The sequence below is a fragment of the Bartonella sp. MR90HLJMH genome (assembly GCF_042194115.1).
Taxonomy (GTDB): Bacteria; Pseudomonadota; Alphaproteobacteria; order Rhizobiales; family Rhizobiaceae; genus Bartonella; species Bartonella grahamii.
The window spans coordinates 1-85,298 of the sequence record NZ_JBHIMM010000009.1; the positions used below are offsets into that span (position 1 = coordinate 1).

The window sequence follows — 85,298 nt, forward strand, 5'->3', positions numbered from 1 at the left end:
ATGTTTTATCTCCTTGAATATGCTGGAGATACAATGTCTTTTTGCCAATTATGTTCCAAAAGTGAATAGATATGCGCTAAAAAGGGATAGGAGAGATCTAAAGTTAAGCTCGAGATCATCATAGTGGGGCATTTTCTTTTAAAACTTTTGTTTAAAGCACGTTCATAGAGAGTTTTTGTTGATCATAAAAAAGGGGTGTAAAAACGACAAGGCACGCTATTGGGCTTTATGAGGTCATTGAACAAAATAATATGAACGCTTTTTTTGTTTATATTCCTTCATAAATTTGAGTTTTTGTCTCATGACAATGTCTTGGTCGATAAACATGTGATAAGCGTTACGAATGGAAATATATTTATGTTTCATAAATAAAAGCACACTTTGTATAGAGAGCTCTTTCTTTGTGTTTTCAGTATTGTATTCTTTTGACAAATGCTTTTCTTTTTGATTGTATCAAAAAGTTTAAAGACAGACCGTGTTAGGATATAAAATGTTTTGTTCAGCTTTTTTTAAAAATAGTGAAAAATATGGACCGCTTTGCGTTGGTTTTGATCCGAGTCATAAAGTTTTGCAATCATGGAATTTAAGCTGTGATTATAAAGGTCTAAAAGATTTTTGTGATATCCTCTTAACAGCGGTTGTGGGTAAAGTGGGGATGATAAAGCCTCAAGCCGCATTTTTTGAGTTATATGGGGTGGAAGGGCTTCAAATTCTCAAAGAACTTATTGAAAATGCACAGGCACAAGGTTTGTTGGTTCTCGTTGATACGAAAAGAGGGGATATTGGCTCTACTGCTGAGGCTTACGGTAAAGCTTGGCTTGGTTCAAGCAGTGCGTTTAAAGCAGATGCCATAACAGTCAATCCTTTTTTAGGATTTGATGCTCTCATTCCTTTAATAAAGATTGCAGAAGAAACAAAAACGGCTGTTTTTATGGTTGTTCAATCTTCGAATCCAGAGGGAAGGCACATTCGCAATGCGCGCATTGGTGATCAAACGGTTTCTGTTCATTTGGCGCAGCGTATTTTTGAATATAATAGCCAATCTTCAAGTCAATATCATCATGTTGGTCCTATTGGGGCAGTGATTGGAGCAACATTGGGCAATGAAGCAAAAGATACAATCGAACAGTTAGAAAATAACTTATTTCTCGTTCCTGGCATTGGGGCTCAAGGGGGAACAATAACACAATTAACTCAGCAGTTTCCTCAAAGGCTATGGCAGAATCTTATTCCTTCCATTTCAAGATCGATTACAGAGGTTGGTCGAAATAGTGTTGATTTAAAAAATGTTATTCATGATTTTGCCGAGCAATCTAAAAACACGCTTCTATCTTAAAGTTTTTTGCTAAGTTATCAAAGAAAAAAAGCTCTTATAAAAGAAGGTGGTTTATCAAATTTTAAGTCAGATACGAATTTCAAGAAGTGTTTTTCTTTATCTAAAGTTAAGAGTTGTTTTTGATCTTTTCAAAAAGTGTTCATATATTTCTTATTTTCTGTTGGGATTGGGAGGACCAAATACGGAAAGCAAAGGTTTGAAAAAAATGCAGAAATCTTGGGAATATATGAAAAATTGCTTCAAGAAAGACGAGATAAAGGAAAAAAATGAAAGAAATACCTGAACAGAGCTAAAGATGAGGCATAAGAGGGTTTGGAGAGTGTATTCGTTTTGGGGACGTTTTAGTTTAAGGGTGATGACTCATCTTACAGGATAAACTCTTTTAGAATATCGCTTTATAAGGATATTGCTTTTGTAAAATAAAGGACTCTAACATGTTATTAAAAGTTTTTAGATTGATAAAGTCATTGCAGCGTTGGTTTCTATGGGATAATGGTTATCCGTGAACACATATTGTTGCTAGAGAATAACATGTCATTGAAACAAGGAAAAACTAAAGCCCGTTTACCCCGTGGTTTTGTGGATCGTACAAGTGCACAGTTGTATGCAACTGAAACAATGATTGCGCAAATTCGTGAAGTTTATGAACTTTACGGTTTTGAAGCACTGGAAACACCAATTTTTGAATATACAGATGTGCTGGGTAAGTTTTTGCCTGATGAAGATCGTCCAAATGCGGGCGTTTTTTCGCTACAAGATGATGATGAGCAATGGATGTCTTTGCGCTATGATCTTACTGCGCCTCTTGCCCGTTATTTTGCAGAGAATTTTGAAGTTTTGCCAAAGCCTTATCGCAGTTATCGTCTTGGTTTTGTGTTTCGCAATGAAAAACCTGGACCAGGGCGCTTTCGGCAATTTATGCAGTTTGATGCGGATATTGTTGGAACACCAACGGTAGCAGCGGATGCCGAAATTTGTATGATGGCAGCAGACAGTTTGGAAAAGTTAGGGTTTCAGCAGCATGATTATGCCATTCGCTTGAATAACCGAAAAATTCTGGAAAGTGTTTTAGAATTGATTGGTTTAGGGGAAAGGGAGCAGATTGAAAGGCGCTTAACTGTGCTTCGAGCAATGGATAAACTGGATAAATTTGGTCCTGAAGGCGTGCGTTTTCTTCTAGGCAAGGGGCGTTTGGATGAAAGTGGTGATTTTACAAAAGGGGCCGAGCTTAAGGATAAAGAGATTGAGTGTATTCTTTCCTTACTGACTGTAAACGCAAAAACAGCAGAAGAAATCCTTGATGCTCTCAGACAAGTCGTTGGTCAGAGTGCTCAGGGGCTTGAAGGGGTTCGCGAGCTTGAGGAAATGCAAGCAATCTTTGTCGCTAATGGTTATCACAATCGCATTAAAATTGATCCTTCGGTGGTTCGTGGATTGGAATATTATACTGGACCTGTTTTTGAGGCGGCATTGCTTTTTGATGTTCTCAATGATGATGGGCAAAAAGTTGTTTTTGGCTCCGTTGGTGGTGGTGGGCGCTATGATGGATTGGTGGCACGCTTTCGTGGTGAAAATATTCCGGCAACAGGTTTTTCAATCGGGGTTTCACGCTTGATTGCTGCTTTGCAAAATCTTGGAAAGTTGCCTATGAAGGAGACAACAGGGCCGGTTGTGGTGTTGATGATGGATAAAGAACCAGAAGCTGTTGCACGCTATCAAAAAATGGTGATGCAGTTGCGTGGTGCGGGAATTCGTGCTGAGCTCTATTTGGGGGCATCGGGGATAAAAGCGCAGATGAAATATGCAGATCGACGTCAAGCGCCTTGTGTGGTGATCCAAGGCTCACAAGAACGTGAGAGCGGAAAAATACAGATTAAAGATTTGATTGAAGGGGCGCGTTTGTCCCACGAAATTAAGGACAATCAAACATGGCGTGAAAGCCGTCCTGCGCAAGTGATGATTGATGAAGAGCAATTGGTTCAAACAGTACAAGATATTTTGGCAGCCCAAAAACGGTAATGATAAAAGTTTTGTGAAAGCGATTGTTGGGAAAAGCTCGAACATTTCCTCTTCAATTTTCAGAATTTGTATTTTACTTGTTTAGATATTCTTAAAATCGCGTTATTTTTTAAAGTTCCTGCGGCATAAAAGCAATTTTTTAAAGATAAAAATGCTTTGTCTTCATTATGAAATGAATGCTTTTTAGCGCGCGAGGTAAGTACCTTGCGTGAAGCAAGATACTGGACACTGAAGCATTTGAGGTTCTTGACGCAATCCTGTTTAGAAAAATTGATGATCAATAACAGAAACCCAATAGTTTATAGAAACATTGATCATTCATATGGATTTAATTTTTGAATTCTCATTTGCTGATATCATATTTCTACTGTTTTATTGTCGGCAGTCTACAATCTCACATCCATGAGAGATGAAAGAAATCTCAAGAGTTTTATTTTAGAAGATTTTTTTAGTTTCAAAAGCAACGAATAACTTAAATCAGACAATTTTTAAAGGGAAAATATGGGAGGAATTATAAGAGATTATAATGACAACCATTTGAAATTATTAATTTATTATAACAAATCAATTTTTTACGGAGAAATGAAAATGGCCCAATATGATTTTACAGTATTATATGAAAGAAATCCCTTTATTTTGAAAAAACCTGAAGATATTGGAAAATCATTTAAACTTCCTCCTTCAAATTTCGGATTTGAAGATCTTCCGCAAATTACGTTTTCAGGAGCGTCCGATAGTCGGCGTATGATTTTTGGGCTATCATTTAGTGGTATGAAAGCATTTTTTGTGATGTTGTGGCAAGTAGGGAAAATGTCAGATGAAGATGATGTGGATTTATGGTTTGATCAGGTAAGATTAGATGAGGATACTCTCAATGAATTTTTGATTTGTGATCTTTCAATTCAAGAACCAGAATATCTTAATTTTGAAAGTTTTAAAGAAGGTATCAAAGAATTAGAAAAGAATAAAATTGTAGCGAAGGGGACAAAAAAATATTGTTATTTCATTAATCCAGATATTTTTGGGCTTCCTGAATGTGATGAAGATTTTGAGTTCGATGAAGAGGAAGAGATAGAAGAGGAAGAAATGAAAACACACTTTATGGTAGAATATCCAAATAAACGCCTTCTTTAACTGTTTCTCTCTTAGAGAAAAATAAAAGCTTAGAATAAATGGCTATGAGAACAGCGATGAGTCTGTTTATGGTATGTGAATTGGAATGTTTACGGGATCTGTTTTTATTTAATATTCTTCATGAACAGTTATTTATGCAGAGCCGTTTTTATGCAATATTTTCTTTCTTGATATTTTTATGAACCTTGCAGTAATGGTGTTCATAGCTCTTGTATTTTAGAGCGTTTATGAGACGTACTTTTACTCTTTTTAATCGTTTATTCATATGCCAACCTTACGTGCTAATAAGCAAGAAAATAGTTTTAAGAGATTCAATATAAGAAGGGATAAAATAAAACAATCTTATGATATTCAGTGCCTCTCATTCGACATGAAAAATTATAAATTATCGTTATAAATCAAATTATTGTTTGAAACAAAGTTTTTCTCAATAGGAGAAATTTAGCATTGATCGTGCATATTTCATCGATACGTTAGTCCTTGATTTTTCTGAGAGAGTTTTGTATGAATTTGCGCATTTCGCAATTGCATCCCCATTTTTTGATAGCGTGCAACAGTTTTTAGCTTTTTATTCTTTGAGCACTATAATTGGTTTAGATTTTTTACTGGAAATTTTTCAAGTTTTTTCAAAGCAGTTAAAACGTGAAATACCTATTAAAAAATTATTGCTGGAATATTTTCTCACCAAAAACGCACAACCAACTTATAGTGTCTGCTTTGACAAATAGATGTTTCAAAAAATACAAACGACACAAATTTTCTTTATTAGGGAAATTTGTGTCGTTAAATTTTGTTTAAATAGACGATTTGGGGGCGGAATTAGTTTTTCAAAGCTTTTAGAACATTTTGTGGTGAAGAAACTTCATAAGGATCTGTTGCACAATTATCTGAAAAACCTGCTTCTTCAAACCATTTCTCAACCACACCATCATTAATAACGGCAGCATAGCGCCATGATCGCATGCCAAAACCAACATTGTCTTTTGCAACCAGCATACCCATTTTGCGTGTGAATTCACCAGAGCCATCAGGAATTAATTTCACATTTTTGATATTTTGTGTTTTTCCCCAAGCATTCATGACAAAAGCATCATTGACGGAAAGGCAATAAATTTCATCAATACCCGCTTGTTTAAATTCATCATAGAGTTTTTCAAAGTCAGGCAGCTGAAAAGTTGAGCAAGTAGGGGTAAAAGCTCCAGGAAGAGAAAAAAGAATAACACGCTTTCCTTTAAAGTAAGCATCACTGTTAACTTCTTGCCACCGATAAGAATTATTTTCACCCATTTCATCGCGGACACGTGTATGGAATGTTACATTGGGAACAGTTTTTTTCATCATAAGGATGCTCCTATATTTTTCACAAAAATTTCGTTTTAAAACAGCCTTTGTCTTTAAAAGCATATCGGAAAGAACGGTTTAAATAAAAGGGATTCTTCAAGAATTTTTACTTCTAACGAGTGTGCAAATATTTCACACTTCCGTCAAGTAGAATTAATGGTCGACTTTGGATACTCTTCACCTTAAAATTAAAGGAAAGAATATGAAGGTATTTACATGACCATCAAGACAGTTTTGACCACGGCTTTCGAGGGGCAAAAACCGGGAACGTCTGGTTTGCGCAAAAAAGTATCTGTTTTTCAACAACCTCATTATGTAGAAAACTTTATACAGTCTCTTTTTGATAACATTGGGCCTCTTGAAGGAAAAATGTTGATTCTTGGGGGGGATGGGCGCACTTTTAATCGTACTCTCCTTCAGATTGTGTTGAAGATGGCAGCGGCGCATAGTGTTTCTTGTGTTAAAATGGGAAGGGGCGGTATTCTTTCTACACCTGCTGTTTCGCATCTTATTCGTAAAACTCATGCCCATGGTGGACTTATTCTTTCTGCAAGCCATAATCCTGGTGGTCCAGAGGGAGATTGTGGTATCAAATACAATGTTTCCAATGGTGGACCCGCTCCGAATTCTTTATGTGATGCTATTTTTGCAACATCGCAACGTCTTTCCTTTTATAAAATTCTTGAAGCACCAGATATTGATTTAGATAGGCAAGGTACGATCTTTATGGGAGCCATGCGGATTGATATTATTGATCCTGTCGCTGATTATGTTGCTTTGATGCAGGAGCTTTTTGATTTTGACTGTATTGCCAAGGCCGTTGCTCGAGGTCTTACTTTACGGTTTGATGCTATGCATGCGGTAACAGGGCCTTATGCTCATGAAATTTTTGAAAAATGCTTAGGATTTTCTGAAGGAACGGTGGTTAATGGTATTCCTTTGCCAGATTTTGGAGGCGGTCATCCGGATCCCAATTTGGTTTATGCCAAGGCTCTTTATGATTTATTGATGTCAGAGCAAGGACCAGATCTTGGTGCAGCCTCTGATGGTGATGGAGATCGTAACCTCATTATTGGTCGTCAACAATTTGTCTCACCTTCAGATTCTTTGGCTATTATGGCTGAACATGCACACCTCATTAAAGGATATCGAAAAGGTGTTGTGGGGATAGCGCGTTCTATGCCGACGGGGCGTGCTGCTGATCTGGTTGCGGAAAAACACGGATTAAACTTTTTTGAAACGCCAACGGGATGGAAGTTTTTTGGAAACCTTTTGGATGCGGGGAAAGTAACCTTTTGTGGTGAAGAAAGCTTTGGAACTGGCTCTCATCACATCCGCGAAAAAGATGGTTTATGGGCTGTCTTATTTTGGTTAAATCTTTTAGCGGTAACAGAAAAAACTGTTGCACAAATTGTTCAACAGCATTGGTACACCTATGGGCGTTTTTACACGTTACGGCATGATTATGAAGAAGTCGAAGCAGATAAAGCTTTGGAACTTATAGAACATTTGCGTACGCACTTACCACATGCAGGAACTGAAATTGCAGGATTTTTCGTCAAAAAAGCAGATGATTTTACATATCATGATCCTGTTGATCAGAGTGTTAGCACGCGGCAAGGTATACGTATTTTTTTCGAAAATGGAGCACGGTTGGTGGTCCGGTTGTCGGGAACAGGGACGCTAGGTGCTACTTTACGACTTTATTTTGAACAGTATGAAAGTGATCCGCGCAAACACAATTTTAATCCGCAAGAAGTTCTCCAACCTTTGCAACAGGTGGCGCTAAAACTGTTAAATATACAACAAGCATTGGGGCGAGATCGCCCTGATATTATCACCTAAGTTCATTGGAATATTTTTTTGTAAAGGTATGATGATTGATCACATGAGGTATGATTTTAGGGGTGTGATTTTATTTGCCATAAGGCAGATCCTCCATTTTCAAGCGCGCTTTGTTTTTTCCTCCTTTACATATCAATCGGATTTCTAAAACTGCGGGCTTCTTAAAACCGAATCCTGTAGGTAATTATAATCCGGCATAATCGGGGAGTTTATGTCCGATGGTTTTTGATGGTTTGATAGCAATGTTTGTTTAATAGGGGAGATGTTCCTTATGCAAAAAAAATATTATCATTGTTGCACATTTCATATGCTTGTTTTAAAGAAGCGTCTCTCTCAAAACACTAAAAACGCATCTTATGCGTGCTGCTTTTGAAAGGGATGAGCGACCATCTATCGAGCAGCACAATTTTACGCTTATGAGAGAGTAAGACCGTACCATCATTCACTTTGCTCGCTTTCAATGTTGGTTCTTATATTTGAAAATATTTAGTATTTTGAATAATCGTTTTACACGCCTCTTCCTACTTGTAGCATGCAAGCAAAAGGCTTTGGTTGATTCAATGTAAAAGGGGGTGAGAGAATCTCAGCTTATTTATCGGCTCTCATTCAATATACAAAACCATTAACTATGATTATAAATCAGTCTGTTCTCTAACATTGTGACTGTTATCTTTACTTAAATAAAAGGTCAAGTTGAGGGCATCATTTTCTTGTTTTTCAGTTTTTAGCTTTTTGAGAGCGTTTTATTTAGAGAGGTTCCTTTTCTAATTGTTTTTTATCCATTCGTTAATTGCATTGCTGATGTATAAGAAAATGATTTTGATTAATTTATTAGAGAGAATGAAGTGAGTAAATTTTATGATATGCGGGGGGCTCATTTAAGTTATATAATGATCAATCATTTTTATAAACTCATATGGTATGTGACGATAGCATTCATGAACACAGTTGGCAGATGAGGGTTGAAACAAAGGAAAATGTTTTTCTAAAATAATGGACAATAAGCACTTCTTGCTTTATGACCAGTCATAGTGAATGATTTTTTTTTAAAAGGGGAATTTATGACCCAATATCCTAAATGTCCTCGTTGTGATTGTCTTTATACTTATGAAGATGGTGAAAATTTTGTGTGTCCTGAATGCGCACATGAATGGCCACAAAAAAACGATGATACTGTTCTTTCCGATACTGTTTATGATGCCAATGGTCAGATTTTAACAAACGGAGATACCGTTATGGTGATAAAAGATCTGAAAGTAAAAGGCGCTTCATCTGTTTTAAAAGGTGGTACTAAGGTAAAGAATATTCGCTTGGTGGATGGGGATCATAACATTGATTGCAAAATTCCAGGGATTGGTCAGATGAGTTTAAAGTCGGAGTTTGTGAAAAAAGTTTAGGCATTTATCCCCTTGCAATTGTTTTTGCATTTCGTTGGTTTTTTATTTTTACATTCTTCTCGAATGGGATTCTTTTCTTGTTTCACAGATTACACCAATCAGATAGAGGCAATATATTTTCCTTTATTGCAAAGCCATGTATCGCAGAGGAATAGTGGCTCTGTCTTTTCTTTTAATATGCGGTTATGGATGAAGTTGGATGTTGACTTACATGCAACAGTAAAAGTATGTGCTTTATGAGAAGAACAACGTGGTAAAGCAGACAAACTTATTCCTGCTGAATTGAAGAAATATTCTCATTTTTTTATCAGATAATTTCTCAAACAACCATAATAGATCTAGCTTCAATGTATTTATTTTTACAGGTAGTTACACCGTTTGCGTCATATTTATGGAAATGAGATTGAAAATGATAGAGGGGGAATTCTTGATTTTAAGAATGGAAAAAGGATGGTATGATCTTGATAAGGTTGTATGGTCATGCATTTTCCAGCTCTTAGTGTTGCAACAGTCCCTTATAAAAAGTGTGCATAAGAGCTATTAAAAATAGTTTTTGTTATTATCCAGTTTGTGCTGTGTAAGCGGACGATTTTGATTGATGCAATAAAAACAGAATTGAAATAAGAAGAATGTCAGAATTCTCATTCAAGTTGCAAAATGTGATCTTTGTCGATTGGTTGCTACAAGAAGTATTTTGCGTGATTTTATTGTTGGGAGAACTGAGAAAGATGGAGCAAATGGGCACTCTATCTTACAATGTTTTCTTTTTTGGGTTTTCTTTTTTGTAACGGGTCGTGGTTTCTTGGTTAAAATTACATGACAAGATTATGAAACAAAATAAATTTAAAGTGCACATCCATGCATTGTACTTCTGTGTACGGATTGGTTTGTTGAAACAACCTATGCTTCTTAAAAGGGGCTTTGAAATCTTTTTAAGGCATATGTGGAGGTGAAATATGAGTGAAGGTATCATTATTAGACAGATTTTTTTAACAGTACTGTATTTTTATGGCTGCATAGCTTACTTTTAAAATTTCAGGAATAAAATGACGCAAGATTTTTGCACTCCATGTTTGAGCGCTGTTGAAGAGGGGCAATCGCTGTGGTTATTTTACCTATTGAGGCCAATATTTATTGTGGCATGGCTTCAACGCCTAAAACTTCAGGGATAAAATGGCGTAAAAGATTTTCAATACCATGTTTGAGGGTTGCCGTTGAAGAGGGACATCCAGCGCAGGAGCCCCGCATATTGAGATAAACAATACCATTTTCAAATCCGCGAAAAGTAATGTCTCCACCATCATTGGCAACTGCTGGGCGGATACGCGTTTCAAGCAGCTCTTTAATGGTTAAGACAATATCAGCATCTTTTTCGTCATAAAATTCTTCGTTAAGGGCATGGGTTTGTGCTTGTGTTGTAGCGTTGGTGGTGATCACTGGCTCATTGGATAGAAAATGTTCCATGATTGTGCCTAAAATGACGGGCTTGAGATGTTGCCATTCTCCTTCTTTTTTGCTTACGGTGATAAAATCATAGCCTAAAAAAACACCATTGATATTGGGAATATTAAACAGCTTAGCTGCCAAAGGTGAGTTTTTAGCTGCTTCTTCAGGGTCACGAAATTCTAATACGCCCTCAGAAAGAACCACGCGTCCTGGCAGGAATTTAAGCGTTGCAGGGTTTGGGGTGGTTTCAGTTTGAATAAACATAAACTCTCCTTTTATAATGAAGGATTGGGAAGATCTTACATTGTAGAATATTATATTTTTTAGGCAATAGATCTAATATCTTCATCGGCAAGATTGCTAGGAATAACAATGACAGGGATTGAAAAAGCTGTCCCTTTATTTCCGATTAATTGAACAAGGGGTCCTGGTCCTTCTGTATGTCCACTGGCTGCTAAAACAATTAGTGCAATCCTTTTATCTTCGTCGATCAGTTTGGAAATCTCATCAATTTTTTTTCCTTCACGCACCACTATTTCTGTTTCAAGCGCATGGGTGGTGCGGACTTCACTGGCAATGTCTCCTAATATTTTATGAGCACTTTGCGTTGATTCTGTGCGCATAACGTTGTTTACACCCAGAAAATGTTGAAATTCTGCACTATCAACGACACAAAGTAATACCAATGTTCTATTGGTATTTTGGGCATGCTGTGCGGCAAACGCAACGGCACGCCGACACTCTGGTGTTTCATCGATAATGACTAAGTTCTTTTTCTTGGGTTCTTTTTTCGGATTTTTGGGTTTGGAAATCATGCACTTTCTCTATATTTGTACAAACGATTTTTTTGCTCTCTACAGTTTTTAGTTTTATTACCTTTATGTATCGTGCAAAAATCCAATAATTTCACGAATTTTCTTCATATTTTCTTCTGCGAGCATACTAGCACGTTTAGCGCCATCATGCAAAACAGAGTCGATATAATCACTTTCTTGATGAAGTCGACGTAATTCTTCTGTTATAGGGGCAAGCTTATAGACAGCAAGGTCGGCTAGAGCGGTTTTAAAATGCGAAAATTGTTGACCAGAAAATTCTAAAAGAATCTTTTCTTTGCTAACTTTGGCAAAGGCGGCATAAATACCAAGCAGGTTATCCACTTCTGGTCGTTCTTTTAAAGCGGTAAGGGTATCGGGAAGAGGAGCCGAATCCGTTTTGGCTTTGCGTATTTTTTTTGCGATAAGATCAGCATCATCGGTCAAATTAATGCGTGAAAAATCTGAAGGATCTGATTTTGACATTTTTTTCGTCCCATCGCGCAAAGACATAACGCGTGTGGCTGTTGTTCCAATAAGCGCCTCTGGGAGGGGAAAGAAGCCTTGTTTTTTTTCTTCATCCGTTTGCATAGAGATACCAAAATTTAATTCGGCAATACGCTGTGCATAGTCGTTGTTAAACTTTTGTGCAATATCGCGTGTGAGTTCAACATGCTGTTTTTGATCTTCGCCTACTGGAACATGCGTTGCACGATAGACTAAAATATCAGCAGCCATCAAAGTGGGATAGGCAAAAAGCCCTAGAGATGCTTTTTCGCGATCTTTTCCTGCTTTATCTTTAAATTGTGTCATGCGTTGAAGCCAGCCGATACGGGCAACACAATTAAAAATCCAGGCAAGTTCAGCATGTTGAAAAACACGTGATTGGTTAAAAATAATGTGTTGTTGAGGATCAATACCGCAGGCTAAAAAGGCTGCTGTCACTGTTCTGGTGGATTCGCGTAAAGTAAGGGGATCTGGGTTGACCGTGAGCGCATGCATATCCACAACACAGTAGAGGCAGTGATGAGAGTTTTGCAATTCAACCCAACGCTGAATGGCTCCAAGATAATTGCCAAGATGTAAATGACCACTCGGTTGTACGCCGGAAAAGACAAGTGGTGTGAAGGTATCCATAGGAGTGCTCTTTCTTCAATTAAGGTTATTTATTTTATTGTTTTTGACAAAGTATAGATATTATGAGCGTTTTTTCAAATTTTTAAGCATGTGAAAAAAGGAATGGGTGTTGAATAAAAAATAGGCACTAAAATAGATCAAGAATATGCCAAGCATGATCCCAGCTAAGGTGCTGGCGCGCAAGAAAAAGGATGCTTGTGAGGATAAAGGAAAAGACAAAAAACCAAACACATTCAATCCGTAATAGAGGGCTAGTGCACTCAAAAGGGTTGCTATCATGAGACATAATATTTGCTTTATCAGTTGGAAGTCGTATTTCCAATAACCGCGTTTGATAAGGACACCCCAAAGCAACAGGGCGTTGACCCATCCAGAGGTAATTTCAGCAATAACAATGCCTCGTGCAGATAGAATAGGAAATAATGTTAAGGCGAGACTGATATTGATGAAAACGCAAATACCTGTAAAAATCATCGGTGTTTTGGTATCTTCATGGGCAAAAAAATTAGGAATAAAGACCTTAATGAGAACAAAAGCTGGAAGTCCTAATCCATAAAGTTCCAGTAATTGTGCAACATGGTGTGTTGATTGACTGGTAAATTGTCCTCGCTCAAAGAGCAAACTGACAATGGGAGTGGAGAGCAGTAAAAAAGCGATGGATGCTGGAAGTGTTAACAATAGCGTTAATTCAATAGAGCGGTTTTGTAAATGGTGGGTTTCTTTGTGCTTTTTGCTTCGCAAAGCGCGTGTTAATTCTGGTAAAAGAACGGTTGCAACGGCAATGGCGATTACACCTAGAGGCAATTGGTAAAGACGATCAGCGTACATCAAAGAAGAGACAGCACCCGATTGACTAGAAGCAATGTTGGTATTAATGAGCAAATTGATTTGTGTGATGCCACCCGTGATGGCTGCTGGGAATGCTAAAGTTAATAGTTTGCGAACATTAGGACTTAAATGGGGTTGGCGGAAGGAAATTTTCATTCCACTTTGACGCAAAGCAAGGGCAATTAAGGTGAGTTGAAGAAGTCCTGCTGCCAATACACCCCAAGAGAGATTTAAGCCGATATGCCAAGCGTCAAGTTTATAGATCCAAGCATAGGCAAGCACACCAATCAGAATAATGTTTAAAAAGAGTGGGGCAATGGCGGCAATAAAATAGCGTCGCAGAGCATTAAGCATGCCCCCCATCATGGCAGCAAGCGACATGCAGGTTAAATAGGGAAACATGATCGCAGTAAAGTGAATTGTAGCGTTAAATTTTGTTGCATCTTCGGTAAAACCTGGGGCAATAATGGTTCGTACCAAAAAAGGCATACTCAGTTCCATCGCAATCGTTAACAGTAAGAGCATCGAAAAGAGAACGCCAAAGACTTCTTCTGCAAATTTGCATGCTGTTTCTTGACCATCTTCAGTAATTTTTTTTGCAAAAAGAGGAATGAAAGCAGCGTTAAAGGCACCTTCAGCAAAAAAACGACGAAATGTGTTGGGAAAACGAAAAGCAGCGTTAAAGGCATCAGAAACAGGACCAGTCCCTAGGGCTGCTGCCATAAGCATTTCGCGTACGAAGCCAAAAATACGGCTCATGAGGGTTCCGGAAGCAACTGTTGCAATTTTTTTAATCAATGTCATAAAGATATATCGGGTTCGTTGTAAAAGAGAAGCGATGATAGGAGAAATAAACCGTTTTAAATCGTAAAAATCTGATCTGTATCCCAATCAAGGATACTTTTTGTAAGCGTTTTACGACGGTGTTTATCTTTCTGTCAACAATGGTGCTTGAAGACTTTTTTATGCTCCTTGTTTACTGTTGCATTACAATTTTTATTGTTGCCATAAAATAATTAAAATTTCTTTTTCAAACTGAAATATGGGAGCGACATCATGACAGTTTGAAGGGACATATAGGGATATATAATGTTAATTTCTCTTTATGGTGTGATGTCGTGAATAGTGCACCCCAATACCGTTCTGTTTTTATGTAAGGGGCATGACCCTATTAAAGAACGCAAATAAAATAAAAGCGTGAAGCAATGTACAATCTCCATTATCTATCCATTATTTAAAAGACAGTGCTTTAGATGTTTTTAAAAGTTGTAAGGCTAAGCTAAAAGGTGATGGCAAAGCTCGTGATTGCTTTTTACCTTTACGGCTTTATATTCTCTCAAAATTAGGCTGCCTTCCCATTTTAGAGATTACATAAACAAAAGGATAGGAAGACGTGATCTTTCAACAGCATTTTGTCTGTTTTTAGCACTATAGGTAATGAAAGTGATTAATTATCATTTTCAAAAATGATTGATCCTTTCATTTTACTTGTTCAGGTTTCTTTTCATAGTTAATGAGGATAAAATCTGAGGAAATAAGATAAATTTGTTCTCTCATGGTTTCCATTCCCGTTGAGGTGCGATTGATTTGCCAATGAAAGCAGGCGGGTAAAGGCTATCATTTTTACCAGAGAGGGCAAAAAGTTAAAGTTTATGAATCCTTTAGATATTCATTGTCATGGCTTTTGCGTGCTCTGTTTTGTGAGGTTGAATATTTTCTTGTCTTTTAGAACTCTGATTGACGTTTTCTGTCATTTTTTGCACTTTAATTGCTTCTTTATCAAGAGTGTTGGAACATTTTTTTTCATTGTTTGTCTTTATAGATTGATGCTGGATAGATTGATACTGGTTTGGTGCTAAGCACTCATCGAATTTATGGTTATAAAAATACATGGGGTGTATATGCTGTTCTATCTCTTTTATCTGCTTGACTATTTCCATAATTTCTTTTGCTTTAACGGTTGATGTGCCAAGACACTTCGCAAGTTTTTCAGGATTATTTTCCTTTATAGCTTCATGCTCGCTTGAGGATAAGCGCTCATTGATTTTTTTGATATAAGTCCTTATCTCCCCCCTTAATTCAGGAGAGTTTGATAAAGTTTCTTGCTGTTGTGCTTTTGACAAGGAAAAGAGATTTTTCATCCAAGCCTCAGGAATTTTTACCGACTGTTCACACCGCCTTTGTTTTACATGATGGGTATGGAGAATGTCTCTTTCTGTTTGTTTAAAAATATTGATATAACGATCAATGGCTCTACAGAGGGGCAAAATATTTGCTTCAGCATGGGCGCGCGCGTTGTTTTTTATGCCAAATACATTGCTACCAGAAAGCTTAGAAATAGATTGGGGAGAGGTGGCAATTTGATAGGTGAGCTGTTCTCCTTCAGTATGATTTTCATGGATCATTTCTATTCTTTTCTGCAAAATATGACGATTGCCATAAATGATTTGGCACAAAGTTTCGATTTCTTTTCTTCTTACTTGAATGGATGCGTTGTTTTTTATCCTTGTGGCAATTTCATTGTTGGTAAGGGGGGCTATTGTTTCTGCGGGGATAAGCACTTCTTGCTGGTTTTGAACTTTTGGTGCTGTAAAGGAGAGGGCGTCACCGATTTTTAATGTCTGTATTTGCTCTGGAGTGAGATCTTTTTTATTTCCTAAGATGAAAATCCCGTTGGCATCAAGCATGAAGCCATTGGGTCCACTGCCTCTGTAGAAGCCTTTATAGGTATGACCTTCTTTCGCTGTTATAATAAGATGATGATGAATATTTTCAAATCCAATATGTTTCATATTGTCTATGAATTCTTTTAAAATAAGTATTTTTTCTGGATTTGAGATATCCTCAAGAAGATGTTTCATCTCTTCCTTATCGTTATGTTTTAGCGATGCAATGCTGGCAAGATTCATGCGTTTTTCTGTTACAAGAGAAAAGTCGAGTGTGTGGCCAGCAACTTGCCCAAGTTTTTCAAAAAACATTCGTTGTGTGCGTCCATTACCTTCTCTGAAGGGATGCGTATAGTTGAGCTGGATCAACATTTCAGTGACATGTTCAATAAATGTTTCGCGGGTTAAGCCTTTTAAACTATTCGTTTCAGAAAGTATTTTATCTAAATTTTCTAGTCCCTCTTGTATCTGTTTTGCTGAGGCAAAAGAAATACCAGCTTTTTTCATCATTGGCATATAAGCAACGGTACCATCTTCAAATGTAAATGGTTTTTCGCGTGTTTGTCCGGCCCATTCAAAAGTATTTTTAAATAGGGTGTGATGAATATATTGGAGATATGTGGAAGTTAGTTTTTGCGGTGGCGCTTCTTGGCGTAGATGAATGATTGCTTTTGTTGTATCATGGGCACATTGCACTTTTAATTTTTTATAGTCTTTTATTCCATATTTATTTTTTAAGGTGATACTATTAGGGCAAAAGAAATTACGGTACATTGTCTTATTTTCTTCGGTTTCAGGCGATGAGGATAATTTCTCCTGTAAGGTGAGAGGGACGCTGTCCGTCTTTTTTGTACCAGTGTCCCAGTATGCCATTGCTTTTTTTGGGGGTTGTTTTGTTCTTTCTTGATGATCAGAGCGTTTTTCCTTTGTCGTTTGGACAGATATTGGATCATTTGTCGCTGTATTGCTGGTCTGTAAAATGTTTTTTTGGAAATCTTTTTGTGTTTTCCTCATGGAGGAAGCAGATTGCGCAATTGGTTTGGCCATTTGTTCTTGTTCTTGCAAACTTTGAGGCATAACTTCAATGCTGTCATGTAAAGCATGAGGGGTAATCCATGGTGAAAAAAGGGCGTTTTCTTTTTTCTTTGTTTGAATGGATGCGTTATCTTTGCTCTTTTCAGTTATTTCATCGCTTGTGAGAACGGCTCTTTTTTTTCTGGAAGCAATGTTTTTCGCTGAGTTTTTTCTGGGTTTTGAGTTTTGGGCGCTGTAAAGGAGAGGGCGTCACCGATTTTTAATGTCTGTATTTGCTCTGGGGTGAGATCTTTTTTATTTCCCAAGATGAAAATCCCGTTGGCATCAAGCATGAAGCCATTGGGTCCACTGCCTCTGTAGGTACCATGATAGGTTTCTCCTTCTTTTGCGACGACAGCGAGATAATAATTTTTTTCATCCAATCCAAGCTCTCTCATAGAGTTGGTAAATTCTTGTAAAATGAGCAATTTTTCTGGATTTGAGATATCCTCAAGCAGATGCTTCATAGGTTCTGGATCGCTATGTTCCATGGCAGCGGCGCGGACAAAGTCTTTACGTTTTTTGCTCACAAGAGAAAAGTCTAACTTATGTCCTGCTGCTTGAGCGAGTTTTTCAACAAACAGTCTCTTTGTGCGCCTATTGCCCTCTCTGAAAGGATGCATGTGGTGCAAATCTATCATTATTCCAGCTGCTTGTTCAACGAATTCTTCGCGAGTTAAGCCTTGTAAATTATTCTTTTCAGCAAGTGTTTTATCTAACTTTTCTAGTCCCTCCTGTATTTTTCTGCCAATCGCAAAAGGTTTTGTAAATTCTTTTCTTTTCAAAATGGGCATAGAAGCAACACTACCATCTTCAAATGTAAAAGGTTCTTCGCGTGTTTGTCCGGCCCATTCAAATGCACGGGAAAAGAGGTGTTGATGAAGATATTTTAGATAGGAGGAATTAAGCTGCTCAGGTAGAGGTTCTTGACGCAGTTTTATCATTTCTTTTTTTACATCATCACAACATTGTTCCTTTAATATTTCTTGCTCTTTGATGCGGTATTTATTTTTAAGCACTTTGCTATTGGGATAAAAGAAATTTTGCGATGCTTTATTGATTTGCTTAGAAATGGCTGCACTAATTGCAGGGTGTTGTTCTTGCAATTCTTCTTGTGTGGAAGAGGCATAATGTTTAGTGTTTTCTTTCATGTATATTTCCTTTCAAATGTTAACATTATTTTTTGAAAGCTTTTTTTACATTTTTTGCCTTTAATTATTTTCATTGCGTTTTCTTCAAAGAAGAATGCCCATTTGAATGCTTGAAAAAATTGACCTTATTCGCATGGAACAAAGTTAAAGTTTGTAATTTTTATGAAGTATTATCGTGAAATTTTATCAATGAATTCTGTAAAATAATGGGGTGTCTTATTCAAAGTTTTCTGTATTTTATACACCATCTTTGATGCAATCTTGGCAAGGTAATTGCACCAAAGTTTTGTATGAAAAGCCAACAATTAGGAGATTTATCACGACAAAGCTATTGCTTTTGATGTTTCGGCTCTGCGCGGTCGAACATGCGGCTGGTCTTCTTGTCTAGAAGTTTCTGCAACCTCTTGATGCTGCTTTGCAGTTGAGCGTTCAGGTAACTTCGGGGACCGCGATAAGTTTTGCTGCTTTTGCAATTTTTTATCGGGATCGTTAAGCGGTTGATGACGTTTTTGTTGTTCTGCCTGATGGTTTTGCACAATGGTTTCTCTTAACTGTTTTACAGTTTCAGCATAATCCTTAATGGCGGTACACAGGGTAGGAAGATTTTCTTCAGCAGCTTTGCGTGCTCCATTTTTTATGCCAAGGACTTGCCTACCAGCAAGCGGAGCAAAAGATCTAGAAGGGTTTTCAATTTGAAATACAAGCTCTTCTCCTATCTCTGGAATTTTTTGCATATCTTCTATTCTATATTGCAAAATAAATGGATCATTATAAACAATTTCGCACCAATATTCGATCTCTCTTTGACCATATCGAACCGATGGATCTTGTTGAACTCTGCGGGCAATTTCCTGATTTGAGAGAGGCTTTATTTTCTTTTCTGAATTGAGCGGATTTTGTAAATGTTGATTTATTGGCTCTTTCTCTTGTGCTTGTCGCTGGTGTTGTTGTTCCGTGTGAGAACCTCGTGAAATCTTTTCACTTTTTGTATATTTTAAAGTATACACATAATCGTTAATGGCAGTACGTAGGGTAGGAAGATTTTCTTCAGCTTTTCTGCGCGCATGATTTTTTATGCCCAGAACTTTTTTACCAGCAAGCTTAGAAATAGACTTAGGCTGTTCTGTAACATCCCATAAGAGCTTTTCTCCCATATCGGGGTTTTCTTTGATTGCTTCTATTCTTTCTTCTAAAATAAGCTTGTTGCCATAAACCTTTTCGCACAAAAATCGTATTTCTTCTTGATATGCTACGAGTAATAGCTCTCGTTCCATTGTATTAATAGATTTTTTTTGTCCGTGAGACGGTTTTGGCTGTTCAATTGCTGTGTGTGGAGAGGCAGGTTTTGGGATGGCAGCATCGCTTTGTTTTCTGTTTTCCATATGGTGCGGTTTTCGTGAAGGAGGTACTGCATATGTTCCACTATCTTGTGATGATGAACTACTTTGTTGCCTGACTTTCATATGTGATGGTGTTTTGGGTCTAACACTTGGGTAGTGTGCTTCAGGATTCTGAATTTTTGCACCGTTTTGCACTCTGTCTCTCATGCGTGGGGGCGTCTGATGAGAAGGCGTTGCATAGCGACTTTCTTCTTCTTGAACTGTTGGTTTGTTTTGTTGCCTATCTTTTTCGCGTGGAGGTCTTTGTGGCGCTGCTTTTGTGTGCGGAGAGGAGTTTTCTTGGATTTTTGAGCTGGGGATTTTTGAACTGGGGATTGTTGTGCCGGTTTGTGTTTTTTCTCTCATGCGCGGAGGTTTTGGCGGAGCCACTTTTGTCTGTAGGGAGGGGGACTCTTGAACTGTTGGTTTGTTTTGTTGCCTATCTTTTTCGCGTGGAGGTCTTTGTGGCGCTGCTTTTGTGTGCGGAGAGGAGTTTTCTTGGATTTTTGAGCTGGGGATTTTTGAACTGGGGATTGTTGTGCCGGTTTGTGTTTTTTCTCTCATGCGCGGAGGAGGGGGCGGAGCCACTTTTGTCTGTAGGGAGGGGAACTCTTGAGCTGTTGGTTTATGTTGTTGTCTCTCTTTTGCACGCGGAGGTTTTGGCGGAGCCACTTTTTTTTGTGGGGGAGGCGTCTCTTGGTTTTTGGTGCTAGGAGGTATTGTGCTGGTTTGCACTGGGTTTTTCATGCGTGGGGGGGGCGGTGGAGCAATCTTTGGGTGGTGTGATAAATTTTCTGGGCGTTTTTGTACAGTTGGTTTTGGCAAACTTTGAGAAACTTGGGGAGGGGGGGTTCTGGTGGGGGATTGTTCAGTCTGTTGTTGAAATTTTTCCATCATTTCGGTGATAAAAGGGGAAGGATTTCTTTTTTTCATACATGTTCCTTTCAAACTCTTCCAATATTGTTTTTAAATACTATTTAAAAATGTACGTTGGTTTTTATTCTGTTGTATGCTTTTTCACTTGCTTTTATGAGAGAGGATATGAAACTGAATTGTTCACAAGATTTGGCTCTCTTGGCGCAAATGACCTTTGCCATGTGTTGCGCCAAGACGTTAGATTCAATGTGAAAACTTATTAGCTCGCAAAAGCCATCGCTTTTGGTATCGCAGTTTTGCGAGGACTAAAATCTGTTTCTCTTTGTTGAGTAGAGGTTGTTGCTTCTTCATGAGTTACTGTTGAATGCTCAGTGCGTTCAACAGATTGTGATAAGCGTTGTTGTTGATGCAAATCTTGCGTCCGTTTAGAAGATGGTTCATGGCGTTTTTGTTTTGCCTGCTCGGTTTGCAAAATGCTCTCTCTTACTTGTTCTACAGCCGTTGCATAATTGTCAGCGGCGTCAATTAAGTGAGAAAGACCAGCTTCAGCGTGTCTGCGTGCTTGATTTTTAAAGCCACAAAGACTGATACCAGCGTACTTGTGAAAAGATTGAGGATTTCCGACAAGTTGCTGTGCGAGCGCTTCTATTGTTTCAGGGTTTTGGAAAAGTTTTTCCACTTGTGGTTGCAAAATGTTTGCGTTACCAAAAACAACTTCGCACCAATATTTGATCTGGGCATGGTGCCTTTTGACTTTTGAATGTTGTTGAATTTTGGTAGAAATTTCTGCCTCTGAAAGAGTTTCTTTTTCACGTTGATCTGGTTTTTGCAGAAGTTCAGTGACTGCTGCCTTTCCCATTAAACGTTCATAGTTTTTGAGTTCTTGCTCTGGAGATTGCGATAGACTCTCTCTTGCCTGTTTTACAGCTTTTGTATAACAATCAACGGTGACGCAAAGGGCGGAAAAATCTTCTTCCGCTTGTTTGCGCGTTCGATTTTTGAAGCCCAACGTACTGGTGCCTGAAAGTTTAGCGATACTTTCAGGATGGGCTGCCATGCGCCATGAGAGCTCCTTTCCTGCAGCGGGATTTTCTTGAATTTCCTCCATTTTTTCTTGCAAAATATTTGAATCTCCATATGCACTTGCGGATAAACGTTGGATTTCCTCTCGATATGTTTGAACCAATGAATGGTGTGGAAGCAATTGAATGATTTCTTCCTCTGAGAGAATTCTTGTTGCCCTTTTTAGAGAAACTTGTGAAGTAACTGTTGAATGTGTCGTTTCAGGTTTTTGCTGCCTTTTGGTAGAGCTACCTCTTGTTAGAAGCGTTGTTGGATTTGTTGATTCATGTACAGTTTCTTCTTTTAAAAGAGATTGTCTTTCCTCATCTTTTTCCGGTATGGATGACAGTCTTTTGCTTTGGGAAGGAGCTTCTTTATAGAGGCTTTCTGGGCTTGTAACCTCTGCCGCCGCTTTTTCATAGAGCGCTATAAGTTCTTGTATTGAAGGGGATGAAAAAGGGTGAGGGTGATCTTTTTTCATGCATGTTTCCTTTCAAGAATTGTTTTAGAAAACCTCTTTGGTGTACACTCTCGCCCTTTATATTTTTATGGTTTTTATAAGAAGATATCAAAATTGAGTGGTCTCCAAAGATCGGCGCTATTTGTCACCATCGTAATGGGACTTTGTGTCTTTTATACAGTTTTTTTGTGAAATTTTATCAATAAGTTATAGTCAATTACTGAATCCATTTTTAGGACTATTTTCTGTCACAAGATAAAACAATTCTTGGCGCAACCGCAATAAAACGATTTACGCCAAGAGATTACATGAAAAACAAAACTATCGTCTTTATGCTTATAACCCCTTACATGGCATAAGCCATACCGTGTCTTTGTCGTTGAGGACTGTGCTCTGGACTCTCCTGGTTTTGTCCTCTTGTGTGATGATGACGATGATGAGCTCTTTCAGCTTGCTGAGAATTTTCTTGATGGCGTCTTTGCTCCGCTTGAGGGGTTTGCAAAAGCCTCTCCTTTGCTTCTTTTACAGCCTTTGTATAACCATCAATAGCATCAACGAGTGGTTTAAAACCGTCTTCAGCTGCTTTGCGTGTTTGACTTTTTAAGCCAAGTGCGGAGCGGCCAGCAAGTTTATGTATAGATTCAGGATTTTCAGCAAGTTGATTTGAAAGGTCTTTTCCTTTACTGGGATCTGTAAGTATTCCTTGCAAGTGTTGTTGGAAAAGCGTGTCATTGCCATAAACGACCTTACCCCAGTGCATAACCTCTTCTCCATAAGCTTGGACATGTGGGTTTTTTAAAAGTATGACAGTTATTTGCTCAGCTGTGAGGGAAGATGAAGGTCTTCCTCTTTGTTGCGGAGCAACCTTTGTATAGTCTGTTTCAGGATCTTCTCTTCTTTGATGATGGTGTCTACCTTTTGAAGGAGAAATACTGCTAACTGATGCGTATGTAACTTCAGCTTCGTGTTTTGGGGGAGCAACCTCTGTATAGTCTGTTTCAGGATCTTCTCTTCTTTGATGATGGTGTCTACCCCTTGAAGGAGCAATACTGCTAACTGACGCGTACAGAACTTCCTCTTCTGGGGTTGGTGTGTGCTGGTTTCCTCTGTTTGGTTTATTAACTGTTGCATAGAGGGCTTCTGGATTTGCAGAAGGGTGTGGATGATGTTTTTTCATGCATGTTTCCTTTCAATATTTTTAGAAAACCTCTTTGGTGCATTCCCCACTTTTAGTTTTGATAACTTTTGTACAAAGGAAGATATCCAACTGAATGACCACCAAAGATTTCGCGCTATTCAGGATCAGTGTGACGGACCTTTGTGTCTTTTATACAGTTTTTTTATGAAATTTTATCAATAAATTATGATAAATTACGGATCCACTTTTAGAACTATTTTTATAATATTTTAAAACAACTCTTGGCGCAATCGTAATGAAACGATTTGCGCCAAGAAATTCAATGAAAAATAAAAATTTATGTACTTTACGGGGGCTCACTTACATGGCAAAAGCCATTCCTTTTTCGCCATGTCTTTGCCGTTGTGGGCTGTGCTCTGGACTATTTTGTTCTTGTCCTCTTGTGTGATGACGACGATGATGGTGGTGATGCCTGTGTTCTGGGTCTCTTTCTGGACTTTCTTGTTTTTGACCTCTTTCATGTTCATGTGTAAATTGTTTATGGAGCTTTTGTGTGTTATGCATATGTTTCTCAAGAGCTGAGCAAAGGTGAGTAAACTCCTCTTCAGCTTCTCTGCGGCTTGGAGATTTTACACCAAGTATTTTGTGACCTGCAAGCTTACCAGCGCTTTGAGGATTTTCTGCAAGATCCCATAAGATTTGTTCTGCATTTTGAGGATCATCAAGGATCTTCGCAAGTGGTCCATTCAAAGCATGCTCGTTACCATAAACAACTCTGCATCGCTCTTGGATTTCTCTTACACCATATTGAAAGCTTGTATTTTGTAAAAGCTTTGTTGTAACAACATCTTTTGGGGTTCTGGGAGGGGAGATCTTGCCTGAGCCAACGCCTTGATATATGGGATTTTCTCGTTGTTCAGATTCTTGCCTGCCTTCAGCCCCCATGCCAACCGTTGCATAGACAGATTCGAGTGATTTTTGGGGAGAGAGACCACCACGTTCACCAAATTCAAGCTCTGCATAGAGATGTTCTGGTTCATGGGAAGAATGCCTACCCTGTGCATCTCCACCAACTGTGTCGTAGGGGGACGTTTGCCAACCTTTTGCCTCCAGATCGGTTACTGCATAGGGATCTACGAGTCTGTCGGCGCGTCGCCCATCACTTGGTTCTCCACCAAGTCTGTCATAGGGATTTCCTAGTGGCTTTTGGGGAGCATAGATCGTTGTTGGTGGTTGTTGAAGTGTATATTGTTGTGGGTTGCGCTGTTCTTTGGGTGGTTTGTTAACCTTTGCGTAGAGGTCTTCTACCTTAGAAGCTCCTAGGTTTTGTTGTTCTAGTGGCTTTTGGGGAGCATAGATCGTTTTTGGTGGTTGTTGAAGTGTATATTGTTGTGAGTTGCGCTGTTCTTTGGGTGGTTTATTAACCTTTGCGTAGAGGTCTTCTACATTAGAAGCTCCTAGATTTTGTTGTTCAAATTGTTGTCTTAGTTCATCTATATTGGTAGAAGCGGTTGGGTGACTTTTTTTCATGGCTGTTTCCTTTCAATATTTTTAGAAAACCTCTTTGGCTTTGGCGCATTCCCCACTTTTTGATAACTGTAAGACACAAGGCAGATATCGAATTGAATGACCTCCAAAGATTTTGCGCTATTCATATTTGTATATAGTGGATATTTATGTCTTTTATACAGCTTTTTTATGAAATTTTATCAATAAGTTATAGTAAATTACAGGATTCATTTTTAGGACTGTTTTTTGTAACATTCTAAAACAACTGGTGGGCGCAATGGAGATAAAATGATTTGCGCCAAGAGTTAGTTGGAAGGCAAAAGTTCACGCGTTTCTAGCCGGTAAGAGCAAGTGATGAAGAGCGATTAACTTTTAAGGTGTGAGCTTGACATTGTGCTTCTTTGGTGTTCCTTACAGTATTCGCAATTTCTTTTGCTCTGCTTTCCGATGTCCCAAGTAGGCAAGCTAGTCTGGTATAATCTTTTTCTTGTATGGCTTTACGATCTTCTGAAGATAGACGATTGTGTAGTTGGCGCGAAAAGTGATGGAGTTCTTGTCGCAGTGAACGAGAATGCAATAAAGCTTCTCTTTGTTGTTCTCCTGGTAAGGCAAACAGGTTTTGTAAATTTTTTCCAGGTGTTTCGACAGTGTGGCTCAGGCGTTTTTGTTCTCTTTGATGTTGCTCTAAAATTTCTTCTTTTGTTTGTTCTGTTATTGTGGCATAATTTTTAAGGGCTTGGCTGAGTTGTGGAGCAGTTTGTTCCGCCTGTCTGCGATTTGGACTTTTCATGTCAAGTATTTTTCTTCCTGCAAGTTTAGAAATTGATTGAGGGTTTTGTAAAATTTCATTGGCAAACTGATTTCCGAAGTTTGGATCTGCCGTTAAGATATCCGTTTTTGTCTTTAATGCGTGGGCTTTACCATAAACAGTCTTTGATAAATTTTCGATTTCTTTTCGGCATGCTTCAACATAAGGGTCATGTGAAATCCTTGTGAATAACTCTTCATGTGTGAGAGGTGCTAATGTCTCTTTTGGGATCAGTGTTTCTTGTAAGCTTTGAACGTTGTTTTTTTGAAAGCAGAGGCGGGCACCGTTGAGTAATGTTTTGACGAGTTCTGGGGGGAGATCATCTTTGTGGCCGACGACGAAAGCACCGTCTACTTCCATGACAAAACCTTCTGCTGAAAAACCTCTAAAGATGCCTTCATAGGGGATCCCTTCTTTTGCGGCAACAACAATACGATTGTTAATTTCATCCAGTCCAGCATTTCTCATTTGGGAGATGAATTCTTTTAAAACAAGGGATTTTTGCGGATGCGTGATATCTTCAAAAAGATCTTTCATCGGTTGGGGATTGCCATATTGCATGGCTTCAATACAAGCTGCTGTCATGCGTCTTTTTGTGATGAAAGAAAAGTCAATGGTATGTCCTGCTGCTTGTCCAAGTTTTTCCATAAACATTCGATTTACGCGCCCATTCCCTTTTCGGAAAGGATGTGCGTGCTCGAGCACCATAAAAACTTCAGCGGCATTTTCAGCAAATTCTTGGCGCGATAAACCTTTTAAATTGTTCTTCTCATTCAGTGTTTTTTCGAGTTGTTTTAACTCTTTTTTTATCTGTGGACCAATAGCAAAAGGAACTTCATAACCTTTGGGACGCATCGCCGGCATATGGGCAGAGGTTCCGTCTTCAAATGTAAAGGATATATCGCGGGTTTTTCCAGCCCATTCAAAAGTTTTGTGAAAGAGGCTCCAGTGGATTAATTTTAAATAAGTGGAATCAAATTTTTGTGGAAGTGGTTCATGGCGAAAATTGATGGCTTCTCTGGCGGTATCATGGGCACAGCGTTCATACAGTTTTTTGGGGTCTTTTATGCCATATTTATTTTTGAGTGTTAGGGTACCTTTATATAAATAATTTTGCTCTAACATATAATCTCTCCTAGGTAGGTGGGGTGGTGGTTGATAAGCGTCTTAAACGCTGCATGTGAAAAATTCCCCTTCGCGTATTCTTTTGAGATTTTGGTGTTATGAGAGGGAGCGCTTTTCCCTCAAGTGTATGGATGGTTGTATCGATCGTTTTGTGATACTTTTGAAAGGTTTTTGGTGTGAGAAATGCCAAATGTTCTGTTGTGATTGTTTTCATGTATATTTTCTTTTTTCATTTATTTTTGGAAAGCTTTTCTGATGTTTCCTTTGTTTATTATCTTGTGCTGTAAAATACTGCTATTGAGGGCGCTGATATGAATCCCATGAGTGGTCAGAAAATGGATTATCTACAAATTGACTCTGGATAAAACCTTCATTCTTTGAGGTGTAAGGAAGAGGTCAAAAAGAAAAATGTTGTTTAAAATTGTTGGTTTTTTACTTTTAACAAAGTTATTTGCAAGAGCGCTTTGATGAAGATCGTGGATATGGCGGGTGCAATCGCTCTTGGTTTGCGGATGGAGTTGGTACTTTTCATACACAGTACTCAGATTAGTGAATCTATGGGCAAAAGCAGTCATCAAAAATTTTTCTCCATTATGTTTTTCTTATTGCTCCATATGAACATCTTGCCATATGAACATCTTGTTTGTGTATTTTTGAAACAAATTGTTTTTTATTTTGTATTGTTACTCTTATCGTATTGCGCTGCTTTAAGATCCATAAGAGAGGAAACCCTTTCTTTAGTTGGGGAGAAAAGCCTTTTTTCAGCGCTTTATCTTTAAAATAGAACACTTTATGATATCGTAAAGGGGTAAAAGTTTGTATAAGAACGATTTATTCATTTTGATGCATATCTAAAATATTTTTTTGGAAAAAATCGATGTTCTTGAGTGTAGGTGTCTTGAGAGTTCTTATCTCAAAGATTAAATTTTGGGTTTTTTGTAGGGGATAAATTATACACAAAAAGCTTTGTAGGAATGTATTTACAGACTTTCCTCAGTGGAGATGTTGGTTTAGTTATAGGTGATTTGAGGGGATTGGTGTTTTTTATAAAGACGATGGGCGCTGGTAAAACAATACACAAAATACAAAAAGGAAAAAACACGGTTTTTTTATCATGTTTTCCCTATGTGTGTGAGGAAGTGGGCAAAAACTTTTTGTTAACGGGCTTTTAAAAAACAGAAATGTATATTGTTTTTGTTGTTGTTCTTTTCATAGTCAAGATCTCATAATAGGAGGCTAGTTTTTCTTTTGTGGGGCAAAGCGGTTTTTGGCAGCTGCGGCTAACATTTCTTTTCTTCTGAAATAGATGGCGCGACCACATCGCAAAGGAGGTTGTCCTTGCATAAGAATAATTTGTTCATCTTGACGCATTTCTTGAATAACCTCATGGGGTAAAATCAGAGCTCTTTGTTGGTAATTGACGTTGTATGAACTCTTTCCTAAAGATAAGCCTCTTGATTTGCTTGTTCCGGTTACTTCAACAGTCATTTGGCCACAGCGTTCTGAAATGTCTTTGGCAGTTTGGAGGTCTTTAATGGCAGCATAGCTGACAAAGGAGCAGCTTTCAAACCATGAACGTGCTCCAGCTTCTCCAAAGTGATTGACCAACTGACCAGAGGATTGATAAAAAAGCATTAAAGATGTACCGTATTTACGTCCACGATCGCGCGCTTCTTCTAAAATATTCATATAGCCTAGAAGATCAACTTCATCTAAGACAAATAAAACACGCTTTTTATAGTTACCGTCTGCTGTAACCATGGCATTGAGAAAAGCGCCAATAATCACGCGTCCAATAGCTGGATAACTGTTTAAAATGCTTGCGGGGAGATTGAGAAAAACATCTGTATTGCCATTTGTAATATCTGAGGAAAAAAAATCATCTCCGCAGACAAGATCTGCGTAATTGGACAAAGAAAGCCATTGAGTGTCTTTTGATGCGGTTGTATAGACTCCTGAAAAGGTTTGCTCTGCCATTTCTGTAAAAATACCAACCATTTCGCGAATAAAAGGAGAAGGTGTTGTTTCTTGAATCATACGTAGTTGATTGACAACAGCTGTTTCTGATTGAGAGAGAATTCCACGCAATGTTTTTAAATTGCGCTCGTTGTCTTTATATTCATCAGAAAATATAACATGAGCAAGAAGGGCTGTTAAAAGGTTATGAGCTTGTGTCGAGAAATATTCCGCTGAAGAATTGTCTGATTTTTTATCTGTAAGAAGCAATTTAGAAAAGCTTACAATATTTGCTTCGCGTTGTGTGCGTGGTACGCTGTCGTCTAAAAGCCAATCAATGACATTAAAATTTTTTGTTAAAAATGAATTGGGATCGAGAACAATGACATTTCTATTCCCCATCTTTTGACGCGCAAATTTGACCATTGGGGCAACTTCTGTTGAAGGATCAAGACAAATAATAGACCCTGGATAGGTTAGACACGTGGGAACTACTGTACTTGTGGTTTTATAGCCACCAGAACCAGCAAAAAAGATCATATGAGTTGAACCAAAATCAAGATTAAAGGTTAGCAAAGGGGCTGTTCCCCCCTTTCCCCATGTTGTTTTATTGCCAGGTGAAAAGGGAATTTTGCACACATTATCTTGATCAACACGGTATCTTTCCCCCACAACAATTTGCCCATTGGCAGGAAAAATTTTCGCTGCCTCTCTTAAATTCATCCATGCGGATTCACCAAACACACCTTTTTTTGCACGCTTGACCTTATTTTTAGGTGGAGAGGTTGTTATGAATTGAATAATGGAAAAAAAACCACCAATGATGATGCCAAAGACAACCATGGGGTCCATGAATTGAAGCGCATAATTCCACGTTATTCCTTGTTGTCCAACATAGGGACCTAAACGTTTTATTTCTCCACCAATATAGTAAAGAGCTGTGGTTCCAAAAAAGATAAGGGAAACGAAAGTAATTCCTTTACGTAAGTGCAGCTTTTGCGAGAGACTATAAAACAATGACACAGCAGCTGTTAGTGCTAGGACTAGTAAAGGTTCTGAACGAAGAGTCCAATAAATTTGATTGCTCTTTAGTCCATTTGTTATAAACAACAAAAAATGAGGAACAAGGAATATCGTTAAAGCACCTAAAGCGATTGGTGTTAAAATGAGCACCATTTGTGTCTTGGTATATTTCATTGTATTTACTTTCAATTCTATCAGACTATGCTGCTAAAAGCTCTTTTTTCAGGTGTGTGATATTAAACTCTCTCTTTTTTGAAAAAGCGCAGATGACGCCAAACAGTTCTCGTTTATGAGCCCTTCTTATAAAGTAGGAAGCTTTTATCCATTCTTAGCAAGCCATAGAAAATGCTTTGGAACGATGCATTGTGCATACTTGTGTTTGCTGATGTAGTTCTTTGGCTTGCTTAACAGTTTGTGTAATTTGTTTGGCTTTATTTTCTGATACACCAATGCTTTGAGCCAGTGTTTCATACTCATTATTTTTGACAGCTTTATGTTCAGTTAGTGAGAGACGGCTATTGATGTTTTTTACAAAGTCGGTAAGCTCTTTTTGAAGTAAAGGATTTTTTGCTAAAGCTTCTTGCTGTAATTCTTTTGGCAAGGTGAAGAGCTCTTGTAAGCTTTTGCTTGGCATTTTTACTATTTTTGCACGACGACTTTGTTCTGTTGCATGTTCTTGAGTAATTTCCTTCTCCGCATGTTTTACAGCATGGGCGAAATTTGCAACGGTAGTACAGAGCATCTCAAGATGATTTTTAGCGTTTGCACGTGCTTGATTTTGTAGTCCGCATAAACTGAAACCTGCAAGATGAGAAACAGAGTGCGGTGCTCTTTCAATCTGGTTGGCGAGCTGTTGGCCTAAGCTTGGATTTTTGATGATCTCTAGCATCTGTTTATCTAATGTTTTTTCTTTACCATAAACAATTTTTGCCAATTTCTGGACCTGTTTTAAGCTTGCGTGGACGCAAGAATCTTCTGCAACCATTTCGGCTTTTTTATTTTCTGTCAAAGGAGCTAATCTTTCTTCTGGAATGAGAATGCTTTCAAGCTCTTTTGTTTTTGGAACTGTAAAGGTAAATTTGTCACCGGGTTTTAATGTTTTGAGTTGTTCTGGTGTGAGATGCTCTTTATTGCCGATGATATAAGCCCCTTTCACATTGAATGCAAAGCTATCATAACCAGCACCTCTATACATCCCTGTGTAGGTTTCACCTTCTTTTGCAACCATAACGGGACGATCATTAACATTGCGCCCAAGTTCTTTCATGTTGTTCATGAATTCCTTTAAAAGAAGTATTTTATTGGGATTAGAGATATCCTCAAATAGATGTTGCATTGGTTCTAGATCACCATTTTCTGCTACAGCAACACTGGCGAGCATCATGCGTTCTTTTGTAACAAGTGAAAAATCAAGCTGATGGCCTGCTGCTTGAGCAAGCTTTTCAAAAAAGACCCGTTGTGTACGTCCGTTGCCTTCTCTAAAAGGATGGAGTTGGTTAAGGAAGTTAAATAAGCTTATTGCTTCAGAGTTAAATTTCTCACGCGTTAAGCCTTGCAAATTATCTTTTTCGGCAAGTGTTTGATCTAATTTTTGTAAACCTTCAGGGATTTCATCACCGAGTGCAAAAGGATTTTCCCATCCTGTTCTTTTCATTTCGGGCATAGCGGCTGTGGTACCATCTTCAAATGTAAAGGGAAGATGGCGAAGATGACCAGCCCATTCAAAGGTATTTTTAAACAACTGATAATGAATAGAGCATAGATAGGAGGTATCAAATTTTTCTGGTAGGGGGGCTTCACGCAGATTAACCATCGCTTTTGCTGTATCATGCGAGCATTTCTCCAGAAAGGATTTCAAGTTTTTTATTCCATATTTATTTTTGAGTGTTGTGGTGTTCGGGTAGACATAATGATGGGGAGAAACTGTCTGTATATTTTTTGTTTTTTCTTTTGCTTTTGGCATCGTAGCTTCCTTATAATGTTACGTTGTCCATGAGAGTATTAAATTCCTCGAGTGAAATATTCCCCCTTGCATATTCTTCTAAAATTTTTAGCGTTTTGGAATGTAGCGCTATTCCCTCTATTGCATGAGTGCTGATGGCTGATTCAACCGCTTCACGGCGTTGTTTTAATTCTTCCACTGTCATCGATAAAAGATTTTCGCTGTTTTCTGTTGCTTTGGTTTTCATGTATTTTTCCTTTTATGTGCAATCGTTGCTTTAAAAGAGCCTTTAGCAGCCGATGTGATCTTCTTTTAGTCTCCTCCAAAGATATTTCGTTGTTTGAAGGGATCATAATAAATTTCTGTGACCTTAAATTTTCCTTCAACCCGTTTGCATTGGATGATGATATCAATCATTGAAATCAACAGTCCTCGAATATCATCACGCTCTAAATCACCTCCTCCGTCACTTTCTTTGACCAAAAGGGTCATTTGCTCAAAGGCAGCAAGGGCTGTTGAGGCATGAACAGTTGTAATGGAACCTGGATGACCTGAATTGACATTGCGGATATAATAAAAGGCTGTACCATCTCTAAGTTCTTGCAAAAGAATACGATCAGGACGCATCCGTAAAGATGATTCAAGCAATTCTTTGGGTCCAACAGAGGCTAAGCCTTGTCCATCTTTTGAATAGAACATCGAGACATGATTAGGGTGCGGTATCACCAATTCTTGTGTATCTTCAATGGTGATAATACGCTCTTCTTGAGGAATTTTGGCGATTAATGCTTTTGATAATGTTGTTTTACCCGAACCAGTTTTTCCTGCAATTAAAATATTTTTCTGGCATTTTACAGCTTGATTTAAAAAGGAGACAAAGTCTTTATTGCAGTAGGCATGAGCTAAGTTATGCTCGATGATTTTGAGTTCGTTAAAACGAGAAAGATAATCATTCAATGGCGTGAAAGATATCTGTTCACAGAGCGAAAACAGACCTTTATTCGCGAGCTCTTCGAGAGAAAAACTTTGCGATGATGGTTTGCGAATTGTCATACTAATCGTGTTTTTTTCGACAGCCGGCGGAATAACAACTTGAATGCGCTCATTACCTGGCAGAGTAGCCGATAATATTGGATTCTTGTCTGATATGTTTTGCTTGGAATAGGACGCGACAACTTTTGCAATCCCCATAAGCTCATTAAAAGAGAGAGCCGGTGCTTCTATAGTTTTCCATCCATCAATACCTTCCGTCATTACTTGGTAGGGACGATTGATAACAATTTCAAAAAGGCTTTCATCTTTCAAAAAAGCACGGATGGGTTCAAGTTTTGTGAGAACAATCGCGATGGTTTCATCGCTCATGGTATGTAAGTTTGAGTTCATTTTAAAGGTATCACAGAATTTTTGTAAAAGTTTCTTGAAACAGCTCGATTGGTAATCTGTTTTTTGTTTTCGATGACTTTCAATTTATAAACGCTGGAAAAATCTAAATCGCGGGCAACAAAGATATTCACCATTTCTCCTTGGTTTTTGGATAATGTTGGAGGAATATTGGCATAATTTTCGACGACAATATTTGCAATATTTTGTCCTGAAGAGATTGTTTCAGTTTCTTCTTTTTCTTGTTTTTTTGCTAAACGTTTATTGGCATAGTTTGTCACATCTTTTATCAGGGAAACAAGAAGCGCAGATCCAATCCTCTCTAACCAATGGTTATCAATATCTCCATCTATACCAGAACGCCCTAAACTGTCTGTTGCAGGTGAAGCTAAGGATATAATGATACCATTAGGGGTTTTTGCTCTATTCCATAGCACAAAGAGACGTGTTTGGCCTTTTTTCAATCCGGCGCGATATTCACCAACAATTTGGGTACCTTTATCGAGAAGGACAACACGACCATTGTCTGATAAGATATCTCTGGAAACGATACAGCTGGCAAAACCTTGTTGATCACTGTTGATGGCTGTTTCTAAAATACAAGGGATAGAAGTTCCCATCGCGATGATGTAGTTTCGATTGCCAAGGGTTGAAGCACGAATACCTTCAAGCACTGTGGGTTTGAGAAGATGATTAAAACGTTGTGTCGTTTCATCAGGTTTACTTTCAAGTTGGTGAGGCAAAACACCATTATTTGTTTGTGAATCTATTTTGCCTTGTTGTGTATTTGCATAAGCTAATACAGGAGCACGTTGTGCTGCTTCCAACAGTGAGTCATCAGAATTTAATTGATTGATGTTTGGTGTTGGTAGCTCGACTTTTGGCAATAGAGCGTTATTTCGTTGAGGCTGTTCAAGGGGGGAAGGGGTAGGCTTTGCAGGGCGAAAAAGCTCTGTTTGTTTTATAACTTTTCCTTCTTTTGAAGATTCAATTGGTTGTTTTTTTTCTGTAACAAGTGTTGAATAGGCTAAATAAAGACAGACACTGAAAAGAATAATAAGAGCAATAGCTTTTCCTGCATTGTTCTGTTGACTTTTTCCTTGAGCATTTTTTATTGTATCGCGATCATTAATGCTTTTTTCATCCACGGTGTTATTCATGGCTGCTTCCTAGGTTCACTTTACGTTGTACAGATGGTGATGTCGTACCTGTTTCAGGGTTAATTCCTTCTGGTACGAACCTTTTATTAAAGATGCACAATACTTCATTCCCACGCCGTAGCGTGAATTGTGCAGCTGTTGCATGAACAATAACCTTGTTGCCTTTAATTGATTTGGGAATAAGCGCTTCTTGCCCATCAGGCGATACAATGTAAATGGCAGGGATTTCAATGTTGCCTAAAAAGGTAAAGGTTGTTGTTTTTCCATTATCATAGACAGAAGCAGGTTCAATGAGGGATGAACCTTGAGCTTCATAAGCCCAATTGCGTGGTCCAAAATCTTCATGGATATTTAAAACATCATTGACAAAGTTTTCTTCACGTTGTTTTGCTTTTTCTGCTTCGGCTAATTTCTTACGCAAGGCTTCATCTTCTGGATAACGAAACTTTACCAAGAAATATGTCTCATTGCCAGCTGAAACATCGCCTTCACGGATTTGCAGCTCGAATTGATAAGATCGTTGTGTTCCATCTTGACGGCTTGTGACAATTTGTAAATTGGTCACAGGTTGGATTTCACGTGGTTTGAGAAAAACAAAGTGACCAGCCGGTGCAACTTGCCAAGCAACGGAATTTCCAATTCCTACATAGGTTACTTCTTCATCATCGGCAAATTCCAGCTGAACTGAAGAGCGAATGGAGCCAATGATTTGTACGACGTTGTAGGGGTCATAATTGACAAATCTGATGCGGTTATCTTTACGTGCACTGACAGGCGCTGTTTCTGCAAGTGAGAGGACAGTGTGAAAGTTGAGAGTGATCGTAAAAATTAAAAAGGTTGTTTGTAAAAGTCTGATCATTTTATCACCTCTGGATCAGATCTATATTCCGATACTTGAAAACCAAGAGGGTTGATGAGACGATCAGACGTTGAAATGTGTGCGTTCACGTAGGAAAAATTTAATATTGAAATCCAATGGGAAATATTTTCTTTTTCATTAAAGTCTCTGACCGTTTTATAGTAACGAACTTGGATAAGATCTTTGCTTATAAAAGAGATTGATTTGATTGTGACGGTAGCAATCATGTTATGATAAATATTTTGCGGACTTTCTGGATTATTGCCCGCGTACCATTTTGCAAAACGGTTTTGTTCTTTTGGAGAAGATAAAAGAGAAACTAAGCGAAAATTGTTTTCTGCTTCTGATGCTTGAAAACCTTCACGGGCACGAACATATTGGCTGGCAAAATAACGCGTTATCGCTTCATCATAGTCGTTAGGGGATTCTTTGAGGGCGCTTACAGTATCAATAATGCCTGTTGAGTTATCGACGCGGATAACAAAAGGCTCTACCGTTTTTAAAGGCGTCAAAGCTGCGACAGCTAAAGCCAGCGCAATCGTCATCAATCCAAAAAGCACTGTTAAAGCCATGGAAATTTTCATTCGCACGCGCATGCTATGCATGCGATCAATGTCAAATGAGCGCGCTTCTTTTATATATTCTTCAAGGGCATCACTTTTCACGCGTAACCTCCACAGTTTTATCAGATCGTGCTTCATGAATAACCGGCTTTAATAAAGCTGAATTGGCTGTTGCTTTTTCACTTTCTAAAGTATTGAGAATGATGGGAGTGGTAACAGTCCTTACGCTCTTTTCTGGGTGGACAACGTTTTGATTGTCCCAATTCCACTTATCTTTATTTAAAGCACGGGTATGTTTGCCATTACAGCGTGGTGGTTTTTTGGGGCCACTCAAAGAGGCACAACCAGTAAGAGCGATTGTTAGGACCATAACAAAAGTTATTTTTCGTTTCATTTTTTGAACTCACAAATATCTTGGAATACAATGCATGAGAGCCTTTATTCTGGACACTTTTAAAAGTCTATGTGATTGGTTTTGTTGTAAGATCTAAGATGTTAGATCTTACCTGAAACAGGATCATGGCGCGTGCGCCAAAGGGCGCACGCAAGGCAAAAACAAAAATGCTTATTCTTTTAAAGAGGTGCTTTATCTTAAAACCGACCACGACCACCTCCAGATCTTCCTGCTTTTGCTGCCGCGCTTGCCACACCTTTAGTAGCGTTACCGGCAGCACCTGAGATTTGTAAAGCAGCATTTTTTACTGTATTAGCACTCGTTCTTGCACCATTGGCAAGCATTGTGAAAACCTGTCCCCCTGAAGAGACACCAGTGTTAAAGTATGGTCCACCAGAGGCCAGCGCTGTTGCAATACCGGGAAGCGCACGGAAGATAATAACCCCTATGATCGAAATGACGAGGACAGGGGGGAAAAGAACATAGATTGATTCATATGAAACTTTGAGAACCTGTAGAATAACTTGACATATAATTGTTCCAAGCATGATCACGAGAACCTGTAAAATGGTAAAATTGATCAAAGTTGTAATCCATGCATCGGTGTATTTTCGCGTTGCGTTGAACAAATACAAACTAATGAATAGAGGCCCAAGACCTATAATCATTACGAGAGCAACTTGTGCAAACATTTGCACAATAAAACCACCTATACAAAAAAGAATAACGGCTAAAAGCATGATAGAACCAAGAAGCCCCACAATGATCTTTTCAAAAAACCAAGCATTGTATAAAACTTCTTGATAGCGAGCATTTGCCTTTAACAAAATATAATCAAAAACATTGGAGCTTGCAGGATTGCTGTTAAGTGCATTCCCAATAGCGTTGGATAAATCATTGAAGAAAATATCCTTGACATAAGTATTAAATGTATCCGCATTCGTTGCCATTGTTGTCACAACAACGATTTTAACAACATTATTGAGAAGACTATGCATGGAAAGCGCAACGCGACCTGTCATAACATTATAGCCATAAAGAAAGATAAAAATGATTGCGGCGAGATTTAAGGGTGCTGAAATAGCAGAAGATAACCCTCTCACCGTTGTGTCCATCACATTATCGAGAGGGGTTAAAATATACCCAGAAACGCTTTCAAATGGAGAAAAACTAAAGTCTGACATTTGTATTCGTACTTCCAAGTTTTTCTTTTAATTGTTTTTCTTTTTCTTTTAATTGTGCCTCAAGGTATTTATGCTTTTGTTGTTCCATTTCTTCACGCATTTCGTCTTTTGTTTTCGTATCTCTTGCTTGAATCATATCAAGAGACTGAAGTTTTAAAGAAGCCACTTGAAGATCGGCTTGAAGAAGAGAAAGTTTTACTTGAAGCTCTTGTTGAAGAGCTTGAAGCTTCTGCAACTCTTCAAGGCTAGGTTTTTTTACAGCTTCTGTTGCTGTTGTATCTGTTTGTGACTTAAGTTGTTCAAGTTGATGACTTATTGCTTTAATTTTTTTTGCAGTTTCAGTTGCAGTTTTATATATGCTTTCAGCTGTTTCTGATTTTGCAGCATCTAATTTTTGTGTATTCTCGAGTGCTTGTTTATAATATTCATCCGCATCGGGTGTCGTTTGTGATATTGCATGAGAAATAAAAGAAAAAGATAACAGTGTAACTAAGCCATATTTTTTCATTGATTTTTTCTCCTTTGATAAAATATGGGCAGCCATTTGTCAGGGTCTGCTCCATATTCGTTGATAATTTCATTCATGAGTTCAATGTTTTTTGTTGTGCCGCTTAAAACGGCGATCTCATCATTCATTCCACGTAAGTTAAGTTCTGCAACGACGGAACTTTGTCCTTGTTTGACGAGAAAACGGCGGGATTCTCTGCTTAATTCTGACTGTATCAGTTCAAATTCACGCTCAGTAAGTTTGAAAGCTTCGACATAATCATTGTAATTTGCTTTTTGATTTGGAAAAAATATTTGGGTGGGGCATTGCTCAATAATTGTGTGTGCGATTGTTGAGTTCAAAGCATCTTTAGGGCTTTGTGTTGCAAAGAGCATCATGCCATTTTGTTTACGGATTGTTTTTAGCCGATCTTGCGCAAAAGCTTTGAATGAATCATCTTCCAAAGCTTTCCAGAATTCATCAACGACAATAATGATGCGCCGCCCATCAATCAAATCAAGAATGCGGTGAAAGAGATACATCATTAAGGGGCGCCGAATTTCTTCATTGTCTAAGAAATCGGTCATGTCATATCCAATGAACTGTGCATTTAAATTGAGATCATCTTGATCATTATCAAAAACCCACCCTAAATCATTGCCTCTAATCCAGCGTTGTAGTCGTATGGCGATACCTTCTTTTGATGTGTTGTCAAAAAACAGTTGAAGTGCACCAAGAGAGCGTTGTGTTGGGGGTAAGTTTTCTAAAGAATCGATGGCTTTGGCGATATCTTGTCGCTCTTCTTCTGTTACGATTTGCCCTTCAGCGCTTACCAGCTTTAAGATCCAATTACGAAGAAAGATTTTATTTTTTTCAGTGTATTCCATGCCCTTTAAGGGAGAAATCCCTGTGGGCTGCCCATTTTTTAGAGGTTTATATTTTCCTCCTCCAGCTCGTACAAAAATCTCTGCTCCTTGATCTTTGTCAAAAAAAACCATTGTTGGATTGTGTTTTTGTAATTGTGCAAGAAGAAAATTAACAATCACTGTTTTACCAGATCCCGATGGACCACAAACAAACGTATTTCCAAGATCGCCATAATGAAAATTAAAATAGTAAGGTGAACCTGCCTGTGTTTTTAGCAATGCGACAGCAGCTCCCCAAACATTATCGTTTAGTTTGCCAACAGGGAAAGAATGGAAGGGCGATAAAGCGGCAAAATTTCTGCTGGTAATAGCGCCTGAACGCGCACGATAGCTAAAGTTTCCAGGAAGCTGTGCCCACCATGCTGCTTCCAATCCTAAATCTTCTCTGGCAATTACGGCTCCCCCATTGGTTAAATGGGCTCGTGCTTTTGATAAGTTTTCAGTCAATATTTTGGGATGATCAGCAAAAACAGCTAAAGAAATGTGATGCTCGCCCAAAACAAAACGGTTTGATTCTAAATCATCTAGCGCTTCATCGAGTGCATCAATTTGTGAACTAGCACGGTCAGCTGCATTGATCATTTGATTTTGCTTGCGGCTCATAATCGCACTGGCGGCCGCCTTACTTTTAAAGACAAAGGATTGTGTTAAAATGAATTCAAATGGTACCGTAAGCAAACCATCAGTCATACCAGGGCGTGTTTTAGAAGGGTATTCTTTCCATCCAAACATGCCAGCAAAGCGTTCATTACTTTCATGGCGAATTTCGATAATTTCTTTCCCAAAAATAACACGATCCGAGTAAATCGTTGAAGCAATAGTTCCAAATGTGAGAGGAATACGCTCACGTCTTCCCCCCACCAGCTGGTGGAGAAATTCACTTTGTTCAGAAAATAAAATACCTTCATGTTCATAGATTGATAGCAGACGGACTTCATACTCTTCTAAACCTTGCATAAGGTCTTGACTTAACTCTTCGAGTTTACGAACAGCTTCCTCATCGGGTTCAGATTGTGTTTTCTTCGCTTTACTTAAGCGCTGAAAAAATGAAACCAGTTGTTCTGTTTTATCTACTGCGGGATTCCAAAGCAGTGAAATAAACAGATCATTTCTATATAGTTCTTGCGAAACCATTTTCTTTTTATATTTTTCATCTAATGTTGTTGCAAAAGATGAAAGAAAATGACCTTCTGGGTAGATCGTTTCACGGCGGCGGATGATGTGAGAATATAAAGCAACCCGTTCATCTGCAATATTTTTTAAAAGGGTGTTTAATTGGTTGTGTAAAGAATTTAATTGATCAATATCCGCAGTGTCAAAATTTACGCCCTCAACAGCCATCACAACCATTAAACAGCGCGAATTTAAAGCAACGACATGTTGGTTGATATAGCGTATATAGGGAATATATTCTTCAGGCAAAGTTTCCCGTTTCATTATTGACATCTGTTTCACCGGTTTGGCTCCTTCAGCTTAGTTCCTTATAAGTGCGGATAAGGCGTAAGGGGGAGGTAGAACCTCCTCCCCATCGGTTGAGGTTTTTTTGTTTTCCTCGGGTATTGAGCCAAGCAAATAATACGCGAAATTGGTTGTGATCATGTTTTGTCACTTCACGCAAAATAAAGTGCATCCCAATACCAAAACCAATCACGGTAAAACCACTCGTTAAAATAAAAAGAACGGACGTCGCCATGACATTGAGCGCCATCGCTTCCATTGTGACACCGGCAAACATGGACGGTCGTGTACAGGCAAGGAAAAGAGTGTCTTCGTTCATTTATGCCGTGCTCGCTAATTTACCGACAAGAGTAGGGGCACCAAAAACAATAGCAATACCAAGAACACAGTAAGCTGCTTTGCGTAAATCAATAAAGCCGTACATCCAGCCAATACCCACAGCAGCAACACATATAATTGCAATAAGCTTTGCCGTTGGACCCGTCATCATTGTGACAATGCTACCTAAAACACCTTCAAGTTTTGCGAAACCACTCCCATCAGCAGCAGGAGCAGCATAAGAAGGATCTGATACAAGCAATGCTGTAAAAAGCAGCATGGTCATGATAACGATAAAAATGATGTTCTGGGATCTATTATCTGTCATTTTACCTCTCTTTAACAAATAATATTTGTTCATATGTCGACATTCTATTGCCTCTAAAAACTGAAAAATGCTGTTATTTGATGACAGTTAATTCTTCTCGTTTGTTTGTTTTAAAAGCCTTGATAGTGGATCTGTTCACTCTCAAACTCTTTTTCTTAAAGAGACAGAAGTCTTTTCAAATTGAGATTGTGTTACATAAAAATGGCAATTTTAAGTTGTATTCATTGGTAAAGACAATAATATTAAAACAATGCAAGAAGGAATATTATTCTTTACAAAATGTAGTTAATATGCAACACAAATATCTGGATTTTTTCTTTAAAAACAAGGGTATTGGTGATATATAATATGAAAGGATAGAAAAACAATGAATTTTTTGAGTGAGCGTGTTAAGAAATGCTATTTAAATTGATTGTTATTATTTACATTATGGGTTCCATAGTGTGGGGATTAAGCCAATATAAAGATAAAATAGATTTCAGCATTTTTAAAACATTTGGGATGCAAGATATACAAGATATTCTCAATCTTTATCGAGAAGAAGAAAACCGAGAAGAAGAAAATTTGGTTAAATCTATCACCAAACAGCAATTAGAAAAAAATGAACTAGCTCTCGATTTGCAGAAGAGTGTTTCATCAAACGATGTTGCAAATAATACTGTTGTTTTTCATGGTAAGGCCTCTGTTACAAGTGGGGTTACATTTAAATTGCTGACGCCTGCTGCACAATCTTGGCGCTCATATATCACCCGTGATATTCATCTTTATGGTGTAGACACATGTGCACCACGCCAAAAAGCACGATTAAATGATCAAGAATGGCCCTGTGGTGCGGTTACAACGGCTTGGCTTGTCACCAAAACACTTGGGCAGGATTTATCCTGTAAACAGGCTTTGATGCACAATGGTGTTTATTATGCGCAATGTTTTGTTCAAGGGGTTGATTTAGCTGAGGCAGGTCTTACAGAAGGTATGTTGGTACTCTCAAAAGAGGGGAAAGATCCTATTCCAACCCAGTACCATCATGCGGAAGAAAAAGCACGCAACAACAAGATTGGTCTTTGGTCAAGTGATTTCACTGAACCTTTAAAATGGCGGCGAGATAATGGATCTTACAACCCCTTTGAAAATCCGTGATTGGCTTTAACGAACATATTTATTTAAATTTGTATAAAGGAAACTTTATCAATAAAATTGCACCAGACCATAGGGCAAAAGACCATAGGGCAAATTTGAATAAACCGTGAGATTATTTCCGTTTGTGAAGTATTTGTGAAGTAAATGAATAATACTTCCCTTTTCAAGGGAGGTTTGCTCTCAAAATCCCTCCTCTATTTTTACTTATGTGTTTTATAAAAGCAGGAAAATGTCATTGTTAGTGGCAAAGCATTTTTGAGTATTTGTGTTTGAAGGAGAAAATGAGACGATAAAAAACGCTCAAGAAATGGATTTCTAGAGTGGAGTTGATAAAAGTGAAAAATGAATAGATCCCAAAATGGCGTAACATTTGATATAACGGATAGAATATTTTACAGTGCCTTAAAAGAATTCATAGCAAAAGTTTTTTTCATTAGAATTTTGTCTTCAAGATTGGATCACGTTTTTTTACTTCTTTAAAAGTGATCAATCTGTTTAATTCCTTGAAAAGCTTTCATAATTATCTGCTTCTAAACTCAGACTTCGAAAAGATGGATTTCAAACAGACGCTACACGAAGAAATCTTCGTAAAAATGATTTGCATTGTTGATTGTTTCTATATATCACAAGACGTTTTTATTTAAGCATTTGATGGGGGAAACAATAATCAACATACAAATAGGTGAAAAGAGCTCATACTTTTTTGTAATAGCTTTGTAGTCTATTGATCGTGATACTTAAGTATTATAATGCTCATAGGCTTTCTATAGGGCGCGGGGCGCGGTTCCTATCGCAATGTCACTATTGAAATCAGTTGGACAAAAACATTAGTGCGCCTTCTAATTTCGTCATTTTTACTCAGTTTGGGCTTTTTTCTTCTCATTATATTTTATGACAAACTCATACGATGGCTGTCGTGAGTTCTTCTTGCATTATTTTACTCAGAGTGTTCACTTTGAAAGAAAGCAAGTGATAGTAAGGCTGTCTTCTCATACAGTATGAAAATTTAAAACTCATTTGGGGGATGATGTTAACAGATAAGGTATTTAAAGAGGGATAAAATGAAAAAAATTATTTTATTATGCATGGCTCTATTATTCGCTGTGGGGTGTGAAAAAACTTATAGCGTAGAGGATTTTAAGAAAGATGCAAAATTAAGGGAAGAATGGGGAAAGAAGTGTTTTCTTTCAGGACAAGCTGTTAAGGAATCTAAAAATTGTCAAAATGTTTTACAAGCAGATACTGAAATGTTTTTCTCGCCAAAGCTTAATTCTATAGATCGTGGTCATGCGTTTTAACGGTTATGCATACTCAACAGTAAAGTGTTATATAAAAATTCTAAAATAAAGAAGTTACGGTTCAACGAATAGTTGCTTCTTTAAATTTTATAGCGGAGATTTTTATCATTTTTCATCTTTCAGATGAGCTTCCAAAATCATATTTGCAATCCTATTGTTTGTTTCATCTTTGTTAGATTGAGGATTATGATCATGAGAAAACTGGATAGCATTGTCTTATAGAAACATCTCTTAAGGCAGCCAATCCCATTTCACGGTGGTGTCCGTGAATGGTATAATGGTAGATCCATTGAGCACCACGATCTTTACGCTTCATAAAGGAGTAAGCCGGCGCATATTTGCCAGCTCGTGGGTGTTGCTACAGCCCTTGGCACTTGAGACGGTTCATTAGGGGCATTTTTAATCCTTTCTTAATAGTTTTTTATCCACAAGGGCTCTTTCCGCTTGTAACTTGCAAGAGACATGATTTTGGTTGATTCAACATGGAGCGGGTCTGAAATGAAAGGATCTTACGCTATTCTGGATTCTCATTTAACATGCAAAACAATGAATACTCTTTATAAATCAATATCGCTTGAGGTGTGGTGTAAGGCATAAAAACTTTATGCATGGGGTGTTTTGATAAGAGAGTGTAGTGAATATTCAAGAGAGGGCTTTCTTGTATAATTTTGTGAAAGGAACCATATGAAATGTGAAGCCGAGAGGGAGCTGTTTTTGAGAAGTTGGATTGGGTATCAACCAGTTTGAGGAGGGATTTGCATCCTTTGATGTGTGGGAAGGAAGCCAAGAACAGAGCGTGTAGCACCCTATACTTATGTTTTTAAAGGTTTTAATTTTGATCAGAAATTAATTTTAAAATTGCTTTTTGTTTGACAGATGTAAGAATTCTAAAACTTTTTAAAAGCAAATATTCCTCTTTGCTCGCTACAATTTCATCATGATGGTACGGGGTATGTTCTTTTTTGATGATATCAGCGTAAAAAAAGGCAATAGGGACATCCAATATATCGGAGATTTCCTTTAAACGTCCTGCGCTCACGCGATTTAAGCCTTTTTCATACTTTTGGATTTGTTGGAAAGTGACACCTAAATGATGCCCTAATGTTTTTTGAGACATTTTGAGCATTTTTCGCCTAAAGCGAATTTTTTTGCCTACAAAAAGATCAACATTAAGATTTTGAGTTTGCATTTGCCCCCTCCGGTTGCGAGCGCCCTCGCATTGGTATTCCGGGAGCTTGAAAACACTGAACCCTAGTCAGCATTTTGCTTTTAGTGCTTGGAGCACCTGGACATAGCAAAATCTCCCGGAATTCCGGGATACCCACACACTGGGTTTATTTTTACGCTAGGGTTTCGGGTTTTCAAGGCCCTATTGGTCGTTGCGTATACGACCAATACATTTTCTAATTAGTAAAGTAATTTTAGGAGATTGGCAATAAAAATAGTTTTTCTTAAGACGGATAGATTTTTTTAATAGGAGGTTGTTTGCCTTTCAAATTTTTAAGGTTTTCTTACTAAACTCACGTTTTCAGATTCGCTTTTTTCAAAGGTAAACCTTGGTTTTTAAGGTCAAGGCACCGTCTATGGTGCTGTTCTTAACCAATAACCAAAATGGCTTGTTTTGATGCGTCTGAGATATCATGATGATAGGGGAAACCTTTTATGAGTAAAGAGCCCTCATGCAAAATAAAATCAAAACAGAATAGATTTGGTTGTTGTATATTCACATGTTTGTTTTGAGAAGATATTTCTCAATGTTAGCGCCCATTTCACAAATGGCGTTTCGTAAAGTGTATAACGTAAAAGCTTCGATGAATGGGATAAAAGCTATATTTCTATCTTTACTGAAAAAAAGATGCTTGGAGGGCACATACTCTTTGTCAGTCTAAAATATTACGACAGTTTTTACCTTTGAAAGGGAGCATAAGAGCTATTTTTCTCTCTTCACGTGTTTTTATTTATACGCTCATCCTGCTTATAATGTGCAAGCGAAAAGTTTTGATTGATTCAATATCAACAGATTTGAAATGAGAAAAGATATTTTGGTTTCTCATTATGTATGAATAATAAATTATTATTATAAATCAATAATTCTATACTTAAGGAAGCGTTTTTTTAAGGAGTTTTTTTGTTCGTTTTTAAGAATGTGCGTGTTTTAGATAAAAAACTGTATCAACGCAGTTATTGTGAGAATTAAAGTTTTTATGAGAAAAATGAGCATTGTGGAATGATAAGCTTTTGATATAAAGCGTTTTAGAATTTTGCACAACTTAACGATAACTTATTTATTTTGTCATTTCTTATGATTGCTATAAGCGATGCAAAGTTGGAATATGGTTTGAGAAAGCAGATGACACAAGTATTATCTTTCGGTAAGTAGTTTTGAAATAAAAGACAGCTTTAAATGATAAATAAAGATAGGTGCACCATGAATGAACTTACCCATATTGAGACTATTATAACGCATTATGATGCTGTTTTTTGTGATGTGTGGGGTGTTGTGCATAACGGTGTACATGCATTTGAACCAGCGTTGAAAGCATTGTATAAAATTCGACAAATGGGAAAAAATGTTATTTTATTGACCAATTCTCCTCGGCTACGGGAAGATGTTGCTGCTCAATTACAAAGCATGAATGTTCATCGTGACTATTATGATGCCATTATCACTTCAGGGGATGTAACGCGCGATCTCATTCGGACAGCTCCGCGTAAAGTTTTTTTTATTGGTTCACAACGTGATTTGGTGCTGTTTGAAGGGTTAGAGTGTGAATTTGTTGAAGAATGGGAGGCTTCTGTTGTCGTCTGCAGCGGTTTTCTTGAAGATTTTGACGAAGAACCCTCTGCTTATGAGGAGATGTTTCTTCGCATGCGGGCGCGGAATTTACCTTTTATTTGTGCTAATCCTGATGTGATTGTCCATTATGGAAATAAAGAATTTTGGTGCGCTGGTGCATTGGCGCGTCTTTATCAACAATTAGGGGGGGAAGTACGCATTGCTGGAAAACCTCACGCGCCTATTTATGAGTGTGCCTTTGAAAAACTTCAAAACATTCGTGGAATTGTGGAAAAAAGTCAAGTTTTAGCTATTGGTGATGGTCTTTTGACGGATATTAAGGGGGCGGCTCATTTTGGTCTTGATGCCCTTTATATTATGGGGGGGATTCATCATTATGATTATGCGCAAAATGGTGTGGTGGATAAGCAAGCTTTGCATTCTTTTCTTGAACGTCATGGTTATAAACCACAAGCAATCATGTGGGCACTTCAGTAATGGCTAATTTTTTGCGTCTTCAGGGGACTCACATGTTTCCCTCGGCTTGGCGGGGAGCCGTGTTGGCACTTGGAAATTTTGATGGTGTTCATTGCGGACATCAGATGGTGTTGCAAAAAGCGCTTGATTTCGCGCAGATAAAAAAGAAACCAGCAGTTGTTTTAACCTTTGAACCACATCCAAGAAGTTTTTTTCAACGTTCAGCTCCTGTCTATCGTTTGACAGAGGCAGCTGAAAAAGCTGAAATTTTTAAAGTCCTTGGCTTTAATGGTGTGATTGAACAGCCCTTTGATGCGCACTTTGCCACGCTTTCAGCGGATGAATTTATCAAATCGATTTTAAAACAGGCTTTTGATGTTTCAGTTGTGGTGACAGGGGAAAATTTTCAATTTGGTCATCAGAAAAGTGGAAATGTGCAGCTTCTTTGCCAAAGGGGAGAGAAATATGGATTTGAGGTTGTGCAAGTTCCTTGCGTTTCGCGTCTTCAAGATTCACAACAGTTGATTATTTCCTCTAGTTTTATTCGGCAGCTTCTCTCACAAGGAAAAGTGGACAAAGCAGCTCATTTGTTAGGGTATCACTATCGGGTATGCTCCAATATTATTCAAGGCGATAAACTTGGACGTCTTTTGGGATTTCCTACCGCCAATCAAATGTTGCCTTCCCAAGTTCGTTTGGCTCATGGTGTTTATGCGGTGCGTTTACGTCGTGCGAACGGTGTTTTGTATGATGGTGTTGCAAGCTTTGGTTGTCGTCCAACGGTTGTTAAAGATGGTGCGCCACTTTTGGAAACCTATTTGTTTGACTTTAACGACGACCTTTATGGGGAAAGCTGTACCGTTTCTTTTTTCCAGTTTTTGCGAGGACAAGAAAAATTTGATGGGCTTGAACCTTTGATTGCGCAAATGCACCGTGATGAAAAAAAAGCAAAAGAAATTTTAAAGATAGCACAACCATTATCAAAGTTGGATAGGCTGCTTACTTTTAAAAATATGCCCTAAACTTATCTGCAAAAGATAAAAGAGCTGTAAAAATAGCACTTAAAGTGATTATAATCACAAAGATATATTCCAAAACATCGTGGAATATATGTTGTTTCCGTTGTTGAGAGGGAGAATCGAATATCTGAATATCTGATTTTGGCATTATCTTTTTCAAAGTTCATTTTATGGCTTTTGTTGTCATTCAAAAGTTTACTGCTTGTTTCTTTCTGATCCGTTAAAACCCATCATAAAAGATGCAGTAAAGAATAAGCCTCAGCCTATTTGGCAATAATAGACGTGAAGAGAGAGAAAGGCTGTTTTTAAAATTTTTTGCGATTTTAAGCTTATAGTTTGATAAAATTTAATCGATAACTCTTTTATTTCAAAAGTTTATGGTCTCTTTTTTCTAATTTGTTTTATTATGACATATCGTCTTTTATGATGGGATTGGGTTTATGTAAAATCTTACGCATGTGATATTTAGTATCATATGATGAATATTAAAAAAAAGGTTCGTTTGTTGAGCCTCGTGAAGTAGAGCGGTGGTCAGCAGCGGCTTTGTGCTAACCAATCACGTAAACGAGAATGAAGCTGATGGAAAATGCTTTAAGTCTCGTTTCTCTCGTATATTGTGATAGGAAATCTACATTAAGGAGACTATGATCGATTGCAGATAAAAAGAAATCATTGTGAGAAAGCAGGTGTACTTGTTTCAAAAATTTTTAATGCTTTTGATTGATAAAGGCACAATTTGGTTGTCGTAATACGTAAATCTTTCAGATTCTCAAGCAAAGAACTGTCCATATATCTCCTTTGTCCTTCACAAATATAACGCCTATAATGTAACGGCAAGGCAGTCTTGTAAGGATATGAAAATGCAAAGCCAATAATGTCTTGTTGCTTTTCTCATAAAACTTTTGCTTTAGCAATCCTCAACGCGAGCAGTATGTTTGAGACAAAGATTAAGGCGCTTTAGTGCTCTCTCTGCTGTTACAGCTTTTGTATACCAGATGGGGACAGCCCTATTGCCTATATTCATTTGGATAATCTCTGAAATCAATCTACAGCCTTATTGGGGAAAAATATGAAGTTATAAAGGGGGAAATCAGTCCAGATGACTGTCTTTTTTAAATTCGGCTTTGCCACTTTCAAAAGTGTCTAGAGCAATATCTCTTAAATCATGAAAATAACAGTTTCAGGCTTTGTTGTTTTTTGAATAGGATAATCACGTTCTACAGGTAAAATAAAATGCTGGAATATACTTGTGTTGCTAATTTACGCGCCTGTTTTAAAGAAATATCTCTCAACGCTTCCTATATCCATTTTCATGATGGCACTCATGAATGGTATCTTGCAAGCTCCGTTGAGCGCTATCATCTTTATGTCTAATAAAAGAGCAATCCGGTATCATCAGTTATATTGACAAGCCTTCAGTGTTGTACAGCCTTGGCTATTTGAGAGCGTTTATGTTTATGAGAGGGATTTTTCTTAACTCGTTTTATTTCATACGAACTCTTCCTGCTTGTGACATACAAGAAACACGCTTTTGATTGATTCACTATAAATAGACTTAAAATGAGATAATTTTATGGTATTAGGGTTTCTCACTCAACGTGCAAAATAATTAATTGTTATAAATCAATATTTTGCAATTAACCATAGATTATGGCTTACGGATTTTTTATAAAATATTCTGCATGCCTTTTATACGGAATATGGGGTTTTCTTAGTGGCTTTACTGTTGTTTTAGGTGTCTATGGTGTACGAATGAGCTCGTACTGGTAAAGGGAGAGACAAAGAAGGTGAAGCAGTGATAAAAGGTGAGGTGAAAATAGATTTCCTTGATCATCATATGAATTTTCATGCATTTTTATGGCTTCAGGTGTGCATGTTTGTTGTATATTTAACAGCAAAGTTTGCGTGTAGAGTCTTATGAAGTGGGAAGCCTGAGTGGAAAGCGCAAGACAAAGATTATTGACAGATTATTTTTTACAGATCGATGTGTATTTAAGAGTCTTTATCTTTTAAGGCGAGGAGGAAGCGTATGAAATCTGTGTTTAAAGACGCGCTAAACGATAAAGATGCAGCGAGCGTGCTCCGTGATGGCAATAAGCGAGAAGAGGCAGAGAGGCGGTTTTTAAAATTGTTTGCATAGCTTCAACAGCTGACTGTTCTATAGTTGGAGGAGAAATGGGAATGTGATAGGCTTTTATGCCATATTCATTTGCGACCGTTTTAATGCTAGAAAAGTCAGGTTGATGAAGCTCCTCGTGATCGGGGCGGTTGCAGATAATTGTTTTAAAACCAGCTTGTGCCAATGTTTTGATATTTTCTATGCTAATTTGGGCGCTGATAAAAATATCAGGTTCAATTTGTTGTAAATTCATCTTTATTTATTCTCAATTGCACGATTTTCACGATCCCCCCTAGTTTGGTATATAAAAGAACATAGTGAAGGTAAGTTTTTCAATGGTATCTTAACAAAAATATTCTTTTTGTCGAGAAGATCTATTTTGGGAAAATGAGCTGTAAGATGCAAAATATCTCACTCCGCAATATGTTCGTTATTCGACCTTATGCAAGACGGCTGTTTGGTCTTTATGCATAATCTATTATGTTTACCAAGCATAGACATTCCATTGTGTTGCTTGTTCACACGTTTGGTAGAGGTATCCTTATTTCTCTTAAGCCTATTTTACCCTGTCGAGCGTATAAGAGTATAAAATTCATTGATCACTACCCTCTTTACGCTTATGAAGAAGTAGGCTGGTACCATTGTTATATTTTTCAGTCCCCAATGTTACTACAGTCCTTGGCTCTTGAGACAGTTCATAAGAAGTATTTTAATCCTTTCTTGTACAGTTTTTACCCACACGCTAGCCCCGCTTGTAACGTACAAGAGACATGATTTTGATTGATTTAATATCAGAGGGCATGAAATGAGAGAATCTTCCTGATTTCGGCTCTCTCATTCAACGTGCAAAACAATGAATGCTTCTTATAGTTTGTTGTATATTCAGAGTGGAGTTTATTTGTAGAGTTGCATTAAGTGGACTGCATGAAGGGAGAAGCCCAAATGGCAGGCGCGAGATAAGAAGCTGGATCATTTACAGAGCATTGTTCACAGATCGACATGGATGTAAGAATCTTCGTTTTAGGGTGGGGGAAGAAGATCGTGTCTCTTGTTTAGATTTATTTTTGTTATTCTCAAAAACATCATCTTCATAATGTTTTTTCTTATGCTAAAAGAATATTATAAAGACAAAATTGCGGGCTGTCGTTTTATCCTAAAAATAGGAGAAATGGTTATTTTGCACGTATTGGATGCTTGCTTCTTTTATTACTTTCTGTATAATCGTAAAAACGATAATGCTGAAAGGCGTAATAAATGATCATTGGACTTTTGAATCAAAAGGGAGGCGTAGGAAAAACTACGTTGAGTGTTAATCTTGCGGCCAGTTTTGCGCGTACCGGTGCACGGGTATTGCTTATTGATGTTGATCCACAGGGGAGCGCATTGGATTGGGCTGCAGCGCGTGAAGATGCACCTTTGTTTTCGGTTATTGGTTTACCACGTGCAACGGTTCACAAAGAGATTACACAGATTGGTCATGGTTATGATCATATTATTATCGATGGTCCTCCACGTGTGACTGATCTTGCTCGTAGTGCTCTTATGGCTTCGGATTTGGTGCTTATACCTGTTTTGCCTAGTCCCTATGATATTTGGGCAGCCGATGGAATTGTAAAGCTGATTGACGAAGCACGTATTTATAAAGAAAATCTTGAATCTGCTTTTGTTATTAATCGTAAAATAGTCAATACAGCGATAGGGCGTGATGTGAACGAAGCTCTTGGCATATACCCCGTGCATGTTCTTTCTTCTAGCGTTGCGCAGCGCGTGATTTTTGCAGAAGCAGCAGCACAGGGGAAGGCGGTTTATGAAGTTGATAAGCAAGGACCAGCAACAGCAGAGATTGAAGCTGTTGCAGCGGAAATCAAGGAGTTAGCGCGATGAATAAAAAAATTAAAATCGGCACGAAACCAACGAATAAATCAATTCCTTTAACAGCAGATGCATGGGTAGGAAGCCCCAAAGGGAGCATGAGTGGAGGTATGAAGCGCCTCACGATTGATATACCAGAAAGTTTGCATCGATTGATTAAGGTAAGTTGTGCAAGTCGTGGAACTAAAATAGCCGATGAGGTGCGCGAATTGCTTTCACAAAAATACGGAAAAGTGTAAAAAGTGATATATGATAATAAGTTTTCGTTGGTTTGAATACTTTTTCTAGAGATGATATCATTTGTTTTTATACGAAGTTAATAATGATAAAATCTCCCTTCTTTTTTCACGAGGGCTGCTTCATTTAAGTTGTTTTTCATAAGGTTCTGTATCATTTCATGAAAGAGCTATGAGTTTGCGAAAAATTCTCCGTTTCAAACTTTTCCCTATAAGTATGATAATCATCATACTACTTGTGATCTTATATCGCTATCTTATCCGCTAGATGAATAGATAAGTTTATTCTTCCATAAAAATTTTCTTGATAATGATTTTAAACGTCAGGTTATTTCTTTGTTTATTTCACTTAATACATGCGTAAATAATGTAATTAAGAGTAGCGTTGATTATTTTTTTCTGTTATGCAGCGATTTATTTTATTAAATTATATTCATGTTTATAAAGGGGGGATATAAATAAGTAAAATTTACTGATATTGGCGCGCTATAAGTTTTCCTAATAAACAAAAGAAGTCATTGAGCATATTATAGACAGTATTTCTTACATTTATATGATTTTATAGTCTTAAATAGTTAATGCCAGTCGTAATGGTACGCAAGGAAATAGGCTTTTTTGCTTCAATTGATAATGTATAAGATCGCTTTTTTAGCATTTCTATTGGCATTTAAAAAGTGCAGGGGGACTTAAAGTTTTCTTTCTTTTCCGGTGGTTTAAGAAATGATAAGAGCGCAATCAGTTGGTTAAAAGGTGTATTCTTTCTTTTGCAGGGAATTTGCAATGGATATAGGCATTACGAATTTTTGATAAGATTTTGTGCGACTTCTCATGATGAAGTGGTTTTTGAAAAATGCCAAGATATCAAAATTACTGCTGAAGTTTAAATACTTCAAATACAAAGAGCAGCCGTGCAGATAATGCTACAAATGCAAGTCTGATAAATAAAAGCAGTTTTCATGATTTAACATGTTTGCGTTGCAAGTTTGCGTATTTGCAAAGGAAAGTTAGACGCAAGGTCACAATATAGGAGGGGATGTGAATCCAAAGATATTGTTAATAAAATATAAAACAAAGAGAGGGGTTAAATCATGAACAAGATCATTATAACAGCGCTGTTGCTTTGCACGGGGCTTGTTACTGTTGGTTCACGAAAAAAACTACAGTGTTGAGGAATTTAAGAAAGATAAAAAATTGATGCAAGAATGGGGAAAGAAATGCGATAAAATCGGGACCTCTGCTTTTGCAACCAAGAATTGTCAAAATGTCATACAAGCCGATATGGAGCTTTTTCAAGAGCATTATAGAAATCTTGCAAAGGAACTTCGTGAAAGTGGCAAAAAAGGGAATGAAACTGAAAAAAAGCAGGACAACAATTAAATCATAAAAATATATTGATAGCGGTGTTTTTCTTTGTACGCGATTTATCATCATAGGTTGGAAAAAATTGCGTACAGAAGTCGATTTTAAAATTTTTGAAAATGCACCAATGAACCGAATGTACAAATTTAATGGAACCCTAAATTGTGTCCTAAACTTTGTAAATTTGAAAAAAGGGGAATTTATTTATGAATAAAGCCATTATTACAATAGTGCTGCTTTGTGCTGGACTTGCTGTTGCTGGATGCGAGAAAAACTATAGCGTAGCAGATTTTAAGAAAGATCCTAAATTACTCAATCAGTGGTTAGAGAAATGTTTTATTGCAGGGAGTTTTGATTCTCAAAATTGTAAAAACGCAGAAAAAGCTGAATTAGAAACTCGTAAAAAATGGGGAGTTTTCGGTTCTGGAAAGGATGACCAAGAAAAAACTGAAGATAAAAAGGAAGGGAATTAAATCATGAATAAAGTCATTATTACAGCAGTGCTGCTTTGTACTGGACTTGTCCTTGCTGCTTGCGAAAAAAATCACAGCGTGGCGGAATTCAAGAAAGATAAAACATTACTCGAAGAGTGGGTAAAAAAGTGTGAAAAGATGGATCCATCGTCTATAAAGAAATCTAAAAATTGTCAACATGCCAGACAAGCGTATATGGAACTTATGTTTGGCATTAATTAAAAACATAAAATTCAATAAATTATTCTATCAATAAGGAATTGGTTAATTGTTGATTCTATTACGTTTTTTAGGCTCTCTCTAACTTTTAGAGAGCCTTTTGATGGCTTCAAGAATTAGCCGTTTACGATCTGTACTCTTTGTGTAAACGGATGCTATACTGTCTATTTGTCCAGCCAAAAAGTGCTTTCAATTGTGATAGTATTGCATCCGAATGAGTTGCTACGTGTCATTGCTAATTTTTCAAACTATGTGCTGATTGTTTAATGTTTTGGTCGCATGTATTTAAAACATGAGATTGAATCTACCTTTGGGGTGTTTTTCTGCGTTCATCACAAATAAATGTTTCATCACACTAAGACCGGCTTTAAGTGTTGCGGCTAATTTCGGAAAAATTGGGAGGAAACATTTGTTTGGAATTTACTTTTCTCTGTCTTAATAAAGAGAAAAATATTCTGAATGGAATTATTATCGTTTTATACTTAAATGTTTTTCTCAAAATATTTTTAAAAAATTGCTTTTGATTTGAGAATATTATAACATTAGTTAAGACGTGAGGCAGTTTTGCTAGGACGGTTTTGCTGGATGTGTGAGGAATTGAGCGCTCTCCATATCTTTTCATTTTCCCCCTCTCTTTTCTGAGTTTGTAAGGTTTTTCCTTGTTATTTTTTATTTTAATTGTGTTGTAATATTATTATGTTGAGTGGTGGAGCTCATGCAAAACTTTATGTATGAGTTGTTTTTTGAATAATACTTTGATTTATAAAAATAATTTAATTATTTTATGTTGAATAAGGATCTCGTCAAAATCTGTTCTAGGTTGAATCAATTAAAACCATCTACTTGCACGTTACAAGCATGGAGAGCCGTGTGGATAAAAACTGTTGAAGAAAGAAGTAAAAATGTCTTTTATGAACTATCTCAAGGATTAAAGGTTGTTGCAACATTTGGTGCTGGAAAAGTATGTGATGGTGCTGGTTTATTCCCTCGCAAGTGTATGATGATGGTGTTCAATGGATTTATCATAAGCTTCTTGAAATATTCCTTTAGAATTGTGATATGCCCTGAAGGGGAGAAGCAAGAGGAACTTACTCAATAAGGAGACAAATTATTTACAGATCGGATCTGGTAGAAAATTTAGTTCTTTAAGGCGGGAATGAAGTTGAGATTCAAGTAGCGTGAAAAGATGGAAACTGATGGTTAAAAATGCATACAAAAAGCAGAGTTAACACTTAAATAGTTGCAAGCGATGTTTGAAATTAGGTGTGTAATTTATCTGTAGAGTTAAAATTTCGCTTTGATCTTATGTAAAATTAAAATGATCGTTTGCGCAAATTACAAAAAGCCAAGAGAGTATGTTTAGTATATTTCTATTACGAGAACTAAAATAACAACAAAAGCATTCATGGTGATAATCAAGGTTGAATAAAGCACTGCGGCTTTTACGAGATCAGCCATAAAAACCTCTTTCTGTTCTTTTTGAGGTGGTTTTATGAATAACAATATGTTACAAACCGTAGTATATGTTGATACAATATATTAGGCAAGCTTAAAATCGTTCCTTTTTTGTAAAGGCTTGAGGAATTAGAGCACTGTAAATCTTAAAAAAGAAAGTTTTAAAGAGAATATTAATTGATTTTGTAGGTTTTGTGTTGCAGAAAACTTTTTTATCCTGTTATGCTATGAAACACTATCATTTATAGCGGTAATATAAGGCATATAAGTTTTCTTGTAACGTTTAAGTATTTTTTAGTGTGCGATGAATATTCGTAGGTTGATTTATTGAGCCTTTCGTTTAAGTGACTCACATGAGTAGGAAGTTAAGAGAAGATTGCTTGACAAAAATTCGGACTGCGTACAGAGCAGATTGAGTTAAGATCTTTGTCCTTTAAGGTGCACAGAAGAAGACAAAAATGTTTTCTGATCGTTTATCTCATAGTAAGATTGGTTAATGCTGTTCTAATGGGCATGTTTTGCACAAAAGAACAGAACGTTCCAAACGAAATATACTTATGTTGTATATTAATATATTTGTATTGCATATTTATGTACTTGTAAGAAAACATCTCTCAATGCACACGACAAACATTTTACGATGACACTCGTAAATGGTATAACAGTAAAGCTCTCGTGAAATAATATAAAATTTGAATAATATAAAAATCTATAGAATGCTACCATCTTTACACTTATGAAATAGCAAGTCACTGTCATCGTACGCTTGCTTCCAATGTTTACTATGGCCCTTGGCATTTGAGACGGTTCATAAGAGGCATTTTTCTTTCAGTGTATTTTATCAACACATCAGGGCGTTGTTTGTGATGTGCAAACAAGTAAATTTAATTTATTCAACATGGGATAGATTTGAAATGTGATGAGTATGAAAGAGAAGAGCTGCATTTAGAAGGTTGAAAATGAGAGAAAGTTCGTAACAAAAATTGTACCTTTATTATAAAATGATTGTTTCTATGTTTTTATACCAGTAGCACATGTAAAGCCGCGATATTAAGAGCAAACTGTGTTATGGAGTGAAATAACCTATAGGAAGATGCTGTGGAAATTCTGAAAATATCAATGTGGGGAGCGTTAAGCATTATGCATTGGATAATATTTTGATTTATAATGATAATCTATCGTTATTCAACTTGAATTAGAGTCCTGAATACCGTAAAATTTTTTCATTCCAAATCTGCTCTAGGTTTAATCAACCAAAACCATGTCTTTTGCAGTTACAAGTGGGGAGGGTCCATGCGGAGCGAAACTGTACAAGAAAGGCATGCTTTTTGAACCGCACTTAAATGTCAAGGATATCGCAACATGAGGGGCTAGCAAAATATGTGATGGTGTGCTGGCTTGCTTCTTTTATTAAGCGTAAAGATGGACAGTGCTCAATGGATTTTATACATGTCATGGGGGATTTATCATTATATTATTCATGGGTTATGGCGCGAAATAGGCTTGGGTACACTTAAGAGATGTTTCTTTAAAACAAGCGCGTGAATATGCAATTGAAGACGTATCGAATTGATTGGCTAAGAAACTCTTGAAAAGGTTCAAAAAATCTTATATAGTCGTTCATTGCAAAGAAAAGCGAATGATAATTAAAAAAAGGGAGATTGATAGCTGTTTAGCTGTTTTAAGATGTCTTTTTTAATATTGCTGTATGGCTAATCTGTTCAAAAGAGCATTCTTTTTGTTTTTTATGCGAAGTACTGCATATGTGCAGAAGGAGCATGGGGGAGGGTGTGTCTTTTTGAATGGGTGCAACTAATTTTGTAGGGTGCCATCTTATGGGGTGCCGGAAGGTATGCAAGTTTAGGTGCAAAAAAAGCCATAAGGTTATGGAGGGTAAGATGCTGCTATCGTTAAAATGCTGAAATTTTTAATGAGCTTAAGTCTTTGATATGCTGCGAGATATGCTGTGGGTTTTTGTCGGCAGGTGGTCTTTTTATGGACAAAGTTCTCGTGAGAGCGTTGTTGTTTTCTGTTGAAGGCATGCTGGTGACGAAATAGGCAAAGATAAAATCGGCAAGGCGAAATAGACCAAAATAGACAGAGCAAATGTAGAACTTTCGATATTGCTGCGTAAGGTTTAAGTTTATAGCGTTTTGGTGAATTAGTATAGCCGTAATGATGGTTTTGGAGCAAACAAGAAAAATACTTGAGAGAATGCGTTGAAAGTTGAAGTGGTATACGCTTTGAAGGATTGTCGTGCTGTTGTTTGAGCGATGTTTGCACCACGAGCTTTATTGAGTGTATCAGCATTGAAGAGAACCTGTTTAATCTCCCTCATTTGAAAGATTGAACAAGAGTGTTGAAGGGGAAGTAAAAATGTCTGTAGTGCAATATGGTGATGATAGTTTTGCATCAAAAGCAAAAGTTCTTGATAATAATCTTATTGATCGTGATTGGGCGATGACAAAATTTGTTGCTGCTGTTAAAGGATTAGCTCAAGTTGTTGATTATGAAAGCAATATGCTAGAGAGCAGTGGTGTTCCAGATTACGAAGAAATAAATTTATGTAAAATACGTGGTTTGCGTGATCTTAATAAATCCATGAGCGATGTGAAGCGCTACATGAATCAAGATATTGAGCATGAAGTTGAAAGTTTGTTGTCTGATTTACAAGAAAAATTACAGCGTAATAGTGAATTGCTTCAGACGCATTTAAATGCAGTTAATGATCTTTCTAGAGCTATGCAATTATCTGGACGCGTAAAAGAAACAGAGGAATGATTCAAATCTGATGAATATTGGCTGTTCTAAGTGATGACAATGATTAGGTAGATCAGTTTATTTGGATAAATAATGCGTTTAGTGAGTAGACTTGTTTTAAGCGCATTTGGGTATTTAAATTATTATCCTGTTGTACTGTAAAACGCTGTTCTTAAAACAGTGTCTTTTAAGGTGTAGTGATGTGAACTGCGTGCTGTGGGAAGCTAGTTGGGAGAGGACTAAGAGAAGGGGGAATATTTACGGAGTATTGTTTGCAGACTGAGTTAATAGGGAGCTTCATTTTTTAGTTTAGGGAGGCGATCAAGGGAATATTTAGACCAGCCCGTGATGCCTTAAAAACAGCTTGCTTGGAGCTATGGTAATATAAGGTTTTATGCATTAGTCTTTTGAGAGTATGTGATGAATATTGCCTATAAGCCTTATAGAGCACTGTCCTTTGAAGTGTGGTGATATGAAGCGGTTAGTTGTTTAAATCTATATGTTTGAGACAAAAATTAAAGCGGTTTAATATTTTCTTCTGCTGTTTTTAGTTTTTGTATGCCAGATTGGAGAGAGCATCCAGATTTGAGTGAATAGATTGCTTATATCTTTGTTGGCGTAATATTTTAAATGGGGAGGCGATCTTATTGGGAAAGAATAAAGGGCTAGAAATCAGCTTTCCTCTGTACCACCATCCTTTAATTTAGCTTTATTTTGTTCAAAAGCATCTAAAGCACTATCTGTTAAATGATGAAGATCACGCATTATTTCACGCTTCAGTTTCTCTCGTTCTTTAATGGGGGCACGCGCCCCTCATGTAAAACAGAACGTCATTGTGTTGCCAATTCACGTGCTTTTTTAAAGAAACATCTCTTAAGGCACCCAATCCCATTTCACGGTGGTGTCCGTGAATGGTATAACGGTAAATCTATAGAGCACCACGATTTTTACGCTTCATAAAGGAGTAAGCTGGTGCATATTTGCCAGCTCGTGGGTGTTGCTACAGCTCTTGGCACTTGAGACGGTTCATCAGGGGCATTTTTAATCCTTTCTTAATAGTTTTTTATCCACAAGGGCTCTTCCCGCTTGTAACTTGCAAGAGACATGATTTTGGTTGATTCAACATGGAACATGTCTGAAATGAAAGGATCTTACGCTATTCTGGATTCTCATTTAACATGCAAAACAATGAACAATCTTTATAAATCAATATTTTGTCTTATGGTGGAGTTGGTGTGGCATTGAGATTTTAGAGGAAAAACACGCTTTTAAGAATTTATAACAGATAGCAAGTTTTTATAGCAGGTATATTAAATGTACATCATCTAAAATAAATGGAGCGTCTACAGCGAAGAAGGGGCTAACTTTTTTAAATCCGCATGAATGCTTATTCTGTTGTGCTGTAAAAACATCATCGCTTGAGGTGTGGTGTAAGACATAAAACTTTATGCATGGGGTGTTTTGATGAGAGAATGCTATGGTATTCAGTTTTTTATTCAATATGCAAAAGAAAAGTTATAAGTCAAAATCTTCTTTAATGTGATAATGATTTTTGAGAATTTAAAAAATATAAGTTTAAATAAAAAAGCAGCACTTTGTGCTGCCATTTTATTTAAATTAAAATTAGCTTCTGCTTTAGAAACGATAACGTATCCCGCCAGACAAATTGGTGCCAGATACACCGGCTTTTTGCAGTTTTTGCCGATAGCTGATATCGGCGTTTAGTACGATTTTTTGAGAAAGATATGCATTCACCCCCATGCCTCCTTCAACTGAAGAGCCGGTAGGATCAACATGAAAGGTATTAGCAATTTTTATTGTTTTTCCATCACCAAAAGCTCTGATAACATTTACTTTACCATAGAAGGAAACAGCCTTACTTTCTTCAACAGCCATTATAGTTTTTGTTAAACGTCCACCAATACGCATCAACCATTGATGCGGGTTTCCCATGTCTACTTTTAAGCCATCGGCATCTGAGAAGATATCAAACATGAGATTTTGATAAATGAATTGTGCTTGTGGTTCAAATACCAATCCTTTTGTGTTGGTCGCTAATTTCTGACCAATGGTTGCAGATATATTAAGCATCTCCGTACCATCCAGTTGTGCGGCATTTCCAACAAGAGCTGTGGTAATATTTCCTTTTAACTTTCCGTAAGAAAGAAGGGTGTTTACATATATACCATTGCTATGTTGGATGCCGCTGTAAGCGGCAAGAGACCATTTATCAAGTGTCGTCTTTTCAGAATCTTGCATCTCTTTTGGCGTAAAGGCAAGTTTCCCGTATGTTCCTACAAAACCAAAATGTGTGCTTATGTCTTTGCCTTCCAAGGCGGCTAATATGACACCCAGTTGTAAAGCAGTATAGTTTACATCAGCACCATAACCATAATGCAGTGGATCGCGGTTGGAAGATAAGGTGACTTTCTCGCCGTAGGAAGAGAAAAAGATACCATTCTTTTTATTGTCTTCTGCCCCAAATACTGTTGTTCGCATATTGTCTAACAACGTGTTTTGATTGTTTACATCAGTAAATCCAGCAGAAAATAAAGTATTAGATATGGTTAAATAGTTTGCTACCTGTGGTAAAAGTGCTCGAACTTTTTTATCCTTATCAATGTAGGCATTCTGTAAGCGGAAATCCCAGAAATTACTGTTCTTACCAAAAAGATTTTGGCTCTCATGAGATGTCCCAGGTTTATAGCTTGTAAGTACATACTTATAAGGCTGTTTCCCTATTGTCATATAGTTTCCTGATAACGTGAAGGAATTTTCGTTTGCTTGTCCGGAAACTTGAATGATTGAAATCCCATGTGTCCCTAAAGGAAGTGACGCCATGTCTTCTCCCCAAACAGCAGAGCTATCGGTTATTTTTTTATCTGTTTCTTGGAGATTGATGTGAACAACAGTACGGCCTGAGACATCGCCATTAATCACAATGCGATCGGTCTGTTGCTCCGTGATAGGAGAATGTTTATCCCATTGAGTATTTACATAAATTTCTGCAACACCTGTTGCACTATAAACCGCTGTTGTATGAGCTGTTCCATCTGCTTTCGGAAGATTAGGTCCTATAAACAGAGTTTGGTAATGTCCCTCCATTGGCTTGTCAAACATAATGACACTATCTGTAAGGCGCAATCCAGAAAGGTTAGAGTATGATTTTTCATCAACACCAAACTGTACATGGTCATCTGAAACATTATCATTATTTCCAGCGTTTTTATTCGCCTTTAAAAGCCATTTCGTCCCCTCTTTTAGATCAAAAACAGTTCTATTATCTTTAGAAGTTTTTACTCGACCTTCTAAAGAAGAGTGGTTAGAAACCAGTGTAAGGGTGTTTGTGAAAGCATTTTCGTTTTTTATATTTTTTAATAAAATATCGGCATGAATTTCTGAATTTTTAAGGCTGACTTCACCGTTTATGTTTATTCCATAAAGGTTGATACCCCTACCATGTTCAACGAAAATCTTTGTATTCTCTAGAGTTACTTTATCGGCAATATTGGCTAAATCTTGTTCTTGAACGGCGTTGGCATTCCTTTCAGCATTGCGTGTATATCGTTTTCTAGGGGCATTATACGGATTGTTGCGGAAAATAATACCGTCCGCTTCATGATTGCCCGTGACATGTACGCTTGAATCTTTCAGTTTGATTGTTCCTTCTATGTTGACCAAACCAGCTGTTTCTGCTGTTACAGTAATACCTGTAGCATCAATTTCTCCACCATCTGATACACTCAATGCAACAAAACGCGCATCAACTGTTCCCCCTATCATGTTGACTTTTGAATTATTTCCCTCTGCATGTACAGCAAAACCATTGTCTTGAATTTTTTTGTTATGTAGCGTTATGGTCTTACCGTTTTCAGCCTCAACTCTAGAGCTTATATCCTCAATTTGTGTAGACTTTTCAGGTTGTTTTATTGGTGATATTGGTTTTTCAAGCTCTGATTTTTCAGATATTTTTTGTGCAGAGGCAGATTGTACGGGCGCTGGTTTTACAGATTTTGGCGGTACCGATAATGCTGGTTTTCCAGTTTCTGGTCTTAAAGATATTGGCTGTGCGAGTTCTGGTTCTTTAGGCGTTGGCGATAGCTCTGTTGTTGGTTTTGTAAGTTCCACTCTTATAGGTTCTGAGTTTGTAAGTGTTGGTCGTAAACTGGGTGCAGGTTGTGGAGGTTCTGACTGTGATGATACAACAGAATTTTCGGGCATTTTTTTTCTGGAAGAGTCTGTAGAAGAGGTGAGAACACCTGAACGTCTTCTAGATTTTGCTTCCATTCCTGCTGTTGGAGCTATTTCTGTCGTTGGAGATTGTGTAAGAATATCTTGTGTGGCTGTAGGGTTAGATTGTACACCTTTTGCCACTTTAGTCTTTGATGTTTGTGTACTTCCTTGGCTAAGATCAGAGTTTTGTTTTGAAGAAGAAATTGTATTTCCAACTAAATTTCCTTCAAGTTGGGTTGTGGAAGGTAGAGTGCTCGTAGGAGTAGGCGTTGTAGATTCACTCTTTGTAACAAGAGGGGTTATGATCGTTCTTGTAGAGCTAGATGTTAAAGGTGGATATGAAGATGATGCATTTGAATGAGCGGGTTGTGGAGACGGGAGATCTATCGTAGGTTGTGCATTCGTATCATGAAGAGCATAAGACAAGCTGGTGGAAGAATAAAACAGAACTCCAGAAACTGTGTATAGTAAAAAACTTTTTTTCATATGGATGTATTCCTAAATATTTCCCCTCTCTCATAAAAGATAAAACTTTGACCTCATTATGTTTCTTTTGTAAGAGACAAAACGAAACATAATGAGAGTGCTTTATATTTCAAGATAGGAATACCAGTATTTTTAAAAGTGATAACGCATTCCAGCGGAAATATTTATTGCAGATATGCCATCTTTTTTAAATTTATGTTGATAGCTGAGATCATTATGAAACTCGATATTTTCAGATAAGTGCGCTTGAATACCAAAACCACCTTCGATTAAAAATCCCATAGCAGCAAGCGGAAGGTTTTCACTAAAAGTTTTGATCGCGTTCAGTTTGCCGTAGAAGGAAAGGGCATGGCCTTTGTTTTGCGTCAAACGTCCGCCAATACGGAGCAACCATTGATGAGGTTTGCTTATGTCTATTTTAGAGTTATCGTCATCTAAGAAAGAGCCAAGCATGAGACGCTGATAAACAAGTTGTGCTTGCGGTTCTAGGATTACACCTTTCAAACTGGTTGACAGTTTTTGACCAACAGTTGCAGCGGCCCCTAATGTTTTACTATTATTTACTTTTGAGGTATGTTTGATGAAAGCTGTGGTGTTATTTTCTTTGAAAATTCCATAAGAGAGAAATGCACTTGCATAGAGGCCACTGTCATGTTGAATATTTCCATATGCGGTGAGTGACCATTTATCAAGCATTTTCTTATGAGAGCTTTCTTTGTTTTTAGGAGTAAAAGACAATTTCCCATATGTTCCGAAAAGACCAAAATTGCTGCTGATATTTTGATCGTTTAGCGCTATTAATGTTGCCCCTGCTTGAAATGCAGCATAGCGAATATCTGCTTGAACACCATCTTGTTTTGCTTGAATGCTGGAAGAAAAGGTGCTCTTATTGCCATAAGTGGATAAGAAAACGCCTCTCTCTGGATGATCTTTGGGTTCAAACATTGTTATTTGCATATTGTCTAACGAGATATTTTGATTGTTGACATCAGAAAAACCGACAGAAAACATCGCGATAGGCATGACTAAAGAGCTTTCTTTTTGTGGCGTAAGAATTGTTCTTTTTTCTGCCAAATCAAGAGAAGCAGAAGTTGCGGCTGCTTCATTATCTGTAAGTTTAGAGGTGCTTTCGGTATCAGCGGTAGCGGTTCTCCTAACTTTTATGGGTAATTTCACATGAGCTTTTGCGGATGTGTTAAGAGTCGTTTTCGATGCTTGTGTTGGTGTGTTTATTAAATCAATGGTATGGCGTGTTTGAGGGTTTAAGCCAGAAGCGGTACTGGTAGACGTAAAATTAAAAGAAGAAAAAAACAAAGCACAAGCGGCTGTACATAAAAGATTCTTATGCATAGAGATGTTCCTTAAGATATTTTTTTGTTTTGCTAAAAATGAACCACTTTTTGACACACTACAATTTTTGTAATGTAGTAAAATATAAGCAGCACTGTTTTCATCTCAGCGCTGCTTATGCGTCAAAATAGAGAGCTAAGATTTCTAAAAGCGATAACGCATTCCACCGGAAAAATTAATTCCAGAGACACCAGCTTTTTGAAGTTTATGTTGGTAATTAACGTCAGCATGAAGTGCGATATTTTTAGAAAGTTGCGCGTTAATGCCAAGCCCACCTTCAAGGGAAGAGCCCATAGAATCGAGATAGAAAGATTCAATAACATTGATAGTGCGCTTTTCACCAAAAGCTTTGATGACATTCAATTTACCATAAAAAGAAAGAACACGATCTTTTTCAATGGGAAGCATTGTTTTCGTTAAACGCCCTCCAATACGGACCAACCATTGATGAGGGGTCTTTATATTAACTTGGAAGCCATCAATATCTGAAAGAGTGCCAAATGCAATGTGTTGATAAATAAGTTGTGCTTGTGGTTCAAAGGACACCCCTTCAATACCAGTTGCTAGTTTTTGTCCAACGGTAGCTGATATATTTAATGTATCCGTATTGTTTAACTCTGTGGTGTTGCCGATAAGGGCTGTTGTAATATGTCCGTTTAAAATGCCGTAAGAGAAAAGTGCATTAACATAGAGACCATTGTCATGGTGGAGGTTCCCATATGCCGTAAAGAACCATTTATCTAGTATGCTTTTGTCAGAACCTTCCATATCCTTTGGCGCAAAAGAAAGCTTTCCATATGTGCCTAAAAGACCAAGATTCGCGGTCATATTTTGATTTTCTAACGTTGCTAATGTCATGCCTGCTTGGATAGCAGCATAACGAACATCTGCACCATAACCATATTCCAATGGACTACGGCTGGAAGATAACGTCATCTTGTTTCCATAAGTCGATAAGAATATCCCTTTCTGTTTATGACCTTCTAATCCGAAAACTATTGAGTGCATATTATCCAATAGTGTATTTTGATTGTTTATATCAGCCAAGCCAGAGGAGAATATTGCATTATGCATAACCAAATAGCTTGCCATTTGAGGAACAAGAGCTTTGATCTTTCCTTCATCATCGAGAGTCGCACTTTGCAAGCGAAAATCCCAGAAATTCTCATTTTCTTCCAAGGGAGCTTGTCCATTGTTTTCTTTTTTAAGGGATGATGCATTGGTATTTTGTGCATCTTTCTGTTTTGATTCTTGTGATATTCCGCTTAAATGACTTTGTGTCTTATCGGCTGTCCCACGGCTGGATGTTGGTCCATAAACATTGAGTATGTATTTATAAGGTAAGCCCTCCATTGTGGTGTAGCCATGGGCAAGTTTGAAGGAATCTTCATTTGCTTGCCCAGAAACTTGAATAAGTGAGAGCCCACGCATATTCAAAGGAATTGAATCTTCTTCATCATCGAATGGTTCTGCATGCTTTGAAAGATTGTTGAAATAGATCGTTGTGGTGCCTGAGACATCACCATGAACGAGAACACGGTCAGTTCTTTGTTGTTCTTTTGTAAGACCATTACTCCATTCTGTATTAAAGTAAATTCTTGCGTTGCCCAATGCATTGTAAACCGTTGTTGCATCGGAGTTTCTGTTTTGCTCTGCTTTTTGTGGATGTTTTCCTACATGCAAGGTTTGATAATGATTGTCTGCTAGTTTATGCGGCGCATTAAATATGATAGAGCTATTATTAAGGTTTAGGACTGAAACGATAGATTGTGCTCGTTTTTTAAGATCAAGGAGCTTATAATCAAATAGACTAAAACTATTTTCCAACTCAAATAGACTAATTTTTAAATGCCACTTGCTGTTATTGCTTAGGGTGAAAACCGTTGTATTTTGAGGAAGCGTTTTTGCTCTTCCTTCCATAATCGAATTATCAGCCTCTAATGTAAAAGTAGCAGGTTGAACCTCGAAGAAGGGTGAGACTTCATTTTTTAATAACATATCAGAACGAATTTCTGAGTTTTTAAGGTACACTACATTCGTTTTGGGATAATAAGGTCCGAAAATACCTACACCGTCGTTTACAAGAAGTTTTGTATTATTAAGGATTGCTTTGTTTACAACTTCTTCTCCTTCTTTTATTGTAGAACTTGAAATATAACCAAAATTGATACCATAGGCTCTGCTGTGGCCTATGACCTTTAATGTTGAATCTTCAATATGGATTGTGCCGTTTGTGAGTGACAAACCATGCCCTTCTGCCTCTCCCACAATTCCTTTGGCATTAATTTGACCACCTGACGTTGCAGAAAGCAAAGTAAAGCCTGAGTGCATTATTGAGTTTGTAATGGTAATATGACCTTTCTTAGCAATCACGGCATCATACTTACCACGAACAAAAACATTATGAAGGCTCTTCTCTTCTCCATTAGCTACTTGGACCGTAGGAATCTCAAGAGGTTGTTTATTTGCATAAGTTGGAGCAAAATGAGAAAAAATGAAAGTTCCAGCAATTGTACATAACAAAAAATTTTTCTTATAAATATATTTCTTACACATAGATATGCCTTTAGTATTTGGTATGCTTTGATGCTTACTTCATTCCCCTGATGGCGCAAGTACCCAATCAGTTTTTATATCATTATATTTTTATTGTAAACAACAAAACGAATATTATGCTTTGTTATTTATCGTTTAAAAATTGGTCTTAGAAGAGCTTTTAAAATATAAAGCGCAATGCAGCGAAGATGGATTTCAGAAAACCTAGCTTGATAAGTATTTTTGTTTTAAAGTGCTAAGGATCAAAATATTTTGCAAGGATGTTTATTGCTTAAGGCTGTTGTTATGAAAACTCTACAAAGTTTTTGGAGAAGATTTGTTGTGCATTTACAAAAAGCTTTCAGTTGGTTTTCTTGTATATAGAATTATTCACTATGAATTTTTTTGATGTAAAAAAGCTAAAATATTTTGTATTTTTTATCGATATACAACAATTTTTATTGAATCCATTCGATTTTTATAAGTCAAAAAGGCGGCTCTCTTGAGACTTCAACAGTCATTGAGAGATAAAGAATTTTGTTGCATTTGGTTTGAATGAAACTAATCCTTTAAAGAAAGCTGTATAGAAAGAACCGTTATTGATGGCTCTTTCCTATAGATTGCAAAAAAAGCAGTACATTCGTACTGCTTTTTTATTAAAAATGAATAGACTATAAATTGTTTTTTGCCTTTTCTTAAAACTGATAGCGTATTCCGCCTGAAAAGCTTGCTCCAGATATACCAGTTTTTTGAAGCTTATGTTGATAGTTAACATCAGCATGAAGGGCGATATTTTGTGATAATTGTGCATTCACACCAAGTCCACCTTCAACAGAAGCTCCCATAGAATCAAAGTGGAATGATTCACCAATCTGTATGGTGTCATTGTTAGAAAAAGCTTTAATAATATTCAATTTACCATAGAGAGAAAGAATACTGCCTTTTTCAATAGAAATCGTCGTTTGTGTTAAGCGCCCACCAACACGCACTAAGTATTGATGAGGATTTCCCATATCTACATCAAAGCCATCGACATCTGAGAATGTGCCAAGCATGAGACGCTGATAAACAACTTGTGCTTGTGGTTCAAAGACCAATCCTTTTGTACTGGTTTCGAACTTTTGTCCAATGGTCGCCGATGCACTGAATGTATCAGCGTTTTTCAATTCTGCAGTCTTTCCTATGAGAGCTGTGGTGATATCTCCCTTGAGCATTCCATAGGAAAAGAGAGCATGGATATATGTACCATTATTATGGCGCAGTCCACTATATGCAGAAATTGACCATTTATTGAGTGTACTCTTGTCAGCACCTTCCATATCTTTTGGGGTGAAAGCTAATTTCCCATATGTCCCGAAAAGACCCAAATTGGTGGTCATGTTTTGATCTTCTAGAGCTACTGATGTAAATCCTGCTTGTAAAGCTGCATAGTGAATATCGGCACCATAGCCATATTGCAATGGCGTACGGTGAGAGGATAATGTCATCTTATTGCCATAAGTCGAGAAAAAGATTCCTTTGTTTTTATGATCTTTTTTCTCAAAGCCTGTTTCTTGTATCGTGTTCAGTAAAGTGTTTTGATTGTTTACATCAGCCAGTCCAGCTGAGAATAGTGCGTTAGGCATGGACAAATAGCTTGCCACCTGAGGAACGAGAGCTCTGATCTTTCCTTCATCATCGAGCGTTGCACTTTGCAAGCGGAAATCCCAGAAATTCTGATTTTCTCTCAAATGGTTTTGTGTGCTCCCTATTTGCTCAGAATTTGGTGTTGATTCACCTTTTATATTATCCTCAATCTTTAAAACTACACCACCTAATACAACGGGGGTCGTGTCGGTTTTTGAGGACTTTTCTTTTGATTGTTGAGTTACTTCTCCTAAATGGCTTTGTGTGCTCTCTGCTTTTCCAAGACGTGATGTCGGTCCATAGGCATTTAAGACATATTTATAAGGCAAACTGCCCATTGTGACATAGCCATTTGCTAGTTTGAAGGCATTTTCATTTGTTTTTCCAGATACTTGAATGAGCGACAGTCCACGCATATTCGCGGGAATAGAAGCTTCTTCTTTTGATGGCGCACCTTTTGAAAGACTATTGAAACTAATTGTTGTGGTGCCTGATACATCTCCATGGACAAGAAGGCGGTCAGTTTTTTGTTGTTCTCTTTTTAAACCATCACTCCATTCTGTATTGAAATAAATCCTTGCATTGCCTACTGCATTATAAACGGTTTTTATAGCAGGATCCCTGTTTTCGTGTGGATTAGGGAGCTCAATCGTTCGTCCTACACTCAAGGTTTGATATTGACTCTTTGCCAGCCTATGTGGTGCATTAAACACAATAGAGCTATTATTGAAGTTCAGTACTGAAACGGTAGACAGTGCTCGTTGCTTAATATCATGGAGTGCATAATTAAATGAACTAAAATCACGATTTATGTCGTATTGACTTACATTTAAATACCATTTGCTATTGTTATTTAAATTAAAAACAGTTGTATTTACTGCTAAGGTTCTTGCTCTTCCTTCCATAATCGAATTATCGGCGGTTAATACAAAAGTCACAGGATGAGGATCTGAATCTGTTTTCTTTTTTACATTATTTTGTAATAGTACATCAGAACGAATTTCTGAATTTCTAAGTTGAACCTCGGCAACAGACTTTGAAGATGATGGTCCTAAAATACCGACACCATTTTTCACAAGAAGTTTTGTATTGTTAAGAATTGCCTTATTGATAACTTCTTCACCATCTTTCAGAAAATAATCTAAAATGCTATGAAAAACAATACCGGATTGTTTTTTGCTTTCTATGAATGAATCTTCAATGTTAATGATACCGTTTGAAATCGATAGACCAGTATACAGGGCATTGGCTTTTACTTCTTTAGCATTAATACGTCCACCTTGTGATACAGCAAAAGCAAACGAAGCTGAATGTATTGTTGAGTTCGTAATTGTGGCAATTGCTTTTTCAGAGGCGTGCACTGCGCTCAATCCATTGCGGATAAAAACGTTATTAAGAGTTTTTTCTTCTCCTTTTTCCAGCTTAAACTCACTAATAATTTCAGGAGGTTGTCTATTTGCATAAGTTGGAGCAAAATGAGAAAAAATGAAAGTTCCAGCAATTGTACATAACAAAAAATTTTTCTTATAAATATATTTCTTACACATAGATATGCCTTTAGTATTTGGTATGCTTTGATGCTTACTTCATTCCCCTGATGGCGCAAGTACCCAATCAGTTTTTATATCATTATGTTTTTATTGTAAACAACAAAACGAATTATAGTTATGGTGTTCTCTATGATTTGAAGTTTTTCTTAAGAAAAACTTTTTAATGATCATAAGAAGTCGGGAAAAATGGATTTCATAAAACCTAGCTTGGTCAAGCTTATGCTAAAAAACACTATGAAGTATGATATTTAAAATTGTCTATTAAGGATAATCGTTATAAAAGCTCTATAGCGTTGAGATGTATTATTTTGTGCACTCACCAAAACGATCAGCAAATTTTCTCTGCTATAAGAAGAAGAGATGAGGGGGCTATTCACAGGCTTTCTTTAAAGAGACTTTTCCTTAAGGGTAGCAAAGCCTATTTCGCGACGGTGGTTATGAATGTTATAACGCTAAAGCCATAGAGTCTCATCATCTTTACGCTTACGAAGGAGCAAGCTGATACCTTTAAGCTTAATAAAAGAGCAAGCCCATCACACACTTTGCTAGCTCCCAATGTTTGTGACAAGCTCTTGGTTCTTGAGACAGTTCATTATAGGGCTTCTTAAGCTTTTCTTATATAACTTTTCTCCACACGCTAGCCCCGCTTGTAACGTGCAAGAAAATTTTTAATTGATTCAACATGAAACAAGTTTGAAATGAGAGAATTCTACGATATTCGGGACTCTCATTTAACATGCAAAATAAATAATTATCTTTATAAATCAATATATTGTATGGAATGAGAGGGATAAGCATTGTCAAAATGCTTTGCCTAAAAAACGCTACATGGAAATATAAATGAATCCTTACAGGTGGTGTTAAGCTAATGGATTGAAGAAACAGATTAAAGGTACGAAGAGAGAGCTTCTTTTATCATTATCTTTTCCAATGTTCTTTTCTTTATATTGTTTAAAAATACACTTTGCTTAGCTTTATAGACAAATTCGATAATGAATATGCCGCGCGGCTCGTGTAAATGGGAGAGAAGAAGATCATTGAGGAGAAAAGAAAAAAGTTTCAGGGGATAAGAATAGTAGCTTATATAGATTAAAAAAGGCAGCATATTGTGCTGCCTTTTTTGATAAAATGTACAGAATAGCAATACGCTTCTTGTTACCGCCTTTCCTTAAAACTGATAGCGTATTCCACCTGAAAAGCTTGCACCACTTATACCAGTTTTCTGAAGCTTTTGTTGATAGCTTACATCACCATGAAGGGAGAAATTGTGAGACAGTTGTGCATTGATGCCAATGCCGCCTTCAATTGCAGGTCCCATAGGATCAAGGTCAAAGTCTCTACCAATATGAATGGTACCATCATCACCAAAGGTTTTGATTAAGTTTACTTTTCCATAGAAAGACATAGGACGGTTGTTTTCAGTGGAAATGGTTTTGGTCAAACGTCCACCAACACGGATCAACCATTGAGAAGGATTGTTCATATCAACAGTAAAATTATCAGCATCTTCAATGGTGTTAAACATCAAATGTTGATAGGCAATTTGTGCTTGTGGCTCAAATGTTAAACCTTCCATTCCGGTTGCAAACTCTTTGCCAATAGTGGTGGAAACACTCAACATTTTGGCATCGTTCAACTTTGCGGTATTTCCTCTGAGAGCATTGGCGATATGCCCTTTTAGGATACCGTAGGACAAGAGTGCATCAATGTAGAAACCATTGTTATGCTGTATACTACCATAGGCTGTAATGGCCCATTTATCCAGCGTGTTCTTCCCTGCATCTTCTATATCTTTTGGAGTGAAAGAGAGGCGTCCATAGGTTCCCCCCAGTCCCAGATGTGTTGTGGTATTTTGCCCTTCAATTGCTGCCAATGTGACACCGGCTTGGAGAGCAGCATAGCGAATATCAGCACCATAACCATATTCCAGAGGACCACGCTTGGAAGATAAGGTAGCTGTATTTCCATAGGAGTATAAGAAGAATGCGTTCTTTATCCCTTGTTCTTGTCCTATGGTGGATATTCTCATATTAGCTAAAAACTCGTCTTGCTTAGCTATATCTGTTAATCCAGCGTGAAAGAGAGCATTTGGCATAACTATATAGCTTGCTGTCTGTGGTACAAGAGTGTCCACACCAGAACCTGAACCAGTTTCAAGAATTTCTTTGTGTAAGCGGAAATCCCAGAAATTTTCATTCTTTTCATCAAATAGGTTTTGCGCAATATCGGCTTGTCCATGGCTTGAGTCTGGTCCATAAGCAGTCAGCGTATATTTATAAGGTAAATGACCTCTTGTGGTATAGCCATTTGCTAGTTTGAAAGAGTCTTCCTGTGCTTTCCCAGAGACTTGAATAAGCGAAAGTCCACCGATATTCGAAGGATCAGCAGCATTTACTACACTATTTTTATCCCCTGAATCGCTTTTGATATAAACTGTTGTGTTGCTTGAGACATCACCGTGAATGAGAAGCCTATCGGTTTTTTGATCGGCACTTGCTACGCCATCACTCCAAGCAATGTTGAAGTAAATCTTTGCGTCTCCCGTTGCATTGTAGACTGCTGTGTTGTCTGGTTTTCCAGATCCTATGTGCAATGTGTGATAATGCTCTTCTGTTGGTTTCTCAAAAATAATGGAGCTGTTGTTGAGGTTAAGCTTGGAAACATCAGAACGAGATCTTTGAGCAATATCAAGGAGATTGCCATCATCATCTTTTTCATTTGTACTGGTTTTTACAATCCATTGTGTATTGTTTTGCAAATTAAAGATTGTTTTAGGGCTGTTAATAATTTTTGCTCTACCCTCTAATATGGAGTCATCAGAATTGAGTGTAAAAGTTAAATTATTTTCTTCAGTTGAATTTTTGGTTACTAATAAAACATCAGCACGGATTTCTGATTTATTGCCAAGATTGACGGTGCCGGTTAATTCATCTACGTTAATTCCAACACCGTTTTCAACGTGAAGCTTTGCGTTGGTTAAATTAACTTCTGAGGTTGTATTTTCCACAGGATTTTCAAATTTTATGCCGTTTTTCTCTGCTTTTGCAGAAATTCCCGTCAGATCAATATGTCCACCGTTTTCAACAGCTAATGCTGCCTCTGTTCCTGTTATACTTCCTGTCATCATTGTGATGCTGGAGTCTAAGCCGGTTGCATGGAGGGCATAACCATTAGATGATGTAATTTGGGCGTTTTCGGTTATAGTAATGGTGCTTCCACTCTCTGCACGTATCCCCACATTTTTTCCAGCAAATGATCCTCCAGAGATTGTGATTTGAGAATGATCCATTGCAATTACGCCGATGAATGCTTTTGTAATGTGTACATTTTTTAAAGTGATATTGCTTGCTTGGGAATTTAATCCTGTAAATATTACCGAGTTACCTTTTCCATTGCTCGATATTGTCACATCTTCCAATTTGTTTTCGTTGCTTTTACTGTTATTAAAGGTGGCTCCCCCTGTAGAAGTTGTAATGGTTCCTTTATTCATTTTGATTACGCCGCCGTCTCGTGCAAGGAGTCCAGTCGAAGTGTCTCTAATATTTGTTCCATGCAATTCGATCATACTATTAGAATTGATAACACTTGCACCTAATCCGCTAAGGTGCTTTTCTGTTGTGATAGTAACACCTGTGACCGTAATATGACCACCATCTTCCGCACTCAATGCTGTACGGTCCCCTTTGACGTGTCCTTCATTCATTGTGATGGTAGAGTTTAAACCGTCTGCATGGAGTCCATAACCATTAGATGAGGTAATTTGTGCAGCATCGTCTAAATTGATGGTGCCGCTATCTGCTACATATATTGTTTCACCTTCCGCCTTAAATGATCCCCCAGAGATTTTAATTGTAGAATTGTCATATGCAGCTACGGCATTAATTGCATCAGAGATGGTTACATTTTTTAAAGTGACTTTACTTTTTTCTTCTGCTTCTATTCCATAGCCTAGCAGCGCACCGCCTTCACCACTTGATATTATCACGTTGTCCAGATAGTTTTCTTCGCTCTCACTTTTAGAAAAGACAGCACCAGCTACAGAAGCTTTAATGCTTCCTCCCTTCATACTGATTGCGCCATTGCTTTGGGCGTGAAGACCAATTGCACTATCACTAATCGTTGTATTTCCAAGCAACTTAATTACACTATTAGAGCCATCAGCACCTGCACCGATACCATCGTCTGTTGTTTTTAGAGTAACATCTGTGGTTGTAATATGTCCGCCATTTTCTGCAGCCAATGTCACACCTTTCCCCGTAACGTTTCCTTTTGTCATTGTGATGGTGCTACCGGATTCTTCTGCATAGAGTCCATAGTCTTCAGATGAGGTAATTTGCGCTTCGTTGGTTAAAGTAATGGTGCTGCCGTTTGCGGCACCTATTGTTATACCTTTTGCTTCAAATGATCCTCCAGAGACTGTTATTGTCGAGTGATCATTTGCAATTATGGCACTGGTTGCTTGCGTAACGGTTACATCTTTTAAAGCGACTGTACTGTTTTTGTCTGCTTCTATTCCAGCGATTAGTGGCGCATCGTTTTTACCGCTCGATATCGTCACACCTTCCAGTTTGTTCTTTTCGCTCTCAGTGTTTTCGAAGTAAGCACCAATCTTGGAAGCTGTAATGGATCCCCCAGTTATGCTGATTGCGCCACTATTTCTTGCTCCAATTCCGATGTTGCTATCACTAATCGTTGTGTTTCCAAGCAACTTAATTACACTATTAGAGCCATCAGCACCTGAACCGATACCATCGCCATCTGTTGTTTTTAGAGTAACATCTGTGGCCGTAATATGTCCGCCATTTTCTGCAGCCAATGTCACACCTTTCCCCGTAACGTTTCCTTTTGTCATTGTGATGGTGCTACCGGATTCTTCTGCATAGAGTCCATAGTCTTCAGATGAGGTAATTTGCGCTTCGTTGGTTAAAGTAATGGTGCTGCCGTTTGCGGCACCTATTGTTATACCTTTTGCTTCAAATGATCCTCCAGAGACTGTTATTGTCGAGTGATCATTTGCAATTATGGCACTGGTTGCTTGCGTAACGGTTACATCTTTTAAAGCGACTGTACTGTTTTTGTCTGCTTCTATTCCAGCGATTAGTGGCGCATCGTTTTTACCGCTCGATATCGTCACACCTTCCAGTTTGTTCTTTTCGCTCTCAGTGTTTTCGAAGTAAGCACCAATCTTGGAAGCTGTAATGGATCCTCCGGTCATTTTAATTGCACCATTGTCTTGTGCCAAGAGTCCAATTATAGCATTATCAACAGTTGTATTTCCATGTAATTTAATGACGCTGTCGTCACCAATAGCAATTGCACCAGCTCCTTCTTTGTCCCCTGTCGTTTTTAGAGTAACATTTTCTACCTCGATATGTGCTTTATCTTCTGCAAATAATGCGTAGTTCTTCGTGGTTACTGTTCCATCCGTCATTTTTATTATGGAGTTTTCACCTTCTGCATGGAGCCCATTTCCATCAGTTGATATAATTGTAGTACCATCGTTTCCATTTTTAGCTAAAGTGATGCTGCCACCGTTTAAAGCATACACTGTGTCATTTTCCGTCTCAAATGTTCCTCCAAATACGTTTATTTCAGAATTACTCGCAAAAATAGCTTTTTTTGCTTGTTTTACGGTTACATTTTTTAACGTAACTTGACTGTTATCGATGGCGCTTATTCCCAATAATGAGGATGTATCACCTTCTTTTTTTGATATTGTCACATTTTCAAGCTTATTTCCTTTACTATTGTTTGAGAAGTTCGCACCAACTGTAGATTTGCCAGTTGTGGATACTGTAATAGAACCACCGCTCATTTTGATTGCACCGCCGTCTTGTGCAAAAAGTCCGATTACAGCATCATCAACTATTGTGTTTCCGTGCAATTCAATCGTGCTGTTAGGACCGGTAGATTGTGCACCAACTCCTTTGCTATTTGTTTTTAGAGAAACATCCGTGACCTCGATGTGTCCGCCTTGTGTTGCAGATAATACTGCTTGATTTCCTGTTACTATTCCTCCAGTCATCTTGATTGTAGAGTTTTTACCTTCTGTAACGAGTCCTGTTCCATCAGTTGATGTAATTGTAGCACCATCTTTTTCGCCTTTATTTAAAATAACGGTACCACCATTTAGAGCATATACTCCTTGGTTTTTTCCATTAAATTCTCCCCCAAAAACTTCTAGTTTAGAATCATTCGCAAATATGCCTATTTCTGCTTGAGTGACTGTTACATTTTTTAAAGTTACCATGCTTTTGTTTGCACTGATTCCGAATAGCAGTGGTACTTCATTATGACTGGATATCGTCACTCCGTTCAGTTCGTTTGCATCGCCCTTACTGTTTAAGAAAGCAGCCCCCCCTCCAGAAGCTGTAATAGACCCTCCGGTCATTTTGATCGTGCTATCGTTATTTGCAGTTAATCCAACGACAGCATTTTCAATCTTTGTATTTCCTTGTAGTTCAATCGTGCTTTTATCTCCACTAGCGACGACGACACCTAATCCTTCGTCATCTTCCGTTGTTAGAACGACATTTTCAACTATAATATGTCCGCCGTTACCTGAAAATAATGCCATTTCCTTCGCATTTACTGTTCCACCGGTTATTTTGATTATACCGTTGTTTTTTGCTTCAAGACCAAGGTTAATGTTAAAATCAGTTCCTTTAATGGTTGTTTTATCCCCCGTTAAAGTGATCATACTGTTCTCGCCTTCAGCTGTTACAGCAGCGGGTGATTCTAGAGAAGATGATCCTGGAGAAGATGTGGATGAGCCTTCGCCGGTATCCTTATTTCCGGTTACTGTTAAATTTTCACCAGTGATTTTGCCACTTTCTTTTGCATGAAGAATTTCATAGGACTTACCGGTTTCTCCGGTGACGGCTGGTCCTTCTCCTGAAGCTTCAAGAGATTCAGCATGTGCATTGGAATAGATACTAGAGAGTATGATCGCGACTGTTGCTGTATATGATAAAAGGGATTTTTTATACATCCGTATTCTCCTTTGAAGTCCCCAATATTCATTTCCCCACCGACCTCATAAGAAGAATAGAAAATGAGTTACTGTTCTTAGTGTTGTTACATTACCTCTAACTCGGTAAGTTATTTTAATTTTTCTGTCAAATATTTTAAATAATCTTCATGAAAATGTATATTATGTATAGTTTATTTTTTATTAAATGAGTTTATTTATTTTCTGTTTGTAGTGGGATTATTTTTATATCTTGATAAAATAATAAAAATAATTTTTGATAATTACTGAGAGTTCTTTATGACTATTAAGATATTTTATGATAATTATTTGAAGATATTTTCACTTAATACAAAAATATATTTTACTATCCTATCGTTTATAGTTTTTTGTGTTTTTTCTTGTTTGAATATTGTATAGACAAAAAATTGTTTGAGTTTTCAGATGAGGAGAAAGTTTCTGATAATCGCTTATCTTATTGAGGGCGGTAAAACAGACATATCTTAAGTTTAAAAACGTAATTAATAAAGAGATTCATGTTAAGGTTTTAAATGAATAGTACTTTGGTCAATAAAATTGCACTGTTATTAAAAAGTTTCCGCGTTCATTATTTGTGGGTTTTAATATATTCTGGATAAAAATACCTTATATTTTTCTTGATAAAAAGGGAGGGGGTAGTTTTAGTGTCATTAGGATTTATATAAAGCGAAAAGGCAGCACATTGTGCTGCCTTTTTTTAAATTGAATAGAATGATAGGCTATTTTTACAGCCTTGTCTTAAAACTGATAGCGTATTCCACCTGAAAAGCTTGCACCACTTATACCAGTTTTCTGAAGCTTTTGTTGATAGCTTACATCACCATGAAGGGAGAAATTGTGAGACAGTTGTGCATTGATGCCAATGCCGCCTTCAATTGCAGGTCCCATAGGATCAAGGTCAAAGTCTCTACCAATATGAATGGTACCATCATCACCAAAGGTTTTGATTAAGTTTACTTTTCCATAGAAAGACATAGGACGGTTGTTTTCAGTGGAAATGGTTTTGGTCAAACGTCCACCAACACGGATCAACCATTGAGAAGGATTGTTCATATCAACAGTAAAATTATCAGCATCTTCAATGGTGTTAAACATCAAATGTTGATAGGCAACTTGTGCTTGTGGCTCAAATGTTAAACCTTCCATATTGGTTGCAAATTCTTTGCCAATAGTGGTGGAAATACTAAACATTTTGGCATCGTTCAACTTTGCGGTATTTCCTCTGAGAGCATTGGCGATATGCCCCTTTAGGATACCGTAGGATAAGAGTGCATCAATGTAGAAACCATTGTTGTGTTGTATACTACCATAGGCTGTCAGTGACCATTTATCTAGCGTGTTCTTCCCTGCATCTGACATGTCCTTTGGTGTAAACGACAGCTGCCCATAGGTACCTACAAGACCGAGATGTGTTGTGGTATTTTGCCCTTCAATTGCTGCCAATGTAACACCGGCTTGGAGAGCAGCATAACGAATATCAGCACCATAACCGTATTTGAGAGGTCCGCGTTCAGAAGATAAAGTTCCTGTGCTTCCATAGGTGTATAAGAAGAAACCGGTTTGTTTTTCCTCTTCTTTTCCTAAGATGGATGTTCTGATATTGGCTAAGAGCGCGTTTTGTTTAGCCATATCTGTTAATCCACTATAGAAGAGAGCATTTGGCATGACCAAATAGCTTGCTGTTTGTGCTACAGGGGCGATCACATCTGAACCATTTCCAAGCAGTTCGGGTTGCAAACGGAAATCCCAGAAATTTTCATTCTTTTCATCAAACAGGTTTTGCGCAATATTGGCTTTGCCTTGGCTTGAATCTGGTCCATAGGCACGTAGTGTATACATATCTGGTAAACCACCTCTTGTGGTATAGCCATTTACAAGTTTGAAAGAGCTTTCTTCTGCTTTTCCAGAAACTTGAATGAGTGAAAGACCACGGATATTGGCAGCAGCAGAGGTATTTTCTTCGACATTGTTCTCTTCTAAGCGCCCCGTAACATAAACTGATGTGTTGCCAGAGACATCCCCATTGATCAAAAGTCTATCGGTTTTTTGCTCATTTATTGCAGCACCATCACTCCATTCTGCGTTGAAGTAAATCTTTGCACCACCCGTTGCATTGTAGACTGCTTTTGTGTCTGGTTTACCAGAACCTATATGCAATGTTTGGTAATGCTCTTCTGTTGGTTCGCTAAAAATAATGGAGCTATTATCGAGACTAAGCGTGGAAATATCAGAACGAGATCTTTGAGTAATATCAAGCAGATTGCCATCATCATCTTTTTCGTTTTTGCTGATCTTCAACGTCCATGTTGTATTGTTTTTCAGATTAAAGTGTACATTTCTGTCTGTAGCAATATTCGCTCTGCCTTCTAGAGTAGACTGATCAGCGCTTAATGTAAAAGTGCCGTTGGAGATCGCTTTAACCTCTTTACCATCCCACAAATCTTTATCTTTCCATGACGTTTTGTCCCAAAAAATACCATCTCCTAATAATACGTCCGCATGAACTTCTGATTTTTTAAGATTGACTGTGCCGATTGATGGGGCTGCCGCATCTTCGATGCTTTTTTCAACAAAAGCTCCAACGAGAATACCAGTATCATTTTCAGCATGAATCTCTGCATTGGTCAGATTGATCTCATTGCTATGATATTTTTGTGGGTAATCTGGGCCATTTGGATCATTATCAGAGAAAGTTGCGAATTGTAAACCGGCAACTTCTGCTGTGGCAGAAACATCTGTCAGATCAATATGTCCGCCATTTATTACAACCAGTGCAGCTTTTTTTGCTTCTATTTTGTTTTTCTTCCCATTTGGAGGAGTGTCGGATTGGGTATCTAGACCTTCAGAATTAGTATCAATAGTGCCATTGCTCGTTTTAATTGTACTACCTTCAACAGCAAAAAGACCAGCATCAACATTTTGAATGGTTGTTTTGCCATTTAATTCAACTACACTATCGGGCTCCCAAATGTTTACACCAACGGTTGGTTCTGTGGATTTACCACCGGTTATTGTTAAATCTCCGCTAACGATTTTACCCCCACTATCAGCATAAAGACCTTCATCAACATTTTGAATGGTTGTTTTTCCCGTTAACTGAATTTCACTACCAGAGTCCCCTGTCCATACACCAGATCGTTTTTCATTGGGGTCTTGATCAATTATTTCACCACCGACTACGGTTAAATTTTCACTGGTAATTTTACCACCAAGGATTGCTCCAAGACCGTTCCAAGTATTGTTAATTGTTGTATCGCCATGCAATTCAATTCTGCTATCAGGACCAATGGCCTCTGCACCGGTTCCTTTGCCATCTGTTGTTAAAGCAACATTCGTGGCGTCAATCTGTCCGCCTTTTTCTGCAAATAATGCACTTCGCGCATCCCCTATTGTTGTTACTTTTCCTCCTGCCATTGTGATCTTAGATCCTGAACCATCTGCACGGAGTCCATTACCATTAGATGATGCGACTGTAACATTGTTGTTTAAAGTAATGGTGCTGCCTTCTTTAGCATATACCCCATCAGTTTTTCCATCGAATGATCCTCCAGAGACTGTTATTGTGGAGTGATCATTTGCAAATATGCCTGTGTTTGCTTGAGTGACGGTTACATTGTTTAAAGCCACAGTGCTTTTTTCGGCACTTATTCCCTTATCCATCAATGTGCCATCGTTACCGCTCGATATTGTTACATCTTCCAGCGTGTTTTTATTTTCATCACTTCCGCTAGCGTTGAAAAGAGCACCTATTTGAGAAGCAGCAATAGAACCACCGGTCATCTTGGCTGTAGCTCCATTTTGTACATCAAGGCCGTTTATAACTTTTTCAATGGTTGTTGTGCCTTTTAATGTAATGACGCTGTTAGCGCCATCGGCTTTTGCGCCAGTTCCAGTGCTATCTGTTGTTGTTAAAGCAACATCCGTGACATCGATCTGTCCACCTTTTTCTGCAAATAATGCATTTTGTTTTCCACTGACAGTTCCTCCCGTCTTCGTGATTTTTGCTCCTGAACCTTCTGCATGAAGTCCAGAACCATCAGATGATGTAACCGCAGCTTTTTCGTCTAAATTAATGGTGCTGCCTTCTTTAGCATATACCCCATCATTTTTCCCATCGAATGATCCTCCAGAGACTGTTATTGTGGAGTGATCATTTGCAAATATGCCTGTGTTTGCTTGAGTGACGGTTACATTGTTTAAAGCCACAGTGCTTTTTTCGGCACTTATTCCCTTATCCATCAATGTGCCATCGTTACCGCTCGATATGTTCACATTTTCTAGCGTGGTTTCGTTGTTCTTACTACCGTTGAAAGAAGCACCAATTTCAGAAGCTGTAATGGAAGCGCCATCTATCTTGATTGCCGCTCCATTGTTCATTACAAGGCCATTTTTGAATTTTTCAATGATTGTTTTTCCATTTAACTCAATCTTGCTATTAGGTGTGTAGGCTCCTATACCAATACTTGTTCCTTTGGTTGCAGAACCAATGAGTGTTAAATCTTCACTAACGATTGCACCATTTACTGCCATAAGACCATGGTTTGTGGCGTTTTTAATGGTTGTTTTTCCCTTTAACTCAATCTTGCTATTAGAGTCTTGGACGGACACACCAACATTAGATTCTCCAGCTTCATTAAGGGTTATCGTTAAATCTTTGCTAGTAATTGCAGCACCGCCTACTGCCTGAAGCCCGTTAGTAACTTTTTTAATGGTTGTTTTGCCTTTTAATGTAATCATGCTGTCAGCGCCATCGGCTTTTGCACCAGTTCCGCTGCCGTCTGTTGTTGTTAAAGTAACGTCCGTGACATCAATCTGTCCGCCTTTTTCTGCAAATAATGCAGCTTGTTTCCCAGTTACGGTTTCTTTCTCCTTAGTGATCTTAGACCCTGAGCCTTCTGCATGGAGTCCATAACCATCAGTTGATGTAATTTTAGCATCGCCGGTTAAATTAATGGTGCTGCCTTCTTTAGCATATACCCCATCAGTTTTTCCATCGAATGATCCTCCAGAGACTGTTATTGTGGAGTGATCATTTGCAAATATGCCTGTGTTTGCTTGAGTGACGGTTACATTGTTTAAAGCCACAGTGCTTTTTTCGGCACTTATTCCCTTATCCATCAATGTGCCATCGTTACCGCTCGATATGTTCACATTTTCTAGCGTGGTTTCGTTGTTCTTACTACCGTTGAAAGAAGCACCAATTTCAGAAGCTGTAATGGAAGCGCCATCTATCTTGATTGCCGCTCCATTGTTCATTACAAGGCCATTTTTGAATTTTTCAATGGTTGTTTTTCCATTTAACTCAATCTTGCTATTAGGTGAGTAGGCCCCTATACCAATACTTGTTCCTTGGGTTGCAGCACCAGTTAGTGTTAAATCTTTACTAACGATTGCACCATTTACTGCCATAAGACCATGGTTTGTGGCGTTTTTAATGGTTGTTTTTCCATTTAACTCAATCTTGCTATTAGCATCTTGGACGTACACACCAACATTAGATTCTCCAGCTTCATTAAGGGTTATCGTTAAAGCGTTGCTAGTAATTGCTGCACCGCCTACTGCCCGAAGCCCGTTAGTCATTTTTTCAATGGTTGTTGTACCCGTTAACTCAATCTTGCTACCAGAATCTTGGGCTACTAAACCAATATTGGTTCCATTTATTATTAAATTTTCGCTGGTGATTTTACCGCCTTTTTCTGCAGAAAGTCCGTCCTTAACTTTTTCAATGGTTGTTGTGCCCGTTAACGTAATTTCACTGCCCGAATCTTTCGACGCTACACCAGTGCTGAATTTTTCAGGATCAGGAGAGGTTACTATTAAATTTTCACCCTTGATTGCGCCACCATTTGTTGCTTCAATTGCATCATAGGAACTGCCTGAAGTGGCAGTCGTTATTGTACCTTTTGCATCATTTTTAAGAACATTGTTAGCAGCATATGCGTTGAAATGGGTGCCAAACAGCGTAACAGTCATAGCCGCTGTACAGAGTAACAGAGATTTTTTATACATTTAGATATTTTCCTTAACTTATAAGCCCCACGCATTCCGCCCCCGCTTATAAGAAGGATATCAAATGAATGGTTTTCTACTTTGAGACAAATAGATTATTTTTATTTTTGTGTAAAGTATAATTATAAATTTTATAATAAAATACGTAATGTTTTTACTGTAAATCTATTTTATTATTCATTATGAATAAAAATAAAACTAAATTATAAATAAAAATTATTTTATAATATTAAAAATTAAAATATTTAAATCACTAATTTATTAAAAATTTATAAAATAATATGAAGATATTAAAATTTATTTGTAATTTTTTATTGTATATCATAGTGTTATTATTGTGCATTATTTAGAGATAAACTTTATTGAATTATCACAAGAAAGAAAATAATGGAGAAGATATTAAAAAAGAAACCAGAAAAGAGGAAATGAGCAATAAAGAATAGCAGTATCTATGCTGCTGTGAATATACAAAAAAGAAAGCTTGTCGTTTGACAGGAGTTTTTTAAGTGGGAATAGGTGAGATTGGGTGGGAATTTATGATTTTTTTATGACTAATTTTCACCATTAAATGCACATTTTATCAAAATGGATTTTTACATCTAAAAATGAGAAAAATCTGTGATTCAATGGAAAAAATAGGAAAAGGCTTTGAGGATTAAAAAAAACTCTGTGGAAGCCTAGAAAACCGCCTTTGAAGACCCTTTGAAAAAAATCTATAAATTGTGAAGTTCGCTCCCAAATCAGCCCAAAAAGCGAAAAAAGATATGATATTTTAAAAACAAATTGTTATTAAAAATCTTAATGTAAGGAGAAAGGCACCTTCATTTTCCATTTTTAATGATGGTTAGGTTGGATTTGTGTCGTTCTTGAGTGTTTTTTTAACCTCTATTTGATGTTTTAAATGCAATTTTAAAAAGAGGCAAGGTAAGCTCTATTTCTTCACTGTCGTTGATGTCTTGAATAAGCTCTTGTAACTTTTTATAAAGCTCCGCCGCGAGTTCCGCTATATCTTCAGGGGGAAATTTAATTGTTGCATTTTTGTTATTTGATTGATCCCTTTGTACGGGTGGCAAATGGTGATGGGGGTTGGAGTGTTAAACCCGCAAGTCCTTTTGCTGCCGCCATGTTTATCAAACGTGATAAGCAAAGGGGCGGTGTTTTTTGGTCTCCCTCCAACCAAGATGTGCATGGCATTTTAGGCACGGCGCGCCCGATTAGCTATTTTGATGGCGAAATCGATCATGAGGCAAATCGCCTCAACCAAGCCGATATTGCGACCTTTATTCCAGCACGGCTTAGCCAAAATGCGCATTTAAATAATTCTGGGGGACAAATAGCTGCCAATGGACGTATTTTATGGGGAAATCATACCACCTCCAGTGATCCATTCTGGCGTTTTGTCAATGTGGTGCGCACCCGTGCAGCGTTGAAAAAACTATCACTAACAGTTTTAGCCCTTGGGCTAATGACGAGAATCTGACTGCTCACTATGTCATTGCTATTACCCGCTCTCTCACGCAGTTTCTTGATGATCTTATTGCGCGGGGTGCACTGCTGGGGGGCGGGTTTGGTTTGATCGCGATTTAAATTCCAACAGTATTTTACAATTAGGACAGTTTCGGGTGGAGTTTGATGCAGAAGAAGTGCCACCTTTAGGAGATTTAAGGTTCAGTAGCCGGCGCAATAGCGCTTATTTTGATCGGTTGGCGCAAGATATCCAAAAGAAAATGACTTATCAATTTGGTGATACGCTTGAAACTTATCGCAAAGCAGCAAGGAGTTAGAGCATGACTTTACGCATTGTACGCGGTTTTACCCTGATTGTTGATGGTTTTATGGGCACCATCTCACAATTGACAGATTTTTGTAAATCTTTGCCTCATCGTATGAAGGGGTGGTTTGGGTCCATTAATTTAAGAGAGTTTTTGCCAAGTTTTTTGGGAGGCACAACAGCCATTCAACCGATTGCACAATTTGCGGGGGCGGGGCATGCCAATTACTCTGTGAGAGAACAAAGAGGCAAAGATCACTCCACCATCACACACAATCAAAATGTCACAGTGCATGTCAATGGTGCCCGTGATCCTGTGGCCACTGGTCGTGCGGTTGCCCACGCCATTCAACGGGCACGCGCTAATGCTCTGCATGGCGGGACAGAATGAGGGGAGGGAGCCTATGAGAGATCCTTTGATGATGTTAGGACCGCATCAATTTTATGTGGACTGGCTGAATTTCCAATCCTTTGAAGAAGAGTTTTCTGCCTCATGGGTTTGTATGGAGCGTTTTGGCAGGTCCCCCAGTTTGCAATTTACCGGCTATGGCAATGATGCAAAAACCATTCATGGGGTTTGGTTTCCAGAAGAATTTGGTGATCGGGTAGCCATTGATGCCATCGCCCAAACCATTCGAAGAGCAAAGCCTGTCCAGATGCTTCGTTGGATCAATGATACGACCTATAGTGTTCTTCTCCATGGTCCCGTGGTGATCACCACGATCAATAAAGACCACGACTATATCAGCCGCTCTGGTCAATCCCAGCGCATCCGCTATTCCATTACGCTCTTGCCCTTTTTCAATGGCGGAAAACCGCAAGGACAATACCAGGTGGGACAAACCCAAGTGGGACAAACTCTATGAAGATACCAGAAAAGCATGTTGTTGTAGAGTTAGAGGATATGAGTCTCGATCTTATCTGCTTTCAACATGCCATGGCAGTGTTCAGGGACCGCATCCAAGTTGGGGCACTAAACGGCTATTTAGAAGCCACCTTGGAAGCCAA

The 85,298-nt window shown here is 37.8% G+C and carries 52 protein-coding genes and 6 pseudogenes; 21 read left to right on the top strand and 37 right to left on the bottom strand.

Going from position 1 to position 85,298, the window contains the following annotated elements; translation table 11 throughout:
* Nucleotides 1-490 precede the first annotated feature (490 nt).
* The 3 genes from pyrF to ACFIJ9_RS06925 all read left to right on the top strand — a co-directional run bounded on the left by pyrF (nt 491) and on the right by ACFIJ9_RS06925 (nt 4,489).
* Nucleotides 491-1,336, top strand: coding sequence for an orotidine-5'-phosphate decarboxylase (gene pyrF / locus ACFIJ9_RS06915; protein WP_375636345.1), 846 nt, complete (start codon nt 491-493; stop codon nt 1,334-1,336).
* 531 nt (nt 1,337-1,867) lie between these two features.
* Complete coding sequence (hisS, locus tag ACFIJ9_RS06920; RefSeq protein WP_375636347.1) at nt 1,868-3,355, top strand: histidine--tRNA ligase; 1,488 nt, start codon at nt 1,868-1,870, stop codon at nt 3,353-3,355.
* A 501-nt stretch (nt 3,356-3,856) separates the two neighbouring features.
* A complete protein-coding gene (locus ACFIJ9_RS06925; protein WP_375636349.1) occupies nt 3,857-4,489 on the top strand; it encodes a replication protein in 633 nt (210 codons plus the stop codon).
* Nucleotides 4,490-5,308: 819 nt separating this feature from the next.
* Here ACFIJ9_RS06925 and ACFIJ9_RS06930 read toward each other — a convergent pair.
* Nucleotides 5,309-5,830 carry a peroxiredoxin gene (locus tag ACFIJ9_RS06930; RefSeq protein ID WP_375636351.1) on the bottom strand — a complete coding sequence of 174 codons (522 nt, stop codon included), beginning with the start codon at nt 5,828-5,830 and terminating at the stop codon, nt 5,309-5,311.
* Between the two features lie 216 nt (nt 5,831-6,046).
* Between ACFIJ9_RS06930 and ACFIJ9_RS06935 the strand changes: the two genes are divergently transcribed.
* Together ACFIJ9_RS06935 and ACFIJ9_RS06940 are read left to right on the top strand one after the other, a co-directional pair.
* Entirely contained in the window at nt 6,047-7,675 is a 1,629-nt protein-coding gene (locus ACFIJ9_RS06935) for an alpha-D-glucose phosphate-specific phosphoglucomutase (RefSeq protein WP_375636352.1), read from the top strand.
* 1,061 nt (nt 7,676-8,736) lie between these two features.
* Nucleotides 8,737-9,072 carry a zinc ribbon domain-containing protein YjdM gene (locus tag ACFIJ9_RS06940; protein ID WP_015856728.1) on the top strand — a complete coding sequence of 112 codons (336 nt, stop codon included), beginning with the start codon at nt 8,737-8,739 and terminating at the stop codon, nt 9,070-9,072.
* A 1,131-nt stretch (nt 9,073-10,203) separates the two neighbouring features.
* On the opposite strand, the gene ACFIJ9_RS06945 is transcribed toward ACFIJ9_RS06940, so the two are convergent.
* From ACFIJ9_RS06945 to ACFIJ9_RS07060, 24 genes and pseudogenes are all read right to left on the bottom strand, one after another.
* Nucleotides 10,204-10,782: a NifU family protein gene (locus tag ACFIJ9_RS06945; protein ID WP_273723704.1), complete on the bottom strand. Its 579-nt coding sequence runs from the start codon at nt 10,780-10,782 to the stop codon at nt 10,204-10,206.
* Nucleotides 10,783-10,841: 59 nt separating this feature from the next.
* Nucleotides 10,842-11,333 (bottom strand): universal stress protein, encoded by a 492-nt coding sequence (locus ACFIJ9_RS06950; RefSeq protein ID WP_015856726.1) that lies wholly within the window; start codon nt 11,331-11,333, stop codon nt 10,842-10,844.
* 63 nt (nt 11,334-11,396) lie between these two features.
* Entirely contained in the window at nt 11,397-12,467 is a 1,071-nt protein-coding gene (trpS, locus tag ACFIJ9_RS06955; RefSeq protein WP_375636354.1) for a tryptophan--tRNA ligase, read from the bottom strand.
* 60 nt (nt 12,468-12,527) lie between these two features.
* Entirely contained in the window at nt 12,528-14,099 is a 1,572-nt protein-coding gene (gene murJ / locus ACFIJ9_RS06960; RefSeq protein WP_375636419.1) for a murein biosynthesis integral membrane protein MurJ, read from the bottom strand.
* A gap of 857 nt (nt 14,100-14,956) precedes the next feature.
* Nucleotides 14,957-18,186 (bottom strand): annotated as a pseudogene (locus ACFIJ9_RS06965) (BID domain-containing T4SS effector).
* A 317-nt stretch (nt 18,187-18,503) separates the two neighbouring features.
* Nucleotides 18,504-20,498: a BID domain-containing T4SS effector gene (locus ACFIJ9_RS06970; protein ID WP_375636356.1), complete on the bottom strand. Its 1,995-nt coding sequence runs from the start codon at nt 20,496-20,498 to the stop codon at nt 18,504-18,506.
* 202 nt (nt 20,499-20,700) lie between these two features.
* The gene (locus ACFIJ9_RS06975; RefSeq protein ID WP_375636358.1) at nt 20,701-21,984 is read right to left on the bottom strand and encodes a BID domain-containing T4SS effector; all 1,284 of its coding nucleotides are present in this window, start codon (nt 21,982-21,984) and stop codon (nt 20,701-20,703) included.
* 325 nt (nt 21,985-22,309) lie between these two features.
* Nucleotides 22,310-23,140 (bottom strand): BID domain-containing T4SS effector, encoded by an 831-nt coding sequence (locus ACFIJ9_RS06980; RefSeq protein ID WP_375636360.1) that lies wholly within the window; start codon nt 23,138-23,140, stop codon nt 22,310-22,312.
* Nucleotides 23,141-23,461: 321 nt separating this feature from the next.
* Complete coding sequence (locus tag ACFIJ9_RS06985) at nt 23,462-24,631, bottom strand: BID domain-containing T4SS effector (protein ID WP_375636361.1); 1,170 nt, start codon at nt 24,629-24,631, stop codon at nt 23,462-23,464.
* A 313-nt stretch (nt 24,632-24,944) separates the two neighbouring features.
* The gene (locus ACFIJ9_RS06990; RefSeq protein WP_375636363.1) at nt 24,945-26,543 is read right to left on the bottom strand and encodes a BID domain-containing T4SS effector; all 1,599 of its coding nucleotides are present in this window, start codon (nt 26,541-26,543) and stop codon (nt 24,945-24,947) included.
* 10 nt (nt 26,544-26,553) lie between these two features.
* A complete protein-coding gene (locus tag ACFIJ9_RS06995) occupies nt 26,554-26,757 on the bottom strand; it encodes a hypothetical protein (protein ID WP_375636365.1) in 204 nt (67 codons plus the stop codon).
* Between the two features lie 1,022 nt (nt 26,758-27,779).
* Nucleotides 27,780-29,696 (bottom strand): Ti-type conjugative transfer system protein TraG, encoded by a 1,917-nt coding sequence (traG, locus tag ACFIJ9_RS07000; RefSeq protein WP_375636367.1) that lies wholly within the window; start codon nt 29,694-29,696, stop codon nt 27,780-27,782.
* A 154-nt stretch (nt 29,697-29,850) separates the two neighbouring features.
* Nucleotides 29,851-31,485: a BID domain-containing T4SS effector gene (locus ACFIJ9_RS07005; protein ID WP_375636369.1), complete on the bottom strand. Its 1,635-nt coding sequence runs from the start codon at nt 31,483-31,485 to the stop codon at nt 29,851-29,853.
* A gap of 10 nt (nt 31,486-31,495) precedes the next feature.
* On the bottom strand, nt 31,496-31,711 hold the full coding sequence (locus tag ACFIJ9_RS07010) for an antitoxin VbhA family protein (protein WP_375636370.1): 216 nt from the start codon (nt 31,709-31,711) through the stop codon (nt 31,496-31,498).
* Between the two features lie 65 nt (nt 31,712-31,776).
* Complete coding sequence (gene virB11 / locus ACFIJ9_RS07015; protein ID WP_015856713.1) at nt 31,777-32,847, bottom strand: P-type DNA transfer ATPase VirB11; 1,071 nt, start codon at nt 32,845-32,847, stop codon at nt 31,777-31,779.
* Entirely contained in the window at nt 32,844-34,004 is a 1,161-nt protein-coding gene (virB10, locus tag ACFIJ9_RS07020) for a type IV secretion system protein VirB10 (protein ID WP_375636372.1), read from the bottom strand. Before virB10 ends, virB11 begins: the two co-directional genes overlap by 4 nt.
* Nucleotides 33,997-34,863, bottom strand: coding sequence for a P-type conjugative transfer protein VirB9 (gene virB9 / locus ACFIJ9_RS07025; RefSeq protein WP_375636374.1), 867 nt, complete (start codon nt 34,861-34,863; stop codon nt 33,997-33,999). The genes virB10 and virB9 overlap by 8 nt, the downstream gene beginning before the upstream one ends.
* A complete protein-coding gene (locus ACFIJ9_RS07030; protein WP_273788313.1) occupies nt 34,860-35,564 on the bottom strand; it encodes a virB8 family protein in 705 nt (234 codons plus the stop codon). Before ACFIJ9_RS07030 ends, virB9 begins: the two co-directional genes overlap by 4 nt.
* Complete coding sequence (locus ACFIJ9_RS07035; protein ID WP_015856709.1) at nt 35,518-35,820, bottom strand: hypothetical protein; 303 nt, start codon at nt 35,818-35,820, stop codon at nt 35,518-35,520. The genes ACFIJ9_RS07030 and ACFIJ9_RS07035 overlap by 47 nt, the downstream gene beginning before the upstream one ends.
* A 197-nt stretch (nt 35,821-36,017) precedes the next feature.
* Nucleotides 36,018-37,004 carry a type IV secretion system protein gene (locus ACFIJ9_RS07040; RefSeq protein ID WP_375636376.1) on the bottom strand — a complete coding sequence of 329 codons (987 nt, stop codon included), beginning with the start codon at nt 37,002-37,004 and terminating at the stop codon, nt 36,018-36,020.
* The gene (locus ACFIJ9_RS07045; protein WP_375636378.1) at nt 36,991-37,512 is read right to left on the bottom strand and encodes a type IV secretion system protein VirB5; all 522 of its coding nucleotides are present in this window, start codon (nt 37,510-37,512) and stop codon (nt 36,991-36,993) included. Before ACFIJ9_RS07045 ends, ACFIJ9_RS07040 begins: the two co-directional genes overlap by 14 nt.
* Nucleotides 37,509-39,863 (bottom strand): VirB4 family type IV secretion/conjugal transfer ATPase, encoded by a 2,355-nt coding sequence (locus ACFIJ9_RS07050; protein ID WP_375636421.1) that lies wholly within the window; start codon nt 39,861-39,863, stop codon nt 37,509-37,511. The genes ACFIJ9_RS07045 and ACFIJ9_RS07050 overlap by 4 nt, the downstream gene beginning before the upstream one ends.
* A 22-nt stretch (nt 39,864-39,885) precedes the next feature.
* Nucleotides 39,886-40,194: a type IV secretion system protein VirB3 gene (locus ACFIJ9_RS07055; protein ID WP_273788309.1), complete on the bottom strand. Its 309-nt coding sequence runs from the start codon at nt 40,192-40,194 to the stop codon at nt 39,886-39,888.
* Complete coding sequence (locus ACFIJ9_RS07060) at nt 40,195-40,521, bottom strand: TrbC/VirB2 family protein (RefSeq protein ID WP_375636380.1); 327 nt, start codon at nt 40,519-40,521, stop codon at nt 40,195-40,197.
* A gap of 396 nt (nt 40,522-40,917) precedes the next feature.
* Here ACFIJ9_RS07060 and ACFIJ9_RS07065 point away from each other — a divergent pair, with 396 nt between their 5' ends.
* Both ACFIJ9_RS07065 and ACFIJ9_RS07070 read left to right on the top strand, forming a co-directional pair.
* Entirely contained in the window at nt 40,918-41,658 is a 741-nt protein-coding gene (locus tag ACFIJ9_RS07065) for a hypothetical protein (RefSeq protein ID WP_375636382.1), read from the top strand.
* Nucleotides 41,659-42,719: 1,061 nt separating this feature from the next.
* Entirely contained in the window at nt 42,720-42,956 is a 237-nt protein-coding gene (locus tag ACFIJ9_RS07070; protein ID WP_375636384.1) for an EexN family lipoprotein, read from the top strand.
* 190 nt (nt 42,957-43,146) lie between these two features.
* Here the strand turns inward: ACFIJ9_RS07070 and ACFIJ9_RS07075 are convergent, their stop codons facing one another.
* Both ACFIJ9_RS07075 and ACFIJ9_RS07080 read right to left on the bottom strand, forming a co-directional pair.
* Nucleotides 43,147-43,272 (bottom strand): hypothetical protein, encoded by a 126-nt coding sequence (locus ACFIJ9_RS07075; RefSeq protein WP_375636385.1) that lies wholly within the window; start codon nt 43,270-43,272, stop codon nt 43,147-43,149.
* A 513-nt stretch (nt 43,273-43,785) separates the two neighbouring features.
* Nucleotides 43,786-44,145 (bottom strand): helix-turn-helix domain-containing protein, encoded by a 360-nt coding sequence (locus ACFIJ9_RS07080; protein ID WP_375636387.1) that lies wholly within the window; start codon nt 44,143-44,145, stop codon nt 43,786-43,788.
* A gap of 1,239 nt (nt 44,146-45,384) precedes the next feature.
* Here ACFIJ9_RS07080 and ACFIJ9_RS07085 point away from each other — a divergent pair.
* The 3 genes from ACFIJ9_RS07085 to ACFIJ9_RS07095 all read left to right on the top strand — a co-directional run bounded on the left by ACFIJ9_RS07085 (nt 45,385) and on the right by ACFIJ9_RS07095 (nt 48,602).
* Nucleotides 45,385-46,230, top strand: coding sequence for a TIGR01459 family HAD-type hydrolase (locus ACFIJ9_RS07085; RefSeq protein ID WP_375636389.1), 846 nt, complete (start codon nt 45,385-45,387; stop codon nt 46,228-46,230).
* Complete coding sequence (locus ACFIJ9_RS07090; protein ID WP_375636391.1) at nt 46,230-47,231, top strand: bifunctional riboflavin kinase/FAD synthetase; 1,002 nt, start codon at nt 46,230-46,232, stop codon at nt 47,229-47,231. The genes ACFIJ9_RS07085 and ACFIJ9_RS07090 overlap by 1 nt, the downstream gene beginning before the upstream one ends.
* Nucleotides 47,232-48,461: 1,230 nt before the next feature.
* On the top strand, nt 48,462-48,602 hold the full coding sequence (locus ACFIJ9_RS07095) for a hypothetical protein (RefSeq protein WP_375636393.1): 141 nt from the start codon (nt 48,462-48,464) through the stop codon (nt 48,600-48,602).
* A gap of 281 nt (nt 48,603-48,883) precedes the next feature.
* Here ACFIJ9_RS07095 and ACFIJ9_RS07100 read toward each other — a convergent pair.
* Together ACFIJ9_RS07100 and ACFIJ9_RS07105 are read right to left on the bottom strand one after the other, a co-directional pair.
* A pseudogene (locus ACFIJ9_RS07100) lies at nt 48,884-49,111 on the bottom strand (D-alanyl-D-alanine carboxypeptidase); the annotation flags it as partial.
* Nucleotides 49,112-49,270: 159 nt separating this feature from the next.
* Entirely contained in the window at nt 49,271-49,600 is a 330-nt protein-coding gene (locus tag ACFIJ9_RS07105; protein ID WP_375636395.1) for a TIGR01244 family sulfur transferase, read from the bottom strand.
* Nucleotides 49,601-50,601: 1,001 nt separating this feature from the next.
* Here ACFIJ9_RS07105 and parA point away from each other — a divergent pair.
* The 5 genes from parA to ACFIJ9_RS07130 all read left to right on the top strand — a co-directional run bounded on the left by parA (nt 50,602) and on the right by ACFIJ9_RS07130 (nt 53,509).
* Nucleotides 50,602-51,231 carry a ParA family partition ATPase gene (gene parA / locus ACFIJ9_RS07110; protein WP_375636396.1) on the top strand — a complete coding sequence of 210 codons (630 nt, stop codon included), beginning with the start codon at nt 50,602-50,604 and terminating at the stop codon, nt 51,229-51,231.
* Entirely contained in the window at nt 51,228-51,458 is a 231-nt protein-coding gene (locus tag ACFIJ9_RS07115) for a plasmid partition protein ParG (RefSeq protein WP_015856697.1), read from the top strand. The genes parA and ACFIJ9_RS07115 overlap by 4 nt, the downstream gene beginning before the upstream one ends.
* Nucleotides 51,459-52,595: 1,137 nt before the next feature.
* Nucleotides 52,596-52,832: an EexN family lipoprotein gene (locus tag ACFIJ9_RS07120; RefSeq protein ID WP_375636398.1), complete on the top strand. Its 237-nt coding sequence runs from the start codon at nt 52,596-52,598 to the stop codon at nt 52,830-52,832.
* A 188-nt stretch (nt 52,833-53,020) separates the two neighbouring features.
* Nucleotides 53,021-53,287, top strand: a complete 267-nt coding sequence (locus ACFIJ9_RS07125) for an EexN family lipoprotein (RefSeq protein WP_375636400.1) — start codon at nt 53,021-53,023, stop codon at nt 53,285-53,287.
* Between the two features lie 3 nt (nt 53,288-53,290).
* A complete protein-coding gene (locus tag ACFIJ9_RS07130) occupies nt 53,291-53,509 on the top strand; it encodes an EexN family lipoprotein (RefSeq protein WP_375636402.1) in 219 nt (72 codons plus the stop codon).
* 78 nt (nt 53,510-53,587) lie between these two features.
* Here the strand turns inward: ACFIJ9_RS07130 and ACFIJ9_RS07135 are convergent.
* Nucleotides 53,588-53,946: pseudogene (locus ACFIJ9_RS07135) on the bottom strand (integrase); the annotation flags it as partial.
* 428 nt (nt 53,947-54,374) lie between these two features.
* On the opposite strand from ACFIJ9_RS07135, the gene ACFIJ9_RS07140 reads away from it, so the two are divergent.
* Both ACFIJ9_RS07140 and ACFIJ9_RS07145 read left to right on the top strand, forming a co-directional pair.
* Nucleotides 54,375-54,605 (top strand): hypothetical protein, encoded by a 231-nt coding sequence (locus ACFIJ9_RS07140; RefSeq protein WP_143711778.1) that lies wholly within the window; start codon nt 54,375-54,377, stop codon nt 54,603-54,605.
* 2,732 nt (nt 54,606-57,337) lie between these two features.
* Nucleotides 57,338-57,742, top strand: a complete 405-nt coding sequence (locus ACFIJ9_RS07145; RefSeq protein ID WP_273788300.1) for a flagellar protein FlgN — start codon at nt 57,338-57,340, stop codon at nt 57,740-57,742.
* A 1,614-nt stretch (nt 57,743-59,356) separates the two neighbouring features.
* Here ACFIJ9_RS07145 and ACFIJ9_RS07150 read toward each other — a convergent pair.
* The 7 genes and pseudogenes from ACFIJ9_RS07150 to ACFIJ9_RS07185 form a co-directional block, all read right to left on the bottom strand.
* Nucleotides 59,357-62,440, bottom strand: a complete 3,084-nt coding sequence (locus ACFIJ9_RS07150; RefSeq protein ID WP_404978563.1) for an autotransporter outer membrane beta-barrel domain-containing protein — start codon at nt 62,438-62,440, stop codon at nt 59,357-59,359.
* A 132-nt stretch (nt 62,441-62,572) separates the two neighbouring features.
* Nucleotides 62,573-63,790: an autotransporter outer membrane beta-barrel domain-containing protein gene (locus tag ACFIJ9_RS07160; RefSeq protein WP_375636407.1), complete on the bottom strand. Its 1,218-nt coding sequence runs from the start codon at nt 63,788-63,790 to the stop codon at nt 62,573-62,575.
* A gap of 144 nt (nt 63,791-63,934) precedes the next feature.
* On the bottom strand, nt 63,935-66,346 hold the full coding sequence (locus tag ACFIJ9_RS07165; RefSeq protein WP_375636409.1) for an autotransporter outer membrane beta-barrel domain-containing protein: 2,412 nt from the start codon (nt 66,344-66,346) through the stop codon (nt 63,935-63,937).
* A 674-nt stretch (nt 66,347-67,020) separates the two neighbouring features.
* The gene (locus ACFIJ9_RS07170; RefSeq protein WP_375636411.1) at nt 67,021-69,498 is read right to left on the bottom strand and encodes an autotransporter outer membrane beta-barrel domain-containing protein; all 2,478 of its coding nucleotides are present in this window, start codon (nt 69,496-69,498) and stop codon (nt 67,021-67,023) included.
* Nucleotides 69,499-70,669: 1,171 nt separating this feature from the next.
* A complete protein-coding gene (locus tag ACFIJ9_RS07175) occupies nt 70,670-76,492 on the bottom strand; it encodes an autotransporter outer membrane beta-barrel domain-containing protein (RefSeq protein WP_375636413.1) in 5,823 nt (1,940 codons plus the stop codon).
* A gap of 756 nt (nt 76,493-77,248) precedes the next feature.
* On the bottom strand, nt 77,249-82,519 hold the full coding sequence (locus ACFIJ9_RS07180) for an autotransporter outer membrane beta-barrel domain-containing protein (RefSeq protein WP_375636414.1): 5,271 nt from the start codon (nt 82,517-82,519) through the stop codon (nt 77,249-77,251).
* Between the two features lie 844 nt (nt 82,520-83,363).
* A pseudogene (locus ACFIJ9_RS07185) lies at nt 83,364-83,559 on the bottom strand (transcriptional regulator); the annotation flags it as partial.
* Between ACFIJ9_RS07185 and ACFIJ9_RS07190 the strand changes: the two are divergent.
* From ACFIJ9_RS07190 to ACFIJ9_RS07205, 4 genes and pseudogenes are all read left to right on the top strand, one after another.
* Nucleotides 83,556-84,303 (top strand): annotated as a pseudogene (locus tag ACFIJ9_RS07190) (phage tail sheath family protein); the annotation flags it as partial. The pseudogenes ACFIJ9_RS07185 and ACFIJ9_RS07190 sit on opposite strands and share 4 nt — an antisense overlap.
* Before the next feature lie 3 nt (nt 84,304-84,306).
* A complete protein-coding gene (locus tag ACFIJ9_RS07195) occupies nt 84,307-84,681 on the top strand; it encodes a hypothetical protein (RefSeq protein ID WP_375636416.1) in 375 nt (124 codons plus the stop codon).
* Between the two features lie 13 nt (nt 84,682-84,694).
* Nucleotides 84,695-85,156 carry a phage tail protein gene (locus ACFIJ9_RS07200; RefSeq protein WP_375636418.1) on the top strand — a complete coding sequence of 154 codons (462 nt, stop codon included), beginning with the start codon at nt 84,695-84,697 and terminating at the stop codon, nt 85,154-85,156.
* Nucleotides 85,153-85,298, top strand: a pseudogene (locus tag ACFIJ9_RS07205) (phage tail protein); the annotation flags it as partial. The gene ACFIJ9_RS07200 and the pseudogene ACFIJ9_RS07205, both read left to right, overlap by 4 nt.

What these genes read in the sequence shown, in the direction of transcription:
- pyrF (WP_375636345.1), top strand. Translation starts at nt 491, where the DNA reads ATGTTTTGTTCAGCTTTTTTTAAAAATAGTGAAAAATATGGACCGCTT.
- hisS (WP_375636347.1), top strand. Translation starts at nt 1,868, where the DNA reads ATGTCATTGAAACAAGGAAAAACTAAAGCCCGTTTACCCCGTGGTTTT.
- ACFIJ9_RS06925 (WP_375636349.1), top strand. Translation starts at nt 3,857, where the DNA reads ATGGGAGGAATTATAAGAGATTATAATGACAACCATTTGAAATTATTA.
- ACFIJ9_RS06930 (WP_375636351.1), bottom strand. Translation starts at nt 5,830, where the DNA reads ATGATGAAAAAAACTGTTCCCAATGTAACATTCCATACACGTGTCCGC.
- ACFIJ9_RS06935 (WP_375636352.1), top strand. Translation starts at nt 6,047, where the DNA reads ATGACCATCAAGACAGTTTTGACCACGGCTTTCGAGGGGCAAAAACCG.
- ACFIJ9_RS06940 (WP_015856728.1), top strand. Translation starts at nt 8,737, where the DNA reads ATGACCCAATATCCTAAATGTCCTCGTTGTGATTGTCTTTATACTTAT.
- ACFIJ9_RS06945 (WP_273723704.1), bottom strand. Translation starts at nt 10,782, where the DNA reads ATGTTTATTCAAACTGAAACCACCCCAAACCCTGCAACGCTTAAATTC.
- ACFIJ9_RS06950 (WP_015856726.1), bottom strand. Translation starts at nt 11,333, where the DNA reads ATGATTTCCAAACCCAAAAATCCGAAAAAAGAACCCAAGAAAAAGAAC.
- trpS (WP_375636354.1), bottom strand. Translation starts at nt 12,467, where the DNA reads ATGGATACCTTCACACCACTTGTCTTTTCCGGCGTACAACCGAGTGGT.
- murJ (WP_375636419.1), bottom strand. Translation starts at nt 14,099, where the DNA reads ATGACATTGATTAAAAAAATTGCAACAGTTGCTTCCGGAACCCTCATG.
- ACFIJ9_RS06970 (WP_375636356.1), bottom strand. Translation starts at nt 20,498, where the DNA reads ATGAAAAAAAGAAATCCTTCCCCTTTTATCACCGAAATGATGGAAAAA.
- ACFIJ9_RS06975 (WP_375636358.1), bottom strand. Translation starts at nt 21,984, where the DNA reads ATGAAAAAAGATCACCCTCACCCTTTTTCATCCCCTTCAATACAAGAA.
- ACFIJ9_RS06980 (WP_375636360.1), bottom strand. Translation starts at nt 23,140, where the DNA reads ATGAAAAAACATCATCCACACCCTTCTGCAAATCCAGAAGCCCTCTAT.
- ACFIJ9_RS06985 (WP_375636361.1), bottom strand. Translation starts at nt 24,631, where the DNA reads ATGAAAAAAAGTCACCCAACCGCTTCTACCAATATAGATGAACTAAGA.
- ACFIJ9_RS06990 (WP_375636363.1), bottom strand. Translation starts at nt 26,543, where the DNA reads ATGTTAGAGCAAAATTATTTATATAAAGGTACCCTAACACTCAAAAAT.
- ACFIJ9_RS06995 (WP_375636365.1), bottom strand. Translation starts at nt 26,757, where the DNA reads ATGAAAACAATCACAACAGAACATTTGGCATTTCTCACACCAAAAACC.
- traG (WP_375636367.1), bottom strand. Translation starts at nt 29,696, where the DNA reads ATGAAATATACCAAGACACAAATGGTGCTCATTTTAACACCAATCGCT.
- ACFIJ9_RS07005 (WP_375636369.1), bottom strand. Translation starts at nt 31,485, where the DNA reads ATGCCAAAAGCAAAAGAAAAAACAAAAAATATACAGACAGTTTCTCCC.
- ACFIJ9_RS07010 (WP_375636370.1), bottom strand. Translation starts at nt 31,711, where the DNA reads ATGAAAACCAAAGCAACAGAAAACAGCGAAAATCTTTTATCGATGACA.
- virB11 (WP_015856713.1), bottom strand. Translation starts at nt 32,847, where the DNA reads ATGAACTCAAACTTACATACCATGAGCGATGAAACCATCGCGATTGTT.
- virB10 (WP_375636372.1), bottom strand. Translation starts at nt 34,004, where the DNA reads ATGAATAACACCGTGGATGAAAAAAGCATTAATGATCGCGATACAATA.
- virB9 (WP_375636374.1), bottom strand. Translation starts at nt 34,863, where the DNA reads ATGATCAGACTTTTACAAACAACCTTTTTAATTTTTACGATCACTCTC.
- ACFIJ9_RS07030 (WP_273788313.1), bottom strand. Translation starts at nt 35,564, where the DNA reads ATGAAGCACGATCTGATAAAACTGTGGAGGTTACGCGTGAAAAGTGAT.
- ACFIJ9_RS07035 (WP_015856709.1), bottom strand. Translation starts at nt 35,820, where the DNA reads ATGAAACGAAAAATAACTTTTGTTATGGTCCTAACAATCGCTCTTACT.
- ACFIJ9_RS07040 (WP_375636376.1), bottom strand. Translation starts at nt 37,004, where the DNA reads ATGTCAGACTTTAGTTTTTCTCCATTTGAAAGCGTTTCTGGGTATATT.
- ACFIJ9_RS07045 (WP_375636378.1), bottom strand. Translation starts at nt 37,512, where the DNA reads ATGAAAAAATATGGCTTAGTTACACTGTTATCTTTTTCTTTTATTTCT.
- ACFIJ9_RS07050 (WP_375636421.1), bottom strand. Translation starts at nt 39,863, where the DNA reads ATGTCAATAATGAAACGGGAAACTTTGCCTGAAGAATATATTCCCTAT.
- ACFIJ9_RS07055 (WP_273788309.1), bottom strand. Translation starts at nt 40,194, where the DNA reads ATGAACGAAGACACTCTTTTCCTTGCCTGTACACGACCGTCCATGTTT.
- ACFIJ9_RS07060 (WP_375636380.1), bottom strand. Translation starts at nt 40,521, where the DNA reads ATGACAGATAATAGATCCCAGAACATCATTTTTATCGTTATCATGACC.
- ACFIJ9_RS07065 (WP_375636382.1), top strand. Translation starts at nt 40,918, where the DNA reads ATGCTATTTAAATTGATTGTTATTATTTACATTATGGGTTCCATAGTG.
- ACFIJ9_RS07070 (WP_375636384.1), top strand. Translation starts at nt 42,720, where the DNA reads ATGAAAAAAATTATTTTATTATGCATGGCTCTATTATTCGCTGTGGGG.
- ACFIJ9_RS07075 (WP_375636385.1), bottom strand. Translation starts at nt 43,272, where the DNA reads ATGAAGCGTAAAGATCGTGGTGCTCAATGGATCTACCATTATACCATT.
- ACFIJ9_RS07080 (WP_375636387.1), bottom strand. Translation starts at nt 44,145, where the DNA reads ATGCAAACTCAAAATCTTAATGTTGATCTTTTTGTAGGCAAAAAAATT.
- ACFIJ9_RS07085 (WP_375636389.1), top strand. Translation starts at nt 45,385, where the DNA reads ATGAATGAACTTACCCATATTGAGACTATTATAACGCATTATGATGCT.
- ACFIJ9_RS07090 (WP_375636391.1), top strand. Translation starts at nt 46,230, where the DNA reads ATGGCTAATTTTTTGCGTCTTCAGGGGACTCACATGTTTCCCTCGGCT.
- ACFIJ9_RS07095 (WP_375636393.1), top strand. Translation starts at nt 48,462, where the DNA reads ATGCTGGAATATACTTGTGTTGCTAATTTACGCGCCTGTTTTAAAGAA.
- ACFIJ9_RS07105 (WP_375636395.1), bottom strand. Translation starts at nt 49,600, where the DNA reads ATGAATTTACAACAAATTGAACCTGATATTTTTATCAGCGCCCAAATT.
- parA (WP_375636396.1), top strand. Translation starts at nt 50,602, where the DNA reads ATGATCATTGGACTTTTGAATCAAAAGGGAGGCGTAGGAAAAACTACG.
- ACFIJ9_RS07115 (WP_015856697.1), top strand. Translation starts at nt 51,228, where the DNA reads ATGAATAAAAAAATTAAAATCGGCACGAAACCAACGAATAAATCAATT.
- ACFIJ9_RS07125 (WP_375636400.1), top strand. Translation starts at nt 53,021, where the DNA reads ATGAATAAAGCCATTATTACAATAGTGCTGCTTTGTGCTGGACTTGCT.
- ACFIJ9_RS07130 (WP_375636402.1), top strand. Translation starts at nt 53,291, where the DNA reads ATGAATAAAGTCATTATTACAGCAGTGCTGCTTTGTACTGGACTTGTC.
- ACFIJ9_RS07145 (WP_273788300.1), top strand. Translation starts at nt 57,338, where the DNA reads ATGTCTGTAGTGCAATATGGTGATGATAGTTTTGCATCAAAAGCAAAA.
- ACFIJ9_RS07150 (WP_404978563.1), bottom strand. Translation starts at nt 62,440, where the DNA reads ATGAAAAAAAGTTTTTTACTATACACAGTTTCTGGAGTTCTGTTTTAT.
- ACFIJ9_RS07160 (WP_375636407.1), bottom strand. Translation starts at nt 63,790, where the DNA reads ATGCATAAGAATCTTTTATGTACAGCCGCTTGTGCTTTGTTTTTTTCT.
- ACFIJ9_RS07165 (WP_375636409.1), bottom strand. Translation starts at nt 66,346, where the DNA reads ATGTGTAAGAAATATATTTATAAGAAAAATTTTTTGTTATGTACAATT.
- ACFIJ9_RS07170 (WP_375636411.1), bottom strand. Translation starts at nt 69,498, where the DNA reads ATGTGTAAGAAATATATTTATAAGAAAAATTTTTTGTTATGTACAATT.
- ACFIJ9_RS07175 (WP_375636413.1), bottom strand. Translation starts at nt 76,492, where the DNA reads ATGTATAAAAAATCCCTTTTATCATATACAGCAACAGTCGCGATCATA.
- ACFIJ9_RS07180 (WP_375636414.1), bottom strand. Translation starts at nt 82,519, where the DNA reads ATGTATAAAAAATCTCTGTTACTCTGTACAGCGGCTATGACTGTTACG.
- ACFIJ9_RS07195 (WP_375636416.1), top strand. Translation starts at nt 84,307, where the DNA reads ATGACTTTACGCATTGTACGCGGTTTTACCCTGATTGTTGATGGTTTT.
- ACFIJ9_RS07200 (WP_375636418.1), top strand. Translation starts at nt 84,695, where the DNA reads ATGAGAGATCCTTTGATGATGTTAGGACCGCATCAATTTTATGTGGAC.